The organism is Candidatus Palauibacter sp. (assembly GCF_965197445.1).
Classification (GTDB): Bacteria; Gemmatimonadota; Gemmatimonadetes; order Palauibacterales; family Palauibacteraceae; genus Palauibacter.
In genome coordinates this window covers 1,435,872-1,551,214 of the sequence record NZ_CBDANE010000005.1, presented here as the reverse complement: position 1 = coordinate 1,551,214, position 115,343 = coordinate 1,435,872, and the positions used below count along the sequence as shown (strand labels likewise).

Here is a 115,343-nt window from a genome sequence, read left to right as displayed (position 1 = left end):
AGCGGCGCCTGCGCACCGAGCGCGAGCTGGTTCCAGAACTGGCTTCGGTCGATCGAGGATCAGGTTGCGGGAGCAGGCTGTGGCGAGGTACCGGTTCTGCTCGGGATGCCTTCCGTGTACCTGAACCAGGCCGTGCAGAACCTCGAGGGGCAGCTGCCGCTGGTGGCGGGACGTGCAGCGCTGTTGCGCGTCCATGCCACGTCGGACCAGGCGAATGAATACCAACCGCGAGCGCGGGCCTCGTTCTTCCAGGATGGCGTGGAGCTCGCCGACGTGTGGATGGACCTTGCGTCGTCGCGCGGCATTCCAAGCGCCCCCGAACCGGGGGATCTGGCCCGTTCCTTCAGCGCCGTGATTCCCGGGGAATGGCTCGCGCCCGGACTGGAAATGGTGGTCGAGGTCGATCCGGACAGCGTCGTTCCCAGAGCCGCCGGGAGCGTTACGCGCGTTCCCGCCGAGGGGCGCCTGAAGCTGGACGTCGTCGAGGCTCCGCCCCTGGACCTGACGATCGTACCCATCCTTTCTGTCCAGGGGCGGGACAGCACGGTCCTCGACTGGACTCAGGGCGCGACTCCGGGTCAGCCCGTGGCGGAATTCGTGCGCAACATACTTCCGCTGCACGAACTGAGAGTGAGCGTCCGCGCCCCCTACGTTTCTGCCCTCCAACCGAGGTCGGCGGCGGGATGGGGCATTCTTCTGCGGGACGTCGAACTCATTCGGACGATGGACAACGGAACGGGGCACTATTACGGGGCCATGGTGCCGTACAGGCAGACATCGGACCGTGGCGCCGCCCAACTGCCCGGAACTTCGAGCGTCGGTGTGCCTGACGCCACGGTCCTGGTCCATCAACTGGGCCACAACCTGAGCCTCCGACACGCTCCGTGCGGCCTCCTCTCCGAGGTGGATCCCGACTACCCCTACCCCGGTGGGGGAATCGGAGTATGGGGGTACGATGCCCGAGGAGACAGCCTGATCTCTCCTTCCACTCCAGACGTCATGGGGCTCGGCTGCGAACCCGCGTGGATCAGCGACTACCACTACAAGAAAGCGCTAGAATACCGGGCCCAAACCGCAGAGGCCTCGTCGGAGGCTTCCGTCGCGGGACGGGAGCGGCTGCTGCTGCTATGGGGCGGCATCGGTGCGGAGGGTGAACTGCACCTTGATCCGGCGTTCGCACTTCATGCGCCAGAGAAGCTGCCGACACGGAGCGGACCCTTCCGCCTGGATGGATTCGACGCTGGCGGGGAGACCCTGTTCTCCCTGCCCTTCTCGCCCGCAGAAGTGGACCACGGGGGTAGCAACTTTCTGTTCACCATCCCGTTCGAAGCCGATTGGCGGGGGAGGCTAGATCGCATCGTTCTCTCCGGTCCTGGCGGGATGACCGCCCTCGACGGCGACAGCAACATACCGATGGCCATCATCATGGACCGCCCTGCCGGCCGGATTCGCGGCATTCTCCGGGGCGCAGAGGCGGTACGCGCCACCTCCATTGCCGGCGGGTCCGGGTTCACCACGGATCCGGATCTCGACGGCCTGCCGCTTACCGTACCCAACTGAGCGGGTCAGTAGCTGTGTTCGTGGACGCCCTGCACGGCCCGGCCGGAGGGGTCGGCCATGCCCGCGAAGGCCGGGTCCCAGGCGATCGCGGCGGGGGTGCTGCACGCGATGCTCGGGCCCTCGGGGACGCAGCGCACGGCCGGCTCGCCCGGGAAGTGTGACGCGAAGATGGAGCGGTAGAGATACGCTTCCTTTGTGAGCGGCGTGTTGGTCGGGAAGCGGGCCGCCGCCCGCGCCAGCTGGCCATCGCTGACCTCGGCCTCGGCGACTTCCTTCAGGCTGTCGATCCAGGAATAGCCCACGCCGTCGGAGAACTGTTCCTTCTGGCGCCACAGGATCTCGTCCGGGAGAAGCCCCTCGAACGCCCGGCGCAGGATGTGCTTCTCCATGCGCCCATCGACCGGCCGCTTCGACTCGGGGTCGAGCGCCATCGCGACGTCCAGGAACTCGCGGTCGAGGAAGGGGACCCGTGCCTCCACGCCCCACGCGGCCATCGACTTGTTCGCACGCAGGCAGTCGTACTTGTGGAGCTGGTCCAGCTTGCGGACGGTCTCCTCGTGAAACGCCCGCGCGTCGGGGGCCTTGTGAAAGTAGAGATATCCCCCGAACACCTCGTCCGCGCCCTCGCCGGAGAGGACCATCTTGATCCCCATCGCCTTGATGCGGCGGGCCATGAGGTACATCGGTGTCGACGCCCGCACCGTCGTCACGTCGAACGTCTCCAGGTGGCGGATCACGTCGTTGACCGCGTCGAGTCCCTCCTGAAGCGTGTAGACGATTTCGTGGTGGACGGTCCCGATCGCCTTCGCCGCGGCGCGTGCCGCCGCCAGATCCGGAGCGCCCTCGAGGCCGACCGCGAACGAGTGCAACCGGGGCCACCACGCCTCCTCCGCGTCGCCCGTTTCGACGCGCCGGCGCGAATACTTCATGGCCAGCGCCGAAATGACCGACGAGTCGAGACCGCCCGACAGGAGCACCCCATACGGCACGTCCGACATGAGTTGCCGGTGCACCGCCTCTTCCAGCGCCGCTCGCACGAGCGCCGGATCCGACGGTCCGTCCGCCACCGCCTCGGGCTCTCGCCATCCGGGCCGGTAGTAGCGCACCGATTCGCCGGTCCGGCTGTCCAGCATGTGTCCAGGGGGGAAGTCGTGAATCTCGGGACAGATATCGATGAGCGCCTTCATCTCCGAGGCTACGTAGAAGCGCCCCTCCCCGTCGCGGCCCGTGTAGAGCGGCATGACGCCGATCGGATCGCGCGCGATCAGATACCGGTTCCGCTTCTCGTCGTAGAGAGCGAAGGCGAAGATCCCGCTGAGTTCGTTGAGCCAGGCGGCCGGGTCATCGGGCCGCTGCTCGTACAGGGCGAGGATGACCTCGCAGTCGGAGCGGGTGCGGAACGGGTAGCCATTCGCCACCCCGTTCTCTAGCGCCGCGTGGTTGTAGATCTCCCCGTTGACGGCGAGCACGGTGGTGCGGTCGGGGCCGAACAGGGGTTGCGCGCCGCTCTCCACGTCCACGATCGAGAGCCGTTCGTGGGCGAGGATGGCCCGCTCTCCCGCGTAGATCCCGCTCCAGTCCGGGCCCCGGTGCCGCTGCCGCCGCGAGAGGTCGAGCGCCCGGCGGCGCAGGCCCGCTGCGCCGGGTTCGATCTCGAAGATGCCGAGGACGGAACACATGATGAGAAGCGGCCGCCCCCGTCAGGGAACGAGTCTCTCGGCCCTCGGCTTGACGAGGAACAGACCCTCGCGCCTGCTGGAGAGGAGGATCGTCCCGCTTGCGAAGTACGGATACACGCTCCAGGTGCCGTCGAACCCCGCTGAGTCCTCGCTCCAGGGGGTTGTGTCGAAGCTCCCGGCTTCGGCGGGGTTCTCGGGGTCGCTGATGTCGAGCACCCGGAGTCCGGCGCGGTTGTTCGACATGTAGAGGCGGTCGCCCCGCACGTAGAGGTTGTGGTCCGTGACCTTCGTCGGGCTGAAGTACTCCCGTACGAGCAGCGGGTCGTCCAGATCGCGCAGATCCCACACGAGCGTCCGGGTTTGTTCCACGGAACCGTTCACCTCGTCGGCTTCGTCGTTCGAATAGAAGTACTCGTGGTCTTCCGTGAACCAGCCCTGGTGCGCGTAGGACACGTTCGGATACTCGGCCCGCGCCACCGCGACCGGGCTCGACTTGTCCGTGACGTCGGCGATCGAGAGCGCCGTCTCGTTCGAGTTCACGCAGATCTCGCGGCCCGCGTAATCTTCGTCGGGACCGTGGTAGATCACGCACTGCGTGTCGTGCGAGTTGCCGGTGTTGCGCCGGCCCGTGTTGGGGTGGGCGAAGCAGCCGGCGAAGACCGGGTTCAGCGGATTGTTGATGTCGACGATGTGCGACCCCCCGCCGCACGTCTCGCCGCCGCCCGACGCACCCACGAGGTAGGCGAAGCCCGTCGCCTCGTTGATCGCCACGTTGTGGACGGAGGCGACGCCTTCATACAGGGCCGTGGGCTCCCACTCCCGAGGCTCCGTCACGTCCCGCAGCCGGGTGAGGTCGAAGATCTGCATCCCGTGCTGCCCCGCCCCGTCGGCGACGACGAACATGTGGTCCCTGAACACCTTCATGTCGCGCCAGGTGTTCGACCGGCTGCCCTCGGTCTTGGCGAGGTTCCCGAGGTAGCGGGGGCTGAACGGATCGGTGACATCGACGAACGCGGTGCCGTCCATGCGGCCGACAAGTGCGTACTCGCGGCCCGTCTGAGGATCCGTCCAACCCCACACGTCGTTGAGACGCGCCCCGCGCCCGGCGCCGAGTTCTTCGCGGGGGAGGAAGGAGAGGAGGTCCACCCGGTCGCAGTCGAACCCCTCGGCGACCCCCTCCTCGCAGTCGATCTGGCCACCCAGGATCGAGGGGAGCCCGACCTGTTCGCTCACCAGCCGCACCACCGTGCCGGCCCCGGCGTCCCGGACGACGGCGGCCCCGGCCCCGAAGTCGTCCGCGGGCAGACCCGCGACCACCCGGCCGTCGCGCGCCGCCACCACGCGACCCACCTGCAACCATCCCGGGCCCGTGACATCCCACGCATAATCGACGGTCCAGCCGTCCCCGGCGCGTTCGAGACGGTAGACGAGGCCCTTGCCGGCGGCCGCGGGCGCCCCGACCCAGGCCACGGCGCCGTCCACGGCGAGCGCGGCGCCGAACGCGGTCGGGGGCGGGTTGCCGGGCCCCACCGTGCCGGCGAGCTGCCATTCGCCCTCTGCGTTCCTCGCAAACTGGTGGACGGCACCGAGCCCCTGGTCCTCGCCAGCCGCCCCGACCAGCGCCTCGTCGCCGACCAGCGCTACGGCCGATCCGAAGGCGCGCCCGGCGTCCCCGTCATCGCCGCCCAGCTGCGCCACACGATCCCAGCCCGCCCCCGCCTCGAAGCGGAACAGGTAGGCCGCGCCGCGCCCTTCGCCGACGAGCGGCGCCCCGATCAGCGCCAGGTTGCGGTCCAGCGCGACGGAGGTCCCGAACCCCGACGGACCGCGGTCCGCCGTGAGACGGGCTTCCTCCACCCATCCGCCCCCGTCCGCGCGGCGATAGGCGACGACGACATCCTGCCCGCCCGAGCCGTCCGCGGCCGCCACGAGGAGGTGTGCGCCACTGGCGGCCAGCACGCGTCCGAACTCCTCCAGGCCGGGAGAGGGGATCTCCGCCGCGTGCCGCCACTCGGCGCCCGCGCGCTCGAACACGTGCACGGCGCCCGCCCCCGGCGCACCCACGAACAACCGGGAGCCGTCCTCCGCGAGCGCCGCTCCGAAGCGGTCCCGCACGGCTGCGTCGGGCGCGTAGAGCGCCTGGATTTCAGCCCAGTCGCCGGCGCGGAAGACGCGGACGCTCCCGGGCTCGCGTTCGGAGGTGGGCTCTCCCACCAGGACTTCGTCCTCGCCGACGGACACCGAACTGCCGAATCCCTGCGCGGCGAGCGGCGCGGGACCCGCGGGACCCATGGGACCCATGGGGCCGGCCAGCGCGGCGAGAACGGCGAGGGTGGCCATGACGGCCAGCGGTCGGGTCTTCATGATTTTGACCATGACTACGGTCCTCCGGTTTCCAGCGATCCCGCGTAGGCGGTGAACAGGTCGTTTATGTAGTGGACATCGCGCCCCTCGCGAGCCAGATAACTCGCGGCCACAGCCGCGCGGGCTCCGCTCAGGCAGTGGACGAGCAGAGAGCCGTTTGCCGGCAACCGGTCCCCGTAGTCGGGCAGCCGCGTGTAGGACGCGTTGAGGGCCCCGGGGAGGTGCGACGCCGCATACTCCGAGGCGTATCGCACGTCGAGGACCTCGCCCTCACCCGCCACGGACAGCCGGCTCGCCGCCGTGAGGTCGATCTCCGGAATCGAGGCCGCTTCCCCGCCCTCGGCAAAGTACCGTTCGAGCGTCTCCGGCTCCACGAACCCCCGGAGGTTGTCGAACCCGATCCGGACCAGGCCCCGAACCGCATCGGCCAGTTCCTCCTCGCAGACGATGACCGTGATCGGCGTCGTTTCGTCGACGACAACGGACCCCACCGCCGTGCAGAAGGACTTCGTGAGCGGGACATAGATCGACCCCGGCAGGTGGCGGGCCATGAACTCCGAGCGGTCGGGGCGCGTGTCGATCACCACCTCCGCCACCTCATCCGCGGCCGGCCCGCCCGCGCCCGCCCGCCCCAGTGACGCCAGATCCCGCGTGAGCCGCGGCGGGGCCGGGAGGTCGCCCAGGACGGGGGCGCCGAGCTTGTTGTCCCGCTTCATGCGCACGAAGTACATGGGCGGCTCGGGCTGTCCCTCGAGAATATGGGAGACGAAGGCGTCCTCCCCCTTCAGAGCCCCAGCGATGGCCGGGCTGAAGCGTCGCTCGTAACCCACGGTCGTCTCGGGCACCGCGCCGAGCGCCTTCCCGCACGAGGAACCGGCGCCGTGGGCCGGCCACACCTGCAGGTAGTCGGGCAACTCGAGGAACCGCCGCACCGAGCCGTACAGCCGGCGCGCGGCCGGCGTCATCGCCCCCGCCACCCGGGCCGCGGTCTCGAGCAGGTCGGGCCGGCCGAGATCGCCCACGAACACGAAGTCTCCCGAGAGGAGACCCATGGGCTCGTCCGCTCCCGCCCCCCGGTCCGTGACCAGGAACGACATGTGCTCGGGCGTGTGCCCGGGCGTGTGGATCGCCTCGAAGTCGATCTCTCCGATCGAGAAGCGAGCCCCGTCCCTGAGCGGGCGGTGGTCGTAGCGATCATCCCGGGCCCACTCGTACCGCCAGTCCGGACCTCCCTCGTCCGAGAGGTAGAGCCGAACGTCGAAGCGCTCGGCGAACTCCCGCGCACCCGACAGAAAATCGGCGTGAAGGTGAGTCTCGGCCACCGCCACGATCCGCAGCTCTTCGCGCTCCGCGAGATCCACGTAGCGGTCGATGTCGCGCTGGGGGTCGAAGAGCACCGCGTCCCCGGTACGTTGGCACCCGATCAGGTACGCGTACTGGGCGAGTTTCTCGTCGAAGACCTGTCGAAAGAACATTCGGGTTCCCCGTTGTCCCGCGTCGGCGCAGGCGCTAGGGCGCCGCGAGCAGCCCCGCGAGCAGCGCCACGCGTTCGATCACGCGATCGACATGGACGAACTCGTGCACCGCGTGCGCCCCGTCTCCGACCGCACCCAGCCCGTCCAGTGTCGCCGTGTGCTGGCTCGTCAAGTTACCGTCCGAGCCGCCGCCCGCCGATCCCTCTTCCAGATCGAGGTCGAGTTCGCCGGCGACCAGGAGCGCCCGCTCCCAGAGCCCCACGTTGCGCGGAGTTCGCTCCAGGGGGCCGCGGGCCGCAACCTCCGTAAGCGAAATCGTGGTCCCCGGAACCGTGGGCTCGAGGCCGAACATTCCGGCGCGAATCCGCTCCGCTTCGGCTGCGCTCCACACGCGCACATCGACCTCCGCACTCGCGTTCGGCGCCACGACGTTCGGCCGCGAGCCGCCCCGGATGATCCCCACGTTCATTGTGGTTCCGCAGTCGGGATCGGCCAGACGGTCGATGTCCCGGATCGAGTGGGCGAGCTGCAGGATGGCCGACGCGCCCTCCTCCGGAGCGAGTCCGGCGTGCGAACTCCGTCCCGCGACGTCGACCGTGTACTGGCCGATCCCCTTGCGCCGGGTCTTGAGTCGTCCGGTCTCGCCGAGGGCCGGCTCGAGCACGAAGGCCCGGGAAACTCTGAGTGCCCAGTGGACGATCAGGGGTTCGGACTCGGGGCTGCCGATCTCCTCGTCCGAATTGATGAAGAAGATGGGCGCCACTCCCGCGTCGAGCCCCAGGTCCCGCAGACAGCGGAGGGCGAACAGTCCCATGGCGAGCCCGGCCTTCATGTCGAACACGCCGGGGCCGTACAGGCGGCCATTGGATGTCCTCACCGGCATCTCCCGCAGCGTGCCGATGGGCCACACGGTGTCCATGTGCCCGATCAGAAGCTGACGGCGTTCCCCGCCGCCGTCGCCCGGACTCCGGGCCAGCAGGTGGCCGCCCGTCCGCCGTCCCGGGATGTGCTCCACGTCCAGCCCGACGTCGCGCAACGCCGACTCGAGGAGGGCCCGGATGCCGCGCTGCGATCCGGGATCCGTCGATGGCGACTCCTCCAGAACCAGCTGCCGGACGAAGTCGATGAACTGCGGCCGCAACTCGTCCATTCGTTCCCGGACCGCCCGCGCGGGCGATCCGCTCACGAGTCGCCGTCCCCTGCCTCGGCTTCCGGCTCGAGCGCGCTCTCGATCAGCGTCCGGTGCGCGTCGTACTCGGCCCGGTCGGGAATCCCTCCGGCTTCGTCCACGGCCGCCCGCATTCTTCCTCTGAACTCCTCCGCGGCCTCCGCCCCTCCGGCGAACTCCGCCGCGCGGGAGGCGAGAAGGAGCCCGAGCAGGTGGTCCGGATCCTCGGAAAGGATCGCCTCGGCACCCTCGCGAGCCCCCGTCGAGTCGGCCGTGAGCAGACGCAGCAGTCCCACATGAAAATGAAGGTCCGCGTCGACTCCGGAGGCGGGCACCGCGTCGTACGCCTGGAGCGCCATGTCGATGAAGAAGGCGGCCCGCTCGAAGTTGCCGCCCTCGTGTTCGCGCATGACGCGCTCGAACAGTCGGTCGCCCTGCTCGCGCGGGGTCATCCGGGCGAGTTCTTCCATGCTCGGCATCCCGCCGCCGCTCGCCGTCTCCCCCGGGAGCCCGCCGGTCATCGTCATCTCGCCCACCCGATCCACACTCCCCCGCTGCACCAGTACCGCAATCATGATCGAGAACGCGGCCAGCGCGAGCGCGGAGGTGATCCACGGGACGCGGGCGGATCGAGGCTTGGGCGGGCGGGCGCCCACCTGCCTGCCGCATTCGGTGCAGTAGAGCGCGTCCTGCCCGAGGGGGGCGCCACACGCCGGACACCCCGCCCGCCCGGCCAGCGGCGCGCCGCACTGGGCGCAGAAGCTGCCGGCTTCCGCGCTTCCGCAGCGGGGACATTCGCGGGGCGTGTTCATTGCGGCCGGTCCGCGCGGTCGCCCAGGCGCACCGTCGTCTCCCGCGCCTCGCCATCGCGCAAATAGCGGAGCGTGACCTCGTCTCCGGGCCGGTACGCGGCGAGCGCGTCCGTGAACCCCTGGAGGTCGGCCACGTCGTACGTTCCGAGCCCGATCAGGATGTCACCGCGCTCGAGTCCGCCGCCCTCCGCCGGAGACCCTGCCGTGACCCCGGCGAGCAGGACGCCGGAGTCGACCGGCGTGAAGTCGGGCACCGTCCCCAGCCAGGCGCCGGACCCCCGCGGGCTCTCGGTACGTTCCCCGACCCCCGGGATGACGGCCATCCTCTCGGACCGGTTCGCCACGCGGCGCACGACGTTCTCCGTGAGGCGCGCCACCCGGCCGAGGCCCTCCTCATCGATCTTCTCCGCGTCGTCCGTGTGGCGGTGATAGTCCCCGTGCACGTTCGTGAAGAAGTGAAGGACGGGGATCTCGTTCGCGTAGAACGACGTGTGATCGCTGGGCCCGAAGCCCGATTCTTCATAGGCGAGCGGGATGTCGAGGCCGCCGTTCGCCGCGGGGACGATCTCGCGCCACTCGGGCGCCGTCCCCATCCCGTACACGATCATATCGCCGTCTTCCAGCCGGCCCACCATGTCGAGGTTGACCATCGCCACGGTGCGTTCCAGCGGGAACGCGGGGTGGTTCGCGTACCACGACGACCCGATGAGGCCCAACTCCTCGCCGGTGAAGGCGATGAAGAGGACGGAGCGCGCCGGCCGGGGCCCCGCGGCGAGCCCCCGCGCCGCCGCCAGTATTGCGGCCACGCCGGACGCGTTGTCGTCCGCCCCGTTGTGGATCTCGCCCGCTTCTCCGGTGCTCGCGAACTCGCCGAGGCCCAGATGGTCGTAGTGCGCACCCACCACGACGACGGTCTCGATGAGCCCGGGGTCGGCGCCTCGAAGCAGCCCGAGCACGTTGCGCCCCTGCCCCGGCGGGGCATGCGGCTGCGTCGCGCTCGCCAGCGGCAGTTCCTGAAAATACCCGTCCTCACCCGCGGGCTCGAGCCTCAGCGCGGCGAACATGGCGGCGATGAACTCTCCCGCGCACCTCTCCCCCGCCGTGCCCGGGAACCGCCCCCCCAGCGCGTCGTCCGCCAGGTATCGCACCGTCTCCATGGGCGCACCCAACTGCGATTCGTGTTCCGGACAGCTCGCGGGATCGCCGTCTCCCTGCTGTGCGTGAAGCGATCCCGAGCAGGTGAGGAAGGCGGCGAGCGCGGTCTTCATCCGGATCGGGATTGCCGGAATAGTCGTGATGTGTGGTGGAAGGCAACGGGCGCCCGGCTTCAGCATCTTGCGTGTCTCCCTCGGTTATCAGTTCAGGCAGATAGGGACATGTGACCGTATAGCCGCCTTCCGGCTGGGGTTCGAGAACGAGGGTAACGCGAATCACCACGAGAATCGTCTCCTTGCTTGAAGCGACCGCCACCCGGTGGGACGCTACCCGGGCCGGCTGACCGGGTGCAAGGTAACATCTTGGCCCGCGCAGGCCGGGGCGGTGCCGTGGCCGGGGCGGTGCCGTGGCAGAGGCGGCGCGAAGCGTGCATCTTGGAGACGGTTTCGGCCGGGTCGGGCCGCCCGGCGGCGGGCGGATTCCTTTCCCGAAGGTCCCGAAGGCGGGAGAACGCGTTGAAGAAGAAGGTCTGGAGACTCGTAGGGCTCGTGGTCATCGCGGGGGCGATCACGCTCCTCGCGGCGGGCGGGCTGAACGAGAACATGGTGTTCTTCCTGACGCCGGTGGAGCTGGAGGAGCGGGCGGCGGACGTGATCGGGCAGCCGATCCGGCTCGGCGCGCAGGTGAAGCCGGGGAGCGTCGACTGGAACGCGGACGCCGCCGAACTCCGTTTCGTGCTCGCGGAAGGCGGCGTGGAGGTCCCCGTCAGGAGCACCGGGGCGCCTCCGGCGATGTTCCAGGAGGGGATGGGCGTCGTGGTGGAGGGGACCTACGGGGACGACCGCGTATTCCACGCCACGAACCTGATGGTCAAGCACTCGAACGAGTACGCCCCGCCGGATCACGCCGGGGACGCGAGCGAAGCCTACAAGTCCCTCATCGAAGGCACGTAGCGGCGCCATGATGGATCCGCGATGCTGAGTACGCTCGGGTACGCGTCGCTCATCGCCGGCCTCATGGGCGCGCTGCTGGCGGTAGGCGCCGGGGCCCACGCGGGCCTTGGCCGCTCGGGCGGCGAGATGTCGGCCACGCTGGCGCGACGGGCCGCGTATTTCGCGTTCTTCGCCCTCTCCGGCGGGATGGCCGTGATGGAGGTCGCCCTCCTCACGCACGACTTCAGCGTCGAATACGTGGCTCGCGTCGGGAGCCTCGAGACCCCCACCTACTACACGGCGATCTCCCTCTGGAGCAGCCTCGAGGGGTCGATCCTGTTCTGGGCCTGGATCCTCGCCGGCTACGGCGCCCTGTTCGCCTTCACGCGCCGGCGCGAGGCGAGCGCCCACCGAACCTCCGGCGCCCGGGTCATGGCGATCGGGGGCGGCCTCTCGCACGGACTCCGGACGACACCGCTCGTCCTCGCGGTCATCGGTGTGGTCCAGATCTTCTTCTTCGGTCTCCTCGTGGGTCCCGCGAACCCGTTCGGCATCGTCGACCCGGCCCCGGTCAACGGACCCGGACCGAACCCGCTGCTCCAGAATCACCCGCTCATGGGTCTCCACCCGCCCATGCTCTATTTCGGCTTTGTCGGGATGACGGTGCCCTTCGCGTTCGCCATCGCCGGGCTCGTGCGCGGCAACGTCGAGGCGCGCTGGCTCCGCGATTCCCGGCGCTGGATGGTCGCGGGGTGGGCCTTCCTCACGATGGGGATCATCGGGGGCGGCTGGTGGTCGTACGAGGTCCTCGGCTGGGGCGGCGCCTGGGCGTGGGATCCGGTGGAAAACGCCTCCTTCCTCCCCTGGCTCACGGCCACCGCCTTTCTTCATTCTTCGATGGTTCAGGAGCGGCGGGGGATGTTGAAGACGTGGAACCTGTCGCTGATGATCGGGACCTTCCTCCTCACCCTGTTCGGGACGTTCCTCACCCGCTCGGGCGTGATCGACTCGGTACACGCCTTCACGGAGGGAGTCATCGGGCCGGTGTTCCTCGGGTTCATCGCGTTCGTGGCCCTCGGGTCGCTGGGACTCGTGGGATGGCGCAGCAACCGCATGCACGCGCAGGGACAAGTGGAGAGCGCCGTATCGCGGGAGTCCGCCTTCATCCTCAACAACCTGCTCCTGGTGGGGTTCACCTTCACCGTCCTCCTGGGGACGATGTGGCCGCTCGTCGTGGAGGCCCTGCGAGGGGATCGGATCAGCGTCGGGCCTCCGTACTTCGACAGCGTCGCGAGCCCGATCGGACTCGCGCTGCTCTTCCTCATGGGGATCGGTCCCGCGCTCCCGTGGCGGCGCACCAGCGGCGAGCAGCTCAAGCGATCCTTCGTGCGCCCGGTGCTCGTTGGTACCGCGGCGGGAGTGGCTGCGCTCGCGTTCGGGATGCGGGCCTTCCTCCCGATTCTCACCATCGCCTTCGCGGCCTTCGTCCTCACGACGATCTTCCAGGAGTTCCAGAAGGGGATAGCGGCGCGGCGCCGGATCGCGGAGCGCTCGGTAGGCGGGGCGCTGGCGGACTTGTTCACCCGAAACGGGGCACGCTACGGGGGCTACGTCGTGCATGTGGGCGTGGTCGTGATCGCGCTGGCGATCTCGGTGGCGTGGACATGGAAGTCCGAGCGTGAGATGACGCTGAGGCCCGGAGAGCGGCTGGCGATCGCGGACTACGAAGTCGAGTTCGTGCAGGCGTGGGGGCGGGAGGAGCCGCACCGCTACGTGATCGGCGCGACGTTCGAGGCCTACCGCGACGGCCGGGGGATCGGGCAGGAGCAGCCGAGGCTCAACTTCTATACCGCGACCCAGCAGACGATCGCGACGCCGTCGGTGAAGAGCTCACTCACGAGCGACCTCTATCTGACGCTGATGGCCGTCGAGCCGGAGCGGGGCGAGCACGTGACGGTGCGGGCGATCGTGAACCCGGGCATCGTCTGGCTCTGGATCGGGGGGATGATCATGGGCGTCGGCGCCCTGATCGCGATCTGGCCGCGGCGCCGGGGCCGGGCGCAGGCGGCGGGGGCGGAACTGATGGCGGAGTCGGCCGCGGCATGAAGGGCTGGGTACGGTGGGCTCCCGCTGTGCTGGCCGTGCCGGTGCTGGCGCTCCTGGCCTGGGGGCTCGGACAGGACCAGCGCCGGCTTCCGTCTGCTCTCGAGGGTCGCGAAGCGCCCCCGTTCCAGCTCGCGAACCTGTACGATCCGAGCGATTCACTGCGTCTGGACGACCTCGAAGGCAAGGTCGTCGTACTCAACTACTGGGCCTCGTGGTGCATCCCGTGCATCAGCGAGCACCCGATCCTCGTCCGGTTGCGCGAGTCCTACGACCCGGAGGACGTGGCGCTGGTCGGCGTGCTGTTTCAGGACGCGCCGGAGAACGGGAAGCGTTTCATCGAGGAGCTGGGCGGCGAGTGGCCGCTCGTCCTCGACCCCGGGAGCCGGACCGCGATCGAATACGGCGTGTACGGGGTGCCCGAGACGTACTTCATCGGCGCCGATGGCATCGTCGCGCTCCGGCACGATCTCGCCGTGACCTGGGATCTCGTCACGCGAACCGTCGACTCGCTGCTCGTCGCCCGGCGCGCGACAATTTCGGCGGAGAGCAGCTGATGCGGCGGTCGCTGGCGTTGGCGCTCATCATGCCGGGACTCGTCCTGGGGCTGGGGCCCGTGGGCGGCGCGGCCCAGACGGTCGAGGGGGCGCTGGACGGAACGGCACGGCCGCGCGCCCCGGGCGAGTCCGTCCCCAGCGCCGAAATCGACGCGAAGACGGCGGAGATCGGCGGCACGCTGCGCTGCCCCATCTGCCGCCAGCAGTCCGTAGCGGAGTCCTCGTCGAGGATCGCCCGCGAGATGCAGGGCGTGATCCGCACCATGCTGATGGAGGGCCGCACGCGCGAGGAGATCGAGGCGTATTTCGTGGAGGCGTACGGTCCGTGGATCCTGCTCAGACCGCGAGCCGAAGGCATCAACCTGTTCGTCTACCTGGGGCCGGCCGCGGCGTTCGCCCTCGGCGGGCTGTTCCTGGTCCGCCGTATCCGCCGACGTCGCGGGAACGAGGTGGAAGGCGAAGACCCCGCATCCGCCGCTCCGGTGGCGAGCCGGGATCCGCTCCGGAAGGCCGACCGGAAGTGGATCGAGGCGGCGATCAAGGGATCCTGAGCAGCCGCCTCAGGCCGCCTCCCGCAGATCCTCGTACTGTCCCCACAGGACCCACAGCGCCCAGTCGAGGTCCAGCCGGTCCCCCTGCCAGCGGCTCGTCGACGTCCAGGGGTTGATCCCCTTCTGCCGGTGCCAGCGCCCGAGCCCGGCGTCGGGCGTCTGCGGCGCCTTCACATCGGGCCGCGCCGGAGGCACCGCCGGCACGATCCTCCCCGCGGGATCCGTGAACCGGGCCGCACCCGCCACTCCCATCTCCACGCGCCAGCCGCCTTCCTGCAGCAGGTTGTCCAGCGCCGTCTCGCCCCCTTCGGACCACGGCACCGCGTGGTGTGCCTGCGTATACCGCGACCCGCAGCCCGGAAAGCGGCAGCCCCCGTCTCTCACGTCCAGCGCCTTACGCAGCCGCCACCCCACCGTGCGCCTCTTCCTTCCCACGTCCAGCACCGAGCCGTCCAGCCCCCGGGTCACCTCCACGACCTCCGGGTCGCACGACAGCCGCCGGGACGTTCCCGCGGGAACGTGTGAACCGTCCTCGGTGCTCACCACCGGCTCGCCCTCGCCCTCATCCACGGCCACGGTGTGAACGACCAACTGGACCTTCGCATCGGCCAGATCCTCCAGCCATGCCCCGAGCGCGTCGTGGTGCCGCTCCGCCGGCGTCGCCGGCAGCTTCGGCTCCGGAGCCTCGGCCACCCGCTCTGCCCGGTAGAGTTCGTCCCCGGCCGCGTCCAGCGCCCGCATGAGCAGGGCGCCCACCTCCGGCAGGAGCCGGCCCCGGATCCGGTACATGCCGTCCTCGCCCACCCGCACCGAGAGGTGGCGCCGCGCGGCCATCTCCGACTCCCCGTCCTCGGCGGCCATGGCGGCCTCGGCGCTGCGCTGCGCCCGCACCAGACGCTCCACCTGGCTCGCCGTCGCGTCGCGCGCGAACTCAAGCAGCCGCGTCTCGTTCCCGGGCGTGGCGATCCGCGTCAGCGCACGGACCTTGGACCAGGAGAGCCGCCCCTTCTCCATCTCGGCGGCGGTCCGCGGCAGCGAGGCGAGACAGCGGGCCACTCGCACCCGCTCCCGAGCGGGGCCGAGCGTGACGCCCGTGCGCCAGGAGAGCCAGTGAGCGCAGGAGCGCCACCCCGTCCACAGTTCCGCCTCGGTCGTAGCGGTAGAGCAGGGTCAGGAGCCGGTACTGGCCCGCGTCGAGGTGCGCGCAGAGTTCCGCGATCTCGTCTCCGAGGGGGTCGCTCAGAGCGTGGTGGGGCGTCTCGTGAGGCATGAGTTCCTTCCGAATCTTCCGAAGTCCGGCGTCAAAGAGGCTGCGCGAACCCGCATCGTTCGCGACTCCCATCTCATACCCCGATATTCGGTAAATGTTCGGTTCCCAACAAGCCAGCCAGTTCTCGAACTGGAGGGGTTCGACAAGCTGAGACGTTCCCGCGGGAACGTTTCCGGGGCGTCAGCCGAGGGCGCGCTGGAAGAGGACCATGCCCACCAGGGTGAGGCTGACGAGCAGCGCCACCGCCGGCTTCCTCTCCGTCTCGTAGGCCTCGGGCAGCAGTTCGACCAGCACCATGAACACCATGGCGCCCGCCGCGAATCCGATCCCGTAGGGCAACGCCGGCCGAAACACCTCCACGAACAGGAATGCGGGCACCGCCATCAGCGGCTGCGGGAGCGACGAGAAGATGCTCCAGCCCGCACACTTCCACACCGAGACGCCGCGCGGGCGCAGCACGGCGCTGATCGCCAGCCCCTCGGGGATGTTGTGTACCGCGATCGCCACCGTGATCACGGTCGCCAGCGTCACCCCGCCGCCGAAGGAGACGCCGACGGCCACGCCCTCCGAGAAGGAGTGGACGGTCATGACGATCACCATGAGGGCCATCTGTCGGGCGTCCGTTCCGCGGGCGGGCCCGATCTCGAGATCGTGGCCTTCGAGCAGCCGCTGGGCGACGAGGATGAACGCGACACCGATGACCGCGCCGAGCAGCGTCTGCCAGCTTCCGTGTGCCGTCCCCTCGGCCACGAGACCGAAGCTCGCCCCGAGCATCAGCCCGGCCGCAAGCGCATTCGAGACCGCGACGGCACGCGGCGACACATTGCGGACGAAGGCGAACGGGATCGCGCCGAGACCCGTCGCGAGGGCCGTGATCAGCCCGTACAGCCCGACGATGACCCACGGTTCGAGGGACATGTCAGCCCCGGCCGCCGCCGATGAGGACGACGATCCCCATGGCGACGATGGTGACGAGCGCGATCGTGGTGTGACCCGCCTTGCGGTACGACTCGGGCAGGTGCTCGGCCAGGACGAGATAGACGAGCGCGCCGAACGCGAACCCCAGAGCCCACGGGAGGAGCGAGGGCGCCGCCTGGATGAGGGCGACGGCGACGACCGCCATGAGGATCTGGGGGACGTTGCTGACGACGGCGAGGCCGGCCGCGTGCGGGAGGCGTACCCCGCGCGCCCGGAGCACCGCGCTGAGGGCCGTGGCCTCCGGCACGTTGTGCGCCCCCATGGCCAGGGCGACGAAGACGCCGAACGGGAGGCTGACCATGACCGCGGCTCCGATGGCGATCCCCTCCGAAGCCGAGTGCAGGGCGTTCACGAGCAACACCTTGTAGCCATACGTCTCGCCCGTCTCGTCGACCCGGTCGAGATCGAGATCCTCGGTACCGGACGCCATGTGCGTGAACCGGACGAAGGCGATCCCGAGCAGAGCGCCCAGCGCGGCGGCGTCCAGGTTACGGTCGAGGGTCGCGGTCATGAGGACGAAGGCGGCGCCCAGCATGGCGCCGGCGGCGAGGGCGTGGGCCCACCCGATGGTGACGAGCGGGACATGCGGCCTGCGCACCAGGGGCAGGACTCCCGCCGTGGATGTCGCCGCCGCAATCGACGATAGAAGGAGGACGGCGAGCGCCGGATCCATCAGCGAGTCCCGCTCGCGGCCTCAAGCTGCTGCCGAAGGACGGTCTGCAGGATCCCGCCGTTGCGGTAGTAGTCCACCTCGACCTCGGTATCGAGCCGGGCGATCGCCTCGAAACGCGTCTCCGACCCGTCGCCGGAGACGGCCCTCACCGTGATCACGTCCTTGGGCCGCAGCCCGTCGGCGACACCCGAGATATGGAAGGTCTCGCTCCCGGCCAGGCCGAGACTCCCGGCCGTCTCCCCGTCCCTGAACTGCAGCGGCAGGATCCCCATCCCGATGAGATTGGAACGGTGGATGCGCTCGTAGCTGACGGCGATCGCCGCCTTCACCCCCAGGAGGTACGGGCCCTTCGCCGCCCAGTCGCGGCTCGACCCCGAGCCGTAGAGCGCGCCGCCGATGACGATCGTGGGCGTCCCCTCCTCGCCATAGCGCGTGGCCGCATCGAAGATCGTCATCTGCTCGCCGCTCGGGACGTGGACGGTGAAGCCGCCCTCGACGCCCGGCACCATCTGGTTCCGCAGGCGGATGTTCGCGAACGTCCCCCGCATCATCACTTCGTGGTTCCCGCGCCGGGCCCCGTACGAGTTGAAGTCGCGGAGGGCGACCCCGTGCGCGCGGAGGTACTCCCCGGCCGGGGAGTTCATGGCGATGGAACCGGCGGGCGAGATGTGGTCCGTCGTCACCGAGTCGCCGAGCAGGGCGAGGCACCGCGCGCCCTCGATGTCCACGGGCTCGGACGCCTCCCGAGACATGCCGGCGAAGAAGGTCGGCTGGCGCACGTACGTCGATACCTCGTCCCACGCGAAGCGGTCGCCCGTGGGGATGTCGAGCGCGTTCCAGCGCTTGTCCCCCGCGTATACCTCCGAGTACTTGGCCCGGAACATCTCCGTCTTCACGGAGTTGCGGACGGCCTCGGTGATCTCGTCCTGGCTGGGCCAGATATCTCGCAGGAAGACCTCCTCGCCGCGGTCGTTCGTCCCCAGCGGCTCGCTGTAGACGTCGATGTCCATCCGGCCCGCCAGGGCGTACGCGACCACGAGGGGTGGCGAGGCGAGGTAGTTCGCGCGGGAATCGGGGCTGATGCGGCCCTCGAAGTTCCGGTTCCCGGAGAGGACGGAGCAGGCGACGAGATCGTTCTCACGGATCGCGGCGGAGACCTCGGCCGGGAGCGGTCCGCTGTTCCCAATGCAGGTCGTGCAGCCGTACCCCACGACGTGGAAGCCGAGTTGTTCGAAGTACGGCATGAGGCCGGCCTCGTTCAGGTACTCGGTCACGACCATCGAGCCCGGGGCGAGGCTCGTCTTCACCCATGGACGCTGCTTGAGGCCCGACTCGACGGCGTTCCGGGCCAGGAGGCCCGCTCCGACCATGACCGACGGGTTCGAGGTGTTCGTACAACTGGTGATCGCCGCGATGACCACGGAGCCGTCGTGGAGCGAAAACTCGTGCGCCTCCCCCTGTTCGTCCGTGAGCCGTACGGCCACGCCCGCCGGCGCCTCGGCTACGGCCACGCCGCCGTCCCCCGCCCCGTCGGACCAGCCCCCTGCCGCGGCCCCGGGGCCGCCCCCGGCTCCGGGGCCCTTCAGCGTCTCGAGCGCGTTCAGGAAACGCGGCTTGCTCTCGGACAGAGGCACTCGCTGCTGCGGCAGCTTCGGGCCCGCGATCGCCGGCTCGACCGTGGAGAGATCAAGCTCCACGTGATCGCTGTACTCCGCCGGCGGGGTGTCCGCGTCGTGGAAGAGACCCTGGGCCCGGGCGTACGCCTCGACGAGCCCGACCTGCGCCTCCGTGCGGCCGGTGAAGCGGAGGTAGGCGAGCGTCTCGGCGTCGATCGGGAAGATCGCACACGTCGAACCGAACTCGGGCGACATATTGCCGAGCGTGGCCCGGTCGGCGAGCGAAAGCCCCTCGAGACCGGGCCCATAAAACTCGACGAACTTTCCGACGACCCCCGTCCCGCGCAGGACCTCCGTCACCCGGAGGACGAGATCGGTCGCCGTCGCCCCCTCGGGCAGCGCGCCGCGCAGCCGAAACCCGAGCACGCGCGGAACGAGCATGGAAAGGGGCTGTCCCAGCATCGCCGCTTCGGCCTCGATGCCGCCCACGCCCCAGCCGAGCACGCCGAGGCCGTTGATCATCGTCGTGTGGCTGTCCGTGCCGACCACCGTGTCGGGATAGGCCACCCGGCCGCCCCCGGTCGGCTCGTCGAACACGACGCGGGCCAGGTACTCCAGGTTCACCTGGTGCACGATCCCCGTTTCGGGCGGCACGACCTTGAAGTTGTCGAACGCAGTCTGGCCCCAGCGCAGGAACGCGTAGCGCTCGTGGTTCCGCTCGAATTCGCGCTCGGAGTTGATGAAGAGCGAGCGCGCCGTCCCGAACGAGTCGACCTGCACCGAGTGGTCGATGACGAGTTCGCACGGCATGAGCGGGTTGATCGAGGCCGGGTCGCCTCCCAGGTCGGCCATCGCGTCGCGCATCGCCGCCAGGTCCACCACGGCGGGAACCCCCGTGAAGTCCTGCAGCAGGACGCGCGTGGGCCGGAAGGAGATCTCCCTCCCGGGCGTCGCCTGCGCCTCCCATCCAGCGATGGCGGCGATGTCCTCCGCCGTCACCGACTGGCCGTCCTCGTGCCGGACGAGGTTCTCGAGCACGACCTTGATCGAGAAGGGCAGGCGCGCGAGGTCGCTCCCCGTGGCGGCGGCGACGGCCCGCAGGTCGTGGATCGCCACGGGACCGCCGGGCGCGTCCAGCGAAGCGCGCGCACCGAAGGAATCGAAACCGGGAAGGTTGGACATGGTGGACCTCATCGACATGGCTGAGAGCTGATTTTCTTTCGGGAACCTATCGAATCCGCGGCACCGGATCGACCGCGCCCGCTACTCTCTGGTTGAACAGGAAACTACTTCCGAATAAACTCCGGTGCCGGTCCGGTCGAGATCCTGGCCGGTCGGCCGGTTCGACGCGGGTGGCAATCGACGGACGCGAGGAGAACGGGCATGTCCGGAAGACGAAACGGGACGCAGCCTTCCGCCGGGCCGCCGGGCCCGGACCGCGATCCGGCCCGGGAGATCCTGCCCCCGGCCGGCGGACTCCTCACCCGTCGCTCCGCGATCCGAGCCGGCGTAGCGGGGTTGCTCGGAGCACCTTTCGCGACATCCCTCGGCGCTGCCACCCGCCCCCTGGCGCCCGGCCTGCGCTGGAGCGGAAGAAACCGTGGGCAGCCGGACGACGAAATCGTCCTCGGCGTGTCCGCGGCCTTCTCCGGACCGTCGCGGGGACTCGGGACCGAACTCTACCGCGGGGCCATGTCATGCTTTGGCCAGGTGAACGAGCAGGGCGGCGTGAACGGCCGCCGCATCGTCCTCAAGCTCTACGATGACGGCTACCAGCCCGACCCCTGCGTAGAGAACACGCTGAAGCTGATGCTGGAGGACGAGGTGTTCCTCCTTTTCGGCTACGTGGGCACGCCGACCGTCACCCGCGTCCTGCCGCTGCTCAAGAAGTTCCAGGATCAGCAGGTCTACATCTTCTTCCCCTTCACGGGCGCCCAGCCGCAGCGCGAGCCGCCCTACGGCGAGTTCGCGTTCAACCTGCGCGCCTCGTACGGGCAGGAGACCGCCGGTCTGGTCGACAACTTCGTCCGCATCGGACGCCGGCGGATCGCGGTCTTCTATCAGGCCGACGCGTACGGACGCAGCGGCTGGGCCGGGGTGAGGGCGGCGCTGGCGCAGCACGGGGAGACGATCGCCGGGGAGGCGACCTACCGGCGGGGAACCCAGTTCACCAGCGTCATGAGACCGCAGGTCGAGATTCTGCAGGAAGCCTCCCCCGACGCCGTGATCTGCGTGGGAGCCTACGCGGCGTGCGCCGCCTTCGCCCGCGACGCGATGGACCTGGGCCTGCATGTGCCCATCGCGAACCTCTCCTTCGTCGGGAGCGAGAACCTGCTGTCCCTGCTCATGGAAGCGAGCCGGGATGACCCTGCGTACTACACGCCGTGGCTCGTGAACTCGCAGGTCGTGCCCAGCTACGAGGACACGTCCATTCGGGCGGTTCCGGAGTACCGCGAGCTGATGGCGCGCTACGACCCGCAGGTGCCGCAGGAGCTGGTGAAGGAATCGTACGACCCGTTCCCCAACAGCTTCGTGAGCCTCGAGGGTTATCTGGATGCGCAGCTGCTGGCCGAGATCCTGCGGCGGATCGACGGCACGCCGGAGCGCGGGAAGCTGAACGACGCCGTCTTCTCGGTACGCAACTACGATCTCGGGATCGGCGAGCGGGTGTCGTTCGGGCCCGACCGCCGCCAGGGACTCCAGACCGTCTATTACACGGTCGTTGAGGACGGACGCTTCGTCACTCTCAACGACTGGGAAGCCAAGTTCGCGTGACCCAGCCCGAGTCGCACGACATCAGGATCCGGAAACTCTTCCGGAAGACCCGCTTCGGCATCTTCGTCCTCTTCGGCGCCATCGTCCTCTCCACCTCCACGCTCTCCATCCGTACGGTCTCCAGCCAGCTGTCGGAGGAGTACGAGAGCAACAGCGCGAACATCGCCAAGAACATCGCCGACTCGAGCGTCGACATCCTCCTCAACCGGAACCTCGCCACGCTGCAGTCGCTCATCGACCAGTTCGTGGAGATCCAGAGCATCCGGTACATCTACATCACGAGCGACACCGGCGAGATCCTCGCCCACACGTTCGTGCCCGGCGTCCCGCAGGTGATCCGCGAGGGCGACCCGTTCGCCACCGAGCCGGTCGAGCGGAACCTGTCCGGGATGGGGGACTTCGTCGAGGTCGGAAGCCCGATCCTGGCCGGAGTGGCGGGCACGGTCCACGTGGGGATGGACCTCGACGTGGTGCGGCTCAAGATCCAGAGGGCCACCGGCCAGCAGATCTATCTCATCTGCATTATTCTCATACTCGGGATTCTGGGGTCTATCTGGTTCGTGAAGCTGGCGGTCACGCCGCTGGAGGAATTGCTCGCGTTCGTGGTGGGGCTGGCTCGACGCGATGGAGACGCGACACGGGACCTGAAGGTCCTGTCGCGCGACGATGAGATCGGGGAGATGGCCCGCCTCATGCTGCACGCGACGGGGCGCGAGGCACCTGACCCGGCGGCGGGAGCGGACTGAGGTGGCTGCCGAGAGGCGGCGGGCGCCCAGAGCCGCCATCGCCTTCTTCTGCACGGTCCTGCAGGTATGCTTCGGCACCGTGTACGCCTGGAGCTTCTTCCAGACGATGCTCGTCCGGCAGGCCGGCTGGACGTTCACCCAGGGCTCGCTCGCCTTCTGCATCGCGATCTTCTCGCTGGGCATGTCGGCGGCCTGGGCCGGCCAGCTGCTGCCGCGGGTCGGCCCCCGGCGTCTCGCCCTCATCGGAAGCACTCTGTTCGCGGGCGGATACATCATCGCGAGCTTCGCGCTGCGCCTGGACTCGATTCTGCTCTTCTACGTCGGCTACGGCATCGTAGGCGGGGCAGGCATCGGCATGGGGTACGTAACGCCCGTCACCACGGCCGCGAAGTGGTTTCCGGACCGAAAGGGACTGGTTACCGGGATCGTCGTCATGGGCTTCGGCATCGGCGCGCTCCTCCTCAGCAAGGGTCTCGCGCCGCTGTTGGTCCTGCAGACGGAGGGGGATCTCGCGCGGGTCTTCCTGTGGCTGGGGATCGTCTTCGCCTGCATCCTGATCCCGAGCAGCCTGGTCCTCGACGACCCGCCGGCCGCGCAGGTGGCAGCGTGGAAGAACCCCGGGAGCGTGGGCAAGTACCTGCGTACGAGCCAGTTCGTCATCATCTGGATCGTGTTCTTCTTCAACATCGCCGCCGGCATCTCCGTGATCAGCTTCCAGTCCGAACTCCTGCAGGAGGTGTGGGGGCTGGCCGATCCCAGCATCGAACCGGTGGTCCTGGCGGAATACGGGGCGACGCTCATCGCCGCGAGTTCGGTGTGCAACGGACTGGGACGGATCCTGTGGGCCTGGCTCTCCGACCGCATCGGGCGGGTGGCCGTGTTCAGAGTCCTTCTCGCGAGTCAGATGGTGGTATTCGGCGTCCTCATGACCGAGTCCAACCCGTGGGTGTTCTCGGCGCTCGTGTGCTACGTGCTCCTCTGCTTCGGGGGCGGATTCGCGACCATGCCCTCCTTCATCCTCGACGTGTACGGCCCGCGCATCATGTCGAAGGTCTACGGAGCGATCCTCACCGCCTGGGCCGCGGCCGGCATCTGCGGGCCGCTCTACGTCGGGTATCTGAAGGACTCCTATCCCGACCGGGCGGTCATGTACTGCTTCCTCATCGGGATCCTCATGCTGGGCGCGGGCTACCTCTTCTCCTACCTGCTGGACGATGACCGCGTCCGCCTGGGCCGCCCGACGGTGAAGCAGACGCTGGATCGTTACGGAATCCCGGCTCCCGAACGCTCCTGAATCGTCTCGCCCGGCAACCCCACGACCTAGAGGAATCCCGGCATCACGGCCTTCCTGTTCGGCGGATAGCCTTCGAACCGTTCTCTGTACCACTGGTGGTTGCCGAGCGCTCTGGGAATCAGGTTGGCCGCGGTGTACGTGAAGAAGGCCAGCCCTCCCGGCGACCAGGTCGCCAGCGCCCAGCCGCCCCACTCCAGAAGCTCCCCGAGATAGTTCGGACAGGAGACGTACCGGAAGGCGCCGCCGCGGGGGATGGAATACCCGTCCCCATCCGCCTCACCGGACTTCCGCAGCCGTAGCAGGATGTTGTCGGAGTGGATGTTGAGGACGAAACCTGCCGCGAAGACCCCCACTCCGGCGAGAAACCGCGGATCCGCAAGCCACTGGAGTCCATAGTCACCCAGTTCCGAAATGAACCGCGCGTTGATATCCCCAGCCCTGCCCGGGATAGTGGCGGCCATAGGGCGCGTTCAGTCGCAGAAGGCTCACAAGAGTGACTATGGCCAGGACGAAGACGGCCCCGACCAGCGAACTATGGACTGTCGCTTCAGTCACTGGAGTGCGTCAGAACGGGACGACGGAGCCGAGTCCGAGCGCTTCGGCCCGGGTGAGGGCAGCTTCGGCGATCGCCACGTCCTGGGCGGCGTTTCCGACCGACTCGAAGAGAGTGAAATCGAAGTCGCCGCGGCCGCCGGGCGCGTCTCCGTTCACGATCTCGCCCAGGTCCGCGGCGATCACGTCACGTCCGACGAGTCCCTCCTCCACCGGGATAATCAGGTCTCCGGCTTCCTCCCAGATTGCTTCACGCTGGTCTACGACGACGCGGGCGCGGGTGACGATCTCTCCCGGGATCTCTCGGGTGTGCGGCTGGAAGGCGCCGATCGCGTTCACATGGGCCCCGTGTTCGAGGAGTTCCGGCGAGAAGACGGGTGTCTCGCTGGTCGTGGCCGTGACGACGAGCGTCGCGCCGTCCAGCGCCTCGGCCGGGGTGGCGGCCGCGCGGATTCGGGGGGGCCGGCCGCCGCCGGGCGGGACCAGTTCATCGGCACGCGCCGACAGCTCCGCCGCCAGCGACTCGGCGCCTTCGGGCGGCACCGAGACGATGCGGATCTCGCTCAACTGCCGGGTGGCCGCCAGCAGCTCGGTATGCGAGCGCCCCTGCGCCCCTGCCCCGAACACCGCGAGGACGTCGGCGTCGGGATCGGCGAGCAACTCGGTCGCGAGGCCGCTTCCCGCCGCGGTGCGGATCTCGGTCAGCGACGCCCCGTCGAGGAGGGCGCGGACGCTCCCCGTCTCCGCGTCGAGGAGGATCACGGCCCCCTGGATCGAAGGCTGACCCAAGGCCGCGTTGCCGGGGAAGACGGACACGATCTTGGCCCCGAGTCCTCCCGAGGCGCCGAGGAATGCGGGCATAAGGAGCGTAATCCCGCGCGCGCTCTCGACGTGACCTCGTACGGGGACGACGGCCCGGCCGGCGGACAATTCCCCGAACGCGACCCGCATCGCGTCCACGGACGCCGCCGCGTCTACGGCCCGCTCGATGTCGTCTCTCGAGAGAATCCGAATCGTCATGTCAACATTCTCGGGCTTCTCCGGTCGTCCGCTGTGATCAGGCTCGCCTGGCAAACAGGACGAAGGCTGCGAACGCGCGCTTGTCCCGGCGCTGCGAACCCTCAAGCCGCTCGATCGCGTTCTCGCAATCTTCGATGTCTGCCATCACCTCGCCACGGATCAGGCTGGGGGACGGGTCATAGTCCGCCCATGTCGCTTGTCCTGCATCTCGATGAACACATTCGCGAAATCGAGGATCGGCTGCGGAAAGCCGAACTTGTCGACCTGCGCGCATCTCTTCTTACAGCTCCCATGGTCGAGAGCCCGGTACACTTGCCGCCAGGCGGCGTCGCTCCGCTGCGCCCCCGTGGTACCGATGAAGCTGTCCGCACATGTCCGCATCAGGCAGTGAAACAGGGCGTAGTAGGCTGCACTAACTGCACAGCGCAGGTCCGCTTGGCGGGGCTTATGGGGCGTGCCGCCCGCCAACTCCTTTGCCGTCCCGATGAGTTCAAGCATTCAGGCTTTCGCGTTCCGACAGATCATCGCGCGAAACAAACGACATGATCGGAAAACGATCCTCGTCGAGTCTCCTGAGATGAGGCCTGAGATGCCGGACAAAGCCGACCCGGGCGTTCACATCGAGGGGCGCATCCGAACGGAAAACCACCCTCACGTAGAGAACGCCATCGTCGTCATGGTCAATGCCCTCGCGGATTCGCACGGAGTCGAAGATCACACCGCGGAACTGTTTCTTGAGAACCTTTCGGACGATGCGTTCCAGTTTGTCCAGGTGCGTCACTTTCGGGGCCCTCCCGTGCCTGGTCGCGCGGAGTCAGGTTCGTTGGGTTCCGATGTGGGTGTCCGTCGCCCAAGGTACGGCGTCACCGCCAATCTGTTCCACGTTCCAGACTCGCCCGCGCGATCAACCAGACCTCAACAGCGTCGTAGTGGGGACGCGGCCGACCGACGCTCATGCCTCGGCCCCGTCGATGCGGGACCGGCGTTCCTGGGCAGCGGAGCGGAGCATCACGATGGCGGCGTAGAGGACGACGGCGACGACGAGCCAGCGCATGGCGTTCAAGGGGAGTGACCGTACAATGAACGCCGCGATGAGGACCGCCGGGATGCCGCCGATCGCCAGCCCCAGCGCGGCTTTCAGCCCGTAACGCCCGGCCTTGAGGAAGCGTACGCCGGCCACGGGCATGAGGAAGGCGGCGGCGCCCATCATGATCGGGAAGGCGACGACCGGGTTCATCCCCATCAGGCTGACCACGATCATGGTGGGGGCGTAAATCCCGATGCCGATCGTCATGAAGGCGCCGAGCACGAAGAGACACCCGGCCGCCAGAACGAGGCTCCCGCCCGACAGGCCGGCCGCGTCCCCGCCGACGGCTGTGATCTCGAAGATGGCCATCAGGAACGTCGCCGCAGCGATGAGGAGCGCGATCCCCATCCCCACCTGGATCCGGTAGCGCGGCAGGCGGGCGACGACGCCGGCCCCCAGCCACGCGCCCAGCACCGCGGCCGCGATCAGAACGAAGAGCGTGAGAGATTCCACGCTGATGATCGCGATGAAGATGAAAGCCTGGATCACGACCGGCGGCGTGTGGCCGATCATCATGGTCCCGGGGATCTCCTCGTCCGGGACCACCTTCTTGAGCTTGAACAGAGACGTGGTCGGGGCGAACGAGCCGATGCCGAGCGTGTCGAAGAAGTTCGTTCCGAAGCCGACCGCGAACTCGAAGAAGCGGGGCCAACCGCGCCAGCCGTCGTTTTCGCGTCCGGCACGGGTAGCCGCGACCGCAGCGCGCGTCCAGGAAACGAGCAGTCCGACGGTGAGGAGCGCGAGGGCCGAGAACAGGTAGACGCGTGGGTCGCCGAGGTTCGGCACCGTTATTGGACCTCCTCCCGGGCAGCCGGGGTCAGTTGCGGTCAGCGCGGCGGACGGTTCTCCGACAGCGCCCGGTAGTAGGCCTCCACGAGTTCACGGTACTCCTCGGGAACGTCGTCGGACCCCGAGAGGAAGAAGCGCTCGATCTGCTCGCCGAGGTTGCGGCGCAGGAAGAACTCGAAGTCCTTGAGGCCTCGCAGCACGTCGGCCTGGAGTCGGGCGATTTCCTCCGGATCATCGAAGTCGCCCATCGTCCGGAGCCGATCGAGGCCGGCGATCGCGCGATCGAGATCGCCGACATCGACGCCCTCCCGGCGCAGGTCGTCTCGCAGACGGCCCGCATCTTCGCGCCGCTGGCGGAACTCCCGCTGGAATTGCCGGATATCTTCCGGCGAAAGCCGCGGTCCCCCGCCTCCGCCTCCGCCGCCGGGGGCGAAGCCCTGGCCTGCGCGCGCGGTCTCGCCGGGCTGGCCGAGGCGACCGCCGCCCTGCTGACCTTGACCCTGCTGCCCCTGACCCTCGCCCTGCTCGCCCTCGGCGCGCTGCTCGAGGCGTTCCTGGAGCGACTCGAGGCCCCGAACCAGGTCGCGTGTCTCGTCCAGCTGCCGGCCAAGACGACGCGGGTCCGACTCGCTCAGGGCGTCTCGCGCCGCCTGAACGCGGGTGCGGACGTTCTCCGCGTCCCGGCTGATCTGCTCCTCGAAGTTCCGGATGTAATCCTCGGACTGGGTGCCGAGGACCCCGCGCGAGAACTTGAGCTTGTCCCTCAGCCGGCTCTCGCGGATCTCCCCCGCTGCCTCGCCGAGGCGACGGGCCGCTTCCGGCTGCTCCTGGCGCGCCTCGCGTGCGAGGCGGTCCAGGTCGGTCTCCAGCGCGTCTACCTCCCCGGCGAGATCGCCCTTGCGCTCACGCAGCGCGGACAGCCGGTCCGGGTCGCGGGTCGTCGGGTCCTCGTTCACGTCGCTCTGCACCTCGCGCTGGCGCTCCGCGATGCGCTCGGCGCGCCGCACGGCGTCCTCGACCTCGCGCTCCACCGCGGCGACCTGCCGGTTCTCGAGCAGGCGCCGTGCGTCGCGCAGCCGGTCGAGCGCGTTCGACGCCTGGGCCTGGCCCTGCCCCTGGCGCCCCTGCGCCTGAGCCTGCCGCATCTGGTCCGCGGCCTGCTGAAGCCGGCGCGCGGATTCTTCGATGTCCGCCCGGTCGTCCTCCCGGGCCAGGCGCTGCAGCTGACGCGCCAGCTCTTCCGTCTCCTGGATCATCTGTTGCTGCTGACCCTGGCCTCCGCCGGCCCCGCCCCGCGGCTGCGCCGCCTGGCGTTCGTTCATCTGCTGCTGGCGCCGGGCGAGTTCCTCCAGCTTCTGGAGCGCTTCGTCGACCTCCTGATCCTGCTGCTGCTGCTGGCCGCGCTGGACCGTCTCGTACTGATTCCGGAGCCGGTCGAGTTCGAGTTCGAACAGGTCGGCGAGTTCCTCGGCCGCCGCGCTGCCTCCCCCTCCGCCACCGCCGCCACCGCCGCCCTGCTGCACCTGCACGTCGCGGAACGCGGCCTCGGCGCGCTGCAGGTGCTGAAGCGCGCGCTGTTCGGGAGACAGCGCCTCCCGCAGCCGGCGCTCCCCGAGTTTCGTTTCGGCCTCCCGCATCTCCTCGGGCGCGAGCGGGAGTTCGCGGAACACGGTCTCGAATGCCGGATCCGCCGCCACGCCGCGCTGCTGCATCTGTAGGGCCAGCTCCTCCACCTGCTGTCGCAACCGGCCCTGGAGCAGCGTGAGGGTGGCCAGGTTCTCCGACATTTCGGCCGCGTCGAACTCTTCTCCGTCGCGCATGAGGCGGAAGGTGGCGGCGACGATCTGCCGTTGCTGCTCGGACAACTCGCCCTCCATGCCCGATCCGCCTCCGCCGCCTCCGCCACCACCGCCTCCTTGCTCGGCCTGGCGGTAGTTCTGGTCGAAGGGACGGATCTCGACGAAGTAGATGTCCGAACTCTCCACGCCGACGCTGCCGGAGCCGCCGGACGCGCCGGATCTCAGGTCCGTGGCGCGGGCGTAGTACGAGAGGACGTCTCCCGGCTCGAGACCGAACTCCTCCAGGAAGAACGTGTGCCCGCCGGAGACCTGCGTGGCCCCGCCCCGCGCCGTGCCGTGCAGGACCCGGGACGACTCTTCTCCGCCGTTCACCGAGTACAGGAGTTCGACCCGCCCGAGCCCGAAGTCGTCCTCGGCCTGGACCTCGACGTACAGCTCCTCGATCGGCGACAGCCGCGTGTCGCGCCCGGGGTCCGAGATCCGGACGCCGGGCGGCTGGTCGTCCAGCGGTTCGACGAGATAGTCGGGCGAACCGACGACGAAGCGGCCGCCCGGCCCCATGAACTCGACGTGGTAGAAGGTCTCGCCGGTCACGGTGAAGCTCGTCTCGAACGCGCCGTCCGCGGGTTCGAGCGCCGTGCCCTCCTCCTGGTCCTGATCGTCGAAGGAAAGCCGCGCCCCTTCCGTAGCCATCGTCGGCGTCACCCGCAGGCGGACTTCGGTGCCCCGGAGGACCGCGATGTCCCCCCCATCCTCGACCGTCCGCGGGCTGAGTCCGGTGTAGGCCGGGAAATGGTATTCGAGATCGATCCGCTCCACGTAGGGCAGGTCGGCCACGTCGATCCTGAACACCGGCGACCGGACGCCCTCCGAGGTGACGGCGTAGTCGGTCGGCTCGTCGAGGTCGAACAGGAGGATTTCGAACCCGACGCCGTCCTCGCCCGGCGTCATGAAGTAGCGCGCCCATACCTCGGACTCGCCGCGCCGGACGGCGACTTCGACCTCGTCCGTCTCGAAGCCCTGCGGGAACGCGCGCACCAGTTGATCGGAGCCGCGCGCAATAAGAGCATCGCCCGGTTCCACGGTAATCGCGTAGGGGTTGGCCGCGTCCGCGGTCTTCCACGGACTCAGGAGCAGCGAGCCTGCCGTTCCCTGGAAGGCCGGGCCGAAGATGGCGACGAGCAGCACGGCCGTGGCGACGCCCGCGAACCAGGCGGATGAGCGGCGCAGCCCGTCGCGCTCCACGCGGCGGCCGCGCTCGACACGGCGCGCCCGCTCGACCGCGGCTTCCAGCAGACGAGCGTCGAGGCCCGACGGCCCGGCCGGCGACCCGGCCCGCTCGGTCGCGGCCTCGGTGGCCGCGAGGAACGCCGCCTTGAGCGACGGTTCATGTTCTTCCAGATAGAGCGCGACCTGCGCGTCCGAAACGCGCCGCCCCAGGGGGCGCGCCACGAACCAGACGAAGAGCCCCGCGGCGGCGGCCCACAGCACGATGCGGAAGGCAAGGACGGCGCCATCCTCGAAGCGGAGCCGGTCGATGCCCCACGTAGCGGCGAAGAAGACGGCGAACCCGATCCCGAGTGTGACCGCGACGCCCTGGATGAGCTGGCGCACGCGCCAGCGCCGCCTCACGTCGCGCACGATGTCGAGCAGCTGACGCTCCGAGTTCCTCGTCCTCATCCACCGCTGCATCGTCAGCCTCCTTCGCTCTTCGCTACGCGTTCGTCAGCGCCGATGCGGGACGGCGCCGCGCCCAGCGGTTCGCCAGCACGCTCTCCACGCCGAGCACCAGCGCCGCGGCCAACAGCAACAGCCACCAGAGTTCGGCGCGCCTCGTGGCCGCTTCCCCATCTTCCGTCCCGCCGCCGTCTCCCGCCGGCCCCGCGGGCGTGGCACCCGCGACGGCCTCGATCACGCGTTCCGTCGCCACCGGCACCAGATCAGATTCGGTGATCGACGCGTTGACCGCCACGGTCACGGCGCGGTCCGCGTCATCTCTTGCTGCGACCTCGTAGAATCCCGTCTCCGGAAACTCGATCCACGTCGGCTCTTCCCCGACCTCGAGCGGACGCCGGTCACCGCCCGGATCGACCAGCACCCACTCGGAGCCACCGACGGCGGCCCCGACCAGCCCGGCCAACTCGAGCACGCCACCCGCCTCGATCCACCGCTCCGGCTCCCGGTATCCGGTCGCGTGGAGCGCCAGCCGGTGCACGAAAGGCAGGAACACGGGCTGGAGCGCGAGGTCGTTCCAGTAGCGGTCGAGCGTCGAGGTCCACACCAGCACGCGTCCCTCGCCGATGGTGTGCTCGAGCAAGGCCGGTTCCCCGCTGTCGAAGCGCGCCAGCACGTTCGTGCCGGGCGCCGGTTCGAGTTCCCAGAAACGGTGGAAGCGGGCACCCGAAAAGTCCCCGCTGCGTGGAGCCGAGAACAGCTCGAACACGGGATGGTCGTAGTCGAGCCACGAGAGCCGACGTCCGCCGCCCGCGTCCACCAGCTGGCCGGGCGTGCCGCCGAGCAGACCCTGGCCGGCGTCGGACCACCGGTCCATGCTCGTGTTCGACCCCAGGACAATGAGCAGGCCGCCACCCTCACTCACCCAGTCGCGGAGCCGGCCCGACCGCCCCGCGTCGGTGAGGTCGCCGTCGTTCAGGACCGCGAAACCCGCCGCCGCGAGCACGTCGTCGTCGATGCGGGTGGCGGAGACCCGCGAGGCATCGATGCGCGGCGAGTCGCCGATCCCGAACGCTCGCTCGAGAAAGAGGCTCCGCTCCTCGTTTCCACGGTTGTTCTCCAGAATGAGTGTGCGCAGCCCGGCCTCCGGCGCCGCCACGAAGCGGAACACATCGTCGATGGACAGCCCGTCCCCGGGCACCGTGAGGCGTCCGCGGCTTCGCCCCTCGGGCAGCGCAATGTCCTCGAACACCACCGTCCCGGCCCCGCGCGGCGGCATGTCCAACGGGAGCGTCGCCACCGTCCGGCCCGCGATCTCGAGCGACACCGGCAGCGTCTCGACCGGCTCGTCGCCCATGTTCGCGAGCCGGGCCACGAGGCGAACACGTCCGCCGCCCGCCGCCCGGATCGCCGCCTCGGCCACCGCCACGTTCGCCGCTTCCTCGCGCGCCACGCTGGCCGTCCGCAGCGAAACTCCGTCGGGAAGCCGGACTCTCCCGCCGTCCTCCCATCCCGTGCGCTGGAAGTCGGAGATGAGCACGACTTCCCGGCTGCGCCGATCCGACTCGGAGAGGATGCGGCCCGCGAGCTGGAGTCCCGCTTCGATCCGCGTCCCGAGGTCCACGGGCGACAGCCCCTCGAGGGCGCTGCGGGCCACGGCCGGATCGAGCGACAGCGGGAGTCGCTCCCGCGCCTGCTCATCGAAGCTCGCCACCGCGACCCTGTCCCCCTCCCTCAGACCGTCGAGGACGGCACGGGCCGAATCGAGCGCGGCGTCCCAGCGATCCCCGTAGGCAAGACTCGCCGACACGTCGACGAGCAGCACCACGTCGCGCGCCGCTTCTCCTTCCATGTCTCCCGTGGCGTCGAAAAAGGGCCGGGCGAAGGCGATCGCCAGCAGGGCGAGCGCGGCGCAGCGCAGCGCGAACAGCAGCGGGTGGCGGATCCTGCGCCGGTTCATCGTCTTGAAGGGCAGCTTGCGCAGGAACATGAGCGAGGGGAACGCCGTCACCGTACTCCGCTGGCGGTGGGTCAGGTGGATGATGATCGGCACCGACAGGAGCCCGAGACCGGCCAGGAACCACGGGGGTCAGAAGGCTCATCTATCCTTCCCCTTCAGACGCCGGGACCGGTGCGACAGGTAGCGGAACAGCACCGCGTCGAGCGGCACCGACGTCACGGCCAGCTCGTGGTCGATCCCGCGCTCGATCATCAGCTTCGAGATCTCGCCCACGTGTCCCTCGACCAGCGACAGATACTCGGTCCGCATGTCGTCGGGCGTCACCGGGAGCCGTTCCCCCGTCTCCAGATCCTCGAACGACCTCGCGGCCTCGAACGGGAAGTCCACCTCGGCGGGGTCCATGATCTGGAACACGATCACGTCCTGCCCCTTGCTCCGGAGCGCCCCGACCGAGTCGAGCACGGTCTGCGGCTCGGCATAGAGATCGGAGACGAGGACGACGATCCCCTTCCGGGTGAGGCTCTCCGCCACCTGCGTCAGCGGCCGCGTCAGGTCCCCCGCCGTCTCCGCTCGCATGCGGTCGAGCGCGGCGAGGATCAGCCGCCGGTGACGGACCGAGGGGGGGATGTACTCGCGCAGCTTTTCGTCGAACACGGCGGCGCCCACGCGGTCCCGCTGGCTCGCGGAGAGGTAGGCCAGGCAGGCCGTCAGGTAGCGCGCGTAGTCGAGCTTCGTGATGCCGCGCGAGCCATAGTCCATCGAACGGGAGGCGTCGAGCGCGAAGAAGACGTTCGCGTTGGTCTCGGCCTCGTATTCCTTGATGTAGTGACGGTCGGTGCGCCCGAACACCTTCCAGTCGATCTTGCGGATGTCGTCGCCGGGCAGGTACTGGCGGTGCGCCGCGAAGTCGAGCGACAGCCCCAGGAAGGGAGACCCGTGGACGCCGGCGATGAAGCCTTCGACCACGGAGCGCGCCACGAGTTCGAGGTTCCCGATCCGCGTGAGCACGGCGGGATCGAGGAACTGGGTCCCCGGAACGGTCCTCGAGACGATCCGCGCCCGCATGATCTACCCGGCGCTCCCGCTCACATCCCCGACTTCGGCGGCTTCACGTCGTCCAGGAGTTGCTTGACGAGGTCATCGGTGGTCACGCGCTCGGACTCGGCGTGGAAGTTCGTCAGGATGCGGTGGCGGAACACCGGCGCGCAGAGGGAGCGCACGTCATCGAACGACACGTTCACCTCGCCCCGCAGCAGCGCCCGCGCCTTGCCCCCGAGCACCAGGTACTGGGCGGCGCGCACGCTGGCCCCGTACCCCACGTACTGCCGCACGTAGTCGGGGGCGTCGTCGCGGCCGGGGCGGGTGCGACGGGCCAATTGCACCGCATAGCGCGCGACGGACTCCGAGATCGGCACCTTCCGCACCAGGTGCTGGAAGCCGGCGATCGCCTCGGCCGACAGGATCGCCTGCGGAGGCTCCCCCGCCACCGTCGTCGTGCGCTGGATCACCTCCAGCTCTTCGTCTTCCGGCAGATAGTCGATGTTGATCTGGAACATGAAGCGGTCGAGCTGGGCTTCGGGCAGCGGGTACGTGCCCTCCAGCTCGATCGGGTTCTGCGTGGCGAGGACGAAGAAGGGCGCGGAGAGGCCGTAGGTCCGGCCCTGGATCGTCACCTGCTTCTCCTCCATCGCCTCGAGGAGGGCGGACTGCGTCTTGGGCGGCGTGCGGTTGATCTCGTCGGCCAGCACGATGTTGGCGAACAGCGGCCCCTTCATGAACACGAGTTTGCGCTGTCCGGTGTCCGGGTCCTCCTGGATGATGTCGGTCCCGGTGATGTCCGACGGCATGAGGTCGGGCGTGAACTGGATCCGGTTGAAGCTCAGGTCCAGCACCTCGGACAGCGTCTGGATGAGCAGCGTCTTCGCGAGTCCGGGGACGCCCACGATCAGGCTGTTGCCGCCGGCGAAGAGCGAGGTCAGGACCTGCTCGACGACGTCGTCCTGCCCGATGATGACCTTCTTGAGCTCCGCGCGAACGGCCTCGCCGCCCTGCCGCAGCCGGTCGGCCAGTTCACCATCGTCCGGGGTCTCGATCCAGCGGGGGTCGGCTTCCATGCCGGCTCCTTCTGTCACCAGTTCAGTGACCAGTTCAGTGTGTGAGGGCGTACACCACATAGTTGACGCCCAGCTTGTACGCTTCGTTGGATAGCGCGATCGGGACGAACCCCCGGTCGGACCACTCCATGTAGTCGCCAATGTCGTTGTCGTGATTCACGATGACCATAAGCCGGCCTTCGGGATCGTTGTTCTCGAAGATCCCCCAGTAGCTGGCGATCCCGCCCCAGTAGGGGTGCGGCATCTCGATATTGCTCTGCTCGAGGTGAAAGAACGAGTCGAAGATCGGGTGGCTCACGTCGAGTTCCACGAGTTGGAGCCCCGGCAGCAGGACTTCGAGCATCTGCTCCGTCCAATTCAGATCCCGGTAGCCGCCCATGTCGTCGATGATGAGGAACCCGCCCTTGCGCAGATAGTTGCTCAGGTTTTCGGCCTCCGCCTCGGTCATGCCCCAGTCGCCGGGCTCCGAGAGGTACGCGACGGGGAACTTGAACAGTTCGGGGTCGTCCATGGCGAGGACGTTGCCGCCGCCCCGGCGCGGGCCGATGGTCGTGAGCGCGTCCATGATCTCGCCGAAGTTGCGCTCGGCCACGGGCCAGTCGTGCGACCACCCGGGGTTCCGGCCCCAGCCCCCCGTCCGGTAATAGAGACGCACGAAGGTGAACTTGCCCGTGTAGGGCGTGTTGTACTCCTGGTACGCGGCGAGGTCGTTCCCGAACCCGCCCCCGCCCCCCCGCCCGCGCCGCCGCTGCCCCTCGAGGTCGGAGAAGCCGGTCGTCGTGAGCAGCGCGGCCAGCGAAGCGGCGGCGAGTGGCCGAAGCCGCATCCTCATGGGCGCCCCCCGGGATTGCCGCGGATCTCGAGCAGGAGATCGAGCGCGTCGTTGAAGTTGGGCGCGATCTCGAGCGCGTCGAGGACGGAGCGGCGCGCACCTCTGGCGTCGCCGCCGCGGTGGAGGGCGAGGGCGAGCCGGTAGTGGGCCTCGGCAAGGTCCGCCGGCGCCAGGGCGAGCAGCGCCCGTCGCTCGCGCGCCGCCTCCGGCCAGCGCTCGGCGACCTCGAAGCTCGTGGCGAGCCGCGTGTGCAGGTCGACATGGAAGGGGTCGATCCAGATCGCCCGCTCCAGCGCCTCGCGGGCGGCGGCCCCGTTTCCGAGTTCCTCCTCGAGATCCGCGAGTGCGAGGTGGGCGTCGAAGTGCTTCTCGTTGAGCGCCGTGTAGGCGCGATAGGCCTCTGCCGCGCGGTTGAGGTCGCCGGCTTCGCGGTGCAGGCTGCCCAGCAGCAGCGTCGGGGCGTCCGGGCCGGCGTATTCCGGGAACAGCACCCGGGCCTCGCTCAGCGCCTCGATCGCGGCCTCCGGCCGGCCAGCGCGAAGGGCCTCCGCCGCGGCCATCATCAGCCCGGCGAAGGTGTGCGGCGCCGGGCTCCCGGCCTCCTCGTCCGCGGGACCGCCCAGTGCCGCCAGGACCGCACCGAAACGCGTCTCGATGTAGCCCTTCAACTCGCGGTCGAGGTCGGCCAGCGTGGTCCCGAGCGCCCGCTCCACCACCTCGGGCGTGTCGAGCCCGTCGCGGTAGCCGGCGAGCATGGCGAGGACGGCCTCGAAACCGCGCGTCGTCTCCAGCATCTCGCACAGGAGCGAGGCCATGTAGTAGGCGTGCTGCACCTGCCCCGGGTAGGCGGGCCGCACGAAGCCGTAGTTGAAGCGCTCGAGCGAGGGGAGGCGCTCCTCCCGGAAGGCGGCGAGGAAACCGGGGTCGACGTCCGAGCCCCAGGCCTCGCGCGCGTGCCGCTCATCGAGGACGGCCAGTCCCTCGGAGAGCCAGCGGGGCACGCGGTGTTCCGTGTAGCCGAGCGTGAACGCGTGGGAGATCTCGTGCCACAGCGTGGAGCCCCAGTTGAAGTCGCCGCCGGTGCGCGCACCGGGCGAATCCATGGCGAGGACGGAGCCGAAGCTCACGCCCAGCGCGCCGATGCCGGCGAGTCCCACCGTCCTCACCGAGAAGTCCGCGTGCCGGTCGTAGACCTCCACCGAGATGGGAGTGGGCGGCTCGAACCCGTACCGCGCCCGCATGGCATCGAAGGCCTCCTCGGCGAGGGCGGTCGCGTACACGGACAGGACACCGGCCTCGTCCGGGTGGAGCGAGAAGACGAACCGCGGACTCGCCGCCGTCTCGAAGCCGGCCAGTTCCTCGAGGAGATCGAGGGTGTTGAACACCCAGACGTTGAACGGATCTCCCTCGAAGGAGGCCTCGAGTGTGGCGCGTCCCCCGGCGATGTCGCCCACGCGGAGCTGGTTGAGGCCGAGTTCGGCGCGACCGGACCAGGAGAGGGGATCGAGAGACACGGCCTGGCGTGCGAACTCCACGGCGTCGGCGTAGCGGTGGGTGCGGTACGCGACCTGCGCCAAGGCGACATAGAGGTCGGCGTGCCGCGGATCCAGCCCCAGCACGCGGGTCCGGGCCTCCTCGAACGCGGCGGCATCGCCCCGGAGGTGGGCCGCGGCCGCCAGTTCGGTCCACGCGGCGAGCGACACGGGATTGACCTCAAGCGCGCGCCGGGCCTCGGCTTCGGCTGTCTCCACGTCCTCGAGTTCCAGATAGAGACGTGCCAGGAGAACTCTCGCCTCGGTATGGCTCGGGTTGGTCTCGAGGCTCTCCTCGGCCAGTTCGAGCGCTGCCGCAGACCCCTCGAACTTCGCCCTCCGCGCCTTCGCGAGGAGGGCCCGCGGGTGGACGGGGTTCCGGGCCAGCGCCTCATCGATGAGCGGCCCGGCCTCGAAGCTGTCGTACTTGTCGAGGAAGAGGAGCCCGAGGTCGATGCGCGGCTCGGGGTCGCCGGGATCGGCCTCGATCGCCTCCTCGAAGGCGCGCACAGCGTCGTGGAACAGGTCTGGGTCGCGGGCTCCGAGATAGCTGACGGCAGTGCCGACGGCTCGCAGGTGCTCGGCGTCGAGACGGTCGGCGGCCGTGGTGTTGTAGAAGTCGATGAAGCTGTCGAAGAGGACGAGCGCTTCCTCGCGGGCGCCGCGGTCGAACAGGAGGCGGCCGAGATCGAGCCGCGCGAGCTGGGCGTCGCTGGCCCGGCCTGCGATCGTGCCGCGGAAGCTCGCCTCGGCTTCGTCGAGACGCCCGAGCGCCTGAAGTAGAACGCCACGCGTGCGCGCGAGTTCCGTATCGGCGTCATCAGAGCCGGCTCGGTCGGCGACGCGGGCAGACGCCCGCTCCAGGGCCTCGAGCGCGGACTCGTACTCGCCGGTCGCCGCGAGCGCCCGCGCCCACCCGCGCGCGGAGGCCGGGAACTCGCGGCCGGAGCGGGCGAGCGTTCGGTAGCCCGAGACCGCCTGCCGGTATTCCCCCGTCTGGAGCGCTTCGAGGGCGGCGGCGAGCGGGTCGGCGCCGCGGGCGGCGCCTCCGCCCTCCTGGGCGCAGACCGGGATCGGGACCGCCGCGGCCGCGGCGAACAGCCACAACCCGCGCCAATCGAGGCGGCGGCGCACGGCGCCGCGCGTCAGCCGCACGGGGCGCCTCCCGGGTCGCGGAGTGCCCGGTTGATGCGCGCCAGATCGAGGAGCAGTGCTTCCAGCTGGTCGTCGTATTCGTCCTCGCCGAGTTCGGAGCGCCGCGCCCGCAGAGCGGCGATCGCGTCTTCGATGCGCTGTTTCTCCTCGAGGAGGGCGGCGACCTCGGGGTCATCGGCGGCGGCTTGCGCCACGGCCGCGGGGGCCGCGGCGAGGAAGAAGCGGTTGGCCACGAGGCCGTCCGGCCCCTCGGCCGACGGCTCCAGCGCCCCCTCGCCATCGCCGTCATCGTCGAGCAGCGCGTGCTCGGTCAGCATCTGGTCGTCGCGTTCGTAGTGGCGCCGCACTTCACCCGTCGCGTAGTGGAAGGCCTCGAGCAGGGAGACGCGCTCGTCCTTGTCGATGTCGGCTTCGTCGAGCGCGAACGCGTCGATGAAGAACCTGCCGAAGTGGGTACGTTCGCGCTCGCGCGGCGAGCGGGTCGCCGTCACCACGATGCGGCGCTCGCCGGCGACGGCCGGCACGAAGCCGCCGCTCGCGCTGGCCGCGTTCACGACCGCCACGGTCTGCGTCGTGAACGCGGTCAGCCACACGGAGAGGGCCTCGGCCGTGAGGTCGGGTCCGGGCAGGTTGAAGCGCGAATCATCGCCGCGGCCGCTGCCGTGGCCGAGGAGCAGGATCAGGGCCGGGTCGGCCGGCCCGGCCCGGGCGGCCATCGCGAGCACCTCCCGCTCCACGGCCTCCACCGTCGCCCGGCCGGACGCGCGCGGCGAGATCGCCGCGTCCTCCGCGAGCCACACGATAGACTCGTCGCTCACGCCGAGCCGCTCGCGGAGGGCCTCGATCAGCCGCTCGGCCTGTTCCCGGAAGAGCTCACTGTACTCGGGGGTGCCGCCGAGCCCGCTCACGATGAGGACCTGCGCCCGGGGCGGCGCGGCCGCGCTCTGCGCGACGGCGACCGGAGCCCACGACAGCGCCCCGGCGCCGGCCAGGGCGAGGACCACACCGGGCGCCACGCCGCGGCCCGGGCGGATCACGCGAGATCCTTCGCCCGCCGGAACGCCCACTCGCCCCCGAGAAGTCCGGCGAGGAGGAGGAAGAGGATCGGCATGTCCCACAGCGAACGCTCTTCGTACACGGTGTCGCCGCTCTCCGTGTAGCGGATCTCCTCGGCCAGGAGGTCCGCGTTGTCCGCCGTGTAGAAGCGGCCTCCCGTCTCGTCGGCGATGCGGCGCAGAAGCTCCGTGCGCCGCCCGGCGCCGAACTGTTCGATCCGGGGCGTCCCCGCCCGGAAGAAGCCATCGCTCTCGACGACCTCGTCCCCCATCGCGGCGCGTACTGCCACTCGGTGCAGCCCCGCCTCTTCGGGCACGAATCGTCCCTCGTACTCGCCGTCCCTCTCGACCGTCCAGTCGAGCCGGATTTCGGACGGAACCCCACTCGGCCCCGTCACGGTGGCGACCACATCCGCCCCGTTGACCCGCAGGTACCGTTCGTCCTCCAGATCGGCCCGAATCCGCAGCGGCTCCGCCATCGGCGTGACGTCGTCCCCGAGATCGAGACGGGCGCGCCCCGGCGTGTCGTGCACGAGCCAGCGCAGCAGCTGCCGCCACAGCGTCTCGTGCGTCTCATCCTCCAGCGGGATGTCCGCGTGCATCTGCCACAGCCACGAGTCCTGCGCCGTGAAGGCGATCGACGTGCCGCGCCCGTATCTCTGGTGGGCCAGCAGGACCCGCGGTTCGCCCTCGATCGGAACCCCGCTCAGGAGCTCGACGGCCCCCGGCTTCGTCTCGAACACCCGGTTCACGGAGGTCAGGGGCGGGAGTTCTCCCCAGCGCTCGGCCGACGCATCGGCCGTCGTCGCGATCCGCATGGCCGCATGCCGCCGCCCCGGCGGCGTGGGCTCGGCAAACACCTCGAGCACATCCGGCTCTCCCGCCGACGTCAGGACGACGGGGAGCGCGTCGGCCAGCGGCGTGCCCGCGTAGCCACCCTCCCCCAGCGCCCGCCTTCCGCCCAGCACGAGGAGCCCTCCCCCGCGCTGTCCCACGAAATCCGCCATCATCTGCAACTGGTCGTGCGTGAAGAAGCTCGCTTCCACGCTGCCCAGGACGAGCCCGTCGTACTCGTACAACTCCTCGCGCGTGTCCGGGAAGCCGCCCGCGAGTTCGCCGGGTCCGTCCACATCGAGCCGCAGGTATTTCTCGTCCGCGGTCCTGAGCAGCGTCACCACCTGCAGGTTCTCGTCGTCGGCCACGGCACGGCGCACAAACTTGTTCTCCGGACGCGGAGATCCCTCGAAGTAAAGGATCTTTCGCCGCGTATCCCCCACCTCCACCAGGATCTGCCGCTCGTTGTTCCCGGTGAGCGCCTCTCCCTCCTGCGGGTCCACGGAGAACCGGATCGCGCGCGGCCCCGAGTCCTCGAGCGTGAACTGGACCTGGATCGGCTCCTCCCCGTCCGGACCGAGCGTGATGTCGCGCGTGCCCACGATCCGTCCCTCGTCCTCCACGTCGAGCCTCACGGTGCGCCCGGCGAGTCCCGCGTGAGACAGGATGACGTCGGCGACGATCGTCGTCCCTTCCAGCGCCGTGCGGGGCACCTCCACCCTGCGCACCTCGATATCCGGGTCGATGCGCTCCGAACCCACGCCGATCGTGTACACCGGCAGCCCCGCCGCGCGCGCCGCCAGGAGGGTCTCGGAGAGGGGAGGCGTGGCGTCGTCATCGTTGTCCGCCCCATCGGAAACCACCACGACCCCCGACAGCGGCAGCCCCGCCATCTCCTGCTGCACCCGCGTGAGCGCGGCCGCGAGGTTGGTCCGGGGGCCCGTGAACGCCATCTCCCCCGCGTCGTCGATCCGGTCCGCGTCGGTATCGAACCCGTACATCCGCAGGCGGAATCGTTCCTCCAGCGCTTCCCGGAGCCCGCCATCTCCGCTGCGCGCCGTGACCGCCGGGTCCGCCTCCGAACCGTCCACCTCCGGTTCCCGAGCCTCCGGGTCGTCCGTGGGAGTGGAGGCCTCCTCATCAGCGCCAACTGCGCCATCAGGGCCGCCGAAGAGACCGAGCACCCGCTGCGCCCGCGTCTCGCCGCCCTCATCGGCCACCCGCATGCTGCGCGAGTCGTCGAGCAGCACCGCGACGTAGTTCCGCCGGGGGACGACGGTCGACACGAGCAGCACCGGCCGCATGAGGAGAAGCGCGAGCACGCAGAGGGACGCGGCTCGCAGCGCCATCAGGACCCACCGATCGCGCGGGGCCACGGAGGGGCCGACCCGCCGGTACTCGAGCGCGAACCAGACGATCGCCGCAACCCCGAGGAGGGCGAGGAGAGCCGCCCACCAGGGCGCCCCGAACGAGAGATCGCCGCGTTCGAAGACGACGGGTCGATATTTGAAGAGAAACTCGAACACGCGCTGGCCAGCCCTTCCCTTCCGGAGGCGGTCTCCCCGAGCGGTCATCGGAAACGTACGAGTTACATGTCCCTCTATGAAACAAGGCGCGCGCAACGATCGTTGCCCGGCCCCCGTCGTCGTCATGATTGTCGCCGCCCGCACGTTGTATTACTCGTGTACTACACTGGATGGGCTACGGGAAGGAGCAGGACGAGGTGGGCACGCGGACGGTGCGACTCAGCGACGAGGAAGAGGCGATCCTTCAGGATCTACGGGAAAAGACGGGCATCTCGATCTCCGAGGTGTTGAGGCGAGGGCTCCGTTCCTACGACACGACGGTGAACGGGATCCGGCTGGGAGGCAGGAAGGGCGAGACGCTCGGCGAAGCATATCGGCGCATCATGCAGCGGTACGAGGACGAACCCGAGGAGGAACCCGCCGTTGCGGCGCGCGACGACGAGTCCGCCCCCATGCCGCGGCGACGGCACAAGGAAGCCGTGGTCGAGGCCATCCGCCGGAAGCACGGCCGTTGAACTACCGAGGATTCCTTGGCAGTTCGCGGTGAAGACGACCAGCAGGTAGGGAAATGCCAAGGAGAGACAAGACATCATGGGCCTGCGCACCGTACGACTCGACGACGAGGAAGAGGCGATCCTCGAAGATCTCCGCCAGAAGACGGGGGGATCGATCTCCGAGGTCTTGAGACGGGGGCTCCGCTCGTACAACACGGATGTGAACGGAATTCGGCTGGGGGCCAGGAAAGGCGAGACGTTCGGCGAAGGATTCCGGCGCATTGTGCGGCAGTACGAAGACGAGCAGGCCGTTCTGCCGCCCCGCCGGCGCAGGGAAACCCTGGTCGAGCTGATCCAGAGCAGGCACGCCCGGTGATCGTGGTGGACACCGGTCCGCTGGTGGCCGCTTTCGACCCGTCCGACTCCGACCACGCGGCATGGAAACAAGTTCTTGCTGAGTTCAGGGAAGAAGCCTTGACGACGATTCCGGTGCTCACCGAGGCGTTTCATTTTCTGTCGCGACGTCCGCGGCAAGCCTCGGGGCTCATGGAGTTGGTGCGGTACGGGCCGCTCACGGTGTCCCGGCTGGGGGACCGGGACCTCGGCCGCTGCTTCGAACTCATGCTCCAGTACGCCGACGCGCCGATGGACCTCGCGGACGCATCGCTCGTCACCGTGGCGGAGCGTTTCGGGGATTGACCGGGTGTTCACGCTGGACCGGCGGCACTTCGCCGCGTACCGCATGAAGCGCGGCCACCGCCACGTGGCGTTGACGCTCGTTGGTCCGGAGGGCGAGCCCCCCATGGTTCGGGAGACGGGCGACCCGGACGCCGCGTACGCTGCCGAGCCGGTGCCGGTGTCCTCTGAGGGTGGGGGCGCGCTGGACGCCGTGCACGGGCGTCTTCTCGCCGAGACCGCGCTTCGGGAGGCACGGGAAGCGCTCGACCGCCTCGGCCGGGCGCTGGGAACTTGAGAGGTTGTGGGCGATGACGCCTGACGACCTCCTCAAGCGACTTGCAAGGTCGGGACCTACAAGCGTCGCGACGAGCGGGCGCCCCACAAACCTTTCCTCCTCCTCGTGGCCCTGGGACGCGTTGCGCACGGCCGGGAACGGCTCGTTTCCTATGCGGACGTGGAGCCACACCTGCGCAAATTGCTGCGAGACTTCGGGCCGCCCAGGAAGGTTGTGCATCCCGTGTTCCCGTTTCGATGGCTGCTCACCGATGAACTGTGGGAGATTCCCCGGTTCTCGGAACTCTCCACGAACGCGAGCGGAGACCTCTGGCGAGCCGTCGACGAGATCCTGCGGGAACATTTTCCCGAGTCCCTTCACCGGGAGATCCGCGAGGCGGCCGACATTCCCGGAGACGGGCCGGCGTGGGATGCTGAAGTCCCGTCAGCGGAACCGGCGGTGCGCGAACGGGAGAGCGGCCCGCCGACCTTCTATTCGTCCCTCACGCGACGCCGGCGTCGCGACCCATGGTTCCGCCATAAGGTGCTCGGTCTGCGATCTCGACATCCGGCTCGGAGAGCGACTGCTCGGCGTGGAAGCTGCACACATCCAGTGGCATTCGCATGAGGGTCCCGACGAGGTGGCGAACGGCTTGGCCCTCTGCCTTCTACATCACAAGGCCCTTGACCGCGGGGCGCTCGGTCTGGGCGAGACGACCGGATCGCTCGTCGACTTCTCCGGCCAGCGGATTCGGCGTCCCCGCACGCGCACTCTGCAACCCGCACCCGAATATGTTGATTGGCACCGCAAAGAGGTCTTCCGCAGCCGGACCGCCTGACCCGCCGACGCTCCCCCGATAATAGCCCGCGGAGCAACTCTGCAGGCCGGATTCGACGCACATCCCGACCCCTACCGCTCTTCTCCGATCAAGGCGAACCCTTCGCTCGCCGTCAGATCCTTGTAGAGCTCGCTGAGTCTCTTCGTCAGCGGTCCCGGTGTTCCGTCTCCGATGATCCGGCCATCGATCTCGGTCACGCTCGCCAGTTCTCCCATCGTACCGGTGCAGAACGCCTCGTCCGCGCGGTAGGCCTCCGTTAGGGAGAGATCGTCCACCCGGCTCGGGATGTCGTGCTCCGCGCAGAGTTCGAGCACCGTGGCGCGGGTGATCCCCTCGGGACAGGCGACGGTCCGGCTCGTCATCACGACGCCCGCGCGCACGAAGAAGAGGTTCGTAGCGTTCGTCTCGGCGATGAATCCGCGCTGGTCGAGCATCAGCGCGTCGTCGGCCCCGGCCGCGTTCGCCTCGATCTTGGCCAGGATCGACTGGAGGAGGTTGGCGTGATGGATCTTCGGGTCCAGCGTGTCGGGTCCGAAGCGGCGCAGAGAACTCGTGATCAGCCGCAGGCCCGACCGGTCGTACACGGGCGCCTTGTGCTCCGCGAGGACGATGAGGGTGGGGCCCGACTGGTTGAGGCGTGGATCCATGCCGCTGGTGACCTTCACCCCCCGCGTCAGCGTGAGCCGGATGTGCACGCCGTCCCGCATGCGGTTCGCGATGAGCGTGCGGCGGATCTCTTGGGTGATCTCCTTGTCGGATGGGATCTCGGCGAAGGCGAGGGCCAGCGCGGAGGACCGGAGCCGGGCCAGGTGTTCCCGCAGCTTGAAGATGCGTCCGTCGTACAGGCGCAGGCCTTCCCAGACGGCATCGCCCCCCTGCACCACCGAGTCGAAGGGGCTGACGCCGGCCTCGTCACGGTGGACCAAGGTCCCGTTCAGGTTGACGATGAGATCGCGGTTCCGCTCGTCAAACTGTTGCAGCATTCGATGTCCATCTCTCTTGGAGGGTCCTTGTAGCCATCGGTCTTCTCGTCACCTGCCGGGAAGGGAGTCCAGTGTTTCGGCAAGCTCCGCCGCGGGAAGCGCGCGCACATTCGGGGCCAGCCGGTAGCGCTCCGTCCCGGCGTGAACCACGTCCAGACGGTCCAGGTTCAGCGTCTCGAGCGCCGAACGCATCGACCGGGTGAGCTTGGGCGCCTCTGCTCGCTTGACCTCGAACCCGTAGCGGTTCGCTCCGTCCATCACGAGCAGATCGAGTTCCGCGCCCGTGTGCGTGGACCAATGGAAGCACTGCTCCGCGGGTGCCCGCAGAAGCTGAACTACCTGTTGGATGACGAACCCTTCCCAGGAAGCGCCGACCTTTGGATGTGACACGACGTCGGCCCGGCCGGAGAGACCGAGTAAAGCGTGGAGGACCCCCGAATCACCGATGTAGACTTTGGGCGACTTGACCTGTCGTTTGCTGATGTTCTCGAACCAGGGCTGGAGTTGCCGCACCACGAAGACCGAGGTCAGGAGGTCGAGATACCGCCGGACCGTCGCGTGGGAGACGCCGAAGGCGCGTGCGAACTCGGCGCCGTTCCAGATCTGTCCGTGCCAATGCGCGAGCATCGCCCAGAAGCGGCGGAGCGTCGCCGACGGGATGGTGCTCCCGAGTTCCGGGAGGTCCCTCGCCAGAAGCGTGCGGATGAACCCGTCGCGCCAGCGGCGGCTCGCGGCTTCCGATCTCGCCAGGAACGAGCGCGGGAACCCACCCCGCAGCCAGAGCCGTTCCAGGTCGTCCACATCGGTGAGGTCAAAGCCATCGAGTTCGTGGAACGCGACACGTCCGGCGAGCGACTCCGACGTTTGACGCAGGAGTGCGGGCGAAGCGCTCCCCAGTACGAGGAAGCGGGCCTGCGGGCCGGGGCGGTCCGCGAGGACGCGCAGGAGCTGGAAGATGTCGGGCAGGCGGTGGATTTCGTCCAGAACCACGAGACCCTTGAGCGGCCGCAGTTCCAGCCCGGGATCGTCCAGCCGCGCAAGATCGGCGGGATCCTCGAGGTCGAACCAGGCCACGGGCTCGGAGTACGCCGCCGCCAGCTGCCGGGCCAGCGTGGTCTTGCCCACCTGTCGCGCCCCCAGCAGCGCGACGACCGGAAACTCTCCCAGCAACAGGCGGACGCGACGTAAATCGTGTTCTCGGATGATTTCCATCATTGAAATATGATCGACGACCGATCAAATTTCAATGCAAAATTCACTTGCACGGCGATCCGTTGCCTGACGTGGGTTGAGAACGTGATCGTGGAAGTCTCATCTTTCGCTCTGATGAGAGAATCCGCAGAATCAATGACTCCCGCTGAGTTCCTCCGTCACCTGGCGCAACTCAACACCTACCAGCGCCGGGGCAGGCGGGCGCCGCACAAGCCGCTCCTCCTCCTCTTCGCCTTGGGCCGCGTGCTGCGCGACCGCGACCGTCTGGTCAGGTACGCGGAGGTGGATCGGCGCGTCGGTGACCTGATGCGGCGCTTCGGGTTACCCAGGAGCGCCGTTCGTCCCCAGTATCCGTTCCGCTGGCTGCTTTCCGATGGACTCTGGGAGATCCCTCGGTATGCGGAGCTTCGGAAGAACGCGAGCGGAGACCTGTATGTTCGGCAGTTGAGGGATCTGGGCGTCGAGGGAGGCTTCCCGGAGCGAGTGCACGACCTCCTTCGCGTCGATCCCGGTCTCGCATGGCGAGCCGTGGAGGAGATCCTGCACGGACATTTTCCCGAATCCCTGCATCGGGAGATCCGCGAGGCGGCCGGCATCCGGGGAGAGCGGATGGCGAGTGAGGCGGAAGATTCCTCTGCAACCCCGACGCTTCGGGAACGGGAGGTCGACCCGCCGAGCTTCTATTCGTACCTGGCGCGCCGACGGCGTCGCGATCCCTTGTTCCGCAGGAGAGTGCTCGACGAATACATGGAGCGCTGTGCGGTGTGCGACCTCGACATCCGCTTCGGTGCAATGCCGCTCGGCTTGGAAGCCGCGCACATCCAATGGCATTCCCACGCCGGTCCCGATGAAGTGGTGAACGGCCTCGCCCTCTGCCTTCTACATCACGAGGCCTTCGACCGCGGCGCGCTCGGCTTGGAGGAACGCAGGGGGACGGGCTTCAACGTGCTCGTTTCTCACGACGTGCGGGAGTCGCGCGGCGAGGCCGCCGGGTCGCTCATCGAGTTCTCCGACCGCCGGATTCGGTGTCCCCGCACCGAGTCGCGGGCACCCGCGCGCCCATTCGTGGACTGGCACTCCAGTGAGGTCTTCCGCAGCCCGCCACTCTAAGCTGCGGTCAACGTCTTCCCGTCTACCGACCGTCAGGTGGGCTCCCGACGCGGGGTTGATGAGGCCGCTGCCGCTGTCTCATCTTCTGGTGCCGGACGGACGGGAGGTTCGTCCTGCCCGGAATCATCGAGGCCGAACGAGGAGCTTGACCGAAGGCCGGGAGGCGGAATGGGAAACGTCGGGGCGCGAGACCAAAGCCGGTATGACATCGTGTTCGTTTGCGGAGACGAGGATCTGCCGCCGCGCGAGTGGCCGGGGTCCGGGCTGGTCCCCGAACGGATTCGGATTTCCTGCGGCGGCGTAACCCTCGGCCATGTGGCCGCGGAGTCGGCAGACGGGTGCTTCGAGGCCGGCGGCATCGGACGATTCCAGGTCCGGTACGCGTGGATCGATGACGACGAGGTCATCTCGTACGCGCCCGGAGAATTTTGGCGCGGATTCCGGGAGTGCTCCGGCCTTCCGGACACGCTGGCGCTCTACCGCCGGGACGGGGAGGGGCGCTACGTGTTCCTGCACGAGGAAGCCCTCGGCTGGCCCCCGCCCTTTCGCCGGCGGCACTGGATCGAGTGGGAGGATCTCAGCCTCGCGACGCGTCTCGAATACATGGACGGGGAGATCGACACCCTTCCGCTCGGCACCCCGCCGCGGCGTTCGGGGATGACCGAGTTGACCCGGTAGGCGCCATGGCGAAGGCCGTTTTCACGACCAAGGTGAATCCCGCCTACGACGATCTGCCGGAGCAGCGGTACCACTTCCCGAAGACGTACCTACGGGCGGTTGAAGCCGCGCTGGGCGACTGGATCGTGTATTACGAACCGCGGCGCTCCACAGCCCATCGAGTCCAGCTCCGGGGGACGCCTGTCCTATTTCGCCACGGCCCGCCTCGCGAGCATCGAGGAGGATCCGCGCCTCGCCGGTCACTACTACGGATATGTGAAGGACTACCTCGAGTTCGACACGCCCGTCCCCTTCCGTGAGGGGAGCTTCTACTACGAGCGGAACCTGCGGAAGGCGGACGGCACCCCGAACAAGGGGCGGTTCGGGCGCGCGGTCCGGACGATCCGCGACGCCGAGTACCACCTGATTCTCCACGCGGGATTCCACGACTTTGCCGAGACGCGATGGCGCATGATGGAGCGCGATCCCGTGGAGACGGAGCGCCGCATCGTAGAGCAGATCTCGCGCCGACCGTTCCGGGACCGGGTCTTCTCGACAGCCGTCCGCACGGCGTACGAAAACACCTGCGCGGTCACGGGACTCCGGATCATCAACGGCGGCGGGCGACCGGAGGTTCAGGCGGCCCACATCAAACCCGTCTCCGAGAGCGGGCCCGACAGCATGCGCAACGGCCTGGCGCTGTGTGGAACCGCGCACTGGATGTTCGACCGCGGCCTCATCTCGATCACCGACGACTACACGCTGCTGCTCAGGGAGGGAGCGATCCCCGGCCACTTCCTCCGCATCATCAACGAGGACCGGCGCTTGAAGGTGCCGGATATGTCGTCGCACCGCCCCCATCCCAGCTTTCTGGAGTATCACCGGGAACAGGTGTTCCGGATTCATGCGTAGGAATCGGTCTAGGCGGCCGCCTCGTAGAGGACGGCGTCGTGGATCTGGCTCTCGGCCAGACCGTAGTCGTGGGCTATGGCGGCGATGTCTTCGCCGGCGTCGATGCGGTCTACAAGGGCCCGAGTGGACACGCCGGATCCAGCCAACACAGGTCGGCCAAACGAGACCCTTGGGTTGATGGAAATGGCCCGCGCGTGCGCCGATTGTCGCGGAAGAACGGGATAAAGCCGGAACGGGAGGCGCCGGTCGTCGCGCTCCACGCGGTTGAGGCAGTCCTCCAGCAGCTTTCGAAGCGCGAGCTGTCCCGACCGCGACGGGTTAATGAGGTGGTCGAGTTCCTGCAGGAACAGGTCGCCACCGCTGGTGAGGAGTTCGTCGTGCAGCAGCAGGCGCGAGATCCCCAGCTGTTCGTCCGCATACGAGAGCGCCGATCGCACGTTCCCCATTCTCGCGCCATGGACGCTCCGCAGGGCGCGGAGCACATGAGCCTCAACGAGGTTGTTGAAGGACAACGGCCCTCCGGGCTGAGGAGGTTCGATCAGCGGTCGCCGGCCACGAGTCCAGTACGCCAGGGTGGCCCTTGGTATGCGGATGAACCGGGCCGCCTCTGAGACCCCGTATGCCGGGGCGTCTCGAATGTCACCGGGCATGAAGTGCGTGCGACCTCCCTCGTTCGCGAACGCGGATGTGCAGGGGAAGACGACGCCGAAACGATAGCCGCGAGAGCCCGGGGCCACCATTTCCCGCCCGAACCCAGGACCGGTGTTTCCGACGGTTGATGCGGTATAGGCGGGGAGGCACGTTGGAGGTTCGCTCGCGGGTCGAAGCTCGCCACCGCGACCCGGTCCCCTTCCCCCAGACCGTCCTCCGCACCCGCGCCACCGACGAGACGGGGCTCCGGCAGCCGGCGGGCGCCATCTTCAACGCCAAAGGCTATCGCCTGAACCTCGTCCTTCCCCACCCCGTCGCGGTGGAATAGACACCGCCCCGTTCCGCCGAGGCGCGGCGAGAGGGGCCTGACTCCGCAGGTTGATGCACTCCCGGGATGATGGCACGTTGACTGGCGACCGGAGGTTCGGCGTGGATCGAGGAGCGGGGGCCGCGGCCCCCGCTCGTGCGCGAACCTTCATGGGAGTCTGTGTAACACCATGGGAACGGATTTGATTGCTGACATCGTCCTGTTCGCATCGCTGATCGGCAGCGTTCTCGCGGTCGGCCGCTTCCTGCGCAACCAGCGCACGGAATTGAAGGGCGACATCGGCAAGTTGCGCACGGAAATCAAGGGCGAACTCGGCACGCTGCGCACGGAACTCAAGAGCGACATCGCGGGCGTGCGCAAGGAGGGTGTGGAAGGACGGACCAGGCTCGAGAAGCAGATTGCGGACGTGCGCGCCGAACTCCGCGGCGTGGAGAAGCGTCTGGGTGACCGCGTTGACGCGGTCCGTGACGAACTGGTCGAGACCCGGGTCGCCATGGCCGACCGGGTGGCCCGTCTCGAAGGCCGCGTGTTCGGCGTCCCCCTGCCAGGCACCGGGACCGACCCCGCCTGACACCGCACGGGTTGCCCGCCTCCCATCCCCGGGCCGACCTTCCCAAGCCACGAATTCCACACGCGGCACCGCCCGATAGCCACAGCTAAAGCCGACAAGGTGCGATCATGATCGATCTCGACAGGTTCCACGCGAACCCACACGCCCGCTGCGGCGTCATCTCGCGGTTCCCCGCCCTCCTCCTCGCGGTAATGGCGAGTCTCGGCGCCCTCAGCGGCCCCGGAGCGCTGGCCGCCCAGGAGGGTGAAGACGAAGACGACGGGGCGGCCGAACTGAACTCCGGGTTCATCTCCGGACTCCAGTGGCGGAGCATCGGCCCCGCCGTCGCGTCCGGGCGCATCGCGGACATCGCGGTCGATCCCACGGACCGGAGCGTGTGGTACGTGGCGGCCTCCTCCGGGAACGTGTGGAAGACGACGAATGCCGGGACCACCTGGACCCCCATCTTCGACAACTACGGGTCGTACTCCATCGGGGCCATCGCGCTCGACCCCGGCGACCATCTCACGCTCTGGGTCGGGACGGGGGAGAACAACGGGCAGCGCTCGGTCGGGTACGGGGACGGCGTCTACAAGTCGATCGACGGCGGGCGCTCGTTCACGAACATGGGGCTCGAGACCTCCGAACACATCGGGATGATCGCGGTCCATCCTCATGATTCGGACATCGTCTTCGTCGCGGCCCAGGGACCGCTGTGGAACGAGGGCGGCGAGCGCGGGCTGTACCGGACGACGGACGGCGGCGAGAGCTGGGACCTGGTGCTCGAGATCGACGAACACACGGGGGTGAACGAGGTCTTCCTCGACCCGCGGAACCCCGACGTGATGTACGCGACCTCGTGGCAGCGGCGGCGTCACCAGTGGACGATGATCGACGGCGGGCCCGGCTCGGGGATCCACAAGTCGACCGACGGCGGGAGCACGTGGCGGGAGATCAACCGCGGCCTCCCCTCGGGGGACAAGGGGCGCATCGGGTTCGCGATCTCTCCGCAGCAGCCGGACGTCCTGTACGCCATCGTGGAGGCGGCCGGCGACGCCGGGGGCACCTTCCGCTCGGAGAACATGGGGGAGAACTGGTCGCGGACCTCGCGCTACCAGTCGGGCGCGCCCATGTACTACCACGAACTGTACGCGGACCCGCACCGCTTCGACCGCATCTACTCGCTCGACACCTTCGTGCAGATGTCGGAGGACGGCGGGGAGACGTGGGGACGGCTCCCCACGCAGGGCGTGCACGTCGACCACCATGCGATCGCGTTCGATCCGGACGACCCGGAGCACATCATCCTCGGTAACGACGGGGGGCTCTACGAGACGCGGGACTTCGGGGAGAACTGGCACTTCTTCGCCAACCTGCCGCTCACGCAGTACTACAAGGTCGCGACCTCGAACGACGAGCCGTTCTACTACGTGTACGGGGGGACGCAGGACAACAACACGTGGGGCGGCCCCTCGCAGACGCTCGACAACGCGGGGATCCGGAACTCGCACTGGTACGTGACGCTGGGGGGCGACGGCTTCGACCCTGTGATCGACCCCGAGAACCCCGACATCATCTACTCCCAGCTTCAAAACGGCGTCCTGTCGCGCTTCGACCGCGTCTCGAAGGAGCGGCTCGACATCCAGCCGCAGGAGGACGCGGACGGTCCCCCGCTGCGCTGGTACTGGGACGCGGGGCTCCACATGTCCCCGCACGACAATCACCGTCTCTACTATGGGGCGCAGATCCTCTTCCGCTCGGACGACCAGGCCTCGACCTGGCGGCCGATCTCGGGCGATCTCACGCGGAACATCGACCGCAACCAGCTCGAGGTGATGGGCCGGGTGTGGAGCGTGGACGCGGTGGGCAAGAACCGCTCGACGTCGGTGTTCGGGCACATCGTCGCGGTCTCGGAATCGCCGCTTGTGGAAGGGCTCATCTACGTGGGGACGGACGACGGTCTCGTGCAGGTGACGGAGGACGGGGGCGAGAACTGGCGCGCGGTGGAGAGTTTTCCGGGGGTGCCGGACACGAGCTTCGTCCACGACGTGGAGGCGTCGCTGCACGATCCGAACACTGTGTTCGCGGTCATCAACAACTTCAAGCGGGGCGACTTCCAACCCTATGTGCTGAAGTCGACGGACCGCGGCGTGACGTGGACGTCGATCGCTTCGGATCTGCCGGAGAACGGCCCCGCGTTCACGATCGTACAGGACCACGTCGAGCCGAGTCTGCTGTTCGTGGGGACGGAATTCTCGGCTTTCGCCTCGGTGGACGGGGGCGGGTCGTGGCTCGAGCTGGGGAGCGGGCTGCCGACGATCCCGGTGCGTGAACTCGAGATCCAGAAGCGGGAGGGCGATCTCGTCGCGGCCACCTTCGGGCGCTCCTTCTATGTGGTCGACGACTACACGCCGCTCAGGGAACTCGCGGCGCGGTCGGACGAGATTCTCGCCTCGGAGGGGCACATCTTCGAGGTGGAGAACGGGGAGATGTTCCTGAGATGGAGCCCGGGCGGCACGAGCGGGTCGGACTTCTACACGGCGGACAACCCTGACTTCGGGGCCACGTTCACCTACTACGTGGGCGAGACGCTGCGCACGCGGGAGGCGGCGCGGCAGGCGGAGGAGCGGCGGGCGCAGCGGCGAGGGGACGACACGCCCTACCCGACGTGGGAAGAGCTGGAGGCGGAGGACCGGGAGGAGGCGCCGCGGGTGTTCCTCACGGTGCGGGACGAGGATGGGAACATCGTGAACACGGTGAACGGGTCGACCTCGCGGGGCATGCGCCGGGCGACGTGGAACTACCGGTATCCGGGCTACAACCCGGTCACGGGCGGCGGAGGTGGCGGGGGCGGCTTCGGAGGCTTCGGCGGGGGCGGCGGCAACGGACCCATGGCGCTGCCGGGGAGCTACACGGTGTCGCTCTCGCAGCGCGTGGACGGCGAGGTGACCGAGCTGGTGGGCCCGGTGCCGTTCGAGATCGCGCCCATGGGGGGCTCGGCGATCCCGCCCCGGGACCGGGCGGCGGTGCTCGCCTTCCAGCGGGAGACCGGGGAGCTGCTCCGCGCCGTCACCGGGACGCAGCGCGTGGCGACGGCCGCGATGGCCCGCATCTCGTCCATGAAGCAGGCCGTGGACCGCTGGCCGGCGGCGGACCCGGCCCTGCGCAACGACGCCCGGGCGCTGGAGCTGCGGCTGCTCGACCTGCAGGAGACGCTCAGCGGCTCCCGCACCCGGGCCTCCCGCGCCGAGCCGGAAATGCCGGGGATCGTGGCCCGCGTGAACCAGGTCGTCCGCGGCCACTGGAACGGCATGCACGGCCCCACGCAGACGCACCGCGAGCAGTACCGGATCGCGAACGACGCCTTCACCGCGCTGTATCCGGACATGCGGCAGCTGATCGAGACGGACCTGCCCGCGCTGGAGGATCGGCTGGAGGAGGCCGGCGTGCCGTGGACGACGGGCCGCGCCCTCCCCGCCTGGCCGCCGAACGGATAGGTGTCGGCTCTCCCGCGCGGGGGCGGCACCCGAGCCGCCCGTAGCCGAGCCGGGGGCTCCCCATCGTGAAAATCCTCTCGTACCTGTGGAAAACGATTGGGCCCCGGCGGGTGGGGCTCGTCGTCATGTGCGTGTACGCGGCGTGGCTCGTCTTCTTCTACCGCTACCACTGGGTGGACGGGATCAACCTCCTCATCCACGAGGGGGGGCACCTCGTCTTCTCCCTCTTCGGAGAAACGCTCGGCGTGCTGGCTGGCCCGTTACTTCAGCTCGCGGTGCCATTCTTCATCACGTTCCGGCTGTGGCGGCGAGGGGAGGCAGTCCCGGCGGCGGTCGGCGCACTGTGGTCGGCGGAGAGCCTCATGTACACGGCGGAGTACATGGCCGACGCGAACCGCCTCGCCCTGCCCCTGATCGGAGACCACCCGCACGACTGGCGCAACCTTCTCGATCGCGCCGACGCCCTCGGCTCGGCTGAGGAGATCGGCCTCGTCCTGCATCTCGTCGCCAGCGCCGCCGCGATGGGTACCGTCTGGTGGACGATCCGCCACGAATCCGAGGCCATCGATTGACATAAGTGGCTACTGGTAGCTACCTTTAAAGCATGAGATCCGTAGGCATCAAGATGCTGAATAGCAAGCTGAGCGAGTACGTACGTCTCGCCGCGGCGGGCGAGACCGTACTCGTCACGGACCGCGACCGGGTGGTCGCAGAGATCGGTCCCCCGCGTGCATCACGGAGCCCGGTCCTCGCCGACGCCATGCTCGCCGATGCGGTGCGGAAGGGCTGGCTGACGCCTGCTCTCTCTTCGGGTTCCGAGCCTCCCCGCGGCGGGCCGCCGGTGGCGACGCTATCCGAGTTGCTCGATGAACTGGAAGGCCACCGCAGCGATCGGTGATCTACGTCGACACCTCGGTCGTCCTGGCCCACTTGCTCGCCGAAGATCGCCGTCCGCCCACCGCTTTCTGGGCCGAGGACCTCGTCTCCAGCCGCCTCTTGGAATATGAGATCTGGACAACTCTGCACGCGAGGGAGTTGGCGGCATCGCGGTCGGAGGCCGCACACGCGGTAATCGCTCAAATCTCGCTGGTGGAGTTGGCGCCGCCCGTGCTGACTCGTGCGCTCGACGCGTTCCCGGTCCCGGTTCGGACACTGGACGGGCTTCACCTGGCATCGCTGGAGTTTCTGCGGGGGCGTGGCCAAGCCGTCGAACTTGCCAGCTACGACCACCGCATGGTCAGTGCCGCCCGGGCCATGGGTATCCCGGTCGGGGAACTCCCGTGAACCTTACGCTTCTTCCCTGCCAACCGCTTCGCCCGGCACCGGCCGCTCACCCTCCCTCGGCACGTTCTCCTGCCGTTCCTCCATCCACCGCTTCTCCAGCTGCCGAAACGTCTCGGTGAGTTCCGAGCGCAGCTCGGCGAACTGCTCGCGGAGATCGGGGCGGCCCAGCAGCCGCAGAAAGAGGGCGGTGTCCTCGCGGACCTCGCGGGCGAGTTCCACCCACAGCATGGTCACGAAGCCGCACACCGGAGCCAGGACGGCCGCCACCGCGGCCACCGACATACCCCCCGCCAGGTAGCCCAGCACCGGCCACAGGATCCAGGCCGCAAACGTTCCGCCCAGGAGCGTCGCCAGCTTGATCGTCGCCGTGACCTCGAACTGGGGCTTCACGCGCCTGACGACGAAGCCGGGAAGCCGGGCAACGGGAACCCAGAGCAGGGATCCGGCCATCGCGAAGGGAAGCCCAAGCGCCAGGAGCGTCCCGCGCAGGAGGACGTATCTTGCGACCGGGAGGAAGCTGTAGCGGGGAGGCACGCCCCCTTCCCCGGCGTTGAGCTCGTCGTTGAGCGCGGCGTACCGCTCCACCTTCTCAATCAGGCGGCGGTGTTCCTCCGGGTGCGCCGCGCGGATCCATTCCAGCCCCCTGCCAAAACGCTGAAGGCGAGGGAACCGCGTGCCCAGCCGTTCCCGGACCCGCCACGGAACCCACCGCGACTCGCGCACGTAGAGTTGCTCCGCCACCTCCACGAGGATCCGGTCGCAGTGACGGTCGAAGTTCAGCGTCTGGCGGCGGATCCCCCTCTCGATCCGCTCGTTAAGCCTGCGCACTGTGGCGACGGGATCCTCCCGGTACCCATTCTTCAGGTCCGCGCACCCAAACGCCTTGCCGAAGCGCACGGCGACCTCGGTTCTGGCCAACTCCTTGGCGGCATAGGTGATCCCCACCGGAACGATGGACAGCCCGAGCCCCCAGTCGGCACCCTCCTCCGCCTGCAGCGCGATCCGAGCGGTGCCCGTGCGGAACTCCACCAGGTGCGCCTCGGAGTGGCTCCTGCCCTCGGGATAGATCTGGATCGCGCCACCCCCGTGGAGCGCGTCGACCGCAGACCGAAACATCTCATCGTTGCGGTGCGTCGCCTCGGGATCGTCCTCCCTCCGGTAGACCGGTATGCCGCCCAGCGCACGCAGCACCGGACCCAGAAGAGACCTGTCGAAGAGTGGTGCGCGACCCAGCGGCCGCGTGATCCGCTCGCTGCAGCGGAAGATCAGCAGCGCGTCGACCAGGCTGTTGGGATGGTTGGCCGCCACGATCAACGGACCTTCGGGGAGTGGAGGCCCGTGCCGGTCGACGCGATAGAAAAGCGCGGCCGCGGTTCCGGTTATGCCGGCGACCAGCCTGGGTATCCGATCCAATCTTCGCCTCCACGCACGGTCGCGGACCTCGGCAATCCGGGCAGAACACCCCCGCCCCCATCCGTCCCGACGATCCACGATCGTTATCCTGGCTCCCTTTGCCGCACTTCGCCACCGACCGGTCCGCAGGGCACCGCCATCGGCGGCTGTGGGGAGAGGCGCCGCGCTTCAGTGCCGCTTGGCGGAGCGGAGATAGCGGTGGTGGCGGGGGCGGCTTCGGCGGATTCGGGGGCGGCGGTGGCAACGGGTCCATGGCGCTGCCGGGCAGCTACACCGTATCGCTCTCGCAGCGCGTGGACGGCGCGGTGACCGATTTGGCCGGGCCTCCCTCTTCGGAGAGACGCTCGGCGTGCTGGGCGGCCCGTTTCTACAGCTTGCCGTGCCGTTCTTCATCACGTTCCGGCTATGGCGGCGGGGGGAGGCCGTCCCCGCGGCGGTCGGCGTACTGTGGTCGGCGGAGAGCGTCATCGGAGACCACCGGCACGACTGGCGCCAACGGCTGGAGCGCGCCGGCGCCCTGGACTCGGCGGAGGAGATCGGCCTCACGCTGCACCTCCTCGCCAGCGCTGCCGCGCTGGGTGCCGTCTGGTGGACGATCTGCCTCGAGGCCAACTCACGAGTGGAGCGATGAACACGCCGACGGTCACCGCACGACACCCCGCCTCCAGACTGGGCGTGGCGGCTGTCGGCTCCGACACTCATCATTTGACCAGATTGGTCACATTGGAATTGGAGACACTACGCTGACGCCAAGCAACCCCGGATCGTACTCCCGGCGATCTCCACGGCGCGGTCGGGACACCGTCGTTGTCGTGGGCGCGGCAGAATTCGACGAGCTTCAGGCACGCGCCAGGCCGGGCACCCTCCACGAACTTCTTTCCCGGTCTCCGTTGAACCGCCTCGACTTCGAGGAAGAGGGAGTGCGGAGTCCGGTGCGCGACATCGTACTCTGACGAACTCGGCGGGGGGGATCGGCGTCTGGAAGCCGGCCATCGTTGACGAGGTTAGCTACCTCATTCGTGGAGTTGGCACCGCCGACGCTCGCTCGCGCTCTCGACCCGTTTCCCGTCCCCGTTCGTACACTCGACGCGCCGCACATCGCATCATGCCGGTTTGTTCGGGATCGGGGTCCCGACGTTGAGTTCGCCAGCTACGACGGCGGCATGGTAGCAGGCGTCCGTGCGGTGGGCATTCCGGTCCTGGGCCTGCCTTGACCGCCTCGGCTGGGCGGAGGGCGATCGGGTGTCTCGCCGGGCTGTTAGTGGCTGTAGCCGGCAACAGCCCGCTTCAGGCGCAGGAAGTGGACCCCACGGCTTACGAACACCTTGTTGAGCCGCGCATCGTGGAGCGGGCGGACGAGCGGATGCTGGAAGTCCGGGCGGTCGGAGACCCCGACGACATCGGCGGCGCGGCGTTCGGGCTCCTGTTCCAGCTCTATTTCTCGAGCGGAGCGGCGACCGGCTTTACGCCCCCGGTGGCGCGAGCCCGGTGGCAGGAAGACCTCAACGAGATGCCCCGGGCCGAATGGGTGGGCCGCTACGCGCTACCGCTACCGGAGACGGTGGACTCGTTGCCGGCGCACACGCCTCCGGAGGGTGTGACCGCCACGATCACGACGTGGGAATACGGAGCGGTCGCGGAGATCCTTCACGTCGGTCGCTACGACGCGGAGCGGCCGACGGTCGAGCGGCTCAAGGCCTTCGTCGAGACCGAGGGCTACGAGACGGTCGGAGGACACGAAGAGGAATACGTCCTCGGCCCGACCATGGCCGGACCGGGGAACCCGGACGAATACCGCACGATCCTCAGATACCGGGTCCGCGAAGTGAGCGCTCCCCGCGGGGATGGCATCGGCTTCCCCTCTCAGCGACCTGCCTTGCGGAGATAGCGGCGGCCGAGGCGGGCCATCCTTTCATCCCCCAGTGCTTCCGCCTCGCGGATCAGAGCTTCGACGTGCGGGATCAGGACGGGATCGCCCCAGGCGTACCCCGTGGCGGCCTCGGCGCTCTGCGTGTTCCCGATGTGGGCGCCTTCGAGGAGGGCGCGGGCCGCAGCCGCGTCGAAGCGCGGTGACTCGCGCGGGGGGAGCGTGTAGCGCGGCTCGGGTTCGTGAGACGCGTCCTCGTTGACGAACGCCCGGGACATCCCGTCCTAGTGGGCGATGGCCCCGGCTCGAGCCTGCTGCGGCGGCTTTCCTCCGGTGGCCTTGAGGTAGGCGTAGGCGTCGTGTTCGAGCGCGCCCTCGGGCAGGAACTCCCACAGCGGCCCGAGGTCGTTCTTCACCCGGTCGATGTAGAACTGGGGCAGCACGTCCGACTCGCCCTCGAAGTAGGCCCGGAACTTCGTGTCCGTGGCGAGCTTCTCACGCACGGTGCTGTAGTACTCGATCCGCCCCTTCCCTTCGGAGGAGATCGCGCGCACGACGTTCATGATGCGCGGGATGCCGCCGCTGTTGGCCTTGAGCCGCCGCCAGATGGCCTGCTTCGAGAAGCTGTATTTCGTGAGATCGATCACATGATCGTAGAACTCGATCCACTCGTAGTTCTTCGGCTTCAGGTTCATCGCGTGATGGTTGTTGAGGAAGTGGAACGGGAAGCCGAGCAGCCGTCCCTCCTTCTGGTATCCCAGGTTGAGCGGCGCCGCCTCCCCGAACGACGTGAGCAGGGAGTACCCGGGGAAGGCGGCGGGCGACGCGTCGATGAACTTCTTCGTGAGTTCGAAGGGGTCGGGACCTTCGTCACAGTCGAGACCCATCACGAAGTTGGTCTGGAGATAGGGGATATAGCTCGTGATGAGGTTGGAGTGATCCGACACCTGCCGGACCTTCTCCATTCCGTGACGGTTCCGCGACTTCGACTTGTTCCCGAGCATGTACCAGGACTCGACCCCCGGGAGGATGGCGCGGAAGCCGTTCTTCGCCAGACGCTTGAGGCGCGGCTCGCCGAGGAGTGAGAGACTGCTTTCCGCAATGAACTGGATCGTGCCCGGCGGGACGGCTTCCTCGATCGCGCCCAGATGATCGTCGAACCGCACGCCGAAGTTGGGGTCGTGCCAGCCGACCGTGGGCTTCTTCATCTTGCGCGCCAGGAAGCGCAGGTCGTCCCGCATCTCGTCGAAATCGAGCGCCTGGTAGGGGACGACCGAGTCGATGCAGAAGCTGCACGTGTAGGGGCACCCGAGGCTGCCGATCATCGGGACCATCTTGATGAGCGGCGCCTTCTGGAGCGTCGGCTCGATGTACTTCCAGCGGGCGCGCACCCCCGGCAGGGAAAGCGGCTGCGTCTCGGCCGTCACGTGGCGTCCGAGCGGGCGGTGCGGCTGGCAGTCGTCCAGCACTTCGTTCAGCGTGGCCTTGTCGGTGAAGCCGAACACGTAGTCGAAGTACTTCTGCGAATCCTGGGGGTAGCAGCGCGCGTGCGGCCCGCCGATACAGGTGACGGCGCCGCGCTGGCGGAACATCTCGCTGATCGCGTAGGCGAGCTGGGCGCCCTGGGAGAAGGCGCCGACGAAGAGGAGGTCGATATCCTCCGGGAGTTCGTCGACGAGGTTCTCGAGGCCGGTGTAGCAGACGAGGCTCACGTCGTGACCGGCCTCTTCACACCAGACGGCGAGCACCTGCGGCATGATGCTCGCGAGGTTCGCGTGCATGACCTTCGCGTAGAGCGACTTCGTCGGCCCCTTGGCGACCAGATCCACAATCCCTACGCGAAGCTTGCGCAACAGCGATCCTCTCGGAATGGGTACACGGGTGCCAGGTCCGGGCGCGCTTCGGAACCGGAAACCTAAGGACCGGGGAGTGTCGGCGGCAAAGGGGGCAAGTTGATCGAGCTTATCGAGTCTCGTCTCACGATCTGGGGTGGTGACCTCACGGCACTGCCCGTGGACGCCATCGTGAACGCGGCAAACGAACAGTTGAAGGGAGGGGGCGGTGTCGACGGGGCGATCCACGACGCCGCCGGACCGGAGCTTGTGCAGGCCTGTCGCGCGCTGCCCGAGGCGCACCCGGGCGTGCGCTGTCCGACGGGCGAGGCTCGCATCACGCCGGGCTTCCGGCTGCCGGCCCGCTACGTGATCCACACGGTGGGGCCGGTGTGGCAGGGTGGAGGCCGGGGGGAGAGGGGGCTGCTCGCTTCCTGCTATCGGGAGTCGCTCCGGCTCGCGATCGGGCTCGGGCTGCGAACCGTGGCGTTTCCGGCCATCAGCTGCGGCGCCTTCGGGTTTCCGGTGCGTCCGGCCTGCCGCATCGCAGTCGAGACCGTGGTCGAGGCCCTGGCGCGCGACGACGCACTCGAGACGGTGCTCCTGACCGCCTGGGCCGGCGAGGTCCGGAGCGCGATGGAGGCTGCCCTCGCTCGCCTGCTCAAGGCCGGCGGGTCCCAATGAACCAGCAGCCCGCTATGGGCAGGACTCGCCGTTGACGCGCAGGTACTCGGTGACGAACTCGTCCAGCATCGTGCCGATCGTGCCCGTGATGACGTCGTCGCGGCGTCCACCGTAGAAGCCGATGCCGGGCCGCGGAGATTCCCACGTCGGCGCCCAGTGGATCCACTGGAGCGCGGCGCCGAGCGAGTCGGAGGAGAGGCGTCCGGGATTCGCGGCGAGCTGGGGATCGCTGAGCTGGTCGTAGACGAGCTTCATGAACCGGAGGCGGATGATGTACACGGTCTGGGCCGTGTTCGCGGTCACTCCCTGGGTGCCGATGAAGACGGTGACCCGGAGCAGGGACCAGGCCGGCTGGTCGGTGGGGGCGTAGATTCGGGCCTCCCTCAGCCGGCTCGTCGTCATCCCCTCGACGGATTCCCGGGTGATGCCGCCCGCCCCGCCGCTGTTGGTTACGAAGACCTCCACGTTCACGGGGCCGCAGGAGGTGAACAGGGCGAACCTCTCCATGGGTGACCGAGGCCCCTGGGCCACCGCAACCGCGGGAACCAGAAGGGCCGCGGCGAGAGCTGGTACGATGAGCTTCACCGGATTCACGTGCGCAGGCGGTCCTTACCCCACGAGCCGTCAACCAATCTACGGATCGACAACAGACTTCTTCCCTCCCATTCGCGCCAGAACCGGTTCCTTGACGAGCCGGCCTGGGATCGGACAAACTCGACGCCCTCGCCCGATACTTCGAGAGGAGGAGAATCCGCATGACCGCCGCTTCCGGTACACGACTCCGCGTTTCGAAACTGATTCCCGCCCCGCCCGCCGCGGTGTTCCGCGCCTGGACAGAGCCGGAGCTGATCTCCCGTTGGTCCGCTCCTCCCGGAGCGTCGGTGGCCGAGTCGCAGGTCGACCTCTCCGCAGGTGGCGCGTGGAAGATTCGGATGCGGGACGCGGAGGGGGTGGACCACACAGCCTTCGGCGTGTACCGCCAGGTCGAACCCCCGAACCGGCTCGTCTACACGTGGGACTGGGAGGGGGAGCACTCTGTCGGCGAGACCGTGGTGACCGTCGAGTTTCTGGCCGAGGGCGGAGGGACGCGGGTCGTCGTCACCCACGAGGGATTCCCGGCCGCGGAAGCCACCGAGGGGCACCGGCTGGGCTGGGTCGCCTGCCTGGAACTCCTGCGCGCCCTGTTCGCCTGACATCTGCTTCGCGATGAACGGCGACATGTGGCGGGTATCCAATCCGATGGCGACGTTGCAGCGTGGGTAGACCGGGCCGCGACGTGTGCCGGATCCTTTTCGCCCAAACGAGGTGACTGATGAATCCGTGGATCGTCCTCGCAACCGTGATCTGGCTTCCGGTTACAGCGCTCGCCTGGGCCGGCTTCGGGCGGTGGCTGCTCGCGAAATCGGGCGTCGGGAAACCGAACCGTGCCTGGTGGGGGTGGTGGTTCGTCCCCTGGGGATACTTCCAGCTCCGCGAGGTGGCCGACGTGCTGGATCGATGGGTCCACTCGGCGGAAGCCGCGTGGAACGTGCTCACCGTGCCGTTGGCGGTCTCGGTTGGTGTCGCGGGCATCATCGCAATGATCGCCGGGCTGGGGTTCTTTTTCAGCGAACTTGCCTACCAGATCAATAGGCGTCGCTCGCCATAATTCCTGTGATTCCGGAGTAAACGCCGCTTCGTGCCCTCCAACTCCATGGCCCGGGCCGCGACGGACCTGTCCCCGCGCCGCATCCTCGCGTTCTGGGCGCCGCTCGCCGCCACGTGGGTGATGATGGCGGTCGAGGGGCCCTATCTGGCGGCGGTCGTGGCGCGGCTGCCCGAGCCCACGCTGGGGCTGGCGGCGTACGGCGTCGCGATCGCGATGGCCGTGCTCATGGAGGCGCCGGTCATCATGCTGCTCAGCGCCTCGACCGCGCTGGTGGAGGACGCGGTCTCGTACCGGAGGCTGCGGACGTTCGCGCACGGACTGAACGCCTTCTCGACGGTGATGCTGCTCGTCGTGCTCGTGCCGCCGGTTCACGGCTGGCTCATGATCGGCGTGCTCGGACTGCCCGAGGATCTGGCCCGCCTGACGTACGGCGCGCTGTGGTGCTTCCTGCCCTGGCCGGCCGCGATCGGCTACCGGCGCTTCTGGCAGGGGGTCCTGATCCGGTCGGGCCGCACGCGGCTCGTGGCGGGCGGGACCGTCGTACGGCTGGTCGCCATGTCGGCGGCGGCGATCGCGCTTGCCGTCTCCACGGACCTGCCGGGCGCCTCGGTCGGTGCCTCCGCGCTGTCGTTCGGCGTGGTCGTGGAGGCGGTCGCGGCCCGCTGGATGGCCCGGGGCGCGATCGGGGCCCTGCTCGGCCCGGCCCACCGCGGGGCTGCCGGGGTCGGCCGACCGCCGGTCTCGGCCGATCCGCACGACATCGCGGAGATCGGCCGGGTCGGCGTCTCGACGGCGGACCCCTCGGCCGGGCCGGCGGAAGGCGGAGAACTGCGTTTCTCCGAGATCGGGCGCTTCTACCTCCCCCTGATGCTCACGTCGCTCATCGGGATCGCCATCCAGCCCATGCTGACCTTCTTCATGGGCCGTGCCGCCTCGCCCGTCGAATCGCTGGCGGTGTTTCCTGTCGTGCACTCGCTCGGGTTCATCTTCCGTGCCGTGGGCCTCAGCTTCCAGGACGCGGTGATCGCCCTGCTCGGACGCCGCAACCAGGGCTACGCGGAGATCCGCCGCTTTGCCATCGGCCTCGGCGCGGGACTCTCCGGCGTCCTCGGGCTCATCGCCTTCACGCCGCTCTCTCACCTCTGGTTTGTCCATGTGTCGGGCCTCACACCGGAACTGGCGTCCTTCGCGATCCCGGCGGCCCGCGTCCTTACGCCGGTACCCTTCCTCGGCGTGGTGCTGTCGCTGCAGCGCGGTACGCTGATCCGGAATCGGACGACGGGCCCGATCATCGTCGCCACGGCGGCGGAGATCGTGGCCGTGGCCGCGGTGTTCGTCGCCGTCGGGTGGGGGCTGGGCTGGGTCGGTGCCACCGCCGCCTTCACGGGCTTCCTGTTCGGTCGCCTGACCGCCAATATCTATCTGACGCCGAAGGTGCGGGGGGCGCGGAAATCAACGGTTTCGCGCGATCAGGCGTCTTCCTGAACAGGACCCCGGAAACCATGATCGAGGAGGCACGGAGATGACCCATCGAATTCGGGCAACCGCGCTCGCGGCCGCAGGGTTCGCGGCCATGGCGGCCATCGTCGGCTCAGGGACCGCAACGGCCCAGGAGCATACGGCGGCCGCCGACCTTCTCACGATCGATGAATGGACGGTGCCCTACGACGAGAGCCGTCCACGCGACCCGTTCGTGGCTCCGGACGGCCGGGTGTGGTTCGTCGGGCAGGCTGCGCACTATGCCGCCGTGTTCGATCCTGCCAGCGGCGAGTTCAAGCGCTACGACATGGAGGACGGCACGGGACCCCACAACCTGATCGTCGACGAAGACGGGATGGTCTATTACGCCGGAAACCGGGCGAACCACATCGGGATCATCGACCCGGCCACGGGCGAGATCGACAAGATCATGATGCCGGACGAGCGCGCGCGGGATCCGCACACGCTGATCTGGGATGACAACGGCGACATCTGGTTTTCCGTGCAGGGGGGGAACCTGATCGGCTTCCTCGACAAGGAATCGCGAGACGTGCGGCTGGTCGAGGCGCCCGAGGTGGAGACGCGTCGCGGCTTGGGCTCGAGCCGTCCCTACGGAGTCAAGCTCGACTCGGAAAACCGACCCTGGATCGCGCACTTCAACACAAACCTGATCGGGATGGTGGAGCCGGCCTCGTTCGAACTCATCGGCTACGACCTGCCTGAGGGGTCGCGGCCTCGTCGGCTGGTCATCGACTCGAAGGACCGGATCTGGTATGTCGACTACAGCCGCGGAAAGATCGGCCTCGTGGTCGAGGGTGGCGGCTTCCAGCGCGAGTACGACCTGCCGGCCGGCGCGGAGTCGCGTCCCTACGGGGTGGCGATCGACAAGTACGACCGTGTGTGGCTGGTCGAGACGGGGATCCAGCCGAACCGGTTCGTGGGCTTCGACACCGAGACCGAGGAGTTCCTGGGCATGCTCGACGTGCCGAGCGGCGGCGGCACGATCCGGCACATGTACTACGACCCGGATACGGACTCGATCTGGTTCGGCACCGACGTGAACACGGTCGGGCGGGCCGTGGTGTCGCCGCGCACACGCTGATGCGTGGGGCGTGTCCTTGGCGGCGGGCGCTCCGGGGCGCGCCGTGAGGATCAGCGGTTCCATCGGGAGGCCCGCGGCCACGCTGTGCGCTGCGGGCCTCTTTGCGATGGCCACGGTCGCTGCGAGCCCGGTGGCGAGCCCGGTGGCGAACCCGGAATCCGAGCCGAGCGTCGCGCACATCGAGGGGCCGCCTGCGGGCCACACGGGGGGCTTCGGGGAGCCGACCTGCGCCACCTGTCACATCGGCGCGCCGCTCAACGAACCGGGCTCCACGCTGGAGGTGCTCGGCCTCGAGGACGGCTACCGTCCGGGCCAGCGCCATCCCGTGACGATCCGCCTCGAGAGCTTCGAGATGCTCTCGGCCGGCTTCCAGGCGTCGTTCCGGTTCGATTACGGGGAGCACCGAGGCACCGGGGCCGGCGAGATCCGGCCGCTCGACGACAGGGTCACCGTGGTGTGGGCGGAGGACGCCGACACGGACTACGTCCAGCACACGCGGGCCGGGTCAAGACCGGCCGACGACGTCGCGGAATGGACGTTCGAATGGCGCGCCCCCGAGACGGAGGCGCCCATCGTGCTGCACGTGGCCGCGAACTCGGGGAGCGGCGACGACTCCCCGCTCGACGACCTCGTCTACACCCTCTCGGTCACAAGCCGGCCGGTCGCACGCTGAAGTTGTTGTTGCGCCACATGCGCATCGCGCCGTCCGGCATCTCCTCGAAGATGAACTCCTCTCCCAGGTCGCCGTTGTCCCGCACGCGGCGGAAGGTGTCGCCCTCGATGTGGCGGAGCCGCTCCATCGCGTCGAGCGGGTTGCCCGACGGGAGCGACAGCACGTGCAGGTCGCCGTCCCAGACGAGCACGGCGCTCTCGCCGCCCAGAGGGCGCTGGTAGGTGCCGGTGTAACGCTGCAGCGCCGCGTCGGCGGTCGTGGCCGACTCCCCCTTCGCCGCGCGCCGCAGCGCGGGAGCCATGATGTCGAATGCGGTCTGGGCGAAACTGCGCGCGTTGACCCCCTGGCCGTTCGTCATGAACGTGGTGGCGATCCGGTCCTGCGGCCGCAGCAGGAGTTGGCTCCGGTAGCCCGGGCACGAGCCTCCGTGCCCCACGAAGGTGTCGCCGTCGGACTTCCACACGGAGAAGCCCAGCCCGTAGGTGGTTTCGCCGTCCGGTTCGAGCCAGTGGACGCGGTGCATCTCGCGCAGTGTGTTGCGGTCGAGCAGCGCGTCGTCGCCGTCGAGAACGCGGAACTGCCAGGAGGCGAAGCGCCCCAGATCTTCCACCGTCGAGATGAACCCGGCGGCCGGACTGATGCCGCGCACCCAGTAGTCGGGCACGAGCCCGCGCTCGCCGTCGCGCCCCCGCGCCGTGTATCCGCTGGCCAGCCGGTTCCCCCGGAAACGGTCCTCCAGGTCGGTGAAGGTGCTGGACATGCCGAGCGGGTCGAGGATGTTCGCGCGCACGTAGTCGTCGAACGAATGTCCCGACACCGCCGCGACGGTTTCCCCCGCCAGGGTGAGCGCCAGGTTCGAGTACTGGAAGTACGTCCGGGGCGGATAGAGCATCGCCTGTGACGAAACCCTCTCGACGATCTCGTCGTGCGTCGGGAAGGGATAGTCGGGGCCGGTCCAGTACGGAGCCGCGGCCTCGCGCGGGAGACCGGAAGAGTGGGTGAGGAGCCCTTCGATCGTGACGGGTCCCGCCTCGGGGAAGACGTCCTTGATCGTGAACCACTCGAGGTGCTTCGCCACCGGGTCGTCCAGCGCCAGTTTCCCCTGGTCGCGCAGTTGCAGCACGCCCACGGAGGTGAAGAGCTTCGAGATGGAGCAGATCGAATACATCGTCGACGGGGCGGCCGGCTCCCGGCGCTCCACGTGCGCGTAGCCATATCCCTTCGCCCACACCAGTTCCTGGTCGTGCACGACGGCGAGCGAGGCGCCGGGGATCCCGCCGAAGGCCTGCGCCGCATCCATCCAGACGTCGAGCAGGTGGAGGGCCTCGGCGACCCCGGGATCCTGTGCGGCCGTCTCCTGGGCTTCGGCCCGAACGCCGGAAAGCAGGAGAAGGGCGAGCGCCGCCGCGGCGGCCCGGAAGTGGATCGAAGGTCGCGTCATCGGGACATCCTCCGCTCAGGTCGGCACGTTTCGGGACATCCCGGAAGCTATGCCGGAGCCTCGGGAGCGGGGAAGGGATCCCAGGCCGTGGCTGGACGTTCCCGCGGGAACGTTGTTCGGCCATCGCCGGGCACTTCAGTCGCGCGGGAGCGCCTTGGGCCGCCAGAAAGCGATCAGCCGGCCCCGCTCCGCGGAACCCAGATCGGCCCAGTCGCCGATGTCCAGGTCCACCACAGCGAGGGCGGCGGTGGGCATGAATTCGACTTCGCCCGTCAACCCCATGACGAGAGCGGAGATGCCGGGGTTGTGTCCGACCACCATCAGGCGCTCGGCCGTTTCCCCCATCGTCTCGACGACTTCGACGTAGCTGTCCGGGGACGCGAGGTAGAGGCGCCTCGTGGTCTCGATCTCCACCTCGCGATCGAATTCGGCCGCCGCGAGTTCCGCGGTCGAACGCGCCCGCACGGCGGTCGAACTCACGATGCGTTCCGGCACGAGATCCCGGTCCACGAGCAGGCGTCCCATCCGGGGCGCATCGCGGTTCCCGCGCCCGTTCAGAGGCCGGTCGTGGTCGCTGAGTCGCGGATGGTCCCAGGACGACTTGGCGTGCCGGAGGATGAGGAGCGTCTTCATGACGTCACCACCTCGTGGGGATGACCAGCATCGTCACGATGCCGAGGAGGATCGTCGCGAGCCAGATGAGGAAGGCGTACCCCAGCACCTCCCCGAAGCGCCGCCGCGTCACGGCGAGAATCGGGAGCGCCCAGAACGGGTGGATGAGGTTGAAGGCGGAGTCTCCGTAGGCGTAGGCGAGCAGCGTCGTCATCACCGAGACGTCGAGGACTTCGCCGGCCGGGATCACATACGGCGCCTCGATCATCCACTTGGAACCGGCCGAGGGGATGAAGAGGCTCATGATGCCCGAGTAGAAGTAGACCACGAGCGGATAGAGCCGGGTCGAGCCGACCTCCGCGAACTGCTCTCCGAGCCAGCTCCCGAGGTTCGTATTCTGGATGACGCCGAAGATGCCGGCGTAGAACGGGAACTGGAGGATGACCCCCCAGGCGGCCCCCACGCCGTCGCGGCAGGCCCGCAGGAACGACAGCGGGCGGCCGTGCAGGAGCAGCGCCGAGAGGAGGAAAACCGTGTTGTACGCGTTGATGGTCCAGCTCGCGCCGAAGCCGCGGGTGATGATCGAGTGGATGAGCGGGTACGCGAACAGCGCGGCGGCAAGGATCGTCCAGCCGCGGAAGCGGTCCAGTCGCTGGGCGGGCGTGGTCGCCGGCCGCGCGCGTGGCGGTGGCGCGGGCAGGATCTCCTCGACTTCCGCCTCGGTGAGGGTGACGACATCGCGGCGCGGGTGCAGCGCCATCGCGGCGACGAGTCCGACGAGCAGCATGGCGACGGCGTACCCGAGGTTGAACGGATTGAACAGCGTCTCCGTGACGGGATACAGCCGGTCCACGACGGGAGTCCCGGTGCCGGGCTCGAGCAGTGGGTTGCCGGGGGTGGCGAGGATGAGCGGCGCGGAGCTGGAGAGGCCGCTCTGCCACACGGTCCCGATGCCCATGTACGCCGCGGCGATGACGAGGCGCACGTCGGCGCGGGGGTTGCGCTTGAGGATGAACGGGACGAAGAGCGCGGAACCCACGAGCCCGAACGCCCAGTTGAGATAGCCGGCGGTCATGGAGAACCCGGCGGCGAGGGCGACGGCCTGGACGGGTCGCTCGGGGTTCGGGAGGCTCGCGAGGCGATTGAGCAACCGGTAGACCGGTGGCGACGAGGCGCAGGCGTGGGCAGCCACCATGGCGATGGAGAACTGCATTGCCAACTCGAGCAGCGTCCAGACGCCTGTACCCCACGCCAGCCCAGCTTCGGGGATCGTCGCCCCGCCTCCGGTGACCGCGAGGACGAGCGCGACTACGGTCAGCGACATGAGGATGACCCAGGCGTCGGGCACCCAGCGTTCCGTCACGCGGGAGAGGGCCGCACCGCCGTCGCGGAGCCGGTCCAGCACGCCTGGGGCAGAGGTCATCATGCGGTCCGCTGCCCTAGGCCTCGGGTCGGTCGGGCTCCGGATCGGCCGGCACCTCGGGGTCCGGCACGTCGTCCATGCTGTCGATCTCGCTGTCGATCTCGTCGGCGGCGGCGGTGGCGAAGGCGGTGGCGGGCAGGATGTCCTGGAAGGACTCGCCGTACAGTTCCCACACGGTGATGAAGAGCGCCGCGACGATGGGCCCGATCAGCACACCGGCCATCCCGAACGCGAACAGCCCGCCGAGCGTCCCCAGCAGGATCATGAGGTCGGGCATGCGGGTGTCGCGTCCCACCAGCCATGGCCGCATAAGGTTGTCCAGCGTCCCCACCACGAGGCCGCACCACAGGATCAATCCGATCCCCGCGATCGTCTGACCTGAGGCGAGCAGGTAGATCGCCGCGGGAAGCCACACGAGCGCGGACCCGACGCCGGGGACGATCGACAGCACCGCCATGACCGTACCCCAGAACGCGGCCGAGGGGATCCCCACCACCCAGAAGGCGAGCCCGGCGAGTCCGCCCTGCACGATCCCGATGAGGAACGTCCCCTTGACCATCGCGCGAGTCACGGAGACGAACCGATCGAGCATCCGCTTCTCGTCTTCGTCGGACAGGGGGAGGTAGTAGAGGACCTTGTGCAGCACACCGCGTCCGTCCTTGAGGAAGAAGAACATGGCGTACAGCATCACGAAGAGCAGGAAGACGATCCGCACCGTGGCGGTCGTGATTCCGGTCAGCCCCTGAACGACAAAGCCGCCCATGGAGCCCGCGACTTCGCCGAGCTTCTGGACGACCTGATCCTGATACGGACGCAGGGACTCCATCCACGGAATCCCGTCGATGAGCCGGTCGATCCCGCCCGGCTCCCGCAGCCGAGCCTGCATTTCCTCGATCCAGGGACCCGCCGACTGCGTCACGTGCACGGCCTGATTCGCGACGATCCCGAGGAACGCGGCTGTGGGCGCGAGGAGGAGGAAGACGAACAGCATGAGCGCGGCGACGGAGGCCAGCCCCTCCCTCCCGCCGAACCACCGGCCCAGCGCCCGGTAGGCCGGGTACAGGAGACCGCTCAGGATCGCCCCGAGGAAGAGCGCCGTCAGGAAGGGCCGGATCATCTCGAGGAACAGGAGGCTGATCCCGACGACGAGCAGGAGGAGGAAGACGGCCCGGAAACGCGCCGGGTCGAGGGGCGGCTTCCTGGAGGGGTCGGTCATCCTCGGGGCCTCTCTTGCTGGACTGCTGCCGGAGGATCGAACACCTGCGCGGGCCGGACGACATCGGCCCTGAGGGCGTCGAGGAGCCGGCTGGTCGCGTGTGCCCGTTCGGTCCAGAAATCGGCGACCTCCGGGGCGGCGGCGCCTGCACGATCGTGCAGGTGTGCCCATTCTCGTGCCTCCCGCGCGAGCCAGCCGAGGGTCGCGCGCGGCCCCTGCGACATCATGGATCGGAGGATGTAGGCCCGCTCGCCAACCCGGAGCCCCAGGCCGAGATCGCGCGTGGCCCGCGCGAGGTCGGCTCGCGTGAGCACGAGACCGCTCCGAACCGGACTCAGCAGCGCGGACATGAAGCCGGTGCTTCCGTCGGTTCGGGGATCAGGCACCGGGCTCGATTCCCGGAACGCGAGGGGGTGTCGGGTCGGGGGTCCGAGGTGAGCGGACTCTCTGGAGAGAAGCGCCTCCAGGGTGTCCGCCCATCGTCGATAGAACGGCGGCGCGATCTGGCGGAGCTTGGCGAGAAAGGGGAGAACCCACGAGAGCATGTGCTCCCAGAGGAAGGCGCGCCGCGCGTCGCGCCAGGCCGTCACCGCCCGCCCCGTCGCTTCCTGCTCGGCCTCGATCAGCGCGGCGTAGCCTCCGAGCAGCGCCCGAAGGTGATCCGGTTCCGGTGGCGGGTCCGTCTCGAGGGCGCGCCAGAACCCGGCGACCCGGTCGCGCGCGTCTCCGCCGAGGCGGCCGTCCGTGCCCAGGAAGGCGGAGGCGTACGGGTAGAGCTGGAACAGGAACAGTTCATTGTGCGTGGGCTCGTCCGGCACCGAACCCAGCTCCAGGAGATGGCCGATGAGACGGTTCTCGGAGCAGGGGGCATCGAGCAGCGCGCCGAGCGCACGGAACAATTCCATCGTCTAGTCCGGGAGGTCGTACGCTTCGCGCGCGGGACGCACGGGGCGGATCAGCCAGTGTGGGCGCCGGGTCCCATCGGGAGAGTGCTGCCGCGCACCGCGGGTCTTCTGCAGCCAGTTGCGATAGACGCGATGTGCCTTGTCCGTGTCGACGTGGATGTCGCCGTGACGGTCGCGACGCGAGGCCTTGACCACGCGGACCGCCTGGTGCCAGCAGTGCATCCCGGACACGGGATCGGGATGTACGGGGAAGGTGAGGTTCTGGTGCACGCCCACGTCCGTCCACCAGATCCGCGACGTGTCCGGATCCTCGGTCTCGTAGGGCGCGGCCCCCCGCTTGCGCGACAGCTTCCAGCCGTGGAGATCCTCGCTCAGATCGACGGTCGCCATGAGTTGCCGCTGGGCGCCGGTGCCCTCCCGCTCTCCGCGGCCGGCCCTGCCCGGCTCGCCGACGTTCGCGCCGTCCGCCAGCTTCCACCGTCCCATGTGGTGGCTGCAGGCCACGACGCCCGGCTTGATCCCCTCGGTCACCCAGGCCTTGAGGACGAAGTGGCCGATCTCGGTCTCGACGCGCACGAGGTCCCCCGTCTTCACGTCGATCCTCCGTGCGTCCGTCGTGTGGAGCCAGAGCGGATTCGTGTGGGCGATTTCGTCCAGCCATTTTGAATTGGCCGAACGCGTGTGAATCTGGACCGGGAGCCGGAAGGTGGAGATCAGGCACATCTGATCCGGCTCCATGGCCGCCGGATGCACATGGCTCCGGATGTAGGCGGGGACGGCGTACTCCGGCCAGCCCCATTCGACGAGCGTTGGAGAGTAGAACTCGAGCTTTCCGCTCGGAGTCGGGAACCCGCGCCGGATGGAACCGTCCGGCGCGCGCACCCCCACCGGCCGTCGTCCCTCGGGGTCGGAATCGGGCGTCCCCATCGGCGCCAGATTGACGACCGCGGGGCTGGAAGCTCGGGTATAGATGCGGCCGAACTCGTCTTCCCGGGGGTCCAGGAATTCCTCCACCGGTACGTGCTCCTCGTACAGGGGACCGATGTCACGCGCCACCTCGAAGGCGCCGTACCGTCTCATGTACTCCAGGGGAGAGAGCCCGTCGGCCTCCGCCGCCTCCGGGAGACCGGGGACGGAGTGGTCGAATATCCAGCCATAGTATTCGTCCACCGTGAGCCGCTGGCCGGGGTTCTCCTTCGACTCCACGAACTCACGGATGCCGCGGCTCCCGTCCGGATCTATCCGCCACGAGAGTTCGAGCCAGAATTCGTTCTCCTCCCAGACCTCGCCGGGGTTCGTGTGGCGCGTGTCGGCGACCTGTTCGCCAAGTCGCTGCCGCGCGGTGCGCAGGACGGGCTGACGAAAGGCGATCCACTGGCCGTCGTGCGTCTCGTACGAATGCAGGTCATGACGTTCGGGTCCGTGACCCATGGGGAGGACGTAGTCGGCGAAGTAGGCCGACTCGTTCCAGGTCGGCGTGAGCGCGACGTGGAGGCCGACCTTCTCCTCGTCCGTGAGGGCTTCGATCCATGTGAAGCCGTCCGGGTTCGTCCACACGGGGTTGTAGACGCGAGTGAAGTACACGTCGAGCTTCCCGCGCCCCTCCTTGAGGAGATGCGGGAGGAGGAAGGACACCTCGTACATGGCCAGCGGGTACTCCTCGGGCCATGTGAGCTCGTTCCAGTGGTCGGGGTGGCGGGGCATGCGGATCGGTTTCGGGATGAACTTGTTCCATGTGCTTGGATAGGTTCCGCCCGGCGTCGCCACGGAGCCGGTGAGCGCGTTCAGGAAGAAGAGGGTCCGGGCCACCTGCCAGCCGCCTTCGTTGCCCGATGCGGCGCTCCGCCAGTTGTGGGTGGAGAGGCGCGAGCCGGCGCGCGCCACGATCTCGGCCACCTCGCGCAATTGGGCGGCGTCCACGCCGGATTCCTCCGCGGCCCACTCGAACGTGCAGCCCTCGTAGAGTTCGCGCAGTGCGGTCTCGAACGATTCGAACGTCCGCGGCAGTTCCGGTTTCTCGGCCGCCAGGTATTCCTTCCAGTTGAACCAGCGCCGGACGAATTCCCGGTCCCAGGCCCCCGTCGTGATCAGGTGGTTCGCGATCGCGAGGAGGACGGCGGCTTCGGATCCGGGCTGGGTCGGGAGCCAGTGGTCGGCGTGGGTCGCGGTGTTCGACAGACGCGTATCGAACACGATCAGCCGCGCGCCCTTCTTGACTCCGTCGATGATGCGCTGTGCGTGAGGGTTGAAGTAGTGTCCGGCCTCGAGGTGAGAGCTCACGAGGAGGATGACGTCGGCCCGCGCGTGGTCGGGACTCGGGCGGTCCATGCCCATCCAGAACTGGTAGCCGGCGCGGGCGCTGGAAGAACAGATATTCGTGTGCGAGTTGTGCCCGTCGACGCCCCAGGCGGCGAGCAGGCGTTCGGTGAATCCGTCTTCGCCCGGCCGCCCCACATGGTACATGATCTCGCGTTGGCGGCCCTCGTCCAGCGCCTTGCGGATCCGGGTCGAGATGTCGGAAAGCGCCTCCTCCCAGGAGACTCTGACCCACTTCCCCTCCCCGCGTGCGCCCGCTCGCTTGAGCGGATAGAGAACCCGGTCGGGATCGACGATCTGGTTCAGCGTCGCCGGGCCCTTGGCGCAGTTCCTGCCTCGCGAGCCGGGATGCTCCGGATTCCCCTCGAACTTGCGGACCTCGAGGGTGTCGCGGTCGACGTAGGCCAGGAGTCCGCAGGCGGATTCACAGTTGAAGCAGGTCGTCGGCACGAGCATGTAGCGTCGTTCGCGGCGCTCGGGCCACGCCTTGGAATCGAGTTCGACCCAGTGGTCCCAGCGCTCGCGGGGCGGGAAGGCGGCGAGGTGCGCGCGGCTCGGGCCGGGATAGAAGGTCTCCCCCCGGCGCTCCGTCTCGCTGCGCGCGGCGCTCACGCGCTCGTTCAGTGTGTCGAGGCGGCGCGAGAGGCCATCGGAGTCGGAGCCGGCGCCGTTGGAGCCGGGGCCGCCGAGATCGCTCATGCGAGGGGTACCGACTGGCCGGCCTGCACGTAGGCATGCTCATGCGCGAGCAGACCCGCGAGGGCGGCGACGCCGGCGAGCGGCGCGACCCAGGCCGCGCTCAAGGGGCTCGCGGCCAGGGCGCCCCCCAGCGCCACGAGCAGCGCTCCGCTCCAGAACCAGGGGGCGTAGCGGCCTCGCACCATGTTCCGGGTGGCGAGGGCGGCGTGGGCCGTGGCGTGCGTGAGCGTCAGTTCGGCGAGCACGAGCAGGAGGTGCACCGCGGACGAGAGGCTTACCAGAAGGCCCAGCGCGGCGGATGCGCCGAGCGAGGGGACCAGCATCAGGGCCGCGCCGCCGGCCAGCACGGCCTGGACGAGGAAGTGCGGCGGCAGGAGCGGGTTCTGCCACAGATCGCGCGCCTTGGCCTGGGCGAAGAGGTAGGCGGTGTAGACTGCGGTCATCGCCGCCAGGGGCGCTCCCGCCCACGCCATCCAGCGGGTCGCCGCCAGCCCTCCGTCGCCGCCGGCCAGCCCCGCCGCCAGGTGCGCCGTCAGGGCCAGACCGTAACCGGATATCACGATCGCGCCGCGGACGAGCCAGCTCTTCATCTGGGGTCGCGTGAAGATGAGGAGGAAGCGCTCCGGGTGCTCGAGATCCCAGATGAGGAGCCCGCCCGTGACGGCGAGGGCGAGCAGTCCCAGGAGCGGCGTGAGCGTGAGCCATTCCCCGCCCTGCCACGAGAGGCCTCCGAGCAGACAGAGCAGGAGGGCGGCCAGGTAGACTCCGGCCGAGACCCCCTTGGTCAGCGTGTAGAGACTCACGCGCCAGTCCCACGGTACGGTGTGTGAAACATCGTAGGAGAGGATCGCCGCGGCCGATGAGTTCGGGCCGTGGCGCCCATCCGCGCTCATCGGGTACGGCTGGCCGGATCCGATCTCGTGGGGGCCGTCCGGCTGCTCGCTCCACATGTACAGACCTCCGCCCGGCCGGACGGCGGCCAGCGGATCGAGCGTCGCCTGGTGCGCGCCCTTGTAGAACAGCTTGGGATGGGTCTCCTTCTCCGGGCGCCGGACGCTCACGGGGTCGCGCGCGACGAGCTGGGACACCTTCGACGCGGGGTCGTCGAGGTCACCGACGATGATCGCCTCGGTCGGGCACACGGTGACGCAGGCCGGCTCCAGTCCCATGTCGATGCGGTGCGCGCAGAAGTTGCACTTCTCCGCGGAATTGTCCTCCGGGTTGATGAAGATCGCGTCGTAGGGGCAGGCGGCGATGCAGGCCTTGCAGCCGATACAGATCGACTTGTCGAAGTCGACGATCCCGTCGGGGCGGCGGAACATGGCTCCGGTGGGACAGGCCGTTATGCACGGAGCGTCGTCGCACTGGTTGCAGCGCGTCACCTGATACGCCCGGCGTGCAGCCGGGAATGTCCCGACATCGGCGTACTTCACGTACGTGCGGGTGACGCCGAGGGGGACTTCGTTCTCCGACTTGCAGGCCGTCGTGCAGGCGTGGCAGCCGATACAGCGCGTATGGTCGATGACTTTGGCCCAGCGAGCCGTCTCGGCGCCTGTCCCCTGGGGCTCCTCTGGCATGTATGCTCCTCTCGGGTCAGATGGCGCTGCTATGTTCCCGCGTCGCCCCGGGCAGGGCAAGCCCGCTCAATCGGTCAACACGAGTTCGAGGCCGGGAAGATCCCCACCGTCCGCTTCGACCCGCCACCGCTCGCCCGGGGCGAGCGGTGCGAGCGCGGTCATCGTTCCCGTACTCACGACCCCGCCGTACGGCGATCGTCCGGTGTCGTCGAAGTGCGGCAGCAGCCGCGGCACCACATCCAGAGCCGCGAGGGGATGGCCGAGGACTGAACTCGCGCGTCCCCGAACCGACAACCGTTCGTCCTGCAGCAGCCGAACCTCGAGCCGGTCGAGGCGAGCCAACCGCTGTTCGAAACCGGCCGCGGTCCGGTCGATGCGGGGGCCGACGACGAGAGCTCCGTGAAGCCCGAAGTCCGCAACCGAGTCCGCAGGCGAGAGGTGCCAGTCGGGGTAGTGGCAGTCCACGATCTCGAAACCGAGCGCCGCCCAGGCGGGCCGGGCCGTATCCGCCGCGCGGCCGGAAGGCTCGATGCCGAACACGACCTCCACCTCGATCCGGGGCGCACAGAACCCCTCCAGCGACACTTCGGCCGTCGGCGCCGCCGTCCGCAGTGTCTGCTCGTAGACAGGGGCCACGATCGGCTCTTCCAGTCCGAAACGCGGCCAGATCGCCTTGTTCGTGAACCCGACCTTGCAGCCCGCACGCCGGTAGCCGCGTGCGCAGAGGCGGCGATCGAGCAGCGCCCCGACGCGATAGGCCTGATCCAGCCCGAATGCATGCCCGCGAAGCGTGGGCGGTTGCGTCGTTCGACGCTCGTCCCGGGCGGAGAGCAGCGCGCGGGCAATGTCGGCTTCGGTCACAGGCGACTCCAGGCGGAGGTCCTGCCACGGGCTTGCGAGCCGGGCGCGGACAACGGACGATTTGCTGAATGGTAACGTCCCGTGAGGGAGGACGAGAATGCCGTTTGTGAGCATAGATCCAGCGACCGAGGAACGGCTGGCCTCGTTCCCGGCCCTCGATGGCGGCGGAATCGAAGCCGCGCTCGACCGGGCCCGGCGCGGCTTCGAGACGTGGAAACGCGTCCCGCCCGCCGAGCGGGCGGAACGGCTCCTCGCGCTCGCGGATCTTGTCGAGCGCGGGAAGGCCGCGTACGGCCTGCTCATGACGCGCGAGATGGGCAAACCGCTGGCCAGCGCGGTCGCCGAGGCCGAGAAATGCGCCTGGGTGTGCCGCTACTACGCCGAGCACGGTCCGGCGCTGCTCGAACCCGAACGGTTCGAGTCCACGGGGACGCACTGCTGGGTCGAATACCATCCTCTGGGCGCCGTACTCGGCATCATGCCGTGGAACTTCCCGTTCTGGCAGGCCATGCGGTCCGCGGTGCCGACGTTGATGGCAGGCAACGCCTTCCTGCTGAAGCATTCGCCGAATGTCCCGCAGTGCGCGGTCGCCCTCGACGGTCTGTTCGCCCGCGCCGGCTTCCCCGAGGGTCTATTCCAGAACGTCTTCGTCGAGATTGAAGACATCCCGCGCGTCCTCGACGACCCGATCGTCCAGGCGGCCTCCCTCACGGGCTCCGTCGCGGCCGGGTCGGCGCTCGCGGCCGAGGCCGGGCGCCGCATCAAGACCACGGTACTCGAACTCGGCGGCAGCGATCCCTTCATCGTCATGGAGAGCGCGGATCTCGACCGGGCCGTCGCCACCGCGGTCGACGCGCGGATGTGGAACAACGGCCAGTCCTGCATCGCCGCCAAGCGGATGCTCGTCCAGAGTTCGATCGCAGACGAGTTCTCCAGGCGGCTGATCGACCGCGTGTCGGCTTTGCGGGTCGGGGACCCCCGGGATCCCGAAGTCGAGGTCGGACCGCTGGCGAGGCGAGATCTTCGGGACAGAGTCGCGGAGCAGGTCGATGCCACCGTGGCGGTGGGCGCCCACGTGGCAACGGGCGGCCGGGTGCCCGACCGTCCCGGATGGTACTACGAGCCGACCGTACTCACAGACGTGCCCGACGGTTCCCCCGCCACGGACGACGAGATCTTCGGCCCGGTTGCCTGCGTCTTCCCCGTCGCCGATGTGGACGAAGCCATCCATCGCGCCAACGCGACCGAGTTCGGCCTCTCGTCCGCCATCTGGACCCACGACCCCCACGAGCGTGCGCGCGCCGTCCGTGACCTCGAGGCCGGCGGCGTGTTCATCAACGGGATGTCGGCCTCGGACCCACGCGTCCCCTTCGGCGGCGTCAAACGATCCGGATACGGACGGGAACTCGGCCCCCACGCGATCCGCGAGTTCGTGAACGTCAAGACCGTGTGGGTGGGAGACTGACCCGGACCGGCTGGGCCGGGGCCGTATCCGCCTTCGTCGTGGCCGGGTGTCTGGCGACGGGTAGCGTGCTGCAAGCCCGGGGGACGGGGCTCACCCGCTGCTACCGGCTGCAGTACGAGACGCTGTGGGAGCGGGTCGTGGAGGCCGTCCGCTACGCAGGGCTCGTCATCGAGCGTGAGAACGTCGAGAACGGGTTCGTGCTCGCCCACAGCTACCAGCCCGACGTCGAGCGTCCGGAGGACATGGCCCTCGATGCGGATCAGGGCGAAGTGGTCGGGGTCTTCGTCGAGCCCGAAGGGCGCAATGTCTGGGCCGTCGAAGTCGTGAGCCAGCGGCGGTTCGCGCTCGACCCGAGCCCGCGCGACTGGACCGCTCCCGTGTTCCTCGCCCTCGAGAACCGCCTGCCTGCGGAAGCCAGCGCCCCCAACGACGACCTGGCCGCGTGCGCCCGGGCCAGAAGCCTTATGCGTCGCGAGCCGCGGCCTACGCCAGGGCGCGGATGATGAGTTCGACGCATTCCTCCGCGGAGAGCTCTTCCGTGTCCAGACGCAGGTCCGGTCGTTCGGGTCGCTCGTAGGGGCCGTCGACGCCGGTGAAGTTCCTGATTTCGCCCCTCATCGCTCTGGCGTAGAGCCCCTTCGGGTCACGCGCCGCGCAGGTGGCCGGCGACGCGTCCACGAAGATCTCCCTGAACTCGCCGGCTTCGAACAGGCCGCGGGCGAAGTCCCGTCCCGATTGAAACGGAGCGATGAAGGCGACGATCACGATCAGGCCCGCGTCGACCATCAGGCGCGCCACCTCGGCCACCCTCCGGATGTTCTCCACTCGGGCGGCCTCGGTGAACCCCAGATCCCGGTTGAGACCGTGGCGGAGGTTGTCCCCGTCCAGGAGGTAGGTGTGTCGTCCCTCCGCCGCGAGACGCTTCTCGAGCAGGTTGCCGATGGTGGATTTTCCGGACGCCGGCAGCCCCGTCAGCCACAGGCACCGGGCACGTTGCCGCTTGAGTTCCTCGCGGACCCCCCGCGTAACGTAGAACTCCTGCCATGAGATGTGGTCGGGGGTCACGGATCCGGTCTCGACTCCCGATCCCGCCCTACGTGCGGACCGGCGGCGGCGCATCGAAGCTGCCGGCGGCCAGGCCAAGTTCCGATTCCCCCCGGCGGCCGCGGCCGATCGCCCGCTTGAACCGAACCGTCAGCGTATGGTTCATCATCGCCAGAGCGGGCACGGCGATCATGATGATGACGGTGGCGAACAGGATCCCGAACCCGAGGCTGACGGCCATCGGCGTGAGGAACTGCGCCTGCGTGCTCCGCTCCATGATGATCGGCGACACGCCCAGGAACGTGGTCAGCGACGTGAGGAAGATGGGGCGGAAACGAGCTTTGGCCCCCTGAACGATCGCCTCCGCCATCGGGAGTCCCGAGCGGTGCCGCTCGTTGATGAAGTCCATGAGTACGAGGGAGTCGTTCACGACGACCCCGGACAGACCCACGATCCCGAACATCGACAGCATCCCGAGGTCGAGCCCCATGATCATGTGCCCGATCGCGGCACCGACGAAGCCAAGTGGAATCGACGCCATGATGACGAGCGGCTGCAGGTATGAGCGGAACGGGATGGCGAGGAGCGCGTAGATCGCGAGCAGAGCGAGGCCGAAGCCGCGCGCCAGACCCTCGAAGGCCAGAGTCTGCTGCCTCTGCTCGCCGCCGAATCCGTAGCGGAGGCCCGGGTATCGGGTCTGAAGGTCGGGGAGAATCGAAGACGTGAGCGCGGTGTTCGCTTCCTGACCCGTAATCACCGCCGCGTCCACATCCGCCGTGACCGTGACGATTCGGCGTCCATCGATCCGGTTGATCGTCGACGAGGCGATCCCGAACGAGAGTTCAGCCACCTCCGACAGCGGCGCTTCGCCTCCCCCCGGCGTTCTGATGCGGTAGTCCTGCAGATCGGCGAGCGTGTTCCGCTCCACCTCGGGAAGCCGCACGTACACGCGAACCTCATCGCGGCCTCGCTGAAGCCGAAAGGCCTCGTTCCCGAAGAAGGCGCCGCGTACCTGGCGCGCGAGGTCATCGAGCGTGATCCCGAGCGTTCGGGCGGCGGGCTTGAGTTCCAGTTCCAGTTCCCTCTTGCCCTGGCCTCTGTCGTCACGGACCTCCGTCACCCCGGCGATGCGTGACAGACGGGCGGCGATCTCCGGGACCGCCGCGCTGAGCATCGCGGTGTCCGGATGGGAGAGTTCAACCTGCACCGGCGACCCGAGATCGATCAGTACCGAGCTGAACGTGAGTTCCCGGGCGCCGGCCACGGGACCCACCCGGTCTCTCCAGACACGTTCGAGCTCGGAGGCGGGTACGCTCCTCACCTCGGGATCGGACAGTCGAAGGCTGACTTCGGCGATGTTCGACCGGATGAAACTCGCGGAGGTGACCATGCTTGGCCCTCCCTCCATCGAAGGACGCTCCCCGACGCTTGTGAACACGGCGTCGACCAGCGGCGGCTCGTCCTCCGGCGTATCCAACTCGAGCTCCGCGACCGCCGCGTATCCTTCCCGCTCGATATAGCCGGCCACTTCCCTTGTGCGCTCGCTCGTCGTCCCCTCGGTCATTTCGATGTACGCGACGACCTCTTCGCCCTCGATCACGGGCAGGAGGCTGAAGCGTATGTGGCGGCCGGCCACCAGGCCCGCCACGATCAGCAGCGACGAGACGGCTCCCAGAATGGCCAGCCCCGGCCGCCGGACCGCGAAACGCACCGAGCGCTCCAGCGGGCCCTCGATGAATCGCCGCAATTGAGTCTGGACGATTGCCTGCAGGCGGTACACAGGCCCCAGAAGCCCTCCCTTCCGCCGAGCCGTACCCGGGTCCGGAAGGTGCGAAAGGTGGTACGGGAGGATGAACAGTCCCTCGACGAGCGAGAGCAGGAGCACGGCGATCACGATGGCCGGGATCACGTAGAGGAACTTCCCCATGCTTCCGGGCACGATAAGGAGCGGAGTGAACGCGGCCACGGTCGTGAGCACGGCGAACGTCACCGGCACGGACACGCGCCGGGTCCCCTTGATGGCCGCCTGAAGCGGCGGCGTACCTTTCTCCCGTTCAGCGAAGATGTTCTCTCCCACCACGATCGCGTCGTCGACCACGATGCCGATGGCGAGGATGAAACCGAACAGCGCCATCATGTTGATGGAGATGTCGAATACCGCCATCACCGCGAACACGCCCGCGAAGGAGAGGAAGATCCCGACCGCCGTCCAGAACGCGAGGCGCAGGTCGAGGAAGAGCGCCAGCGCTACGAGGACGAGGATCAGACCGAGTCGGCCGTTCTTTATGAGAAGCGAGATGCGGCTCTGGAGGTACTCGGCCTCGCTGCTCCAGATGCTGTAGTCGACGCCGCGCGGCAGCGACACGGCGAGTTCCTCCGCCAGATAACGGTCGACTTCCTCCACGATGTCGAGGACGCGCTCGTCCCCTGTCCGCAGGACCTGGACGAAGGCCGTCTGCTTCCCGTTGTAGGCGTTGATGAGGTCGGCATGTTCAAAGCCGTCCCGGATATCGGCCACGTCTTCGAGGCGGAGCATCGACCCGTCGACATTCGCGCGCACGATGATGTCCGCGAAGTCGGCCCGGGTGTAGTTCTGCCCTCTGATGTGAACGAGAATCTCCTCCCGAGCGGTCTCGACGCTGCCGCCGGGCAGATCGAGGCTGCCGCGCCGCACCGCCGCGGCAACCTCATCGAGCGTCAGCCGATGGGCGCGCAGCGATTGCTTCGAGACCTCGATCGAGATCTCGTACCGCCGGACGCCGGACACGCGTACGAGCGAGATGGTCGGCAGCGACGTCAGGTCGTCCTTGACCCGGTTCGCGATCTCCTTGAGCGTCCGCTCCGGAACATCCCCGAAGATCGCGATGTCCATGACGCCGCTCTCCGCGCTCAGCGCGACGACTTCGGGCTCCTCGGCATCGATCGGGAAACTCGTGATCCGGTCCACCGCCGACTTGATCTCGTCCAGCGTCCGCGACCGGTCGGTACCCAGGGAGAGTTCGGCAAGCACGACGCCCGCGTTCTCCGAGGCCGCCCCGATGACGCGGTCGATGCCCTGGATTCCGGAGATGCGCTCTTCGATGCGCCGGACGATCGCCTGCTCGACTTCGTCGGGAGAGGCTCCCGGGTACTGGACCTGTATCTGGATCGTATCCAGGGAGATCTCCGGGAACGTCTCCTGAGGCAGGTTCACGAGGCTGACGAAGCCCGCCAGGATGATCGATACCATGAGCAGGTTGGCGGCGACGCCGTGCCGTGCCATCCATCCGATCGCCCGCCTCATGATCCGACCCCCTCAGGGGTGCCCGTTTCCCCGGGGCTCGCGGTCCCGACGTCCGCTTCCGGAGGTTGCGCACTCTCGAGAATCTGCACCGGCAGCACCGTCATGCCATCGGTGACGAAGGCAAGGCTCGACACGATGACCGGAGTGCCGTCCGCGATGGCTCCGAGCACCATCGCCAGGTCGTCCACTTCCTGGATCGGCTCGACGGGCGTCATGGCGAGCAGCGTGTCGTCCCGCACCGTCCAGACGACATCTCCGTCGCGCACGGCAGACGCCGGAACAATGGCGTACTGTTCGAAGCTCGTCCCTTCGATGTCGACCGTCGCATAGCTCCCGATCAGGAGGGGAGGCCGACGGGGCTCATCTTCCATCGGTGCGAAGGGGGCCGGCACACGGACCACGACGTCGACCGTTCGTGTCTGCTCGTCGAGATCCCCTTCCGCGCGATCCACGTAGCCGGACCACAGGTAGTCGGCCCCGCCGTACTCCGACGTGATGTCGACCGGGATCCGGGTCTCCGGCTCGCCCGCCCGCGCGCTCCACAGGCGCTCGATCAACGCGGCCTCGTTGTCGCTCATGGGCACGACGATCTCCACCTCGTCGGTCGCGTACAGGTGGCCGATCGCCTGACCCACGGAGACGAACTGGCCGAGGTCGACCGTCTCGTCGCGGACGATCCCGTTGAACGGCGCCCGAATCCATGTCCGTTGCAGCGCCAGCCGCGTGTCTTCCAGCCGGGCCGCGGCGCTCCGGAGGGCCGCTTTGGCCGCATCCAGTTGCGGCTGCCGCGTGACGAGGGCGTTTGGCGGCGTTGGGTCGAGGTTCTCGCGGGCGGCCAGCCGCTTCCATTCGTCCAGAGCCAGCCGCGCATTCTCTTCGGCCTCCAGCAGGGCGACCTCACGCTGCGCGACATCCGCTTCGGCCGCCTCTACCGCGTTCTCATAGTCCGCCGGATCCACACGCAGCAGCGGCTCGTCCTCGAGGAAACGCCCGCCGCTGACAAGCGCGGGGGACGCCCAGACCACGCGGCCGCCGACCTGTGGCGCGATCGTGACCTCGGCGCTGGGACGGACCGTGCCGCCGCCTCGCACCGTGATCGCACCCTGGGTCACCCGCGCGGGGACCGTGCTCACCGTCGGAATCACACGCGGCGGATCCACCTCCGCCGGCTCGGCGCGCATGCCGAACAGCAGCACGAACGCTGCGACACCCACCCCGATGACGATCGCCCCCTGCCCCAGCCGCTTCCAGGGTCCCGGCCGGGGGGTCGGTGCCCCCGCGCCGCCAGGCTGGAGCGGCATCTCCCGCGTTACGTCTTCCATCGTTCCGCCCTATCTCTGATCCGGGGGCATCAGCGCGCCCCCTGGTTCGATGTCCTGCGCTACCCACGCACCACCCAGCGCGCGGTGGACGGCGAGGCGCGCTTCGCCCATGCCCCGTTCGGCGAGGGCCAGCGTCGTCTCCGCCCCGTTCAGGTTGACCCGCGCGTCCAGGTATTCGACGTAGTTCCCGACCCCGCTCCGGTATCGCTGGAGCTGGTTTTCGAGCGAGGCGCGGGCATCCGCGACCTGCTCCACAACCTGGGCATGGCGCTCCCGCTCGTTCTCGAACTGCCGGAGGCTCGTCCGCACTTCCCGGTAGGCACCGAGCACCGTGCGCGCGTAGGCGATGAGGGACTGGTCGTACTGCGCCCACGCGACGCCGAGGTTGGCCCGCAGCCGGCCGCCCTGGAAGATCGGCGCGACGATCCCGCCGATCAGGTTCGTGAACCACTGGTCCACGTACAGCAGATTGGTCACTTCGCTCGACTGGAAGCCGCCCGAACCGTTGAGAGAGATCGTGGGCAGCAGCTCCGCCCGCCGCGCCCCCACCCGGAGTCGAGCCGCTTCGACGCGCTCGAGCGCGGCCATCACATCGGGCCGTTCCGCGAGCAGCGACGCAGGGAGCCCGGCGGGAATCGGCGTCGTGTCGACCGCCGGCGCGAGGTCCGCGGGCAACAGGTCCTCGATGGTTCCCGCGTATCGTCCCAGGATCAGGGCCAGGCGACCCTCCGCATCGTCGACGGCCGTCCGCAGACCCGGCAGATTCGACTCGGCGGTCCGGTACTGCTGGCGGATCGCGTAGAGCTCGAATGTGTTCGTGAGACCGGACTGATACCGCTCTTGAGTCAGTTCCGCCCGTTCCCGCAGCAGATCTACGTTGTCCTCGGCGACGGCGAGCTGGGCGCGCGCAGAGACGATCTCGAGATACGTCGAGATGGTCGAGGCGATGACAGTGAGGCGCACCGTCTCGGCGTCCCCCCGCGAGGCCAGGAAGTCCCGGACCGCCGCCCCCGACTCGTTTCGGAGACGACCCCAGAAATCGAGTTCGTACGAGAAACCGAGCGAGGCCGAGTAGGTGGTGAACTCGAACCGGTCGGGGAAGGAGAACGCGAGCCCGGGGATCCCCGCTCCATCGCCGTCTCCGTCGCCGAACTGTGAGCCGAGGCCGGTATTGGCCGGCGTACTCGACCGGTTCGCATCGCCGTTGAGGCTCAGCGCCGGGAAGAGCGGCGCTCGTGCGATCCGGTAGCGGTGCCGCAGTTCCTCAAGCCGTGCGATCGCCTCCCGCAGGTCGAAGTTCTCGGTCAGGGCGGTGTCGATCAGGCGGTCCAGCGTCGGATCGGCGAATGCCTGCCACCAGCCTCCCGCATCGCCGTCCGCGCGCGACGCCTCGACATCGTAGACCTCCGGCATCTCGGCCACCTGGACGGGAGTCCGCGGTCGGGGCGCGAACGTGCAGGCGCCCGCCAGCGCGACGAGAAGCAGCGCGCCACCAGGCCGCAGTCCCCTCGGGCCGATCATGCCGGTGACTCTGTTCGGGCGCGAACCTCCGACGGGCGAAGGCCCCCCAGCAGAAGATCGACGATATGCGACTTCCGCTCGTGGACGAAGCGATCGAAGTCCTGCACGGCCTGTGAGTGGAACAGACGAACCGTCGGCAGGGCGACGAACGGGAACAGGCACGCCGAGACGATGGTGAGCAGCGTATGCCGGAGGTCCACCTCCCGGATCTCCCCCGCGGCGATCGCCCCCCGCAGCCGCTCCTCGAGCAGCAGCCCGGGTACCCCCTCGCGCGCCTCGAGCGCGGCCGTCAGGTGTCTCTCGAGCGCCCCGCCACCGCACAGACACTCGTTCAGCATGAGGCGAGCCATGTCCTGATGTTCGTAGATGTAGTCGATGTAACCGTAGACGAACGCGCGCAGACTGTCCTCGAACCCCTGCTCTTCCTGCAGCGACTGGCTCAGTCCGGTCATGAACTGGCGGCAGCCGTGCGCGAACACGGCCTCGTAAAGCTGCTCCTTGGTGCGGAAGTAGTAGTGCAGCAGGGCGCGATTGATCACCGCCCGATCCGCGATCTCCTGGAGCCGTGCGCCGTCCCGGCCCTTGCGGGCGAAGACCGCGAGCGCCGCGTCGAAGATCCTCTGCTCGGTGCCCGGTGCGACGGCGGGGGATTTCACGACCATCACGACCTCCGGGCGTTTTGCAAGAGTGTTTAACTTTTTTGTCAACGCGGCTCGGACTCTAGTCACGGCTCGTACGGAACGCAAGTTTCTCTCTCCTGCTACCCCGCGATGAAAGCGACGGAGGACAGATGAAGACAGGTATTCGAGTCCGCACCGCAACGGTTGGTGCAACGTTCGCCCTTGCAGCGCTGCCGGCCTGGATATGGGCGCAGAGCGCGCCCCAGGTGGCAAGGTCGCCTGATGGGGTCGTCGTCGCGGCGCAGCCTCTCGCCGCCGCCGCCGGGGCTCGGATGCTCGAGCTTGGCGGGAACGCCGCCGACGCGGCTGTGGCCGCGGCCTTCGCCATCTCCGTCGTCGAACCGAGCATGAACAGTATCGGAGGACGGAATCAGATCCTGATTCGTACGGCCGACGGCATCGTCGCCGGCATCGATGGGACGACGTCGGTCCCTCTCGGATACGACCCGGCGACGGCGCCGCGCGCGGCCTACGGCTACCCCACGGTCGGCGTGCCCGGCACCGTTGCCGGGCTGATGCGCCTGCACGAGGAGTACGGATCCCTGCCGCTCACCACAGTCATGGCCCCGGCGATCGACTACGCGGGACACGGATTCCGGCTGCTGCCCGGCGAGGCGCGGCGCCAGTCCGCATCGCGTGACCAGGTCGCCGAGTCGGAGGGGGCGCGGCGCTACTACCTGAGGCCGGACGGATCCCCGCACGACCCCGGAGACCGGCTCGTGCAGTCCGATATGGCCTCGACCTTGAGGGCGATCTCTCTGGGCGGCGCCGAGGCCTTCTACCGTGGCGAGATCGCGGCCCGCATCGCCGAGGACATGGCGGCCAACGGCGGCTTCCTCACGCGCGAGGCTCTGGCCGCGTACCGGGCGGAGGATTCACGGATCGTGCGGGGCTCGTATCGAGGGTTCGAGATCGTCGGCTCGGACATCCCGGCTTCGGGCGCGATCGCGATCCTGGCGCTCCAGATCGCTGAAGTCTTCGATCCCGACGGCATGAGCGACGAAGCCTGGGCCTCCGTGATCGCCCAGTCCCTGGCCCTCGCGATGACGGAATATCGACGGGACAGTTCGGACTCGTCGGCCGTCCGTGTCACATCGAAGGTCTTCGCGCGAGAGCTTGCCGAGCAGGTAACGGTGCCCGCCGCCGCCAGCCTCGAGTCGGGCTCCCGGTCAGGCTCGGGGACACCGCCGGCAGGTCGGAGCCTCGCGCTCGCCGGCGTGGGTGCGGACCTCCATCTGCCGCCGGACGAAGGGCACACGACACACCTGTCGGCCGCCGACGGGAACGGCATGGCCGTCGCCCTCACGCAGACGATCGGCCCGGGTATGGGTTCGAAGGTCGCGACGCCCGGACTCGGATTCCTCTACGCGGTGACGCTGGGCGGGTACCTCGGGATCAGCGAACCCGGCGAGCGCGCCCGATCGGGGATCACACCTTTCATGGTGTTCGACGACGGCGAACCGCTCCTCGTCCTCGGGGCCGCCGGCGGCATTCGGATCATTTCGGCCGTCGTCCAGGCCGTGACGCGCGTGGTCGATGACGGTCTGGCGCTGCCGGCCGCGCTCGCCGCCCCGCGCGTGCACCCGAACATGGGCCCCGAGGGGTTCTCGGGCTTCGCCGTGGAGGCGGCGCCGGAGGACGGGTGGTCCGAGGCCGCTGTCGCGGCGTTCCGCACGATGGGGTTCGATATCACGGCTACGCCGCGTCAAGGCGCATTCGGTCGCATCCACGGCCTCCAGTACGACGCGGAGGCGGGCATCTGGATCGGCGCCGCCGACCCCGACTGGGAGGGCACTGCGGTGGCGCCCCGCCCGGCCGGAGTGAGCGGAGGCAACTAGCGGTCGATCAGGCGCCCTGCAACGTGTGGTGGAGCGAAAGGCCGCCCCCCCCCGCAGGAAATGGCCAGAATGGCGTTACACCGCCAACCATTCCGGCGCATGGAGGCCAGCCGCGAAACGGCGCACCATCCGCCGCCGCGAGATTGCCACGACCGCGCCGGAGCGCTCCCCCGTCACCGTCGCATCGATCTCCGAGGCAGCCCGCAGGCCCGACTGGAGGGCTCCCTGCATCCACCCCCGCTCCCCCGAGGCGTGCTCGCCAGCGAAGTGAATGGGGCCCTCGGGTGATGCCAGTTCCGGGTGCTCCGCAAACGGGGGATCGTACTGGGTGTAGGCCGCCCCAATCCAGGGCTGGTGCTCCCACGCGAAGTGGGTTCCGCGCTCCGCGACCTCGCGCGAGCCGGGGAAGAAGCCATCAAAGCGATCGATGAAGTCGGGCACGATGGTGCCGGGCTCCATCGCCGCGACCGTGCGCGCCATGTCTCCGAACATGTAGGACATCAGAATTCCCCGAGGCCCCGGCTGATTCCAGGTGGGATGCCATATTTCCGAGAACCCCCCCACAAACGACAACCCCCATCCGTTCAAGCCGTCGCCCTCCCAATTTCGTTCCGCATACTGGACGTAGACCCGAGTGACGTCCTCGTAGGCAGTGGCTTCGAAGGCCGCTCGCTTCGCTTCCGAGAGGATGGGGTCGAACACGATCCTGTCGATGACGGGGAGGGGGACGGTGCAGATGAGGTGGCCGCCCTTCAGTTCCTCCGCGGCGTCGCCGGTTCCGTAGGTGGCCACCACCCCGGCCTCATCCCGGACCACCCTCGTCACCGGCGAGCCGTACCGCACACGGTCTCCGAGCGCTTCGGCGAACGCCATCGGCAAGGCATCGGTCCCAGCCGGAATCTTGAGCCACGTGTCCCGCCCCCCACCGAGGAACACGCCCGGCGTCTCCCGGTAGCGGTCGCCCTGCTCGGGAACGACGAGGTACTCACCTTCCTGCGTATAGAAGGGAGATGTCTCGATGCCGAAGTGGTCGATGTAGCCGAGCGTTCGATCATGGTCGGGTGGGATACGGGCCGGGCCGGATTCGGCGATGAGCCCGTCGTCGAAGGGCTCGCGAAGTGTCTGCGCCCGGCCCCCGGCTGCGTTTCTTGCTTCCAGAACCCGGACATCGTGCCCCGCCCGGACCAACTCGTATGCGGCGACCAGCCCGGACAGACCGGCGCCCACCACGATCACGTCGACCCGATCTTCGGGTGGGGGCGGCGGCGGTGGCGGTGGCGGCGGCGGGGGCGGCGGTGGCGCGGGGGGAGGCGCGGGCGGGGGCGCAGGGGGCACACTGACGACCGGACCCATCCCGTTGTCCGAGCAGCCAGTGCCCAGGGAGAGAGAGACCAGGGCGCCACTACCCCGGACGAGAAAGTTCCGGCGGCTGACAGTTGTCTTCTTGATGTTGGCTCCTTAGTGACGATCGCGCCGCCGTGGCGGAGTGAGATAGATGTTCGTCTCAGTTCTGGCGTGGAACGTCGCGCGCCCTGATGTCGGTGGACTGCAGGTCTTCCCGGTCTTCCGCGGTGCCTCTCCCTGTCGGAGGGGATGAGCGAATGAGACCGGCAAAGTGCGTACCTACAAACGTTTATCGCCCGAGAAAGTCTTGGCAATCCCCCATTCGGGGGACCTGCGTCACGATCCCCCGCGACGGACCGCCCACGCGCGCAGTGTGTGCAGTGTATAGAGAGCCGGGCTAACGTTTCATCCCGGGGCAGCCGGCCGCCTCGGCGACGGCGCGCCGGATCAGCACCTCCGCGAGGTGCAGGCGGAACTCCGAACTCGCGTTCTCATCCGCCGGGGGCGTCTCGAGTTCCGACACCTTCGAGACCGCCGCCATGATCTCGGCCTTCTCGGAGGTGCCGGCGAGGGCGGCCTCGACCGCGTGCGCCCGCAGCGGCGTACCGCCCATGTTCGTGAGGCCGATCGCGGCCCCCGCGATCCCGTCGCTCCAATGCACGACCGCGGCGACTCCGACGATCGCCCAGTCCTGCGCGCGCCGCTGGAACTTGTGGTACGCGCTGCCCCACCCGTCCTTTCGCGGCACCCGGATCCCGGTCACGATCTCACCGGAGTCCATGGCCGGCATGAACGGCCCGACGAAGTAGTCGGCCGCGGCCACGGAACGCATGCCGCCGCTCCCCGCCACCGAGATCACCGCGTCGAGTGCCAGGAGCGCGGCGGGAAGGTCCGAAGCCGGGTCCGCGTGCGCGACGGAGCCGCCGATCGTGCCCCGGTGCCGCACCTGCGGGTCGCCGATCCCCTCCGCCACCTGCGCGATGAGACCGCAGCCGCCCGTCAGTTCGGACGCGCCCGCAAGCTCATGGTGCGTCGTCAGGGCGCCGATCGAGACCGAGTCCCCATCCGCGTGCACGCCCCGCAGTTCATCGAGCCCGCCGATGTCCACCAGCAGCGTCGGCCGGGCCAGGCGCAGCCGCATGAGCGGAAGCAGCGAATGTCCGCCGGCCAGCGGCCGCGCGTCCTCTCCTCCTTCGGCGAGCAGACTCAGGGCCTCATCGAGAGAGGCCGCGCGCTCGTACTCGAACGAAGCCGGAATCATGCGTCACCTCCCTGGGCAGCCTGGATTGCGCGCCATACGCGTTCCGGCGTCGCCGGCATCGGGATGTCCGCCACGCCGAGATGCGCGAGCGCGTCCACGACCGCGTTGATGACCGCCGGCGCGGAACCGATCGTCCCCGCCTCGCCGATCCCCTTCACCCCCATCGGGTTCGAGGTGCTCGGCGTCACCGTCCGATCCGTCTCGAAGAAGGGGAACTCGGCCGCCGACGGCACGAGATAGTTGATCATCGAGGACGTCTCGAGCGTGCCGTCCTCGGCGTAGGTCGCCTCTTCGTACAGCGCCGCCGCGATACCCTGCGCGACCCCGCCGTGCACCTGTCCGTCCACGATGACAGGGTTGATCACCGGCCCGCAGTCGTCCACCGCAATATAGCGGACGAGTTCCACCGCGCCGGTATCGGTGTCCACCTCGACCACGGCAACATGCGTACCGAAGGGGAAGGTGAAGTTCGGCGGATCGTACACGCAGCCCGCTTCGAGCCCGGGCTCCGAGCCCTCCGGCAGGCTGTGCGCGGTCCACGCCGCAAAGGCGAGTTCGGGCATCGACTTCGTGCGGTCCGGAACCCCCTTCACCGAGAACGTCCCCGCCTCGTAGTCGAGATCCTCGGGCGCGACCTCGAGCAGGTGCGCGGCCAGCCGCCGCGCCTTGTCGACGACCCGGCCACAGGCGTTGTAGACCGCGACCCCGGCCACCGCGAGGCTCCGGCTGCCGTAGGTGTTCATCCCGTGGGGCGCGACGTGCGTATCGCCGTGCAGCACCGTGACATCCTCGTAGGGAATCCCGAGCGCGTCAGCCGCGATCTGGGACCATGAGGTCACGTGTCCCTGGCCATGTGGCGAGCTGCCCGTCACGACCTCCGCCTTCCCGGTCGGCAGCATCCGCACCGTGGCCGCGTCCCAGCCGCCCGCTGCGTACTTGAGCGAGGCAAGCACCTGAGAGGGCGCGAGCCCGCAGATTTCCACGTAGGAGGAGAACCCGACGCCGATCTGCTTGCCCGCCCCGCTCTCCCTGCGCTCCGCCTGGTCGCTCCGGAACCCGTCGTAGTCCAGCAGTTCAACGGCACGGTCCAGCGCCGGCTCGTAGTTCGCCGAGTCGAAGGCGAGGCCGCCCGGGCTCTGCACCATGTCGCCCGCCGGGAGGAAGTTCCGCCGCCGGATCTCCACCGGGTCCACCCCCACTTCGCGCGCCAGCGAATCGATGGCCCGCTCGATCGCGTAGGTGGCTTCAGGCCGGCCTGCGCCGCGATAGGCGTCCGTCGGCGTCGTGTTCGTGAACACGCCCGTGCACTCGAAGTGGTATGCCTCCCCACCGTAGCAACCGCAGTAGAGGAAGGCCCCGAGAAGCGGGACACCCGGCGCCACGAGCTGCAGATACGCGCCCATGGCCGCGAGAATGTTCACGCGGTATCCCAGAATCGTGCCGTCCGAGGTCGCCGCGATCTCGATCTCCTGCACCTGGTCCCGCCCGTGGATCGTGGCGACGTATCCCTCACTCCGGCCCGCCACCCACTTGACCGGCCTGCGGAGCCGGCGCGCGAGGGCGATGCAGAGGGCTTCCTCCGCGTACACGTTGAGCTTCGACCCGAACCCGCCGCCGACATCCGGCGCGATCACGCGGATCTGCGACTCGGGAATCCCCAGCGTGAGCGCGAACAGCACCTTCGCCACATGGGGGATCTGCGTGGTCGACCACACGGTGAAGTCGCCCGCCGCGGGAACCGACTGCACGACGACCGCGCGTGGTTCCATCGCGTTCGGGATCAGCCGGGGCTGCGTGTAGCGTTCCCTGACGACGACGTCGGCCTTGGCGAAGGCGGCGTCCACGTCACCGTTTGTCAGGGCCCAGGTGTAGCTCTTGTTGTCGTCGAACGACTCGTGCACGCGGGGCGCGTCCTCCGCCAGCGCCGCTTCCACGCCCACGACCGCCTGGAGTACCTCGTAGTCGACATCCACCAGTTCGGCCGCGTCGAGCGCCGCGTTGCGGCTGGTCGCCACGACGACCGCCACCGCGTCGCCCACGTAGCGCACCGCGTCCTGCGCCACCGGCCAGTGATCCGGGATCCGGATGTCGTCCGTCACGGGCCACGCCATGGGCAGCCCCGCCGCCCATTCTCCCGCCAGATCGGCCCCACTGTACGCGGCCACGACGCCATCCGCGGCCGCGGCGGCGGACGTATCCACCCCGTTGATCCGTGCGGCTCCGAACGGGCTCCGCACGAGCGCCACATGAAGCATTCCCGGCAGATTCAGGCCTTCCACGAACTGGCCCTGCCCGGTGAGAAGCTTGGGATCCTCTTTCCGGGGGACCCCTCCGCCTACGTATTTTTCAGCCGTCGCCATGTCTCTCTCTCCCCGCCTCTAGGCGCCCATATCGTCGGCAGCGGCGAGCACCGCCTTGACGATGTTGTGGTAGCCGGTGCAGCGGCAGAGGTTGCCCTCCAGCGCCAGCCGAACCTCCCCCTCCGTCGGCGAGGGGTTCTCATCCAGATAGCCGACCGCGGCCATCATCATCCCCGGCGTACAGAAGCCGCACTGGAGGCCGTGGTTCTCGTGGAACGCCTTCTGGATCGGGTGCCAGTCGCCGTTCGAGGCGAGACCCTCGACGGTGGCCACCTCCTGGCCGTCGGCCTGGACCGCGAGCACCGTACACGACTTCACGGACTGCCCGTCCATGAGCACCGTACAGGCGCCACACGAGGACGTATCGCAGCCCACGTTCGTGCCGGTCAGTTCCAGTTGTTCGCGGAGAAAATGAACGAGGAGGGTGCGGGGTTCGACGTCCGCCTCATGCCGAACCCCGTTCACGGTCACGGAGATGCGCTTCATGCGGCCACTCCTGATCCTGTGCCGGCGGGAGCGCCGGCGGAGCTCCAGAACGGGACTCATCCGGCCGCTCGTCGGCCGGGGGATCTCAGTCTAGAACGGGCCGCCGGGCCGGGGCAACGGGGGATGCCGCGTCGCGCTCCCGCAGCTCCCTTACACGGCCTCCTGGCGGCGCGCCGCCGCGTATTGGAGGGCGAGCCAGGCGACTGAGGCCAGGCCAAGGATCACAAAGCCGACGACGGAGCTGCCCATGGTCACCTGGACCCCACTCCACACGAGGCTCGCACTCACCTCGCTCGCCTGTGAGACAAGGTCGGCGACAATCCAGGCGCCGATCAGCGACCCGAGGACGCCGAGGCACGCGGCGAGGGCACCGAGGACAAGGACGGAGTGGATGCGCAGGCTTGCCGCCGGGGCCCCGGGGCGAGACAGGTCGATCGTCGCGCGCACGATCTGCACCAGCATCAGAATCAGGACGAGCCAGATGGGATACTGGATGAGTCCCAGTTGGTCGAAGAAGGACATCGTTACCTCCGCTTCAATGAGGTTGGTGTGAGCCCTGAACCGGCAAAGAACGTCGATATGCGCCTCTCGATCATCTCGTCGCTGATGAGGCGCGGGGTGATCGCGAGCCAGCCGAAGAGTCCGAAGATGGCCGCGCCGAACCCGAGTGCGGCGAAGGAGACGATGCGGCGTACGGCGTCCCAGATGGCTGACATCGCAAAGGCTTCGGCTTCGAGCGCCTCGTAGGCGCTGTAGCCCGCCCAGGCGGCGCCCAGCGCCCCGAGGGCGACGGCGGCGACAATGAGGCCGACCTGGCGCTCCCACAGCTGGCGTCGCAGTTCCGGCCGCAGGTCGCCGTCGATCCAGAGACGCTTGGCGGCCAGGGTCCAGTTGGCGGCGAGGAGCGCGACAACGACGACCTGCGGCCAGGCAAGGACCGCGGAGCCGAGCGGGCCCGACGAGATCAGCGTCATGCACGCCGCCGCCCCGGCCAGGACCGCGGCCACTGTTATGCCGAGACGTTCCACCCGGTCGAGCCATCCTGCGGTACGGGCCCAGCGGCCCACGCGCGGCGCGTGCTGCGCTTCGAGTTCCGCGAGCGTCTCGCCGGTTGGCAGGAGCTGGCGGAAGGCGGCGCGGCGGGCCTGGGCCGGACCGTACCCGCGACGTTCCAACACTGCCTGCAGGGCCTCCGCGTCCGCCCCCAGTTCCTCAAGCAGTTCGAGTCGGCGCCGCGGCGACACGTCGAGATCGCGCTCGACCGCCTCCAGCGGGTGCTCACGCCGCATGGGTTCCGCCCAGAAGCTCGATCAGGACGCGAAACTGGCGCTCCAGTTCGACTGCCCCGGCCTGGAGTTCGGCGCGCCCGGCGTCCGTGATCTCGTACGTCTTTCGTCTGCGGTTCCCGTCGCCCCACTCGCCCCGCACCCGCCCGTCCGCTTCCAGCCGATGGAGGATCGGGTAGAGCGTCCCGTGCTGGAACGAGAAGGCCCCGCCCGTCCGTTGCTCCACCGAGAGCGCGATCTGGTAGCCGTGGGCGGGCCCGCGCTCAAGAACGGCCAGCACCAGCAACTCGTTGATTCGCTTGCTCAGCTTGGCCTGCATGGTTCGTCTCGCGTGACGGGCCTGGGTCAATCTGCGTTCGAAACCGATGATATAAAGATCATCTTTATATCGCAAGTCTGTATATCAAACCCATCTCGTCCGAGCGCGAGAGGCGTGGCGGTCGCCGGGGCGTGCCGACGATGACACGGGGCATGTGGTGGGTACCCCAAGCCGTGGCGGTCAACGACATTGTTGAGCGACGCGAAGGCCGCCCTCGACGCGGTCCGCGGACCAGCGCAGGAATCAGGGAGACGAATGTATACGACGTGCATCTTCTGCCACGGCGACCTCCACCGGAACGAGGCGATCGAGGAGTTCCCGGTCGGGCGCCGCCTCGCCTTCGACGGCTCGAAGGGGCGGTTCTGGGTCGTGTGCCGGCGCTGCGAGCGCTGGAACCTCTCGCCGCTGGAGACACGCTGGGAAGCCATCGAGGCCTGCGAACGCGCTTTCGAGACCACGCGCATGCGCGTCGCGTCGGACAACATCGGCCTCGCTAAGCTCAAGGAGGGCCTCGAACTCGTGAGGGTCGGCGACCCCGTACGCCAGGAGTTCGCGGCGTGGCGCTACGGCGACCAGTTCGGCCGACGGCGCAGGCGGGCCATGCTCATCACCGGCGCGGGCGTGACCGCGGTCGGGGCCATCGTCGCCGGCGGCATGTTCGCGGGTGTCTCGATGGCGTTCGTCGGCAGTTGGGGCCACATGATCGGCGCCTGGCAGCAGCGTCGCGTCGTTCTGCGTACCAGAGACGAGGCGGGAGATCCGATCCGGATCCAGCGAAAACACCTCTACACGTCGCGGCTCGTGCCGGGGGAGGATGCGACCGGGTGGGATCTCCAGGTCGACCACCTGCCCGGCTGGGGGAATCGGGACCGGACTGGCAAGCGGAAGAACCAGCGCCATACGATGATCGTTCGCGGCAGCGAGGCGATCGGGCTCGCGGGACAGTTGATGGCCCGTGCGAACCATTGGGGGGGTGCCCGCAAGTCGATCCAGGCGGCCGTGGCCAGGATTGAGACGGCCGGTCACCCCGAAGCGTTTCTTCCTCAGGCGGCGGAGATGGCGTTCCGCGACTTCCGGCACTCCGGAAAAACGAATCTGTCCAGCAAGAAGATCGAGAACCTGTCGAAGCCGATTCCCGGTTCGCTGGCCGGACTCAAGGTCGACATGCGGCTGGCGATCGAGATGGCGACGCACGAGCAGGCCGAGCGCGCGGCGCTGGAGGGAGAACTGAAGGAACTCGAGGCCCGGTGGCGGGAGGCGGAGGAGATCGCCCGCATCGCCGACAACCTGTTCGTCCCCGAGAGCGTCGACAGCTTCATCGCCGGAGCGCGGTCCCAAGTCGACCCGCAGGCCCCGGACACCTATCGTTCCGATCCGGCCTCCGGCACACCCGGACGTCAACAGGACTGGAGCCCTTGAGCGAGAAGACACTCATCGTCGTCGGCGACCGCGTGCTCGTGGAGCCGCTGGAGGGCGAGGATCGGACGAACGTCGGCCTCTACCTGCCTCCCACGGCCATCGACAAGCAGGCCGTGCAGTCGGGTACGGTCGTCGCGGTCGGTCCGGGCACGCCGGTGGGACCGCCCGCCGAGCTGGGGGACGAGCCATGGAAGATCGGCGCGGCGGAGGCGCGCTATCTCCCCATGCAGGCGCAGCCCGGGGACTACGCCCTCTTCTTCAGGAAGGCCGCGGTCGAGATCACGTTCGAGGGCACCCGGTATCTCGTCGTCCCGCAGGGGGCGATCCTCACGCTTGTGCGAGAGGAAGCCGAGGAGGTTCCTGAAGGGTTCGACGCCTCGTTCCTCTGAACACCGTGCGGCCAGCTACCGCTCGACAGGTCCGATCCGGTTGGGGCGGAGCGAGTGGCAATTCACTTCCCAGGCCGAGGCCGGGGCCTGCACCGAGCCGCCGCCCCCCGCGTCCGCGGCCTCCGCTTGCCCCCGTAGCCGCGCGACCGCCCGTCCGACCATGCTGCCGCGGCTGCGGCGAAGCGCCACGGCGCCCCGCACCTCGCTGCTCGACCAGATAAGCCAGAGGGTGTCGGCCCGAGTGAACCAGCGCGTCTCCAGTCCCGACATGTCCGCATCGGCCTCCAGCGGCACGGCGCGACGGGCGCTCATCCTCCTTCCGTATTGGTCCACCGAGTCGGGGAACAGGATGAGGGATCGCACGACCGGCGGATCGGCAGCGGCCGGTTCGCCATCGTCATCCGAAACCCAGGTGTCGAACTGCAGCCGGTGACAGCCGAGAAAATCCCACGCGCGCAGGTCGGCGGGCTCGGGGGGCGGTTCGGGCGCCACATCCCGGAAGCGGAGCGAGATCGTGACCCAGACGAAGGCCATCATGAGCCCCACCACCAGAAGCAACCGTTTCGGCTTCGCGCCGGCTGTCCGTGGCAAGGCTGCTAGGCCCGCCTCTCCGGCGGAGGGACGAAGAGGACGGGAAGCCTCTCGTGCGCGCGGACGGAAAGAGATGTCTCCACATCCGCCGACGAAACCCGGCCCGCGTCGAGGTTGTCGGGTGAGGTCCACGCCTCGCTGTTGAGGTCGATCGCGAGCGTCATGTTGCTCCCCGGCGCAACGAAGATCGCGGTCGGGAGGCGGGTCTCGATCGAAAGCCGTTCATCGCCCACCCTGAGGTGGACGGGGTCGTGCAACACCCGGCCCTCGATTTCGGCGCCGCCCTCGATGCGGGCCACGCCCCACCCGCCGTTCAATCTCAGGTACGGGTACGTTCCCGCGGGAACGTCGATGTCCGGGTGCAGCCTGATCGCAGCCCCGGCCGACTGCAGTTCGAGATCGACCTGCCTGGGGCCCCCGAGTGAGATCCAGTCCGTTCCGTTCCGTGAGATCGATACCCGGAGGTCGGCGCTGAGCCGTCCGCGGAAGGAGGCGGGACTCCCCACGCCATCGTCCGTCACGACGACGTTGAGCGTGCCCATGAAGACGGATTCGGGGCGCGTCGTATCCGCGCAGCCGGCGGCGAACAGGACGACGCCGACAAGGACCATGCAGCGCTTCAGCTTCGAAACAACCAGCGTACTCTCCGTGCCTGGAAGGTTGCCGCGGCAATCTAGCAAACCCCGCGTAACGATGCACAGTAACTCGCAGCCCGGCTTGGTGGTTCGGAGCCGGACGCGTAGGATCCCCTCCCCCAGCACGACCACGAGAAGGACCACGAGAACACCGAGGCCCGTTTGACGTTCCCGCGGCGGGACATCAGGAACATCGCGATCATCGCCCATGTCGATCACGGGAAGACAACCCTCGTCGATCACATGCTTCGGCAGGCGGGCGCCTTCCAGTCTCACGAGCGGGTCGAGGACCGGGTCATGGACTCCAACCCGCTGGAGCGGGAGCGCGGGATCACGATCCTGTCCAAGAACACGGCGGTGCGCTGGGGCGAGACCCGCATCAACATCGTCGACACGCCGGGCCACGCGGATTTCGGGGGCGAGGTCGAGCGTATCCTGAGGATGGTGGAGGGCGTGCTCCTGCTGGTGGACGCGGCCGAGGGCCCCATGCCGCAGACGCGTTTCGTGACGCGGAAGGCCCTCGCACTGGGTCTCGCGCCCATCGTCGTAATCAACAAGGTCGACCGGTCCGGGCAGCGCGCGGCCGAAGTGCACGACGCCGTGCTGGAGCTGTTTCTCGAGCTGGACGCCACCGAAGCCCAGCTGGACGCGCCGTTCCTGTACGCGAGCGGGAGGGAGGGATGGGCGGCGCGGGAGATCGAGGCGCGGGGGGGAGATCTGGAGCCGCTGTTCGAGACGATCGTTTCCGGCGTCCCCGCCCCGGCGGGCGACGCCGCGGGGCCGTTCCAGATGCTGGCTTCGACCCTGGATCACTCCGCCTACGTCGGCCGCATCGCGATCGGCCGCATCGAGCGGGGCGCGGTCGCCGAGGGGGATCGTGTGGTACTGCTTCCGCTCGGAGAGCCGGGGCCCGTCCCGGCCGAGGAGGCGATCCCGTCCCGCGTACTCCGGATCTACGGCTTCGAAGGGCTGAAACGGATCGAGATGCCGCGCGCGAGCGCCGGAGAGATCGTGGCGCTGGCGGGGCTCGAGGGGGTGGAAATCGGCCAGACGGTGGCCGACCCCGACCACCGGGAGCGTCTGCGGGGGATTGCCGTCGAGCGGCCCACCCTCGCGGTCGACTTCCGGGTCAACGACGCCCCGTTCGCCGGACGGACGGGGAAGTACCTCACCACGCGACAGCTGCGCGAGCGCCTCTTCCGCGAGCTGGAGCGGAATGTCGCCCTCCGCGTCGAGCCCACGGAGTCGCCCGACACCTTCGCCGTCTCGGGCCGGGGAGAACTCCATCTCACCATCCTCATGGAAACGATGCGGCGCGAGGGATACGAGTTCTCCGTATCGCGGCCACGCGTCATCCTGCGCGAGGGTCCCGACGGCGAGATCCTCGAGCCGTACGAAGAGGCCGTGGTCGAAGTCCCCGCGCAGATGGTCGGCGTGGTGATGGAGAAGATGGGGAGCCGGAGAGCGGAACTCCTGTCGATGCGGCCGACGGACCAGGGCCCGGTGCGGCTCGACTTCAGGCTCCCTTCACGCGGCCTGTTCGGATACCGCTCCGAGTTCCTCACCGACACGCGCGGCGAGGGCCAGTTGCACCACCGGTTCCTCGAGTACGGACCCCGTGCGGGCCATCTCGAGCACCGGCGGACGGGGGTGCTGGTCGCCGACCGCCCGGGGATCGGTGGCCTTCGCTCTCTTCAATCTGCAGGAGCGGGCCGAAATGCTGGTCGGGCCCGGCGTCGAGGTCTACGGCGGGATGATCGTGGGGGAGCACGTCCGCCCCGGCGACCTCGAGGTCAACGTGTCCAAGGGCAAGAGACTCACGAACATGCGGGCCGCGGCCGCCGATGAGCACGTCCGGCTGGAGCCGCCACGCGGGCTGACGCTGGAACTGGCGCTCGAGTTCATCAACGACGACGAGCTGATCGAGGTGACACCCGACGCCATCCGCCTCCGCAAGCGCCTGCTCGACCCGAGCGAGCGGAAGAAGGCGATGCGGCGGGCGGCCGCGGAGGCCCGCGAGGGCTGACGCCCGTGGCGCCGACGCCCGCCGGCGCTGGTTCTGGATCTCAGGATGGTTGCTCACCGGCGCGAGATCTCGAGCCATCATGGGAGTCTCCCTGCCCCTGTGTCGGCCTATGCCAATTGAAAGTCTGATTTTGAATTGGCTTAAGGCTTCACGCGTTGGGCCTCGGCGGCGTCGGGGTCGTCGTCGTCGAGGAGACTTCCAGCAACAACCCCCCAGGCAGGAACCTCAGGTCGGACTCCTGGCTTAGACTAAGACTAGCGAGCCTGCGGCGCCTCCCGCCTCCCGCGGCTGTTCCGGGCGTGGAGGGCGAACACGGCGGCGCCCAGCAGCACGCCCGCGATCCGCACCGGGTCGTTCGGAACCAGGATGAGCGCGGCCGCCAGCACGAACAGCGCACGTTCGACGACGCTGCACGCGACCAGGGCAAATCCCTCGATCGCGTACGCCACGACCGAGACGAGCGCCACCGTGCTGACGATGGCGAAGACGAACTCCGTCACGGAGGTCCCCTCCACCAGGATGAGCGCCGAATACGCCATCATGGCCGGCACGATGAAGAAGCCGAGGGAGAGCTTCACGGCCTGGGTCGCGGTCCGCATGGGAGGCGCCCCCGCGACCCCGGCGCCGGCGAAGGCGGCCAGCGCGATGGGCGGCGTCACGTTCGACGTCTGCGAGAGCCAGAAGATGATCATGTGCGCGACGAGGAGAGAGAGCCCCAGCCCTTCCAGGGCGGGCGCGGCCATGACCGAGATCACGATGTAGGCCGCGGTCACCGGTAGTCCCATCCCGAGAACGAGCGCCGCGAGCGCGATGAAGATGAGGGCGAGCCAGAGCTGGCCGCCGGCCGCCTGCACGACGGACTCGGTGAACTGGAGGCCGATTCCGGTCTGGCCGATGACCCCGACCACGATCCCGGCGGTCGCACACGCGAGCGAGATCGGCAGCGCCATGACGGCTCCCGCCCGGAGCCCCTCGAGGATCGTCCGCCACCCGACCCTCGTCCTCTTTCGGGCCATCCCCGTGACGACGACCGCGAGGCAGCCGACGGCTCCCACCAGCGGCGGTGAGTAGTTGAGCAGCAGCAGCGCCACCACGAGCCCGAGCGGGAGCAGGAAGTGGACCCCCTCCCTGAGCGTGCGCCTCACGGCGGGCGGGTTCGACATCCCGCGCAGGCCGAGCTTCAGCGCCATGAGGTGAACGAAGAGAAGCGTGCACCCGAAGTAGAGGATGGCCGGGCCGATGGAGAGCCCGACGATCTCCCGGTAGGGCGTGTTCGTGAAGTCGGCCATGATGAAGGCGCCGGCGCCCATGATCGGCGGCATGATCTGGCCGCCCGTTGACGCGGCCGCCTCGATCCCGCCCGCCTGCTCCGAGCGGTAGCCGAGCTTCTTCATCATCGGAATCGTAAGCGCGCCCGTCGTCACGGTGTTCGCGATCGCCGAACCCGAGATCGACCCCATGGCGGCCGAGGCGATCACGCTCGCCTTGGCCGGTCCCCCCCGGAAGCGGCCGGCGGCGGCGAATGCGAGGTCGATGAAGAACCGCCCCGCCCCCGTCACCTCCAGGAAGGCGCCGAACAGGACGAAGATGAACACGGTTCCGGCCGCGATCCCGAGTGGGGTCCCGAACAGCCCGGCGCCCGTGAAGATCTGGAAACGCAGAATCCGCTCGACGCTGAAGCCGCGGTTCGCGACCACCTCCGGGAGCAGGTGCCCCAGCGCCGCGTAGAGAAGGAAGACCAGCCCCACGGCGACCATCACCCAGCCCACGGCCCGGCGCGTCGCCTCGAACAGGAGGACCACGAACACCAGTCCCACGATCAGGTCGTGGGTGCCGAGTCCGTACAGGATGTGGTCCACCCCCCGGTAGTCGAAGCCGACGATCACCCAGCCGCAGTAGAGGGCGGCGAGCGCGAGGGCGGCGTCGAGCCACAGGCACCAGCGCGGGGCGGCCCCTTCCCGCGTCCACGAGGGCTTGGCGAGGAAGGTGAGGACGATGACCCAGGCGAGGTGGATGGGTCGAGCCAGCGTGGCGGAGAGCATGCCCGACGTGCTCTGCCAGAGCTGAAACAGGGAGAGCCCGATCGCCAGGGCGAAGAGGATGTACCGCCAGGGCAGCTTTTCGGTCGTCAACGGCCGCCGGAACCCGGCACTTCGCCTCCCAGGACTTCGTCGTAGTAGCGCCTCGCCCCCGGATGGATCGGGAAGTCGCCCACGTCCCGGGCCGATGCGGGCGTGATGAAGCTCGCGACGCTGGAGATGTTCTCGAGGTCCCCGCGGCGCTCGAGCATGGTCCGCGTGAGATCGTAGGCGAGCCCCTCATCCATCGAGCGCGACACCACGAGGAGGTTCCAGAGGGTCGGGGTCAGCACCGGCTCATCCACGCCGCGGTAGACACCCGGCGGCATGTCGAACCTGGAATAGGCGGGCTCCGCACGGACGATCGTCGCGATCTCGTCGTCCGTGAACGGCACGAGGACCATCTCCCGCGACACCGCGATCTCGACCACGGCGGGCATTCCCACTCCGCCGGCGATGAACCCCGCGTCGAGCGTCCCGTCCTTGAGGCCGTTCGACATCTGCGCGTAGTTGAGTTGCCGGACGGTGAAGTCTGACTCACCGATGCCCATGGCCTCGAGCACGTTCCAGGCGGTGACCGCATTCCCCGATCCCGGCGGGCCGACGGACACGCGGCGCCCGCGGAGATCCTGCACGGATTCGATCCCCGTGCTCCGGAGCGTCACCAGGTGCACGACGTTGGGATAGAGTTTGCCGATCGACGTGAGCGGCATGGGTTCGGGAAAGCGCCCCGCTCCGGCCAGCGCGGCGGCGAGGGCGTCCGCCTGCGTGAAGCCGACCTCGCTCTCGCCCTTGGCGACCTGGATGAGGTTCGTGACGGAGCCGGCGGTGGTCTCGGCCTTCATGTTCACGCCGTCGACGTGCCGGGACCATATCGACGCCAGCCCGCCCCCGAGCGGGTAGTAGAGGCCGTTCGTGTTTCCCGTTGCGATGGAGAGCGTCCGCTGTCCTTCGCCCCCACAGCCCGTGAGCCAGACGGCCACCAGTATGGCGAGCAGGACGCCGCGCGCCGCTTTGTCAGGCACCCCTGCCGGCATGGTCCGCCCTTTCTTCCGTCAAGTCGCGGGGAGCTTAGCGCCGCCCCAATCCGATATCCAGCGCGGTGCGGACGTGCCGCTGCCTTGTAGATGCGGAACGGCGTGCCGGATTTGCAAGGATGGAATCACGCGTCTCTTCGTCGGCCGCGTGCGAAGGCAACGAGGCCGAAGACGGCGGCGGAGACGATGAGGCCGATGAGCGTGCGGTCCAGCAGGGCGGGCGCATCGGCGGGGGCGAAGATCCGGACGGCCGCCAGCGCCGCGAGGCCGGCCCCGATGGCGGCGAGGGCCTCGGGGACACCGCTCCTCCGCGAATGCAGTCCGGCCGCGACCGGCACGAAGAGGCTCACGCTCAGGATCGAATAGAAGATCGTCAGCGACGCGATCACGCTTTCGAGCCATAGCGCCAACAGCACAGCGAGCGTACCGCCCGCGATGGCGGCGCCTCGCGCCACGCGCAGCACCTGTCCGCTGGTGGCCTCGGGGCGGAGAAAGCCCTTGTAGAGGTCCTTCGAGAGGGACGTCGAGAGCATGAACAGGCCGGCGTCGGCCGAGCTCACCTCGGCGGAGAACACCGCGGCCAGACCGAGGAGCCCCAGAGCCGGCGGCAGCGCCGTGGCGAGCAACATGGGCAGCGCCTGCTCACGGCTCGCGAGCGCCGGATCGTAGACACGTGCGATCATGCCCAGCAGCGTCGGCGCGAAGGCGAACAGCACCAGCGCGACGCCCGCCGCCAGCAGCCCTGTGCGAATCGCGCGCGGGTTCGCGGCGCCGTAGACCTTCTGGACCAGACCGGGCGAGATGATGAACGCCGGCGCGAGGAGCGCGATGTACACCCAGCCGGATGCGCCGCCCTGCCACAGACTCAGGTAATCCGGCGACGTCCGCGCGGCGGCGGCCTCGACCGCCGACCAGCCGCCGATGTCGGCGAGCGCCCACGGGATCGCGATCGCGAACCCGGCCAGGATGACGACAAGCTGCACCAGGTTGACCCAGGCGGAGGCCACGAGGCCGCCCGCGCTGAAGTAGACGATGACGACGATCCCGCCGATGAGGGCGCCCACCCAGCGCGGGGACCCGGCGACGACGGAGACGATCTCGGCCATCGCGATGAGCTGCCCGGACACGATCGTGAGCGTGGCGAACCACAGCAGCCCGGCGATGAGCAGCCGGACCGAGCGGCCGTACCGCAGTTCGAGGTAGTCGCCCATGGTGAGGAGCCCGTGGCGCGCGGCGACCTGCCAGATGCGCGGGCCGACCCAGACCGCGAGCAGGATCGTGCCGATGCCCGCGGAGCCGACCCACCACCACGCACTCAGTCCGTCGCGATAGGCGAGCCCCGCGGCGCCGACCGTCGTGCCGGCGCCGAGGTTGGCGGCGAGGATGGTGGCGAAGAGCAGGACGGGGCCGAGCTTGCGGTCGGCGACGAAGAAGCTGCCCGCGGCGTCGACCCGGCGGCCGATCCACGCTCCAAGGGCGATGAGTCCGGCGGCGTAGCCGAGGATCCCCCACAGGCTGGCCGTCATGTGATCGCGGGCGGCGCGCTCATATCGAAGGACGCAGTGGGTGTTGCCATCTGAGCTCCGGGAAGCGCCCGAAATCTGCGTCGGTCGAGACCATGGTGCAGCCGTGTTCCAGCGCGATTGCGGCGTGTTGGGCGTCCGCGACCAACCTGCCTGTGGCCCCCGCCAGGCGACACAGGCGTTCGAAGATCGCCATGTGCTCAGGGCCGGGGCCGATGATCCGCGCGGTCGGGCGCTCCGTGAGTGAAGACACGAATGCGAACGCCGTGTCCAGTGTGGAGGGGGGATCGAACACGCGGGAGTTGGTCACGATGCGAATGAAACCGGAAAGGACGAGAACGGACAAAGCGAACGGTTCCGATCCGGTTGCCATGCGAGTAACCCACTTCGCGTACTCGAGATGATCCGGGGTCGAATCCTCGACATACGCATAGATCAGGACGTTGACATCGGGAAGCAGCACGTAGACTCAGCCGCGCCCGAACCGGGACTCATCGTCTCCGGCCTCGAGGGCCCTGGGCCGGTCGAGGTCGACGCCCGGACGCAGGCGGGCGCGCACGGTCACGAGTCGGAAAGGCGGCGCCGGCTCCGTGCGTACACGCTGCTTCAGTGCATCGTCCAGGGTTCTTGCGATGAAGGCACTCACGCTCATCCCGCGGGCGGCCGCTTCGCGGCGCACCTGCCTGTCAAGTCGGTCGTCGAGGGAAATCGTCGTTCGCATGGTGAAGAGAATAACAGCCATGCATCACTGCATCAACGATCAGCCGCCGGCGCCCGCCAGATCCGCGACCGAGGGGATGCCCGGGAGTCCGGTCGCGGCGCGGACGGCCCGCAGGATCGCCTCCGACATGACCTGCGCGGCGAGCGCTCCGATCCGCGTCAGCCCCCCCTCGTCCAGGTGCACCCCCGTGGCGAGACCGAACACCGTGTCGCCGTCCCTCGGCGTGTGGGCCGGGTAGACCGTACGGGCGACCCCGTCGTGCGCCATCTGCGCGACCTTCGTGATCTCCGCCTTCGTCAACGTCGCGTTCGTGGCCACGACGCCGATCGTCGTGTTCCCACCGACCTCGCCCCGGTTCCCCGGCACCTCACCCGCCCGCAGCAGCGCCCGCGCGTCCGCGAACCCCGTCCCGTCCTCGGTGCGGACCCCGGCCACGATGCTTCCCGTCGCCGGGTCGATGATGTCGCCGATCGCGTTGACGGCCACGATCGCGGCGACCGTGAGCCCGTCATCGAGCGTGATCGACGCGGTACCGATCCCACCCTTCATCGCCCGCTCGAGCCCCCGCAACTTCCCCACGGTGGCTCCCGCCCCCGCACCGACGCTGCCCTCGGCGGACGCGGCCACGCTCGCCGTGCGGGCGGCCTCGTAACCGCACTCCGGCCCCGGCCGGACCGACCCATCCCCTACTCCGAGATCGAACAGGATGGCCGCCGCCACGATCGGGACGACGTGATCCCCGGCCTGGTAGCCGATCCCGCGCTCCTCGAGGTGCCGGACCACGCCCGATGCCGCGTCGAGCCCGAACGCGCTCCCGCCCGAGAGCACGATGGCGTGGACTTCCTGCACCTGGTTGACCGGGTCCAGGAGCGCGATCTCCCGCGTCCCCGGCGCCCCGCCCCGTACGTCGACGCCGGCCACCGCGCCGTCCTCGGCGATAACGACCGTACACCCGGTAGGCCGCTCCTGGAGCGTGAAGTGCCCGAGCCGCAGACCCTCCACCGCCGTGATCCCGGCTCCCGCCGGGTCCGATGCCTCCTGCGCCACACACCCTCCCGTCTGGGCGAACAAAGCGAACACGGCGAGTCCGACGAATCCTATGGTTCGCATGGGTTACGTCCGGAGTTCCAGGCGGTCCCGGTACTCCTCGAGCGCCTCGGGATTCGCCAGCGCATCGGAGTTCTTCACCGGCTCGCCCATCACCACCGCCCGCACGGCGAGTTCGGAGATCTTGGCGCTCTTCGTCCGCGGGATGTCCGACACCTCGAGAATGCGCGCCGGGACGTGCCGCGGCGAGGCGTTGTCGCGAATCTCCGTTCTGATCCGCCCCTCCAGTTCTCCATCGAGACGTTGCCCGTCCGCGAGCCGGACGAAGAGGATCACGCGCGTGTCATTCTCCCACGGCTGTCCGATGACGATGGACTCCATGACTTCCGGGAGCCGGTCCACCAGCCGGTAGATCTCCGCCGTCCCGATCCGCACCCCGCCCGCGTTCAATGTCGCGTCGGAGCGGCCGTAGATCACCACCCCCCCGTGTTCCGTCCACTCCATCCAGTCGCCGTGCCGCCACACGCCCGGGTAGACGTCGAAGTATGCCTCGTGGAACCGGCTCCCATCCTCGTCTCCCCAGAACCCCGCCGGCACCGACGGGAACGGCGACTTGCAGACCAGTTCCCCCTTCCCCGTCGGCATCGACTGTCCCTCTTCATCCCAGACATCCACGTCCATGCCCAGCGCTGGCGCCTGGATCTCCCCCGTCCACACCGGGAGGAGCGGATGCCCCACCACGAAGCCCCCGCACAGGTCCGTCCCTCCCGAAATCGAGGCCAGGTGGACGTCGGACTTCACGTGCCGGTACACGTAGTCGAACCCCTCCGGGACGAGCGGAGATCCCGTGGACACCATCGTCCGCACCGAGGAGAGGTCGTGTGTCTCGCGCGGCCGGAGACCCTTCTTCCCGATCGCGTCGATGAACTTCGCCGACACGCCGAGCTGCGTCATCCGGACCTCGTCCGCGTAGTCGAACAGGACTTCCGGCCGGGGATGGAAGGGCGAGCCGTCGAACAGGACGACGGTCGCTTCGCTCGCGAGCGCAGACGCAAGCCAGTTCCACATCATCCACCCGCAGGTGGTGAAGTAGAAGGTCCGGTCGCCGCGCCGGACATCGGCGTGGAGTTGGTGTTCCTTCAGATGCGTGAGAAGGACGCCCCCCGCCGTATGGACGATGCACTTCGGGACCCCGGTCGTACCCGAGGAGAAGAGGATGTAGAGGGGATGGTCGAAGGGAAGGCGCCGGAACTCGATCTCCCCCGCTTCGCAGGGCGCGATGAAGTCGTCGAACAGCACCGCGTGCGGGATCGCCGAGATGTCGGGCTCCGGATCGGTGTGGGGGATGATGATCACGCGCTCCACCGACGGAAGCCGGCGCACGATCTCCGGCAGACGGTCGAGGCTCGAATACCGCCTCCCCTGCCAGAAGTAGCCGTCGGCCGCCAGCAGAACGCGGGGTTCGACCTGACCGAAGCGGTCGAACACGCCCTGCGCGCCGAAGTCGGGGGAGGCGGTCGAGATCGTGGCCCCGAGGCTCGCCGACGCGAGCATGTACACAATGGACTCCGGCATGTTGGGCACGTAGCCGGCCACCCGGTCTCCCGGCGCGAGTCCCAGCGTTCCCAGCGCCTGGGCGAGCCGCGAGGTGGTGTCGTAGAGCTGCGCCCAGGTCAGGTCGCGGCGCACGCGGTCCTCGGCCCGGAACCTCAGGGCCGGCGTGTCGTCGCGCCGCAGGAGCAGGTTCTCGGCGTAGTTCAGCCGGGCGTCGGGATACCAGCGGGCTCCGGGCAGGCGGTCGAAGTCGACGACGACGCGCTCGCCGCGCTCGCCGATGACGCCGCAGAAGTCCCATACCGCGTTCCAGAAGGCCTCCGGCTCGCGGACCGACCACCGCCACAGCGCCTCCGGAGAGTCGGCCCCCGCCCGGCAGCGCCCGTTCGCGAAGCGGAGGAACGCCGCCATGTTCGTCGTCGCGGCGAAGGCGGGATCCGGGGTCCACAGCGGCCCGTTCATGCCCGTCATGCTCGCTCGGCCGAGACCCAAAAGTACCGGAAGGCGGGCAGCGCGAGTTGGGCGACGACCCATCCGAAGAAGATCAGCGACAGGGTGCCGAAGACGGCGAACCCCACCCCGCTCCAGGCGGAGACCCACTCGGGCGGGACGTACGTTTCACCCGGGGCATGGACCGCGCGCGTCACCCCCACCGCCGTCCCCACCACGTGCAGCCAGAGCACGAGCCCGGCGACCGAGACGTTCAGCCCGATGAGCGCCCACCGCATCGCCGGGGTGTGGAGCGTGTCCCACCCGTCCTCTCCCCCGCGGGCCTGGCAGTGCTCGCTCAGGATCCAGATCACGGCCCCCAGCAGGATCATCGTGTCGATGCCGATCATCGCCCCCATCGCGTGCCCCGTGACCACATACGTCCCGTGAATTAACGCGTTCAGCGGGGGAACGGAGATGAGGATCGCGCTGAACAGGATCGCGCACGTCCACCATTTCGCCGCCGCGAACGAGCCCCGGGCCGCGCAGAACGTCGGATCGCTCGGCTTCCGCAGCGCCCGCCACAGATCGAACATCGCACGCGCGAGGACGATGATCTCCATCATGCTCACGACGAAGGCGATCCACTTCACCGACTCCCGCGCCGGGAGATGATAGCTGTGGTGCGCGAAGTTCGTGAACGAGTTGAGCAGTCCGACGCCGAACAGCATGTAGGCGGTGGTCGAACGTCCGTACGAGGGATCGCCCGAGATCCGCTCCCCCAGGTAGATCACCGACCCGTAGACGAAGAGGTTGAAGCTGCCGACGAGGGTGCCCGTCGCCTTCCACTGGATCCGCATATCCTGCACGGGATCGCCGAAGATCCCCGGAATCAGCCACATGTGCTGTTCGATGAAGGTGACGATGAAGAAGAGGAGCCCGACGCCCCACATCGTCACGTAGACCGGCCGTTCCCAGAACCGCCTCCCCGCCAGCCGGAAGAAGTTCCACGTATAGCAGACCCAGCCCGTGAGGATGAGGAGGGAGAAGAACGGGTGGAAGCCGACGTATTCGCGGCCCGTGCCCACCCCGAGGGCCAGCGTCAGCAGAATGCCGAGGCCGGCGATCGCCCACGTGGAGACCTGGATCCTGAGGCGCCAGCGGTCCCCGGTGGTCGGGGGGGCCTCGTCCTGCAGGAAGCGGTACACGACGGCGACGCTGCCGAGGAAGACCCATGCGGAGGCGAAGACGGTGTGGATCGGCCGCAATTGTCGGAGGTCGAGTCCCACCTGCTGGAACCACGGCGCCAGCGCCGGCACGGAGTAGAACGCCGCGAGGATCCCGCCGAGGAGCGTGATCGCGATCGCGACCAGGCCGCCACGTATGAAGGTGAGCACGGCGAACTGGTGCGCGGGGTGGCCGGCCTCGAAGGGCTTCACGGGAACTCCCACCACGGCAGCGCGCGCCAGTCCAGTCGGCGGTCCGCCGCCAGCGCCTGCGTCGCCACCTCCAGCTGCTCCCGGTTCGCGCCCAGGAACTCGAGGAACGCCATGATCGCCGCGCGGTCGGCATCGTCGAGCGGCGGGACCGGCGGCGGCATGCCCTTCAGGGGGCGGCCCTCGGCCAGCACCCGGTCGAGCGAGTCGGGCGCGAGCGAGCCGGCGACGAGCGACAGGTCCGGCGCCCCGACCGGCGACGCCCGGAACGGGAAGTGGCACGCGCTGCAGGGCCGGATGCGGTAGGCCGCCAGCCCGGCGGCCACCTCGGCCACATCCTCGGCCGCGACCTCTCCCTCGCCAGCCGCTACCGCCGCCTCGATCGCGCGCTCGAACGCGGCCTGCGCCCCGGCCCCCTCCCCCGGATTCCCGAGCCGCAACTCGCCGCGGCCGATCTCCGGCCGATCCATCTCCCGCAGGAACGCCGCCATCGCCGCGGCCTCCTCGTCGCTGAAGCCGAGCGGCGGCATCTGGCCACTACCCACCGTCAACAAAGAAACGAGCCGGGTGGAATCGACCCGGCTCGCGGCGTTCGTCAGATCCGGTCCGAGGAACCCCCCCTGACCGTACAACTGGTGACAGGTTTGACAGGCATACCCCTGCCAGAGTTCACGCCCCGCGAGCGCTTCCTCCGACAGGGGGGTATTCCGTGAGTCTGTATACACCAGCCCCGTCTGGACCCCGAAACAGAGTACGAGCCCAGCCAGGAGCAGCTTCTTTCGGACCGGCGTACACATGGGGAGCGCTTGAAAGGGTTGGAGTCGTGTTGTCCCGGACCTGCAGATGATCTTCGCACAGGGCAGCGGTCGTCAAGCACGCGACGTCATTTGATCGTCGGTTGACGGGCCCGCTTAGTGTGGGAGCCGATGGCTTGACACGGATACCTTACTGAATCATCATTTTATGTAAGGCATCCACGGAAGGAAGGAGACCATGCTGGTAAGGATCACATCCAAGCGTCAGGTGACGTTCCCCGCCCGGGTCCTCGAGGCGATGGGCGTGCAGCCCGGCGACCGGCTCGAGCTGGAAGAAAGCCCCGAAGGCTTTATCCTGCGGCCGCAGCGGATCGACCTCTCACGTCTGGCACCGCTGCGCGCCAGGCTGCGCTCCGGATCCGGCCAGTTCGATATCCACGCCTTCCGCGCCGAGCCCCATGATCCAGCGCTACGGGATTGACACCTCCGTGCTGGTGCGCCTGCTGACGGGCGTGCCGGAAGCGGACTTCACTCAGTCCGTCCGGCGGCTCTCCGCCCTCGTCGCCGATGAAGGCTCGGCCGTGGTCGCTTCGAACCAGGTGATCGGGGAAGCGTACATCGCAGTCCGGCACCACTACGGCGTGACCAGAGCCGACGCCCGCGGCGGCTTGCTCGACGTGCTTCGCAGCGGACTCGTGGCCCCCCTGAACGGACGTCCGATCCTGGAGGCCCTCGAGGCCTCCGGTGGACCGGGACTGCTCGACCGCCTCATCGCCAACGACTATGCGCGTGAAGACCTGGATGTCCTGACGCTGGACAAGGCGATGGCCTCCCTCCCCCGTGCCCAGGTTCTCGCCCCCTGACGCTCCCGCGGGAACGTGCCCGCGGGGGGTATGCTCGGAACCCGTTCAATCCGAGTCACGGCCCTGGTTCGAAGCGTACGCGGGCCGCCCGCTGGACGCCGAGGGAGTCCGTGGTGGTGCCGTAGAGGGCGGACTCCGTGACCCAGGGCAACGCCCCCGCACGCACGCGGCCGGGCCAGCGGTACCTCGCCACGAGGACGCCGCCCTCGTATACATCCGCCTCGATCATCTCGGCCCCGCCCGCCGCCGTCTTCCGGACCCACAGCCGACCTCCTCGGTCGAAGAAGAGCGCGGCCAGCGGGGGTTTTCGCTCGGGGATGTCGAACGGAGGCTCGTCGAAGTTGCCTCGCTCCATGTCCCCTTCCAGGCGTCCCCGCGCGTATTCCACTTCAGCCGGGCTGAGGGTCGGGCCGGGGTCGGCCGGACCGACAAGCTGCGAGACGGCACCATCGGGGCCCTGAACTTCGATCACATGCGCGGAACTCACGGCGCTCGCCCACGCGCCCCGGGGACCGTACGCCTGCAGCCACTGCGGCCCGTACGGCTGATGGAAGTACATGAAGCCGAAACCCCGGTCGCTCGAAAACTCCACGGTCTTATGTCCTTCCGCGGCCGCCACGGGCTCCAGCACCCTGACCGTGTCCGCGCTCCCGTCGGGATTCAGGTGGATGCGCGCTTCGACGAACCGCCCGCCCCCTTCCGGCAGCAGGCCCAGATCGATGATCCGTCCCTCGGCGTCGAAGACAACAGGGTAGCCGCCCAACTGCCCGGTGAAGAGCCGCCGCACGGTCCGTACGTAGCGCGCTCCCGCCTCCTCCAGCTCGAATACGGTGAAGCGTGGCTCCTGGCGTACCCACAGTTCGCCCTCCGGGGAGAAGCCGACGCAGCACGGAGTTCGGAACTCACTGGGCCCGTCCCCCTCGCCGCCGAGGTGAAAGAGAAAGTTCCCATCGGGATCGAAGACCCGCACTTCGTGCGCCTGGCTGTCGGTCACGAGAATCCGCCCCAGCGGATCCGCAGCCACGGAGAAGACGTAGCCGAACACGTACGGATCGTCCCCTTCGAGTTCCCCGATCTCGAGGTCGACGAACCCCTCGAAGGCCGGTACCTCCGCTTGCATGGTCGCGGAGTCGCCGCCGGCGCAGGCCCCGGCGGTGAACACGATCGCGGCCCATGCTCCGATCCGGCTCGCGGCCGGCTTCATCGGGCGCGGGGAGGCGGCTGATCCACGAGGACGCGTTCAATGGTCCCCGGCGGGAGCCACTGGGATGACAGGATCGTGGCTCCGCGCGAGGATCCTGGACGCGTGGACCCGGAATCGTCATGAGGGTTGGCGGAGAGTTCCCATTTGATGCTCCAGCCACCGTCAGCCGTGGACTGAACCTTCGCGCGAAAACGCAGCGGGATGGTGTGGCCCTCGGCTTGCAGGTCGTCGGCGTGGCAGCCGGCACACGACAGGGAACCGAGTCTGGCAGCCGGCTCCTCGGATCGCCCGTAGTGGAGGGTCTGCAGCCCGTCGAGCGAGTCCATCAGCTCACCATACGTCCTACCGGTCATATTGATGCCGTGGGGAGACTCTCCAGCCTCCGCGAGGGGAGCCAGGCCCTCGGCTGGAGGCAACTCGACGACTTCGAGATCTGCGGTCGACAGGGTGGCGAGGGGCGCGTCCATGGCGGGCACTTCGACCGCGGCCGGAGAGGTGCCCTCGCTGCAGTAGACGAGGCCGAACGCGAGGAGGACGACGAGCCCGCCGCGGAGTACGGCGCGAAGCGCGGGTGACAGGGTCCCCGCGGGCCTGTTTGTGATGATCATTCGAAGCCTCCTTTCCAGATGTCTTGTTCGGCGACCGCTGTGGGCGGCGCTCGCGAACGACGGCGGACGGGAGGTCCGCTCCGCGCGCACGAGGTCGAGCGCCCGAACCAGCGAGCGGGCGTAGTCGCGGGGGGCACACCCGAACGCGTCTACGACAAGTGCGTCACAGCAGATTTCCCCGGCCGCCCGCAGCCGTCGCCTCGCCCACCAGGCGATCGGGTTCCACCAGAAGACGGTGCACGCGAGCCACTCCAGCCACCGGACGAGGTGGTCGCGGCGGCGGACGTGGGCCAGTTCGTGCGCCAGAATCCAGCGCAGCCGGGACCGCTCCATTCCCTCGAGGAGGGCGGACGGTATGAGGACACGGGCGGTACCGCCGCCCCAGTAGACCATGGGCGACACGACCGCGTCCGTCGTCTGGATCGTCGGCACCTTCCTTAGACCGAGCGTGCGTCCGACCTCCCGCGCCATCTCCTGCAGGCCCGGGCAGGGGCCGCGCGACGCACGTTCCATCGAGGCGCGGAACGCCCGAGCCCGCGCGATCGTCCACCCGACCATGGCAACCGCGCCCAGGATCCACGCGAGGACGAATCCGAACCCTCCGTTCTGCGTGAACCCGGCCCCTTCGGCCGCGCCGAGGGGACCCGCCGACCGGACTGCGCTGAACGTCACCGCCTCGGCGGGGACTGGAGCCGGGGCGGCCGGGTTCAGCACCGGCAGGGCGATGAGCGGCGGGACGAGCAGCGCCGCGAGCAGCGTGAGGCAGAGCGCATGGCACAGCCGCGGCCGCTCGTTGCCCCTCGCGGCGAGCCACACCGCGGCGCCAAGGACGATCGAGATGGCGAGCTTGCTGCCGGCGATCTGCAGGGCGAGATCCGTCATCCAGACTATCTTTCGGTCGGGCGAGATGAGCGGGGTCCGGCTGGCCAGCTGAAATCCCACCCCCACGGCGGGTTCGGCCCGAAGATCATGATGCGATATGAGCCCATTGGCGTTTCGGGAATCCTGTCCAGGAACGTCCACCCGCCGTCCGCAGCGGCTTGGGCGATCAGGATCCCGGTGTCGGGAAGATCCTCGGCCCGTTCGGCGGCCGCAGCCCACAAACCGACGTTCTGCGATAGCGGCCCTTCCACGTCAGCGTCGTAGTCGACCACCACCAAGCCCCGGAAACGGTGCTCGTCCTGTCCGCCCCCGCTCCCACTCGTCTCATAGCTCCAAGTGATCCTCTTAGCCCGGATTTCGCGGGCGAGCCTCTCGGTGATCCGTCGACGCTCGACGACGGAGGGTTCGGACTGGCGCCTGTCTACGATGCCGAGATGGACCGGCTTCCGTGGAGCCTGGCCTCGGGCCATGGGCGGGACTTCCAGCGCAGTCGGCGAGGCCTGCGAGGCCTGCTCGCTGCAGTAGACGAGACCCAGCGCCAGCGAGGCCACGAGTCCGCCTTGCAATACCAGGCGAAGCGCGCGCGGGAGGGCCGAAGCAGGCCTGTTGGTGACAATCATACGAAGTCTCCTCTCAAGTAGTCGTGTTCGTCGGCCGCTGTCGGCGGCGCTCGCGAAGACCGGCGGGCGTTGCGTCTCGTCGGTCCGCACAAGGTCGATTGCCCGCACGAGCGCGCGGGCGTAGTCGCGTGGAGCGCAACGAAGGGCCTGCACGACCATGGCGTCGGAGCAGACTTCCCCCGCGGCCCGGAGCCGCCGCCGCGCCCACCACGCCACGGGGTTCCACCAGAAGACGGTGCACGCGAGCCACTCGATCCAGCGGACGAGGTGGTCGCGGCGCCGGACGTGGGCCAGTTCATGTGCCAGGATACAGCGCAGTTCGGTCCGGCTCAGGCCCTCGACGAGGGCGGATGGGATGAGGACCCGGACGGCGCCCCCGCTCCAGAACGCCATGGGAGAGACGAGCGCGTCCGTCGTGTGGAGCGCCGGAACTCTCGCGAGGCCCAGGTTGAGGGCGATCTCTC

The 115,343-nt window shown here is 68.8% G+C and carries 102 protein-coding genes and 3 pseudogenes (2 of these 105 cut by a window edge); 40 read left to right on the top strand and 65 right to left on the bottom strand.

All coding sequences use genetic code 11. The features are described 5' to 3' along the window. A protein-coding gene (locus tag ACN9M6_RS14125) for a hypothetical protein (protein WP_419163766.1) crosses the window boundary here: on the top strand, positions 1–1,560 show its 3' end. The gene continues 2,148 nt to the left of window position 1, outside the view; the window shows 1,560 of its 3,708 coding nt (coding positions 2,149–3,708); its start codon lies beyond the left edge, outside the window; the stop codon is at positions 1,558–1,560. A gap of 5 nt (positions 1,561–1,565) precedes the next feature. Here ACN9M6_RS14125 and asnB read toward each other — a convergent pair whose 3' ends face one another. The 7 genes and pseudogenes from asnB to ACN9M6_RS14090 all read right to left on the bottom strand — a co-directional run. Then, positions 1,566–3,239 carry an asparagine synthase B gene (gene asnB, locus ACN9M6_RS14120; RefSeq protein WP_419163524.1) on the bottom strand — a complete coding sequence of 558 codons (1,674 nt, stop codon included), beginning with the start codon at positions 3,237–3,239 and terminating at the stop codon, positions 1,566–1,568. A 21-nt stretch (positions 3,240–3,260) separates the two neighbouring features. Then, positions 3,261–5,603, bottom strand: coding sequence for a choice-of-anchor B family protein (locus ACN9M6_RS14115; protein ID WP_419163523.1), 2,343 nt, complete (start codon positions 5,601–5,603; stop codon positions 3,261–3,263). A 14-nt stretch (positions 5,604–5,617) separates the two neighbouring features. Then, a complete protein-coding gene (locus tag ACN9M6_RS14110; protein WP_419163522.1) occupies positions 5,618–7,078 on the bottom strand; it encodes an MBL fold metallo-hydrolase in 1,461 nt (486 codons plus the stop codon). 34 nt (positions 7,079–7,112) lie between these two features. Next, positions 7,113–8,264: a M20 family metallopeptidase gene (locus ACN9M6_RS14105; RefSeq protein ID WP_419163521.1), complete on the bottom strand. Its 1,152-nt coding sequence runs from the start codon at positions 8,262–8,264 to the stop codon at positions 7,113–7,115. Beyond that, complete coding sequence (locus ACN9M6_RS14100; protein WP_419163520.1) at positions 8,261–9,058, bottom strand: zinc ribbon domain-containing protein; 798 nt, start codon at positions 9,056–9,058, stop codon at positions 8,261–8,263. The genes ACN9M6_RS14105 and ACN9M6_RS14100 overlap by 4 nt, the downstream gene beginning before the upstream one ends. Continuing rightward, on the bottom strand, positions 9,055–10,389 hold the full coding sequence (locus ACN9M6_RS14095) for a M20/M25/M40 family metallo-hydrolase (protein WP_419163765.1): 1,335 nt from the start codon (positions 10,387–10,389) through the stop codon (positions 9,055–9,057). The genes ACN9M6_RS14100 and ACN9M6_RS14095 overlap by 4 nt, the downstream gene beginning before the upstream one ends. A gap of 1 nt (position 10,390) precedes the next feature. Continuing rightward, positions 10,391–10,501 (bottom strand): annotated as a pseudogene (locus ACN9M6_RS14090) (type II toxin-antitoxin system HicB family antitoxin); the annotation flags it as partial. 227 nt (positions 10,502–10,728) lie between these two features. On the opposite strand from ACN9M6_RS14090, the gene ACN9M6_RS14085 reads away from it, so the two are divergent. Genes ACN9M6_RS14085 through ACN9M6_RS14070 form a run of 4 tightly spaced genes read left to right on the top strand, consistent with a single transcriptional unit; the run spans position 10,729 to position 14,356 of the window. Next, a complete protein-coding gene (locus tag ACN9M6_RS14085) occupies positions 10,729–11,166 on the top strand; it encodes a cytochrome c maturation protein CcmE (protein WP_419163519.1) in 438 nt (145 codons plus the stop codon). 21 nt (positions 11,167–11,187) lie between these two features. Beyond that, positions 11,188–13,251 (top strand): heme lyase CcmF/NrfE family subunit, encoded by a 2,064-nt coding sequence (locus ACN9M6_RS14080; protein WP_419163518.1) that lies wholly within the window; start codon positions 11,188–11,190, stop codon positions 13,249–13,251. Then, a complete protein-coding gene (locus ACN9M6_RS14075) occupies positions 13,248–13,805 on the top strand; it encodes a redoxin domain-containing protein (RefSeq protein ID WP_419163517.1) in 558 nt (185 codons plus the stop codon). Before ACN9M6_RS14080 ends, ACN9M6_RS14075 begins: the two co-directional genes overlap by 4 nt. Then, positions 13,805–14,356, top strand: a complete 552-nt coding sequence (locus tag ACN9M6_RS14070; RefSeq protein ID WP_419163516.1) for a cytochrome c-type biogenesis protein — start codon at positions 13,805–13,807, stop codon at positions 14,354–14,356. The genes ACN9M6_RS14075 and ACN9M6_RS14070 overlap by 1 nt, the downstream gene beginning before the upstream one ends. A gap of 9 nt (positions 14,357–14,365) precedes the next feature. On the opposite strand, the gene ACN9M6_RS14065 is transcribed toward ACN9M6_RS14070, so the two are convergent. The 4 genes from ACN9M6_RS14065 to acnA form a co-directional block, all read right to left on the bottom strand. Next, positions 14,366–15,496: a DUF222 domain-containing protein gene (locus ACN9M6_RS14065; protein WP_419163764.1), complete on the bottom strand. Its 1,131-nt coding sequence runs from the start codon at positions 15,494–15,496 to the stop codon at positions 14,366–14,368. A 310-nt stretch (positions 15,497–15,806) separates the two neighbouring features. Continuing rightward, positions 15,807–16,544, bottom strand: a complete 738-nt coding sequence (locus tag ACN9M6_RS14060) for a ZIP family metal transporter (RefSeq protein ID WP_419163515.1) — start codon at positions 16,542–16,544, stop codon at positions 15,807–15,809. 1 nt (position 16,545) lies between these two features. Further along, on the bottom strand, positions 16,546–17,277 hold the full coding sequence (locus tag ACN9M6_RS14055) for a ZIP family metal transporter (protein ID WP_419163514.1): 732 nt from the start codon (positions 17,275–17,277) through the stop codon (positions 16,546–16,548). Continuing rightward, entirely contained in the window at positions 17,277–20,075 is a 2,799-nt protein-coding gene (acnA, locus tag ACN9M6_RS14050; protein ID WP_419163513.1) for an aconitate hydratase AcnA, read from the bottom strand. The genes ACN9M6_RS14055 and acnA overlap by 1 nt, the downstream gene beginning before the upstream one ends. Positions 20,076–20,276: 201 nt before the next feature. Between acnA and ACN9M6_RS14045 the strand changes: the two genes are divergently transcribed. From ACN9M6_RS14045 to ACN9M6_RS14035, 3 genes are read left to right on the top strand one after another with little or no spacing between them, the layout of a single operon-like run. Next, positions 20,277–21,668, top strand: a complete 1,392-nt coding sequence (locus tag ACN9M6_RS14045; RefSeq protein WP_419163512.1) for an ABC transporter substrate-binding protein — start codon at positions 20,277–20,279, stop codon at positions 21,666–21,668. After that, positions 21,665–22,414 carry a hypothetical protein gene (locus ACN9M6_RS14040; RefSeq protein ID WP_419163511.1) on the top strand — a complete coding sequence of 250 codons (750 nt, stop codon included), beginning with the start codon at positions 21,665–21,667 and terminating at the stop codon, positions 22,412–22,414. The genes ACN9M6_RS14045 and ACN9M6_RS14040 overlap by 4 nt, the downstream gene beginning before the upstream one ends. 1 nt (position 22,415) lies before the next feature. Further along, positions 22,416–23,708 carry an OFA family MFS transporter gene (locus ACN9M6_RS14035; protein ID WP_419163510.1) on the top strand — a complete coding sequence of 431 codons (1,293 nt, stop codon included), beginning with the start codon at positions 22,416–22,418 and terminating at the stop codon, positions 23,706–23,708. A 26-nt stretch (positions 23,709–23,734) separates the two neighbouring features. Here the strand turns inward: ACN9M6_RS14035 and ACN9M6_RS14030 are convergent, their stop codons facing one another. From ACN9M6_RS14030 to ACN9M6_RS13970, 13 genes are all read right to left on the bottom strand, one after another. Continuing rightward, positions 23,735–24,169: a 3-oxo-5-alpha-steroid 4-dehydrogenase gene (locus ACN9M6_RS14030; protein WP_419163509.1), complete on the bottom strand. Its 435-nt coding sequence runs from the start codon at positions 24,167–24,169 to the stop codon at positions 23,735–23,737. Between the two features lie 103 nt (positions 24,170–24,272). Next, positions 24,273–25,280, bottom strand: coding sequence for an ornithine cyclodeaminase family protein (locus ACN9M6_RS14025; RefSeq protein WP_419163508.1), 1,008 nt, complete (start codon positions 25,278–25,280; stop codon positions 24,273–24,275). 159 nt (positions 25,281–25,439) lie between these two features. Beyond that, positions 25,440–25,778 (bottom strand): hypothetical protein, encoded by a 339-nt coding sequence (locus ACN9M6_RS14020; protein ID WP_419163507.1) that lies wholly within the window; start codon positions 25,776–25,778, stop codon positions 25,440–25,442. Beyond that, a complete protein-coding gene (locus ACN9M6_RS14015) occupies positions 25,771–26,061 on the bottom strand; it encodes a hypothetical protein (RefSeq protein ID WP_419163506.1) in 291 nt (96 codons plus the stop codon). Before ACN9M6_RS14015 ends, ACN9M6_RS14020 begins: the two co-directional genes overlap by 8 nt. Before the next feature lie 171 nt (positions 26,062–26,232). Beyond that, positions 26,233–27,153, bottom strand: a complete 921-nt coding sequence (locus tag ACN9M6_RS14010) for a permease (RefSeq protein ID WP_419163505.1) — start codon at positions 27,151–27,153, stop codon at positions 26,233–26,235. Between the two features lie 41 nt (positions 27,154–27,194). Further along, positions 27,195–30,635, bottom strand: a complete 3,441-nt coding sequence (locus tag ACN9M6_RS14005) for a DUF4175 family protein (RefSeq protein WP_419163504.1) — start codon at positions 30,633–30,635, stop codon at positions 27,195–27,197. Between the two features lie 34 nt (positions 30,636–30,669). After that, complete coding sequence (locus ACN9M6_RS14000; RefSeq protein ID WP_419163763.1) at positions 30,670–32,706, bottom strand: VWA domain-containing protein; 2,037 nt, start codon at positions 32,704–32,706, stop codon at positions 30,670–30,672. A 21-nt stretch (positions 32,707–32,727) separates the two neighbouring features. Further along, a complete protein-coding gene (locus ACN9M6_RS13995; protein WP_419163503.1) occupies positions 32,728–33,654 on the bottom strand; it encodes a DUF58 domain-containing protein in 927 nt (308 codons plus the stop codon). A gap of 20 nt (positions 33,655–33,674) precedes the next feature. Continuing rightward, positions 33,675–34,703: an AAA family ATPase gene (locus ACN9M6_RS13990; RefSeq protein ID WP_419163502.1), complete on the bottom strand. Its 1,029-nt coding sequence runs from the start codon at positions 34,701–34,703 to the stop codon at positions 33,675–33,677. Positions 34,704–34,737: 34 nt separating this feature from the next. Continuing rightward, the gene (locus ACN9M6_RS13985; RefSeq protein ID WP_419163501.1) at positions 34,738–35,535 is read right to left on the bottom strand and encodes a DUF4159 domain-containing protein; all 798 of its coding nucleotides are present in this window, start codon (positions 35,533–35,535) and stop codon (positions 34,738–34,740) included. Then, positions 35,532–38,222, bottom strand: a complete 2,691-nt coding sequence (locus tag ACN9M6_RS13980) for a tetratricopeptide repeat protein (RefSeq protein ID WP_419163500.1) — start codon at positions 38,220–38,222, stop codon at positions 35,532–35,534. The genes ACN9M6_RS13985 and ACN9M6_RS13980 overlap by 4 nt, the downstream gene beginning before the upstream one ends. Next, the gene (locus ACN9M6_RS13975) at positions 38,213–39,259 is read right to left on the bottom strand and encodes a hypothetical protein (RefSeq protein ID WP_419163499.1); all 1,047 of its coding nucleotides are present in this window, start codon (positions 39,257–39,259) and stop codon (positions 38,213–38,215) included. The genes ACN9M6_RS13980 and ACN9M6_RS13975 overlap by 10 nt, the downstream gene beginning before the upstream one ends. After that, complete coding sequence (locus ACN9M6_RS13970) at positions 39,256–41,685, bottom strand: glutamine amidotransferase (RefSeq protein ID WP_419163498.1); 2,430 nt, start codon at positions 41,683–41,685, stop codon at positions 39,256–39,258. The genes ACN9M6_RS13975 and ACN9M6_RS13970 overlap by 4 nt, the downstream gene beginning before the upstream one ends. Before the next feature lie 122 nt (positions 41,686–41,807). Here ACN9M6_RS13970 and ACN9M6_RS13965 point away from each other — a divergent pair, with 122 nt between their 5' ends. The 6 genes from ACN9M6_RS13965 (at position 41,808) to ACN9M6_RS13940 (ending at position 43,921) form a co-directional block, all read left to right on the top strand. Further along, on the top strand, positions 41,808–42,152 hold the full coding sequence (locus ACN9M6_RS13965; protein WP_419163497.1) for a ribbon-helix-helix protein, CopG family: 345 nt from the start codon (positions 41,808–41,810) through the stop codon (positions 42,150–42,152). 76 nt (positions 42,153–42,228) lie between these two features. After that, complete coding sequence (locus ACN9M6_RS13960; protein ID WP_419163496.1) at positions 42,229–42,507, top strand: ribbon-helix-helix protein, CopG family; 279 nt, start codon at positions 42,229–42,231, stop codon at positions 42,505–42,507. Beyond that, positions 42,504–42,830 carry a type II toxin-antitoxin system VapC family toxin gene (locus tag ACN9M6_RS13955; protein WP_419163495.1) on the top strand — a complete coding sequence of 109 codons (327 nt, stop codon included), beginning with the start codon at positions 42,504–42,506 and terminating at the stop codon, positions 42,828–42,830. Before ACN9M6_RS13960 ends, ACN9M6_RS13955 begins: the two co-directional genes overlap by 4 nt. A gap of 4 nt (positions 42,831–42,834) precedes the next feature. Then, entirely contained in the window at positions 42,835–43,104 is a 270-nt protein-coding gene (locus tag ACN9M6_RS13950) for a hypothetical protein (RefSeq protein ID WP_419163494.1), read from the top strand. Between the two features lie 222 nt (positions 43,105–43,326). Further along, positions 43,327–43,710 (top strand): hypothetical protein, encoded by a 384-nt coding sequence (locus tag ACN9M6_RS13945; protein ID WP_419163780.1) that lies wholly within the window; start codon positions 43,327–43,329, stop codon positions 43,708–43,710. After that, positions 43,676–43,921 carry an HNH endonuclease gene (locus tag ACN9M6_RS13940; protein ID WP_419163493.1) on the top strand — a complete coding sequence of 82 codons (246 nt, stop codon included), beginning with the start codon at positions 43,676–43,678 and terminating at the stop codon, positions 43,919–43,921. The genes ACN9M6_RS13945 and ACN9M6_RS13940 overlap by 35 nt, the downstream gene beginning before the upstream one ends. A gap of 71 nt (positions 43,922–43,992) precedes the next feature. On the opposite strand, the gene ACN9M6_RS13935 is transcribed toward ACN9M6_RS13940, so the two are convergent. Together ACN9M6_RS13935 and ACN9M6_RS13930 are read right to left on the bottom strand one after the other, a co-directional pair. After that, entirely contained in the window at positions 43,993–44,904 is a 912-nt protein-coding gene (locus ACN9M6_RS13935; protein ID WP_419163492.1) for an aminotransferase class IV, read from the bottom strand. A 48-nt stretch (positions 44,905–44,952) separates the two neighbouring features. Further along, positions 44,953–46,116: an ATP-binding protein gene (locus tag ACN9M6_RS13930; RefSeq protein WP_419163762.1), complete on the bottom strand. Its 1,164-nt coding sequence runs from the start codon at positions 46,114–46,116 to the stop codon at positions 44,953–44,955. A gap of 135 nt (positions 46,117–46,251) precedes the next feature. Between ACN9M6_RS13930 and ACN9M6_RS13925 the strand changes: the two genes are divergently transcribed. The 3 genes from ACN9M6_RS13925 (at position 46,252) to ACN9M6_RS13915 (ending at position 48,795) form a co-directional block, all read left to right on the top strand. Then, on the top strand, positions 46,252–47,226 hold the full coding sequence (locus ACN9M6_RS13925) for a phosphorothioated DNA-binding restriction endonuclease (protein WP_419163491.1): 975 nt from the start codon (positions 46,252–46,254) through the stop codon (positions 47,224–47,226). 168 nt (positions 47,227–47,394) lie between these two features. Further along, entirely contained in the window at positions 47,395–47,904 is a 510-nt protein-coding gene (locus ACN9M6_RS13920; protein WP_419163490.1) for a hypothetical protein, read from the top strand. Positions 47,905–48,003: 99 nt separating this feature from the next. Continuing rightward, the gene (locus ACN9M6_RS13915; RefSeq protein ID WP_419163489.1) at positions 48,004–48,795 is read left to right on the top strand and encodes an HNH endonuclease; all 792 of its coding nucleotides are present in this window, start codon (positions 48,004–48,006) and stop codon (positions 48,793–48,795) included. A gap of 8 nt (positions 48,796–48,803) precedes the next feature. Here the strand turns inward: ACN9M6_RS13915 and ACN9M6_RS13910 are convergent, their stop codons facing one another. Continuing rightward, complete coding sequence (locus ACN9M6_RS13910) at positions 48,804–49,307, bottom strand: DUF433 domain-containing protein (RefSeq protein ID WP_419163488.1); 504 nt, start codon at positions 49,305–49,307, stop codon at positions 48,804–48,806. Positions 49,308–49,597: 290 nt separating this feature from the next. On the opposite strand from ACN9M6_RS13910, the gene ACN9M6_RS13905 reads away from it, so the two are divergent. The 6 genes from ACN9M6_RS13905 (at position 49,598) to ACN9M6_RS13880 (ending at position 55,105) form a co-directional block, all read left to right on the top strand. After that, positions 49,598–49,774 (top strand): hypothetical protein, encoded by a 177-nt coding sequence (locus ACN9M6_RS13905; RefSeq protein WP_419163487.1) that lies wholly within the window; start codon positions 49,598–49,600, stop codon positions 49,772–49,774. Between the two features lie 181 nt (positions 49,775–49,955). Then, on the top strand, positions 49,956–50,345 hold the full coding sequence (locus tag ACN9M6_RS13900) for a hypothetical protein (protein WP_419163486.1): 390 nt from the start codon (positions 49,956–49,958) through the stop codon (positions 50,343–50,345). Between the two features lie 107 nt (positions 50,346–50,452). After that, on the top strand, positions 50,453–53,821 hold the full coding sequence (locus ACN9M6_RS13895) for a glycosyl hydrolase (protein ID WP_419163485.1): 3,369 nt from the start codon (positions 50,453–50,455) through the stop codon (positions 53,819–53,821). A 65-nt stretch (positions 53,822–53,886) separates the two neighbouring features. Continuing rightward, positions 53,887–54,393 (top strand): hypothetical protein, encoded by a 507-nt coding sequence (locus ACN9M6_RS13890; protein WP_419163484.1) that lies wholly within the window; start codon positions 53,887–53,889, stop codon positions 54,391–54,393. Positions 54,394–54,446: 53 nt separating this feature from the next. Further along, positions 54,447–54,719, top strand: a complete 273-nt coding sequence (locus tag ACN9M6_RS13885; protein WP_419163483.1) for a type II toxin-antitoxin system Phd/YefM family antitoxin — start codon at positions 54,447–54,449, stop codon at positions 54,717–54,719. Further along, positions 54,716–55,105, top strand: coding sequence for a PIN domain-containing protein (locus tag ACN9M6_RS13880; RefSeq protein ID WP_419163482.1), 390 nt, complete (start codon positions 54,716–54,718; stop codon positions 55,103–55,105). Before ACN9M6_RS13885 ends, ACN9M6_RS13880 begins: the two co-directional genes overlap by 4 nt. Positions 55,106–55,108: 3 nt before the next feature. Here ACN9M6_RS13880 and ACN9M6_RS13875 read toward each other — a convergent pair whose 3' ends face one another. After that, positions 55,109–56,518 carry a 1-acyl-sn-glycerol-3-phosphate acyltransferase gene (locus ACN9M6_RS13875; RefSeq protein ID WP_419163481.1) on the bottom strand — a complete coding sequence of 470 codons (1,410 nt, stop codon included), beginning with the start codon at positions 56,516–56,518 and terminating at the stop codon, positions 55,109–55,111. A gap of 349 nt (positions 56,519–56,867) precedes the next feature. Between ACN9M6_RS13875 and ACN9M6_RS13870 the strand changes: the two genes are divergently transcribed. The 3 genes from ACN9M6_RS13870 (at position 56,868) to ACN9M6_RS13860 (ending at position 58,406) form a co-directional block, all read left to right on the top strand. Next, entirely contained in the window at positions 56,868–57,149 is a 282-nt protein-coding gene (locus tag ACN9M6_RS13870) for a hypothetical protein (protein ID WP_419163480.1), read from the top strand. 181 nt (positions 57,150–57,330) lie between these two features. Beyond that, on the top strand, positions 57,331–57,471 hold the full coding sequence (locus ACN9M6_RS13865; protein ID WP_419163479.1) for a hypothetical protein: 141 nt from the start codon (positions 57,331–57,333) through the stop codon (positions 57,469–57,471). 308 nt (positions 57,472–57,779) lie between these two features. Beyond that, positions 57,780–58,406, top strand: a complete 627-nt coding sequence (locus ACN9M6_RS13860; protein WP_419163478.1) for a hypothetical protein — start codon at positions 57,780–57,782, stop codon at positions 58,404–58,406. On the opposite strand, the gene ACN9M6_RS13855 is transcribed toward ACN9M6_RS13860, so the two are convergent. Then, a complete protein-coding gene (locus ACN9M6_RS13855) occupies positions 58,382–58,663 on the bottom strand; it encodes a hypothetical protein (RefSeq protein WP_419163477.1) in 282 nt (93 codons plus the stop codon). The two genes, ACN9M6_RS13860 and ACN9M6_RS13855, sit on opposite strands and share 25 nt — an antisense overlap. A 6-nt stretch (positions 58,664–58,669) precedes the next feature. After that, positions 58,670–60,238: a B12-binding domain-containing radical SAM protein gene (locus tag ACN9M6_RS13850; protein WP_419163476.1), complete on the bottom strand. Its 1,569-nt coding sequence runs from the start codon at positions 60,236–60,238 to the stop codon at positions 58,670–58,672. 99 nt (positions 60,239–60,337) lie between these two features. Here ACN9M6_RS13850 and ACN9M6_RS13845 point away from each other — a divergent pair, with 99 nt between their 5' ends. After that, positions 60,338–60,901 carry an O-acetyl-ADP-ribose deacetylase gene (locus ACN9M6_RS13845; RefSeq protein ID WP_419163475.1) on the top strand — a complete coding sequence of 188 codons (564 nt, stop codon included), beginning with the start codon at positions 60,338–60,340 and terminating at the stop codon, positions 60,899–60,901. Positions 60,902–60,913: 12 nt separating this feature from the next. On the opposite strand, the gene ACN9M6_RS13840 is transcribed toward ACN9M6_RS13845, so the two are convergent. After that, on the bottom strand, positions 60,914–61,486 hold the full coding sequence (locus ACN9M6_RS13840; RefSeq protein WP_419163474.1) for a hypothetical protein: 573 nt from the start codon (positions 61,484–61,486) through the stop codon (positions 60,914–60,916). A 170-nt stretch (positions 61,487–61,656) separates the two neighbouring features. On the opposite strand from ACN9M6_RS13840, the gene ACN9M6_RS13835 reads away from it, so the two are divergent. The 5 genes from ACN9M6_RS13835 (at position 61,657) to ACN9M6_RS13815 (ending at position 65,803) form a co-directional block, all read left to right on the top strand. After that, complete coding sequence (locus ACN9M6_RS13835; RefSeq protein ID WP_419163473.1) at positions 61,657–62,094, top strand: SRPBCC family protein; 438 nt, start codon at positions 61,657–61,659, stop codon at positions 62,092–62,094. Between the two features lie 119 nt (positions 62,095–62,213). Further along, positions 62,214–62,549, top strand: a complete 336-nt coding sequence (locus tag ACN9M6_RS13830) for a hypothetical protein (RefSeq protein ID WP_419163472.1) — start codon at positions 62,214–62,216, stop codon at positions 62,547–62,549. Between the two features lie 30 nt (positions 62,550–62,579). Then, positions 62,580–64,034: a hypothetical protein gene (locus ACN9M6_RS13825; RefSeq protein WP_419163471.1), complete on the top strand. Its 1,455-nt coding sequence runs from the start codon at positions 62,580–62,582 to the stop codon at positions 64,032–64,034. Between the two features lie 37 nt (positions 64,035–64,071). After that, positions 64,072–65,130, top strand: a complete 1,059-nt coding sequence (locus ACN9M6_RS13820; protein WP_419163470.1) for a virginiamycin B lyase family protein — start codon at positions 64,072–64,074, stop codon at positions 65,128–65,130. Positions 65,131–65,140: 10 nt separating this feature from the next. After that, positions 65,141–65,803 (top strand): choice-of-anchor V domain-containing protein, encoded by a 663-nt coding sequence (locus tag ACN9M6_RS13815; protein WP_419163469.1) that lies wholly within the window; start codon positions 65,141–65,143, stop codon positions 65,801–65,803. On the opposite strand, the gene ACN9M6_RS13810 is transcribed toward ACN9M6_RS13815, so the two are convergent. The 8 genes from ACN9M6_RS13810 to ACN9M6_RS13775 form a co-directional block, all read right to left on the bottom strand. Further along, positions 65,778–67,244 carry a serine hydrolase gene (locus ACN9M6_RS13810; protein ID WP_419163468.1) on the bottom strand — a complete coding sequence of 489 codons (1,467 nt, stop codon included), beginning with the start codon at positions 67,242–67,244 and terminating at the stop codon, positions 65,778–65,780. The genes ACN9M6_RS13815 and ACN9M6_RS13810 overlap by 26 nt on opposite strands. Positions 67,245–67,379: 135 nt before the next feature. Beyond that, complete coding sequence (locus ACN9M6_RS13805) at positions 67,380–67,877, bottom strand: SixA phosphatase family protein (protein WP_419163467.1); 498 nt, start codon at positions 67,875–67,877, stop codon at positions 67,380–67,382. Between the two features lie 4 nt (positions 67,878–67,881). Next, positions 67,882–69,279, bottom strand: a complete 1,398-nt coding sequence (locus ACN9M6_RS13800) for a TIGR00366 family protein (RefSeq protein ID WP_419163466.1) — start codon at positions 69,277–69,279, stop codon at positions 67,882–67,884. A 16-nt stretch (positions 69,280–69,295) separates the two neighbouring features. Then, positions 69,296–70,495, bottom strand: a complete 1,200-nt coding sequence (locus ACN9M6_RS13795; RefSeq protein ID WP_419163465.1) for an AI-2E family transporter — start codon at positions 70,493–70,495, stop codon at positions 69,296–69,298. Continuing rightward, positions 70,492–71,400 (bottom strand): TorD/DmsD family molecular chaperone, encoded by a 909-nt coding sequence (locus ACN9M6_RS13790; protein WP_419163464.1) that lies wholly within the window; start codon positions 71,398–71,400, stop codon positions 70,492–70,494. Before ACN9M6_RS13790 ends, ACN9M6_RS13795 begins: the two co-directional genes overlap by 4 nt. A 3-nt stretch (positions 71,401–71,403) precedes the next feature. After that, positions 71,404–74,415 (bottom strand): molybdopterin-dependent oxidoreductase, encoded by a 3,012-nt coding sequence (locus tag ACN9M6_RS13785; protein ID WP_419163463.1) that lies wholly within the window; start codon positions 74,413–74,415, stop codon positions 71,404–71,406. Continuing rightward, positions 74,412–75,992 carry a 4Fe-4S dicluster domain-containing protein gene (locus ACN9M6_RS13780; RefSeq protein WP_419163462.1) on the bottom strand — a complete coding sequence of 527 codons (1,581 nt, stop codon included), beginning with the start codon at positions 75,990–75,992 and terminating at the stop codon, positions 74,412–74,414. Before ACN9M6_RS13780 ends, ACN9M6_RS13785 begins: the two co-directional genes overlap by 4 nt. A 66-nt stretch (positions 75,993–76,058) precedes the next feature. Beyond that, entirely contained in the window at positions 76,059–76,853 is a 795-nt protein-coding gene (locus tag ACN9M6_RS13775) for a 2-keto-4-pentenoate hydratase (RefSeq protein ID WP_419163461.1), read from the bottom strand. Between the two features lie 97 nt (positions 76,854–76,950). On the opposite strand from ACN9M6_RS13775, the gene ACN9M6_RS13770 reads away from it, so the two are divergent. Beyond that, positions 76,951–78,318 carry an NAD-dependent succinate-semialdehyde dehydrogenase gene (locus ACN9M6_RS13770; protein WP_419163460.1) on the top strand — a complete coding sequence of 456 codons (1,368 nt, stop codon included), beginning with the start codon at positions 76,951–76,953 and terminating at the stop codon, positions 78,316–78,318. Beyond that, the gene (locus tag ACN9M6_RS13765) at positions 78,303–78,821 is read left to right on the top strand and encodes a hypothetical protein (protein WP_419163459.1); all 519 of its coding nucleotides are present in this window, start codon (positions 78,303–78,305) and stop codon (positions 78,819–78,821) included. The genes ACN9M6_RS13770 and ACN9M6_RS13765 overlap by 16 nt, the downstream gene beginning before the upstream one ends. On the opposite strand, the pseudogene cysC reads toward ACN9M6_RS13765, so the two are convergent. The 5 genes and pseudogenes from cysC to ACN9M6_RS13740 all read right to left on the bottom strand — a co-directional run. Further along, positions 78,802–79,428: pseudogene (gene cysC, locus ACN9M6_RS13760) on the bottom strand (adenylyl-sulfate kinase); the annotation flags it as partial. The gene ACN9M6_RS13765 and the pseudogene cysC overlap by 20 nt on opposite strands. Then, positions 79,412–82,645, bottom strand: coding sequence for an efflux RND transporter permease subunit (locus ACN9M6_RS13755; protein WP_419163458.1), 3,234 nt, complete (start codon positions 82,643–82,645; stop codon positions 79,412–79,414). The gene ACN9M6_RS13755 and the pseudogene cysC, both read right to left, overlap by 17 nt. Continuing rightward, on the bottom strand, positions 82,642–83,967 hold the full coding sequence (locus ACN9M6_RS13750; RefSeq protein ID WP_419163457.1) for an efflux RND transporter periplasmic adaptor subunit: 1,326 nt from the start codon (positions 83,965–83,967) through the stop codon (positions 82,642–82,644). The genes ACN9M6_RS13755 and ACN9M6_RS13750 overlap by 4 nt, the downstream gene beginning before the upstream one ends. 9 nt (positions 83,968–83,976) lie before the next feature. After that, positions 83,977–85,488, bottom strand: coding sequence for an efflux transporter outer membrane subunit (locus ACN9M6_RS13745; protein ID WP_419163456.1), 1,512 nt, complete (start codon positions 85,486–85,488; stop codon positions 83,977–83,979). Then, entirely contained in the window at positions 85,485–86,144 is a 660-nt protein-coding gene (locus ACN9M6_RS13740) for a TetR/AcrR family transcriptional regulator (RefSeq protein ID WP_419163455.1), read from the bottom strand. The genes ACN9M6_RS13745 and ACN9M6_RS13740 overlap by 4 nt, the downstream gene beginning before the upstream one ends. A gap of 134 nt (positions 86,145–86,278) precedes the next feature. Here ACN9M6_RS13740 and ACN9M6_RS13735 point away from each other — a divergent pair, with 134 nt between their 5' ends. After that, positions 86,279–88,006 carry a gamma-glutamyltransferase gene (locus ACN9M6_RS13735; protein ID WP_419163454.1) on the top strand — a complete coding sequence of 576 codons (1,728 nt, stop codon included), beginning with the start codon at positions 86,279–86,281 and terminating at the stop codon, positions 88,004–88,006. A gap of 75 nt (positions 88,007–88,081) precedes the next feature. On the opposite strand, the gene ACN9M6_RS13730 is transcribed toward ACN9M6_RS13735, so the two are convergent. The 7 genes from ACN9M6_RS13730 to ACN9M6_RS13700 form a co-directional block, all read right to left on the bottom strand. Beyond that, positions 88,082–89,359 (bottom strand): flavin monoamine oxidase family protein, encoded by a 1,278-nt coding sequence (locus ACN9M6_RS13730; RefSeq protein WP_419163453.1) that lies wholly within the window; start codon positions 89,357–89,359, stop codon positions 88,082–88,084. Positions 89,360–89,747: 388 nt separating this feature from the next. Next, positions 89,748–90,611 (bottom strand): FAD binding domain-containing protein, encoded by an 864-nt coding sequence (locus tag ACN9M6_RS13725; protein ID WP_419163452.1) that lies wholly within the window; start codon positions 90,609–90,611, stop codon positions 89,748–89,750. After that, positions 90,608–92,971 carry a xanthine dehydrogenase family protein molybdopterin-binding subunit gene (locus tag ACN9M6_RS13720; protein ID WP_419163451.1) on the bottom strand — a complete coding sequence of 788 codons (2,364 nt, stop codon included), beginning with the start codon at positions 92,969–92,971 and terminating at the stop codon, positions 90,608–90,610. Before ACN9M6_RS13720 ends, ACN9M6_RS13725 begins: the two co-directional genes overlap by 4 nt. Before the next feature lie 18 nt (positions 92,972–92,989). After that, a complete protein-coding gene (locus tag ACN9M6_RS13715) occupies positions 92,990–93,457 on the bottom strand; it encodes a (2Fe-2S)-binding protein (protein ID WP_419163450.1) in 468 nt (155 codons plus the stop codon). A 150-nt stretch (positions 93,458–93,607) separates the two neighbouring features. Beyond that, positions 93,608–93,979 (bottom strand): hypothetical protein, encoded by a 372-nt coding sequence (locus ACN9M6_RS13710; protein ID WP_419163449.1) that lies wholly within the window; start codon positions 93,977–93,979, stop codon positions 93,608–93,610. Positions 93,980–93,981: 2 nt separating this feature from the next. Next, positions 93,982–94,746 carry a hypothetical protein gene (locus tag ACN9M6_RS13705; RefSeq protein WP_419163448.1) on the bottom strand — a complete coding sequence of 255 codons (765 nt, stop codon included), beginning with the start codon at positions 94,744–94,746 and terminating at the stop codon, positions 93,982–93,984. Then, entirely contained in the window at positions 94,736–95,062 is a 327-nt protein-coding gene (locus tag ACN9M6_RS13700) for a PadR family transcriptional regulator (RefSeq protein ID WP_419163447.1), read from the bottom strand. The genes ACN9M6_RS13705 and ACN9M6_RS13700 overlap by 11 nt, the downstream gene beginning before the upstream one ends. Before the next feature lie 255 nt (positions 95,063–95,317). On the opposite strand from ACN9M6_RS13700, the gene ACN9M6_RS13695 reads away from it, so the two are divergent. Together ACN9M6_RS13695 and ACN9M6_RS13690 are read left to right on the top strand one after the other, a co-directional pair. Beyond that, positions 95,318–96,481, top strand: a complete 1,164-nt coding sequence (locus tag ACN9M6_RS13695) for a hypothetical protein (protein WP_419163446.1) — start codon at positions 95,318–95,320, stop codon at positions 96,479–96,481. After that, positions 96,478–96,870, top strand: coding sequence for a co-chaperone GroES (locus ACN9M6_RS13690; protein ID WP_419163445.1), 393 nt, complete (start codon positions 96,478–96,480; stop codon positions 96,868–96,870). Before ACN9M6_RS13695 ends, ACN9M6_RS13690 begins: the two co-directional genes overlap by 4 nt. A gap of 15 nt (positions 96,871–96,885) precedes the next feature. On the opposite strand, the gene ACN9M6_RS13685 is transcribed toward ACN9M6_RS13690, so the two are convergent. Together ACN9M6_RS13685 and ACN9M6_RS13680 are read right to left on the bottom strand one after the other, a co-directional pair. After that, the gene (locus ACN9M6_RS13685; protein WP_419163444.1) at positions 96,886–97,461 is read right to left on the bottom strand and encodes a hypothetical protein; all 576 of its coding nucleotides are present in this window, start codon (positions 97,459–97,461) and stop codon (positions 96,886–96,888) included. Between the two features lie 5 nt (positions 97,462–97,466). Beyond that, the gene (locus ACN9M6_RS13680) at positions 97,467–98,072 is read right to left on the bottom strand and encodes a hypothetical protein (RefSeq protein WP_419163443.1); all 606 of its coding nucleotides are present in this window, start codon (positions 98,070–98,072) and stop codon (positions 97,467–97,469) included. 186 nt (positions 98,073–98,258) lie between these two features. Here ACN9M6_RS13680 and typA point away from each other — a divergent pair. Then, positions 98,259–100,122, top strand: a pseudogene (gene typA, locus ACN9M6_RS13675) (translational GTPase TypA). 254 nt (positions 100,123–100,376) lie between these two features. Here the strand turns inward: typA and ACN9M6_RS13670 are convergent. The 9 genes from ACN9M6_RS13670 to ACN9M6_RS13630 form a co-directional block, all read right to left on the bottom strand. Continuing rightward, the gene (locus ACN9M6_RS13670) at positions 100,377–102,254 is read right to left on the bottom strand and encodes a TRAP transporter permease (protein WP_419163442.1); all 1,878 of its coding nucleotides are present in this window, start codon (positions 102,252–102,254) and stop codon (positions 100,377–100,379) included. Continuing rightward, complete coding sequence (locus ACN9M6_RS13665) at positions 102,251–103,225, bottom strand: TAXI family TRAP transporter solute-binding subunit (protein ID WP_419163441.1); 975 nt, start codon at positions 103,223–103,225, stop codon at positions 102,251–102,253. Before ACN9M6_RS13665 ends, ACN9M6_RS13670 begins: the two co-directional genes overlap by 4 nt. A gap of 137 nt (positions 103,226–103,362) precedes the next feature. Next, the gene (locus tag ACN9M6_RS13660) at positions 103,363–104,763 is read right to left on the bottom strand and encodes a sodium:solute symporter family protein (RefSeq protein WP_419163440.1); all 1,401 of its coding nucleotides are present in this window, start codon (positions 104,761–104,763) and stop codon (positions 103,363–103,365) included. Positions 104,764–104,782: 19 nt separating this feature from the next. Then, on the bottom strand, positions 104,783–105,223 hold the full coding sequence (locus ACN9M6_RS13655) for a type II toxin-antitoxin system VapC family toxin (RefSeq protein ID WP_419163439.1): 441 nt from the start codon (positions 105,221–105,223) through the stop codon (positions 104,783–104,785). Between the two features lie 6 nt (positions 105,224–105,229). Continuing rightward, positions 105,230–105,502, bottom strand: a complete 273-nt coding sequence (locus ACN9M6_RS13650) for a CopG family transcriptional regulator (RefSeq protein WP_419163438.1) — start codon at positions 105,500–105,502, stop codon at positions 105,230–105,232. Between the two features lie 18 nt (positions 105,503–105,520). Next, complete coding sequence (locus tag ACN9M6_RS13645; protein ID WP_419163437.1) at positions 105,521–106,591, bottom strand: P1 family peptidase; 1,071 nt, start codon at positions 106,589–106,591, stop codon at positions 105,521–105,523. 3 nt (positions 106,592–106,594) lie between these two features. Next, on the bottom strand, positions 106,595–108,553 hold the full coding sequence (locus tag ACN9M6_RS13640) for an acetoacetate--CoA ligase (protein WP_419163436.1): 1,959 nt from the start codon (positions 108,551–108,553) through the stop codon (positions 106,595–106,597). Then, positions 108,550–109,950 (bottom strand): cbb3-type cytochrome c oxidase subunit I, encoded by a 1,401-nt coding sequence (locus tag ACN9M6_RS13635; RefSeq protein ID WP_419163435.1) that lies wholly within the window; start codon positions 109,948–109,950, stop codon positions 108,550–108,552. Before ACN9M6_RS13635 ends, ACN9M6_RS13640 begins: the two co-directional genes overlap by 4 nt. Then, the gene (locus ACN9M6_RS13630) at positions 109,947–110,672 is read right to left on the bottom strand and encodes a c-type cytochrome (protein WP_419163434.1); all 726 of its coding nucleotides are present in this window, start codon (positions 110,670–110,672) and stop codon (positions 109,947–109,949) included. The genes ACN9M6_RS13635 and ACN9M6_RS13630 overlap by 4 nt, the downstream gene beginning before the upstream one ends. A gap of 268 nt (positions 110,673–110,940) precedes the next feature. Here ACN9M6_RS13630 and ACN9M6_RS13625 point away from each other — a divergent pair, with 268 nt between their 5' ends. Both ACN9M6_RS13625 and ACN9M6_RS13620 read left to right on the top strand, forming a co-directional pair. After that, on the top strand, positions 110,941–111,183 hold the full coding sequence (locus tag ACN9M6_RS13625) for an AbrB/MazE/SpoVT family DNA-binding domain-containing protein (RefSeq protein WP_419163433.1): 243 nt from the start codon (positions 110,941–110,943) through the stop codon (positions 111,181–111,183). After that, positions 111,161–111,565: a PIN domain-containing protein gene (locus tag ACN9M6_RS13620; protein WP_419163432.1), complete on the top strand. Its 405-nt coding sequence runs from the start codon at positions 111,161–111,163 to the stop codon at positions 111,563–111,565. The genes ACN9M6_RS13625 and ACN9M6_RS13620 overlap by 23 nt, the downstream gene beginning before the upstream one ends. A 55-nt stretch (positions 111,566–111,620) precedes the next feature. Here ACN9M6_RS13620 and ACN9M6_RS13615 read toward each other — a convergent pair whose 3' ends face one another. The 3 genes in view from ACN9M6_RS13615 to ACN9M6_RS13605 are tightly spaced (at most 5 nt apart) and all read right to left on the bottom strand, a layout consistent with a single transcriptional unit that may run on beyond the window. Then, positions 111,621–112,769, bottom strand: coding sequence for a 6-bladed beta-propeller (locus ACN9M6_RS13615; protein WP_419163431.1), 1,149 nt, complete (start codon positions 112,767–112,769; stop codon positions 111,621–111,623). Next, positions 112,766–114,259, bottom strand: coding sequence for a M56 family metallopeptidase (locus ACN9M6_RS13610; protein WP_419163430.1), 1,494 nt, complete (start codon positions 114,257–114,259; stop codon positions 112,766–112,768). Before ACN9M6_RS13610 ends, ACN9M6_RS13615 begins: the two co-directional genes overlap by 4 nt. Before the next feature lie 5 nt (positions 114,260–114,264). Next, positions 114,265–115,343: the 3' portion of a M56 family metallopeptidase gene (locus ACN9M6_RS13605; protein WP_419163429.1), read on the bottom strand. It continues 448 nt past the right edge of the window; the window shows 1,079 of its 1,527 coding nt (coding positions 449–1,527); its start codon lies off the right edge, out of view — the gene reads right to left on this strand; its stop codon occupies positions 114,265–114,267.

Coding starts and splice junctions, on each gene's coding strand:
- ACN9M6_RS13720 (WP_419163451.1), bottom strand. CDS start 92,971: ATGGCGACGGCTGAAAAATACGTAGGCGGAGGGGTCCCCCGGAAAGAG.
- acnA (WP_419163513.1), bottom strand. CDS start 20,075: ATGTCCAACCTTCCCGGTTTCGATTCCTTCGGTGCGCGCGCTTCGCTG.
- ACN9M6_RS13620 (WP_419163432.1), top strand. CDS start 111,161: ATGATCCAGCGCTACGGGATTGACACCTCCGTGCTGGTGCGCCTGCTG.
- ACN9M6_RS14110 (WP_419163522.1), bottom strand. CDS start 7,078: ATGTTCTTTCGACAGGTCTTCGACGAGAAACTCGCCCAGTACGCGTAC.
- ACN9M6_RS13755 (WP_419163458.1), bottom strand. CDS start 82,645: ATGAGGCGGGCGATCGGATGGATGGCACGGCACGGCGTCGCCGCCAAC.
- ACN9M6_RS13625 (WP_419163433.1), top strand. CDS start 110,941: ATGCTGGTAAGGATCACATCCAAGCGTCAGGTGACGTTCCCCGCCCGG.
- ACN9M6_RS13810 (WP_419163468.1), bottom strand. CDS start 67,244: ATGACGCGACCTTCGATCCACTTCCGGGCCGCCGCGGCGGCGCTCGCC.
- ACN9M6_RS14055 (WP_419163514.1), bottom strand. CDS start 17,277: ATGGATCCGGCGCTCGCCGTCCTCCTTCTATCGTCGATTGCGGCGGCG.
- ACN9M6_RS13855 (WP_419163477.1), bottom strand. CDS start 58,663: ATGTCCCGGGCGTTCGTCAACGAGGACGCGTCTCACGAACCCGAGCCG.
- ACN9M6_RS14005 (WP_419163504.1), bottom strand. CDS start 30,635: ATGAGGACGAGGAACTCGGAGCGTCAGCTGCTCGACATCGTGCGCGAC.
- ACN9M6_RS13770 (WP_419163460.1), top strand. CDS start 76,951: ATGCCGTTTGTGAGCATAGATCCAGCGACCGAGGAACGGCTGGCCTCG.
- ACN9M6_RS13990 (WP_419163502.1), bottom strand. CDS start 34,703: ATGGAAGCCGACCCCCGCTGGATCGAGACCCCGGACGATGGTGAACTG.
- ACN9M6_RS13930 (WP_419163762.1), bottom strand. CDS start 46,116: ATGGAAATCATCCGAGAACACGATTTACGTCGCGTCCGCCTGTTGCTG.
- ACN9M6_RS13645 (WP_419163437.1), bottom strand. CDS start 106,591: ATGCGAACCATAGGATTCGTCGGACTCGCCGTGTTCGCTTTGTTCGCC.
- ACN9M6_RS14070 (WP_419163516.1), top strand. CDS start 13,805: ATGCGGCGGTCGCTGGCGTTGGCGCTCATCATGCCGGGACTCGTCCTG.
- ACN9M6_RS13985 (WP_419163501.1), bottom strand. CDS start 35,535: ATGAGGATGCGGCTTCGGCCACTCGCCGCCGCTTCGCTGGCCGCGCTG.
- ACN9M6_RS13790 (WP_419163464.1), bottom strand. CDS start 71,400: ATGGAATTGTTCCGTGCGCTCGGCGCGCTGCTCGATGCCCCCTGCTCC.
- ACN9M6_RS13835 (WP_419163473.1), top strand. CDS start 61,657: ATGACCGCCGCTTCCGGTACACGACTCCGCGTTTCGAAACTGATTCCC.
- ACN9M6_RS13965 (WP_419163497.1), top strand. CDS start 41,808: ATGGGCTACGGGAAGGAGCAGGACGAGGTGGGCACGCGGACGGTGCGA.
- ACN9M6_RS14115 (WP_419163523.1), bottom strand. CDS start 5,603: ATGAAGACCCGACCGCTGGCCGTCATGGCCACCCTCGCCGTTCTCGCC.
- ACN9M6_RS13805 (WP_419163467.1), bottom strand. CDS start 67,877: ATGAAGACGCTCCTCATCCTCCGGCACGCCAAGTCGTCCTGGGACCAT.
- ACN9M6_RS13995 (WP_419163503.1), bottom strand. CDS start 33,654: ATGCGGGCGCGGATCGTCTCGAGGACCGTTCCGGGGACCCAGTTCCTC.
- ACN9M6_RS13695 (WP_419163446.1), top strand. CDS start 95,318: ATGTATACGACGTGCATCTTCTGCCACGGCGACCTCCACCGGAACGAG.
- ACN9M6_RS13660 (WP_419163440.1), bottom strand. CDS start 104,763: ATGACGGCCAGCCTGTGGGGGATCCTCGGCTACGCCGCCGGACTCATC.
- ACN9M6_RS14025 (WP_419163508.1), bottom strand. CDS start 25,280: ATGACGATTCGGATTCTCTCGAGAGACGACATCGAGCGGGCCGTAGAC.
- ACN9M6_RS13970 (WP_419163498.1), bottom strand. CDS start 41,685: ATGACCGCTCGGGGAGACCGCCTCCGGAAGGGAAGGGCTGGCCAGCGC.
- ACN9M6_RS13725 (WP_419163452.1), bottom strand. CDS start 90,611: ATGATTCCGGCTTCGTTCGAGTACGAGCGCGCGGCCTCTCTCGATGAG.
- ACN9M6_RS13960 (WP_419163496.1), top strand. CDS start 42,229: ATGGGCCTGCGCACCGTACGACTCGACGACGAGGAAGAGGCGATCCTC.
- ACN9M6_RS14080 (WP_419163518.1), top strand. CDS start 11,188: ATGCTGAGTACGCTCGGGTACGCGTCGCTCATCGCCGGCCTCATGGGC.
- ACN9M6_RS13820 (WP_419163470.1), top strand. CDS start 64,072: ATGACCCATCGAATTCGGGCAACCGCGCTCGCGGCCGCAGGGTTCGCG.
- ACN9M6_RS13780 (WP_419163462.1), bottom strand. CDS start 75,992: ATGCCAGAGGAGCCCCAGGGGACAGGCGCCGAGACGGCTCGCTGGGCC.
- ACN9M6_RS13925 (WP_419163491.1), top strand. CDS start 46,252: ATGACTCCCGCTGAGTTCCTCCGTCACCTGGCGCAACTCAACACCTAC.
- ACN9M6_RS13715 (WP_419163450.1), bottom strand. CDS start 93,457: ATGAAGCGCATCTCCGTGACCGTGAACGGGGTTCGGCATGAGGCGGAC.
- ACN9M6_RS13785 (WP_419163463.1), bottom strand. CDS start 74,415: ATGAGCGATCTCGGCGGCCCCGGCTCCAACGGCGCCGGCTCCGACTCC.
- ACN9M6_RS13830 (WP_419163472.1), top strand. CDS start 62,214: ATGAATCCGTGGATCGTCCTCGCAACCGTGATCTGGCTTCCGGTTACA.
- ACN9M6_RS14075 (WP_419163517.1), top strand. CDS start 13,248: ATGAAGGGCTGGGTACGGTGGGCTCCCGCTGTGCTGGCCGTGCCGGTG.
- ACN9M6_RS13610 (WP_419163430.1), bottom strand. CDS start 114,259: ATGACGGATCTCGCCCTGCAGATCGCCGGCAGCAAGCTCGCCATCTCG.
- ACN9M6_RS14030 (WP_419163509.1), bottom strand. CDS start 24,169: ATGGCCGCCACTATCCCGGGCAGGGCTGGGGATATCAACGCGCGGTTC.
- ACN9M6_RS13615 (WP_419163431.1), bottom strand. CDS start 112,769: ATGAAGCCGGCCGCGAGCCGGATCGGAGCATGGGCCGCGATCGTGTTC.
- ACN9M6_RS13895 (WP_419163485.1), top strand. CDS start 50,453: ATGATCGATCTCGACAGGTTCCACGCGAACCCACACGCCCGCTGCGGC.
- ACN9M6_RS14100 (WP_419163520.1), bottom strand. CDS start 9,058: ATGAACACGCCCCGCGAATGTCCCCGCTGCGGAAGCGCGGAAGCCGGC.
- ACN9M6_RS14045 (WP_419163512.1), top strand. CDS start 20,277: ATGTCCGGAAGACGAAACGGGACGCAGCCTTCCGCCGGGCCGCCGGGC.
- ACN9M6_RS13885 (WP_419163483.1), top strand. CDS start 54,447: ATGCTGAATAGCAAGCTGAGCGAGTACGTACGTCTCGCCGCGGCGGGC.
- ACN9M6_RS13795 (WP_419163465.1), bottom strand. CDS start 70,495: ATGACCGACCCCTCCAGGAAGCCGCCCCTCGACCCGGCGCGTTTCCGG.
- asnB (WP_419163524.1), bottom strand. CDS start 3,239: ATGTGTTCCGTCCTCGGCATCTTCGAGATCGAACCCGGCGCAGCGGGC.
- ACN9M6_RS13705 (WP_419163448.1), bottom strand. CDS start 94,746: ATGCGGCGTGAGCACCCGCTGGAGGCGGTCGAGCGCGATCTCGACGTG.
- ACN9M6_RS13710 (WP_419163449.1), bottom strand. CDS start 93,979: ATGTCCTTCTTCGACCAACTGGGACTCATCCAGTATCCCATCTGGCTC.
- ACN9M6_RS14060 (WP_419163515.1), bottom strand. CDS start 16,544: ATGTCCCTCGAACCGTGGGTCATCGTCGGGCTGTACGGGCTGATCACG.
- ACN9M6_RS13935 (WP_419163492.1), bottom strand. CDS start 44,904: ATGCTGCAACAGTTTGACGAGCGGAACCGCGATCTCATCGTCAACCTG.
- ACN9M6_RS13750 (WP_419163457.1), bottom strand. CDS start 83,967: ATGGAAGACGTAACGCGGGAGATGCCGCTCCAGCCTGGCGGCGCGGGG.
- ACN9M6_RS13700 (WP_419163447.1), bottom strand. CDS start 95,062: ATGCAGGCCAAGCTGAGCAAGCGAATCAACGAGTTGCTGGTGCTGGCC.
- ACN9M6_RS13650 (WP_419163438.1), bottom strand. CDS start 105,502: ATGGCTGTTATTCTCTTCACCATGCGAACGACGATTTCCCTCGACGAC.
- ACN9M6_RS13735 (WP_419163454.1), top strand. CDS start 86,279: ATGAAGACAGGTATTCGAGTCCGCACCGCAACGGTTGGTGCAACGTTC.
- ACN9M6_RS13800 (WP_419163466.1), bottom strand. CDS start 69,279: ATGACCTCTGCCCCAGGCGTGCTGGACCGGCTCCGCGACGGCGGTGCG.
- ACN9M6_RS13680 (WP_419163443.1), bottom strand. CDS start 98,072: ATGGTCCTTGTCGGCGTCGTCCTGTTCGCCGCCGGCTGCGCGGATACG.
- ACN9M6_RS13640 (WP_419163436.1), bottom strand. CDS start 108,553: ATGACGGGCATGAACGGGCCGCTGTGGACCCCGGATCCCGCCTTCGCC.
- ACN9M6_RS13920 (WP_419163490.1), top strand. CDS start 47,395: ATGGGAAACGTCGGGGCGCGAGACCAAAGCCGGTATGACATCGTGTTC.
- ACN9M6_RS13730 (WP_419163453.1), bottom strand. CDS start 89,359: ATGGGTCCGGTCGTCAGTGTGCCCCCTGCGCCCCCGCCCGCGCCTCCC.
- ACN9M6_RS14020 (WP_419163507.1), bottom strand. CDS start 25,778: ATGCTTGAACTCATCGGGACGGCAAAGGAGTTGGCGGGCGGCACGCCC.
- ACN9M6_RS13745 (WP_419163456.1), bottom strand. CDS start 85,488: ATGATCGGCCCGAGGGGACTGCGGCCTGGTGGCGCGCTGCTTCTCGTC.